Consider the following 80,831-nt stretch of genomic DNA (forward strand, 5'->3'; position numbering starts at 1 on the left):
CGCATATCTTTTCCGTTTCGTTACCCCGATTTTTGGCTCCAACCGTATTATTCGGGGTGATATACAAAGATAATCAAAAGCCCAACAAGTTCTTAATGAACAAGTTGGGCTTTTTCTGAATGGCCCTGGATAGCCGCACAGCTGGTAGCGCTGGCTCTGCTGCTGCAGGTGCTGGCAGATGTACCTTTCTTCTGGGGAATCGCCCTTTGCACTACAGTAGTGGTTTTCTACACCTACATAGGCGGTATGTGGTCAGTTTCCATTACAGATACCGTACAAACCGTAATGATTATCGGGGGAATGCTCGTTCTCACGGTAGTGCTGCTGAAACAGGCCGGTGGCTTTACTACCCTGGCCACGCAGATGCCTGATGATTTCTGGCGAATTACCCCGCAGGAAAACTCGCTGAAAGGCTGGATGATTTACCTGGCTGCGTGGATGACCATAGGCCTGGGGTCTATTCCCCAGCAGGATGTTTTTCAACGGGTGATGTCGGCCCGGTCGGCCCGTGCAGCGGTCATAAGTTCATTTCTTGCCTCGTTTATGTATTTCACCGTAGCCTGCATGCCCCTGATCATTGGCTTATGCGGCTCGTTGCTCTACCCCACCGTTCTCAACGGCGACACCCAGATGGCTATCCCCCTGCTGGTGCTTCGCCACATGGGAACCGGCATGCAGATCCTGACCTTCGGTGCTCTGCTGTCTGCCATACTGAGCACCTGCTCGGGGGCCACGCTTGCACCGGCCACGGTACTTGCTGAAAACCTTATCAAGCCTCTCTTCCGTCGTAAAATAAGCGACAAAGCACTTCTCAGGATCATGCGGTATTCAGTTATCCTGATTGCCCTCATCAGCATGGGGCTGGCCCTGCACAAGAAGCATATATTTGAGCTCGTAGCCGAGTCATCGGCCCTGAGCCTGGTAGCGCTGTTTGTACCGTTAACCGCCGGGCTGTACTGGAAGAAGGCTTCCCTCGTGGGGGCTCTTTTATCAATGATTACGGGCACGGCCGTATGGAGTTACTTCGAGTTTTTCCCGGATGACTATCCTTCCCTGATGTGGGGACTGGCCGCCAGTATAGCCGGGATGATCCTGGGGAGCCTTTTCTCTCCCCGGAATACATCCTTACCATAGTCTCTTCCGTCCCGGCTTATACCGGCTTCCGCATAAAATCAAAAGCCCCTTTCCGCAAATTAATGCCGTATTCAAGCCAGGCTTTCATGCACGCCAGGAAATTGGCCCAGCCGCCCGTCTGACCGGCCAGCCAGCTCACGCCCTCCTCGTTATTGTCTTTTTCACCCTCCACCACTCTGACCAGGGTGGAGCCATCCGGCATGGGGGTAAGAAAGATCTCTACCAGCATGCCGGGCTCACCGCCGGTCCAGTCAAACGAAATATACTCGTTGATGACCATTTTCTTCCCGGTCACCGGGAAAGTCCCCGGAAATTCAGGAAACTCCCAGTAAACGGTGCTCCCTTCTTCCAGCCTCCCACTCGAACGGGCTATAAAGTATTGACTCATCTGCTCCGGGTCGGTTATCCCTTCACAGACTTCCGCCACCGGCTTCCGGATCTGTATCTTCTGTTCTGCTCTCAGCTTTTTCATAACGTACAAAGAAATACCGCTCTTGAATTATTTCTCCAATACATTCTTAAGATTATTGAGGCCCTCTTTAAAATCGCCGCTCATATCGTAGAACAATCCCATGATGTTTGTCGGCCAGGGCGAATTCCCGCTTATTCCCCAGGTAACTTTTGTTTCCGTTGCCGAAACCGGTTCTACTATCATGTAGGAAATGGCCGGGTCTCCAAACCCGAAGTCCAGCTCGGTCTCAATCTCCTCTCCTTCACTGATTTTTAGAATGGTCTGGCTGCCTTTGCCCACTTTCTTACCGTCCCAGGTGTATTTGAACCCTACGGTGCCGTCGGTTCCTTCGTATGTCTTCTTCATTTCCGGATCCATCAGGTTCCATTTCCCGTAATTGTCCTGGTTTTTAACATACTTCACATAATCAAACACCTCCTGCTGAGGCCGGTTGATCACAATGCTCCCTTCTGCCTTAAAGGTTTTGGGCAAAAATGCCGCAATAATCAGCAACACAGCCACTAATCCGAGGAGGCCAAGTAAAATCTTCTTTAATAAGCTCATTTCAAATATGATTTTTTCTGTAACGAATATGATTTATACTACAAATGTAGACAGGAGACCTTCGGTTTAAGCATGCAAAGGCTGACTTTTTTTAGGGGCATTTGAGACAAAATCGTATTTTTGAAAAAAACTGCATCATGACTGTCTCCGTTCTTTATACCCGGAATCACCGCTTACTGAGCCTGGTGGCTATCATTGATGTATTTGAAACCGTTAACCGCTTCCTGGAAGAAGATGCCCTGTCGCCGGTTTTTGAAATACAGCTGGTGGGCCTGCAGCCCCACGTCTCATTGCCCGAAAACCTGGGCAATGTAAAATATGTTTCTCTCCCTGAGGCCTCTTCACCGGGGGGAATAATCGTTATCCCGGCCTTCAAAGATCATGAAATGGAGAGAAATATCCGGGAGAATATTTCTTTTATCCCCTGGGTACTGGAAAACTACAGGAGTGACTGCAAGGTAACCAGCTGCTGCACGGGTTCTTTTCTCTTAGGAGCTACGGGCCTGCTGAACGGCAAGGAGGCCACCACCCACATGGAAGCCTGCGAGGCCTTTGCACAGAGCTTCCCGGATGTACACCTGGTACCGCATGCCATTGTTACCAGCAGCCAGAACGTGTATACCAGCGGCGGGGCTACCAGCACCTTTCACCTGCTGATCCACCTCATCCAGGAAACCTGCGGCCGGGAATATGCCCTCCGGCTGGCCAAGAATTTTGCCATTGATATGGACAGGAGCAACCAGCTTTATTTTGAAACGTTTGTGCCCGGGCTTGCCCGTGAAGATGAGCTGGTGCGGCAGGTACAGCAGGTTATTAATGAGCGTTACCGCGACCTTAAAAATGTGGAAGAGGCCCTGGAAGAAATTCCTTCCAGCCGGCGGAACATCGTCAGAAGGTTTAAAACGGCTACCGGCATGACCCCTATCCGTTACCTGCAGAAGACCAGGATAGAATCGGCCAAGCAGCTCCTGGAAACCACCAACAAAGACATCCTGGAGGTCATGCTGTCATCCGGTTACCAGGATCTGAAAAGTTTCCGCGAGCTCTTCAGGAACTTTACAGGCCTGACGCCCAAAGGCTACCGCGATAAGTACGCCATGGGCCTGCGGGCCTGACCTCGTCCCGGAACACTATTTGTCTTAAATCCCCCCTTAAAATGTCAGTTCATACAGCCCTGCCTTAGCCGGTTTCTGAATTACTTTGCGGTATAAAACTACCGCTTTATGAAATTACATACCTGCATCTGGTACAACCATAACGCCCTGGAGGCCGTAAAGCTTTACGAGGAGGCTTTCAGCGACGTAACCCTGCTGTCAGACAACGGCACGGTGGTTATGTTCAGCATTAAGGGCACATCCATCATGGGACTCAACGGCGGTGACCCGTTCGTTCCTACTCCCGCTTTTTCATATTATGTATCGTGCGCCGGTGAAGAAGAGGCTCAAAAAGCCTGGGATACCCTGACACGGGAGGGAAAGGTGCTTATGCCCCTCGGCCAATACGAATGGAATGAAAAGTTTGGCTGGGTGGCCGATAAATACGGTGTAAACTGGCAAATCTGGACCGGCAGCTTCACTCAGCCGGCCCAAAAAGTAGTACCGGGCCTGATGTATTGCGGACCTGCACAGGGAAAAGCCGAAGAAGCCATCGGGTATTATACAGCACTGTTTGAACATGCTTCACGGGGCATGACGGCTCATTACCCTGCCGAGGCTCCCGGTATCGGCAGCCAGGTGATCCATGCCGAATTTACCCTTGAGGGCGTACTCTTCAAAGCCTTTGACAGTGGTGTTGACCAGCCATTTACCTTCAATGAAGGCATTTCTATCGTGATTCATTGCGATACCCAGGAGCAGATCGATCACTTCTGGAATCATTTTACCCGCGATGGCGGCGCCGAAAGCATGTGCGGCTGGTGCCGGGATAAGTTCGGTGTATGGTGGCAGGTTATTCCTTCCGTTCTTCCTGCCCTGATGGCTGATCCTGAAAAAGGAGCAAGGGTAACGGCAGCTTTTCTCCAAATGAAAAAATTTGATATCCGGGCTTTGCTCGATGCCTGACAGGCACAGAGTCAGCTCCTCAGCCACTCCTTAATAACCTCCGTCATGGTCTCAAACTCAATGAGAAACCCATCATGACCGTAGGTGGAGTCGATCTCTTTGTAGGTAGCACCCGGGATAAACTTGGCCAGTATGCGCTGCTCTTCGGGCGGGAAGAGAATATCCGTGGTGATCCCGATCACCAGGGTGCGTGCCTCCACCCTCCCCAGCGCTTCTTCCAGTGAGCCGCGGCCCCGGCTCACATCGTGCGAATCGAACATCTTGGTGAGTGTCCAATACGAATAGGCGTTGAATCGCCGCACCAGCTTTTCGCCCTGGTAGGTCTGGTAGGTGCTGGCCCTGAAAAAGTCCATCTGGCCCTCGTCGCGGCTTTGCGTACGGTTATACGTATAATAATTGCGGTAAGACAGCAGGGCTATGGCCCGGGCCACCTTCATTCCCTCGCGGCCGGCATCTTCCGTGCTGGTCTCCCAGGTAGGGTCACTTTCTATGGCCATGCGCTGGGTCTCATTGAAGGCTATTCCCCAAGGCGAATGAATGGCATTGGTAGAGAAAAGAATCAGGTGCTCAATTACATCGGGATGCGCCACGGCCCACTCCGATGCCTGCTGACCGCCCAGCGAGCCCCCCAGGAGATAGTTCACCTTTTCAATACCCAGGTCTTTCCGGAGCAGCTCAAAAGCATTCACCACATCGCGGATGGTGATCAGCGGAAACGTATGAAAATACGGCTGGCCCGTGGCCGGGTTAATGCTCAGCGCGTTGGTAGACCCGTAATGCGAGCCGGGTACATTCACACAGATAATAAAATGCTGTGCCGGGTTAAACAAACGCCTCTCCCCGATCAGCCCGTTCCACCAGTCAGAGGGGTTGGCATTCCCTGTAAACGCATGACACACCCATACCACATTTGACCGGTCTTCATTGAGCTCACCGTAAGTGGTGTAAGAAAGCTCAAATTCCTGCAGCCACTCCCCGTTTTCCAGGTGAAAGGGTGTATTGCATTTAAAAACGTGGTTTTTTACCATACCCATACTCTAATTTATCACGCGCAGGACTGCCCTGTGCTACAGTAATCTACTAACCAAAAGGGATTTGAATCGCATTATTGGTTTATAATTCCTGCCGGCTTCAAGCCATACAGGTAGGTATTGGCACCTTTACGGAAGACCGTTTGGTTGCCCGGGTTTCACAGAGCCTATTCTCTCCGCCCATCTTTATAAATCAATAATTCACCGGATGGGAATGTATTGATGCTGCAAAAATAGAATGAAATCGGGAAAGTACAAGGAGTAGCGGGGAGATAAAATTTATCGGGAAGGCAAGCTATGCACGACACAGCTCAGCCTCCTGTATATGCACTTCAGGTTTTTTGACCAGCAGCTTGTTCACCGAAACGTAAGCAGCGATCACCACACCGCCCAGAGCCATGGCTACACCCACCAGCAGCGGCGAGTTATAGGCAAAGCCGTACACAATGGGCAGTCCGCCGAAATACGCCCCGAAGGTATTGCCCAGGTTAAAGCTGGCCTGGCCGCCGGCTGCCGCTATGGTTTCATATCCTTTGGCTGAATTGATCAGCACCATTTGCAGGGGCGAGCCCAGCGTAAACGAGATCATACCGGTGGTAAAGGCCCAGAAATAGGCCATTCCCGGCAGGTCAATCGTAAAATACACCAGGACCAGGCATACCGCCATAGACAGGAAACAGATAATGGAAGCCTTAATAGGCGTAGTGCTGTCGGCCAGCTTTCCGCCCAGCAGGTTTCCGAACACCATGCCCAGCCCTACCAGCACCATAATAAAAGGTACTTCACCGGCCTGCAGGCCGGCCACTTCAGTCATCAGCGGGGCAATATAGCTCATCCAGGCAAAAAGACCGCCCGTACCTATGGAGATCATGGCAATCAGCACCCAGGCCAGCGGCGACCGGAAGTAATCGAGCTGCCGGAACACGTTTCCGTTGAAATGCGACTTCAGCGCAGGCAGCCAGAAATAAAGGGCAGCCATGGTAGCGGCACCACAGAGGCTCACAAAAAGATAGGTAATTCTCCAGGAATACGCATGCCCGATGTAAGTTCCCAGCGGAACCCCCAGCAGGTTGGCCACCGTCATCCCGGTAAACATAACGGCAATAGACTGTGCCTCCTTACCGCGGTCGGCCAGGCGGGTGGCCACCACCGAACCTACCCCGAAAAACGCCCCGTGGGGCAAGCCGGAAAGAAAACGGGTGAGCATCAGCGTATTATACCCGGGCGCTATAGTAAACAGCCCGTTAAATACCAGGAACAGGAACATCAGGAAAAGCAGCACGTTTTTCGGCGGGTATTTTGTGCTGAACAGCACCAGGATAGGTGCACCCACTACCACGCCCAGGGCGTAAATAGCAATCAGGTGGCCTGCCGTGGGAATTTCGATAGAGAGGTCTCTGGCAATATCGGGCAGGATACCCATCATGGTAAACTCGGTCATACCGATTGCAAAAGAACCAAAAGCGAGGGAAATTAAACTCTTCTTCATATACTATTTTCGTATTGCAGAACCTTCTTCTGAAGATTCCGCATACAAAATTAAGGCGGCTGCAAGCCTGAAAGTTCACTGCAAGATTTGAATCTCAAAAACTTATTGGAATGCTGATATTCAGCGTAAGATAAGTGCTATTTCAGTATCCGGTTTATTTTTTGTATACTTGCCCTGAATTAAGTTCCCTCTCTAAATCAGAATGTTCATGAAAGCCCGACTTTTTACCCTGCTACTTCTGCTGAGCACGGTTCACAGCTTTGCTCAACAGCTTCAACCCGGCTTCGATATCCGCGAATTTTCCGAGGTTTTTTCCATGTCTGTCAAATATTTCTACCCGAAAGAATCAGAAATGCTGACCGACCCCGCAGAATTTAAGCTGCGTTACACCTCTGACTCCATGGGGCTCGACAACAAATGGCAGCTGTGGGTGGCCGACGGCAAGGCCGCTTCCATCAGTATCCGGGGCACCAGCGGCCGCCCCGAAAGCTGGCTGGAGAATTTCTACGCCGCCATGGTGCCGGCGCAGGGCTCCCTGAGCTTAGAGCCGGGCTTTACTTTTGATTATACCCTGGCCAATAACCCCGGGGCGGCGGTGCACGTGGGCTGGCTGATTGCCACCGCCTACCTCTCGCGTGACATCCTTCCCAAAATAGACTCCTGCTACCGGCAGGGAATAAAAAACTTTTACATTAACGGACACAGCCAGGGCGGGGCTATCTCGTACCTGATGACAGCCTACCTTTATCACCTGCAGGCCGATGGCAGGCTTCCGGCCGACATCCGCTTCAAAACCTATGCTTCTGCCGCTCCCAAGCCCGGCAACCTCTATTTTGCCTATGACTACAACCTGCTCACCCAGGACGGCTGGGGCTATAACGTGGTCAACCCCCTCGACTGGGTGCCCGAAACGTTCCTTTCGGTTCAGAAAGCCGATGATTTCAATGAAATAAACGTGCTTAATCACCTGCACGGCTCCATCAAAGCCATGCCCGTTCTGAAACGGGCCCTGGCGGGAACCATCTATAAAAAGTTAAAGAGGCCCTCCGCCAGGGCGCAGAAGAGATACCAGAAATATTTCGGAAAAGTTACCTCTAAATTTATCCGGAAATACCTGCCCGATTACCAGCCCGGCACCTACTATAGCAGCAGCAATTATGTGCTTACGGGAAACATCTACGTGCTTGATGTGCCGGCCTCTTACCGCGAGCACTTCAACACCAAAGATGAGCTTATGCTTCATCACAAGCCCGGAGCCTACCATTACCTGATAGAAAATTATAAAAAAACGCGATAGCTCAGTAAGGGGAAGAAGATAATCTCTTCTTCAAAAAATTCGGTTTGCAGAAATCCTAAATCAGCCAATTCAGGAAGTTCATTTTTGTATGTAACACCCGTACCAGGTAGATAGTGCCCTTTTCGGTACGGTAAATCATAACATGTTCCTCCACCTGCAAGGTAAGATAATTCTTTGGCACATCCTTTCTGATATGGCCGGAAAAAGGGTGTTGAAGTATCTGCTCAAGGCCCTGCTCCAACAGTCGGCTATATTTTTTCCATTGCCTTTCTCCAAACTCCCGAAGTGAATAGCTTTGAATATCTACAAGGTCATCATAAGCCTCCTCGGAAATCTCTAAGGTAAAATTATGGTCTGACATCCTCTTTAACCGGTTTTCCCGACATAGCCGCTGCCTTTCCTTTCTCAGAAATCTCTTTCATGAGCCCTGACCTGTATGTTACTGTTTTTCCCGCCCTGATATCTGCTTCTCCTTTAGCCAGAGCCAACTCAATAGAAGAAAGCCTCAACCGTTCATCTTCCTGCATTTGCTTCAGGATAGTCGCCTCGGCAGCAGCAGTAACTGACCTGTAAAATCCCGAATTTACCAGACTCTCCAAATACCTTTGGTAGGGGGCACCAATATCTATTCTAGCCATAATTTAAACTTTACTGTACTGTTACTACATTAAAACTACCTAAATAGTTCACTATTACTACACCCATTCACTCAGCTCCAGCCAGCGCAGCTCCTTTTCTTCCAGCCGGGCCACTACTTCCTCCAGCCGCCCTGAAATGCGGGAGATCTCCTCAAAATCGGTTATCCCGCCCGACAGCTGTTCTGAAAGCCTGCTTTTCTCGGCCTCCAGTGCTGGAATTTCCTTTTCCAGCGCTTCAAATTCCTGCTTCTCCTTAAAGCTCAGCTTCTTTTTGGGCTGCTCCTGCACTGCCGGTTTCGGGATTTCCACCCTGGGTTTTTCTTCCCTTCGCTGCTCTTTCAGCTGTTCTTCGGCCTGGTTCCTGTAATCGGTGTAGTTACCGGGGAAGTCGCGGATATATCCTTCTCCTTCAAATGCGAAGGTATGATCTACCAGGCGGTCCAGGAAATACCGGTCATGCGATACCACCAGCAAGCAGCCCGAATACCCCGTAAGAAACTCTTCCAGCACGTTCAGCGTGGCAATATCCAGGTCATTGGTAGGCTCATCCAGGATCAGGAAATTCGGGTTTTCCACCAGCACTTTCAGCAGCTGGAGCCTCCGCTTTTCTCCTCCCGAAAGCTTGGCGATCGGGCTGTATTGCACAGCCGGCGGAAACAGGAAGAGGGTCAGGAAAGCTGAAACACTGATCTCACGTCCGTCGGCCATTTTAATATAATCGGCAATCTCGCGTACGTTCTCAATCACCTTCTGCCCGGGCTCGTACACCAGGCCATCCTGCTTATAATACCCGATCTTTATGGTTTCGCCCTTAACAATCTTCCCCATATCCGGCTTTACCTCTTCGGTGATCAGGCTCAGCAGGGTTGATTTCCCCATCCCGTTTTTCCCTACGATACCGATCCGGTCGCCGCGCTTAAAGGTATAGCTGAATTCCTTAATAAGAGTATTGCCGTTGTAGCCTTTGCTCACGTGCTGAATTTCCATGATCTTGTTCCCGATCCGCTCGGTTTTCATGCTGAGCTCCAGCTTTTCCTCGTTCCTTTTGCCCGAGGTTCTTTCCTTTAATTCATAAAAGGCGTTTTCCCGGTAGGTAGCCTTGTGGGTACGGGCTTTGGGCTGCCGGCGCATCCATTCCAGCTCTTTTTTGAGCAGGTTCTTATCTTTTTCCAGAACGGTAGCCTCTATTTCCTCCCGTTCTGCCTTTTTTTCCAGGAAGTACGCGTAATTCCCCTGGTATTTATAGATTTTGGAATGATTGAGCTCCATGATGCGGTTACACACCCGGTCAAGAAAATACCGGTCGTGCGTAACCAGGAACAGGGTCATGGTGCTGGCAGAAAGATACCCCTCCAGCCATTCGATGGTATCCAGGTCGAGGTGGTTGGTAGGCTCATCCAGGATCAGGAAATCGGGTTCTTCAATGAGCACCCGCGCCAGGAAGACCCGCTTTTTTTGCCCGCCTGACAGCTCGCCGATCAGCTTGTCGAGGTCGTGTATGCCCAGCTTGCCCAGGATCTGCTTCACCTTGGCCTCGTAATCCCAGCCGTTTACCCGGGTCAGCACCTCGGCATAATGGGTAATGGCGGCGCTGTCGCCCGTTTCGGTCGCTTTTTCGTATTCCCGGATAGCCCGTGTAGTTTCATTTTCCGATGAAAAGAGCACTTCCAGCACGGTATGCGCATCGTTAAAATCAGGATTCTGGTGCAGGTAACCCACCCTGATCTCCTTCCTGACGCTCACCACCCCTTCATCGGCGGGTACCCTGCCGGCCAGCACGTCCATCAGCGATGATTTCCCGCTGCCGTTGCTCCCGATGAGCGCCACTTTTTCGCCCTGCAATATCCCGAAGGTCAGATCCCTGAAAAGCCATCTTTCCCCCAGGTTCCGCCCTAAATTTTCTACTGACAAATAATTCATAGCGTAAAATTACACAGAAATCGATAAGCACAGATACGGCCTGCTGCTGTTTACTTCATCTCCCTGCTGAATATAATGCAATTGAATCAAAAAGTTCTATATTTGCCGGTATAAAACAGCCTCCGGCTATGAGCTGTGAGCCCTGGGAAACAGGCCGCCCGCCAACCGGCGATACATCAGACCCGGAACGCGGCCCGGTGCTCACTCTTCTGAACCCGGTATTTTTGAACACATGAGTCAACGGATTCTACTTTTAGCGGCAGTTGCCTTACTCTTCTCCTGCAGGTCAGGCGGAGACGGCCAGGTGTACTACCAGAAGCCCAGGGGCTTTGCACGCATCGACCTGCCGGAACACCGGTACCGGCCGCTGGAGGGCAATTATCCATATGCCTTTGAATATTCTGAAGCCGCCGAGGTGGTGCCCGACCGCTCACCCGATGCTGAGCCTTACTGGATCCTGGTAAAATACCCGGCACTGAACGCCATGATCCAGTTTACCTACAAACCCCTGAACGGAGATATTCATAAGCTGGATGAGCACGTGATGGATGCTTACCGGCTGGCATCCAAGCACCAGGTCCGGGCCATTTCCCAGAAAGAGGAAATCCTGACCCTGAAAAACGGCCGGAAGGCAGTGGCCATCGAAATTGAAGGGGAAGTACCCAGTCATTTCCAGTTTTATACCACGGATACTTCCAGGCACTACCTGAGAGGGGCCATTTACCTGGATCATGCCACCCTGAACGATTCGCTGAAGCCAATAGTAGACTACCTGAAAACAGACGCTCAACATATTTTAGAAACCTTAACCTGGAAATAAAATGGCAAATTGGATAACCGTTTACACATCAAAAGACAGGATCAGGACCGAACTCATTAAAAATGAATTGATTCTGCAGGGTATTAACGCCGTCATCCTGGACAAAATAGACGGCAGCTACCCTGTTTTGGGCACAGTGAGCATCAATGTGCCCGAGAACCAGTCAGATACCGCAAAAAATTTTATCGAAGCACTTAACCTGGATGAAGAACCTTAAAAACCGTTCCAACCTGACCCAGCGGGTGATTGCCGCACTGATCGGCGCCCCCCTGATTATTTTCCTGATATTTTATCATCCTTTGTCTTTCCTGTTCCTGGTTATTGCGCTTACCGCCTTAACCCAGTATGAGTTTTATACACTCATCATGATGCAGGGAAGCTCACCGCTGAAAACCTTCGGTACCTTCTGCGGTATTCTTATTGTCACCATGACCTACCTGATAGAAACCTATACGCTGATCCAGGAATTCTATTACGTAGTGGTCCCGTTTCTTACGCTGCCCTTTTTCATCAAGCTGTACCGGAAGAAAGACAAGCACCCGTTTGCCAACCTCGGCTATACCTACCTGGGAATTATTTACGTGGCCCTGCCTTTTGCCCTGCTGGTGGAAATGACCTTCTGGCGGGGAAATTTCCTGCCGCTTCTTCCCCTGGGTACCCTGCTGATTCTATGGAGCTTTGATACGGGCGCCTATTTCTCGGGAAAATATTTCGGGCGCAGGAAATTATTTGAGCGGATCTCCCCCAAGAAGACCTGGGAAGGCTTTTTCGGCGGGGCAATAATCGCCCTGCTTACAGCGTTTTTATATTGGAAATACACCGAAAGCCTCCGCATGGGAGAATGGCTGGGCATTGCCGCCATTATTGTCATAGCCGGAACCCTGGGCGACCTGGTGGAGTCCCTGTTTAAAAGAAGTATTGAAATAAAAGATTCGGGAAGTATTATTCCGGGCCACGGAGGTTTTCTGGACAGATTTGACGGACTTTTGTTATCTATGCCATTTATCGTTACTTTTATCAAAATTTTCGAACAGCTGTTTTGAGATCGCTTATAACCACCCTGATTATCCTTCTTGGTTTTATCGCCCTGGCTCCTGATGCGCATGCCCAGGGGGAGCAGAAATTCATTACCTTTTCGGGGTTTGTGATTGACGGCAGTACCGACGAGCCCATGGTGGGTGCCTATGTGATCAACCAGCGGGCCGGGAAAGGAGTACAAACCAATGCCAAAGGCTACTTTATCCTGGATGTGTTTCCGGGTGACTCCCTCGTATTTTCTTTCCTGGGCTTTAAGCCGCAATACCACATCATTCCCCGCAATACCGGCCTGACCTACTCTGCCGTGGTAGAACTGAATATCGAGAACAAGTGGCTCAAAGAAGTAAAAGTATATCCCTTCAGAACAGAAGAAGAGTTCAAAATGGCTTTCCTGAGCATGGATACGCCCAACGAGGACGAACGGAAGATCATTGAACGAAACCTGGGCAGCTCAACCCTGCGCTCTATTGCCATGGCTACACCCATGAACGCCATGAGCAACTACCGGTATGCCCTGGATCAGCAGCTGAATCACCTGCAGAACCAGAAAATGACTACCATGAACCCGCTGATGAATGCGGGCACCTGGGTGAATTTTATCCGGTCGGTGAAAAACGGGAGCCTCATAAAAGGCCTCAGCGAAAGCAGTACGGGCGTTCCTGAAGAACGCGACGTACGAAGTGAGATTTTCAGGGCAGGGAAGAACAACAATTAGTCCTGTTCTTTAAACCAGCCGGAGTACATCACGTAATTATTGGCCGTGCGCATAAATACTTCGGCCAGATCAGCACTTACATCTTTCCGGTATTTTGCCGGGTTACCGGTCCATACCGTCCCGGGCGGTACTATTGTATTCTGGGTTACTATGGCACCCGCCCCGATAATGGCGTTCCGGCCGATCACCGCGCCGTCCATAATAATAGCGCCCATCCCGATCAGCACCTCATCTTCAATGGTACACCCGTGAACAATGGCATTGTGGGCAATGCTCACATAATTCCCGATCAGGGTACGGGTTTTCTGGTAGGTGCAGTGAATCACGGCACCATCCTGGATGTTCACCCGGTTACCCATCACTATGCTGTTCACATCGCCCCGCACCACGGCATTGAACCAAACGGTGCAATCATCCCCCATCACGATATCTCCTGCCAATGTAGCATTGGGAGCAAACCAGCAATTATCGCCGTAAACCGGGCTTTTCCCTAAAACCGGAAGTATCAATGCCATCTTCTGTTTTTTATCTTATCCAACATTATTCCCACAAACCCCAAAACACACCCCCAACCATTAACACCTTAACTTTTCACTTTTAACTATTCACTTTTCACTGTTCACTATTAACTCTTCCCCGCAATATAAAACACAACGGGCAGAAAACTTTCATTTTCTGCCCGTTTTCGTGCGGCTGACCCCTGATTAAAACGTAACCGTATTCACCGTAGCCGACGCCGACGTGGTAGTGGTTGCCTTCAGGGTAGCTCCTGAAGAAGAATAGGTGCCGCCCGTATACATTCCCCAGCCTGAAGAGCCGCCTGCGAAGCTTCCGCCGCTGTATGCGCCTCCGAAATATATCTTATACTGGGTGTTCTTAGCCATAGCGGCATTCGAAAAATGAAAATAATACACCGCATTTTTAGGCTTGAAGGTAACCATCTCCGTACCGCTGGCATTCTCAATATGCAGGAGGGAAGAGGCCGGCAGCTGCGAACCCGACTTAATGTACAGGCCTACCTGGGCAGAAGCAGTTCCCATGGCTTTGGTCATCATTGAATTCGATCCCGCAATAATGACATTACCACCGTTAATCAGGAACGTGCCGTTAAAGTCTACCCCTTCCTCGGGCTGATTGGTCGGACCGCACACAATGGTGGTTCCGCCTGAAATGGTAATGTTCCCGTTACTGTCTATGGCATCGCTGCCGGTTACAATAACAATCCCGCCTTTGATGTACAGGTGGCTGCCGTCGTTCGACTCCGTTCCGCCATTCACCGTGCCTTTGGTGGCATTGATACCGTCATCTGATGAAACAATATTCGAAACGCCGCCTTCAAAGGTGATCAGCGGAGCTTCTACGCCTTCGGTAGATTTGGTAATATTCAGTGTACCGTTAGATATGGTTACAGACGTCTCCGATTTCAGGCCGTCGTCGGTAGCCGAAATATTCAGCTCCCCGTTGGTCATGATGAATGCGCCGTCGCTCTTAAATCCTTTCGCTTCGCTGGTCAGCGCGCTTAAATAGGTAAATTTGGCTCCTGAAGCCGTGATGCTAATATTTCCTCCGTTAACCGTAGAGGTACCGTCTACGGTTATTCCCTTGGCTCCCGCGCCCGTGCTGCTCACCACGAGGGTACCTCCGTTAATGACCAGGTTACCGTCGCAGTTGATACCGGCAGGTGCTGCGATATCGGCATCAGATGTATCGTAAAATGCCGCACCGGTCGTAGACAGCTTAAGCGTGCCCGAGCTGATGGTCAGGTCGCTCCCGGTTTTAATGGCCTTCGAGCCCTTGCCGCTCACGGTAAGGGTCAGCGTCTCTGCCGTGCCTATGGCAGTATACCCCTTGCTTTTCAGGGCATTTCCTTTTTCGCCGGTGGTGGTAATATTCAGTGTACCTCCTTTAACCGCTATATAGGGACTGATGGTTGCATCTGTTCCCGAATAAGACGTTTTAATTCCGTCACCCACACTGTTGATGGTTATCTTACCGCCACTCACCTGTGCATATCCTTCTTCCACTTCAATGCCATCACCCGATGCTGTCAGGGTAAGTGTTCCGCTGTCCATTGAAAAGTAATCGTTGGCATGGATAGCATCTTTTGCAGCAGATTTCACGGTAATGGTGGCCTGGCTGACCGATATGTAATCGTCTGAAACGATCCCGTGCTTGTTGTTACCCGATACCGTCAGTGCACCCGTTCCTGTAAACACCAGCTGTCCTTCGCTGAACAGCGTACCTTTCTGGTCTTCGGAAGAAGAAGCATACGTGGCACCGTCAGTCAATGTACTGGCGGTTCCTGCCGGTAAGGAAACAGCAGCTTTCTTGCCCGACTGGATATTGATGGCCGGTCCGGCAGTATTGGTCAGGTTCAGGTTCTGCAAAGTAAGGTTAAACTTATAATCGCTGTAGATCTTGAAGCTTCCTTTGGTAGCGGTGCCAGACAAAAGGTACACTATTTCTTTGCTGAGGCCGGTGGCAGTGACCACCACATCCGCACCGCTTACGGCAACGCTTACACCCTGGTCGGCGTATCCGTTGCTTACGGTAGCGCCCGTACCCGAATACGCAATCTTAACGGTATCAGAGGCCGCCTGGCCCGTACCTGAAGTAGCCGCAGCTACGGCAACAGTAACCGTACAGCTTTTACCGCCGAAGCTGATATTAAAAATGGCGGTTCCGTCAGACGTCGGGGTTCCTGACAGGGTATAGGCCAATGTGCCTTCTCCATTGGCCAGCTGGCCTTCGGCAAGGGTAGCGGTAAGCCCCTCCACCCCGGTAGAAGTAACCGTGGAAGCCGTATAGGCACCCCCGTTCCCCCCGGTGTAAGCCAGGGTAAATGAACCGGTGTAAGCCACTGATTCCGTGGCTGCCGGAGCCGCCGTCTTCACCTCCAGGGTAGAAATACCGGCAGCAGATGCTTTTACCGGTAAAGACAAGCTGCAGCTCCGACCCCCCACGCTGATCTCAAAAACCGCTGTACCTTCTGTGGCAGGGGTACCGGTAAGGGTAAAAACGGCGCTTCCGGCACCGGTAGCCAGTGTGCCTCCCGCTAAAGTAGCGGTAAGGCCTGTAACCCCGGTTGAAGCAACGGCCTCTCCTGCATCATACGCCGCCCCGTTCCCCCCGGTATAGGGTACCGTTGCCGTTGCCGTAAATGAAGTACCACTGACCGCTTCAGCTGAAAACACAGCCTGCGAACAGTTCAGTTCCGAAATTTCAGCCACGGAAACATCGTTTTCCTCGCAACTGTTTAAAAACAGGGTCATTCCCCCCACTGCACACCATACAGCATTTCTGAGCTTCATACAAGAATTAATTGGTTTCCCTGATATACGCTCAAAACAGCAGGGCCGCTGCCTGTCCACCCGGTTTGAATTCTAAAAAATATCTATAACCAAAAGTTATGGGCTATAATAAAATATCGTTTTATTCTGAGACTAACCTATAGTAGATTTGTAGCTGAAAGTTTATCGAATAAAACATGTATAAAGAAAGCCAGGTAACCGGACTGGCTAAACTGGTCAGATATATTGCTTACCTTGTTGCGCTTGGCGTACTCCTGATTGCAGGTATAGCATACTATATGCACCAGCCCGTACCGGTTACAAGCACAGCTCCTGCCGTACCTCCCGGCAGTGGGGAAGACAGGGCCGTTCCTGCCTCTGTAGCGGAAGACTATGAAATTCCGCCGTTTGCAAACACCCCGGAAGGTCAGCTGGCCGCTTACGGCTACAAGCTCATTACGGAAACATATGCGCTTATCGGTCCGGAAAGCAAACGCCCGGTTACAGGCAATCACCTGGCCTGCAGCAGCTGCCATTTAAACGGAGGCACCAAGCCCTTTGCGGCCCCTTACATCGGGCTGAGCGGCGTATTCCCGATCTACATCGGGCGTGAAAACATGATCGTTTCTCTGGAAGAGCGGGTCAACGGCTGCCTGGAACGAAGCATGAACGGAAAGGCGCTCGACCCTAACGACGAGGTCATGCGGGCCATCATCACCTATATTAAGCACCTTAGTCGTGATGTGCCTGTAGGCGTACGCATAAAAGGCCAGGGATTTGTTGATTTCACACCTCCCGGCCGCGCCGCTGACCTGGCCCGGGGAGCCGGAGTATATGCCCAAAACTGCACTTCCTGCCACGGAGCAGGCGGCCAGGGGCTCAAAGGCGGTGAAGGCAACCGGGAAGGCGGCTACCTCTACCCGCCCCTGTGGGGGCCTGACTCGTACAACGACGGGGCCGGTATGGCCCGTATCCTCACGGCCGCCCGCTTCATCAAAGGAAATATGCCCCTGGGAGTAACACACAACAGCCCGGTTTTAAGCGACACCGATGCCTATGACGTAGCGGCCTACATCAACAGCCAGGCCAGGCCGCAGAAAACCGGTAAAGAAAAAGACTACCCCGATCTCAAAAAGAAGCCCAAAGACTGTCCATACCCCCCTTATGCCGATACTATTCTACAACAACAGCATAAATACGGTCCTTTTAATTTTTAACCATCAAAAAAGTATGAATACCCGAGTTATTTTTCTCGCCGCCGCCCTGTTTCTGGGCGTATGTGCCGAATCAAACGGCCAGCAGGCCCTCAGTAAGAACCGCGAATATACCGGTGCTGAAGCTACCCGGCCGCTTTACAAAGCCATTTACCAGATGGACCAGGCATCGCCCGACATCATCCGGAAAACCATCCGGAACATCAATAACCTGCTGAAAGATCCGCGCCTGGCCGGGAAAGTGCAGGTAGAGCTGGTGGCCTTTTCCGGCGGTACCGAAGCTTACCGCAAAGGCAGTGAATTTGAAGAAGGCATAAAGGGGCTCGCAGAGCAGGGTGTGATTGTGGCCCAATGCCTTAACACCCTGAGAGAGCGAAAAATTGACAAAAGCGAGCTTTACGATTTTCTTGCCTATGTACCTACCGGGAACGGCGAGCTGGTTATCCGCGCAGCCGAAGGCTGGACAATCGTTAAACCCTGATATAATCGTGAAAAGCCACTATTTGGTTGACGTGGGGCTGTATCTGTATTTACATACAGTGCCCCACGGCCTTCTGAATCGTCGGCCCGGTCTTAGAAGTGGCGTCCGCCTTTCTCGCGCTTACCAATCAGGATAGCGCCGGAAATGGCCACCAGGAACAGCACGGATACCAGCTCAAAAGGCAACATATAATGGGTATACAGCAAGCTGCCCAGTCTTTCGATCATACCGGTCTGGTTACTGAATCCAACAGGATTTACGGGCTCAATATAGGCCTTTCTGAAAACCACCACCAGCATCAGCACCAGGAGCAGGCCCGAAACCGTGGCCGCTATGACCATAGAAGTATTGTTCAGCTCATTGCTCTCCTGCCGCAGGTTCAGAAACATGATCACAAACAGGAAAAGCACCATAATGGCGCCGGCATAGACAATGATGTTCACTACCGCCAGAAACTGGGCATTCAGAAGCACATAAATACCCGAAAGGGCAAAGAACGTAATGATCACGGCGATCACACTATGCATAGGCTTCCGGGAAAGAATGGTGCCCAGGGCGCCGCTTATAGCGAGGGCTGAAAAGAAATAAAACACCCACTCTACCATTGCTATATTTTTAAATATCTCCATTATTGCACATTTTGTTTTTCCCAGAGTTTCGCCATGTCTTCTTTTGTCCAGGCATCCCGGTTATACCGGTTGTTCATGTCTTCCACCAGCTGGTCTTTTCCGTAAATCACATCGTGGCGGTCGGTAAATACGGGCACAAATTTATCGTGCCGCAGGTATATGGCCTGTTTGGGGCAGGCTTCTTCACACAAGCCGCAGAAAATGCAGCGAAGCATATTGATCTCGTATGACGCCGCATATTTTTCTTCCCGGTAGAGATGCTCCTCTCCTTTTACCCGTTCGGCCGCCACCATCGAAATGGCTTCGGCAGGGCATGCCAGTGCGCATAAGCCGCAGGCCGTACAACGTTCCCGGCCCTGATCATCGCGTTTCAGGATATGGTGCCCCCTGAAAACCGGCCCCAGGTATCTTTTCTGCTCCGGGTAACGGATAGTAGGCTTGGGCATAAAGAAATGCTTCAGCGTAATGGCCATACCCTTGAATACGCCCGGCAGGTAAGTTTTCTCAACTACACTCAGGTCGGATTTATCGGTCTTTTTTGATCTGTCTGTCAGCTGCATACCCCTTAATTAAAACGTTTTTCGTACATAGTTCTACCTGTAAAGTACAGCAGGAGGAATCCTCCCATTCCCAGCCAGGCTACCAGCAGCGGCTTCCCGGATAACGTGGCCACAGCCATCACCACCAGGTTGACCATAGCCAGCGGTACCATCCATTGCCATCCCAGCTTCATCAGCTGCTCGTATTTGAAACGCGGCAGGGTCCACCGGATCCACATAAATGTAAAGATAAACAGGAATATCTTGATAAAGAATACGGCCGTTCCCAAAAGGGTGGCCAGGTTATGGCCGGCGGTATCTCCCAGCTTCCCGGTCAGGAATTCCCGCACAAAATCCATTCCCGGGTAATTATAGGCGCCGAAATACAGGCTGGCCATGATCGCCGATGAAACAAACATGTTCACGTATTCGGCAAACATATAAAGACCCATTTTCATGGAGCCAAACTCCGTCATATACCCCACCACCAGCTCTGCCTCCGTTTCCGGCAGGTCAAACGGTGTACGGTTACATTCGGCCAGCGCACAGGTAAAAAACAGGATAAATCCTACCGGCTGGTAGAAAATATTCCAGTTGAATCCGTGCTGCTGAGTGGCAATTTCCCGCATGGAAAGCGAGCCTGTCACCAGGATAACCGCCAGCAGGCAGAGCCCCAGGGCAATTTCGTACGATATGGCCTGCGATGCCGCACGGATAGCGCCATACAGGGAGTATTTGTTGTTGGAAGCCCAGCCACCGATCAGCATACCGTATACGCCCATGGCTACCACTCCAAACACCCACAAAATACCGATGTTCACATCCATCCCCTGGATAGGCACCAGGTGTTGTCCTATCTTGAGCGTCTCACCAAACGGAATCACCGCACTGCTCATCAGGGCCATAAACATGGCTATACCGGGCCCGATGATAAACAGCCATTTATCGGCCATCACCGGCACAAAATCTTCTTTAAAAAAGAGTTTTCCGGCGTCGGCCAGGGGTTGCAGGATCCCGTGCGGGCCTGCGCGGTCGGGTCCTACCCGGTCTTGGATATACGCCGCTATCACCCGTTCAAAATAGGTTTCGTAGGCGGCTATTCCTAAGCTTAGTGCAAAAATCACTAAGATGATGATTCCCTTTATCAATAAAACTGACTCCATTCGCTATCTATTTTTTAGAAAAATAAGCTTCGTTTTTTTCCATGAGTGCCTTATAATCCTCTGACTGCTTAATTTCCTTCAAATTCTTATCATAAGGTCTTGTATCGTCTATCTGCTTGTAGTTACGTGCCGCATGCTCCAGGCCGTATTCCGTTTTCCGGATCGCATTTTTCGGATATTTATTGGCCGAAATCACGGATGCCCTGGAGATTTTTGTCGGTCCTTCAATCACCCAGTCAGACGTTTCTTTCTTATCGTACCGGCAGGTATTGCAGATAAAATCTTCTACTTCTCCCCACTGGTTTTTCCGTGCCGTAACCCTAATCACCTCGTTCCCTTTGTACCAGAGATTGACCTTACCGCAGCATTTTTCACAGTCGCGGTGGGCATCTACCGGTTTGGAGAACCATACCCGGCTCTTGAAACGGTAGGTTTTGTCGGTCAGGGCTCCCACAGGACAAACATCGATCACGTTTCCTGAAAAATCATTGTCTATAGCCTTACGGATATACGTGCTGATCTCTGCGTGATCGCCCCGGTACATAACGCCGTGCACCCGCTGATCGGTGATCTGGTTAGCAGTATATACGCAACGGTAGCACAGAATACACCGGTTCATGTGCAGCTGGATCTTATCGCCGATATCTTCGCGGTCAAACGTACGCCGCTCTTCTTCGTACCGGGTTGTGGCCAGTCCGTGCTCGTATGAAAAATCCTGCAGGTAACACTCTCCGGCCTGGTCGCAAACCGGGCAGTCAAGCGGGTGATTGATCAGCAGGAATTCCACGATGCCTTTGCGGGCATCCACCACTTCAGGATTGGTGTAATTTTCCACCACCATGCCGTCCTGAACTCCCGTGATACACGAAGCCACCAGCTTGGGCATAGGCCGCGGATCTTTTTCCGAGCCCTGGGTGACTTTCACCAGGCAGGCCCTGCACTTTCCTCCGGAACCTTTCAGGGGCTTGTAATAACACATAGCCGGCGGAGCCACATCCGGTCCTATCTGCCGGGCAGCTTCCAGGATGGTCGTACCGGCAGGCACGTGTATTTCCCGGCCATCTATGGTTACTTTTATTAACTGAGGAGCATCCATATCTCTTACTATCTTTTAAACTAAAACATTTTCCGGCATATATACCGCACCTTTTTTAGCGGCTTCTGCCGGGTAACGTATGTGCCATTCAAACTCGTCCCTGAAATGACGGATGGCACTGGCCACCGGCCATGCGGCGGCATCGCCCAGCGGACAAATCGTATTTCCTTCTATTCTTTTCGCCACATCCACCAGCAGGTCGATATCGCGTTCATTGCCTTCTCCGTGCTCGATCCGGTGCAGCACCTTCTCCATCCAGCCGGTTCCTTCGCGGCAGGGCGAGCACTGTCCGCACGATTCATGCCGGTAAAACCGGGTAAAATTCCAGGTATTCCTGACAATGCAGGTGGTTTCATCCATTACAATAAAACCGCCTGATCCCAGCATGGTGCCTGTGGCAAAACCACCGTCCGACAGTGATTCATAGGTCATCAGCCGGTTTTCCCCGTTAGCTGTCTTCGTGATCAGGTTAGCCGGAAGAATCGGCACAGAAGAGCCTCCCGCCACTACCGCTTTCAGGTAATGGCCGTCGCGTATTCCGCCCAGGTATTCATCAGAATAAATAAATTCTTCTACCGGAACCCCCAGGGTAATCTCGTAAACCCCCGGATTTTTGATATGCCCGGAAGCCGAGATCAGCTTGGTACCCGTGCTGCGGCCTATGCCGATGGCCGCATAGGCGTCACCACCGTTATTGATGATCCACGGGGTATTGGAGATCGACTCCACGTTATTCACTACCGTAGGGCTTTCGTAAAGTCCTTTTACGGCAGGGAAAGGCGGCTTGTTTCTCGGGTTACCTCTTTTGCCTTCCAGTGATTCAAGCAGGGCCGTTTCTTCACCGCAGATGTAGGCTCCGCCACCGGGCTGTACCACCAGCTCCAGGTCATAGCCGGTACCCAGTATATTTTTCCCCAGGAAACCGGCCGCTTTGGCTTCGGCAATGGCTTTTTCCAGGATACGGATCACATACATGAGCTCACCGCGCACATAAATAAACGACTTGTTGGCGCCCAGGGCATAGCTGGATACGATCATCCCTTCAATCAGGAGGTGGGGGATGGTCTTCATCATGAAATGGTCTTTAAAGGTACCGGGCTCCGACTCGTCGCCGTTGCACACCAGGTATCTCGGCACGCCTTCCGGCTTGGCCAGGAAGCTCCATTTCATCCCCATCGGGAATCCGGCCCCGCCACGTCCCCGTACACCTGACTTCTTCACCTCTTCCACCACTTCTTCAGGGGTCATCTTCTTCAGGGCCTTCTCCACGGCCGTGTATCCACCGTATTTCCTGTAAACCTCGAAAGTCTCAATTCCGGGCTTATCAATGTGTTCGGTTAATATCTTTAATGCCATAATTACTTACTCAATTCGTCAATGATTTGGTCAATTTTTGCATTATCCAGATGCATATAGAATTTCTCCCTGATCTGGAAACAGGGGCCCCAGCCGCAGGCCGCCAGGCATTCCACTTCTTTCAGTGTGAATAATCCGTCAGCGGTGGTCTGGTTGGAAGAAACTCCCAGCTTCTCTTTCATATACGCATAGACCTCTTCACCGCCCATAGCGCAACAAGGGCCGGTCCGGCAATATTCAATGACATGCTTACCTACCGGCTCCAGGTGGAACATGGTGTAAAAAGTAGCCACTTCATATACTTCCACGGGTTCAATCCCGAGTTTTTCAGCAATATAATCCATCACCTCTGCGCTCACCCATCCGTGTTGCTCCTGCGCCAGGTGCAGCAATGGCAATAAGGCCGACTTTTGCCTGCCTTCCGGGTAACGAGCGATGATTTCTTCCGCCCGGGCCAATCTTTCTTCTGTAAATGCAATCATCTCTCTCTTTTGTTAAGCATCAAGTTCACCGGCAATAACGTTCAGGCTGCTCATGATCGGAACAGCATCGGATACCGTACCGCCTTTGATCAGCTCACCGAAAGCCTGGTAATAGATAAAGCAGGGCCTGCGGAAATGCAGCCGGTAAGGAGTCCTCCCGCCGTCACTGATCAGGTAGAAGCCCAGCTCACCGTTTCCGCCTTCCACCGCATGGTATACCTCTCCTACCGGGGCATCTATTTCGCCCATCACAATCTTAAAGTGGTAGATCAGGGCTTCCATATTACGATATACCGAATGCTTGGGCGGCAGGTAATAATGGTTCTCGTTGGCATAGTAGGGTCCTTCCGGGAGGTTTTCAATAGCCTGCCGTACAATTTTGATACTTTCCCAAACCTCGGCGTTCCGCACCTTATACCGGTCATAGGTATCGCCGTTATGCCCTACCGGAATATCAAATTCAAAATCTTCGTACGAAGAATAGGGCTCCATGACCCGTACATCATAATCAATGCCCGCAGCTCTCAGGTTGGGGCCGGTAAAGCCGTAGCTCATGGCCATTTCCTGGCTTACAGCACCTACTCCTATGGTCCGGTCGCGGAAAATCCGGTTCCTGTCGAACAGCTCTTCAAATTCAGCAAATACTTTCGGCAGGGAGTTGTACACCAGGTCTTTTATCTTTTTGATGGCAGTAGGCGAAAGGTCGCGCTCCATCCCGCCAATACGCCCCATGTTGGTGGTCAGGCGGGCACCGCACATCTCTTCGTAGATCTCGTAAATTTTTTCCCGCTCCTGCATCACATACAGGAAGCCCGAGAAGGCCCCCGTATCAACGCCCATGATAGATGAGCAGATGAGGTGATCGGCAATCCGGGCCAGCTCCATCATGATCACCCGGATATACTGGGCCCGCTTGGGCACTGTAATTTCCAGCAGCTTTTCTACGGTCATGTGCCATCCCATATTGTTGATGGGCGACGAACAGTAGTTCATGCGGTCGGTCAGCGTGGTGATCTGGTAAAAGGGCCGCCTTTCGGCTATCTTCTCAAATGCCCGGTGAATATACCCCACCGTCATATCACTGGAAACGATCCTCTCACCGTCCATGGTCAGGATATTCTGGAAAATCCCGTGGGTGGCCGGATGCGTAGGCCCGAGATTCAGCGTGGTGTAGTTATTCTCTTCCTGAAGAGGGACATTCAGTGCCAGAGCCTCTTCCTGTGTTCTGGCTACCAGGGTATTTTTTTCTGTCATCTTCCAAATAAGTCGTCAATTTTGTCTCTCCGGGTCGGGTCTTCCAAAGCATATTCTTTCCGCATAGGATGATAATCCATATCTTCCATATTCAGGATACGCTTCAGGTTAGGATGCCCGGAAAAGAGGATCCCGAAGAAATCAAATGTTTCCCGTTCCATCCAGTTGGCTGCATTAAACAAAGGCGTCAGGGAAGGAACCACCGGGTTTTCTTTCGGAAGAAAAACCTTTATCCGTACCCGGATCCGGTTTTCCCAGCTGTGCATCATGTATACCGAGCAAAGCTCGGCGCCTTCGTTATCCGGAAAATGTATACCGGTAATATCTGTAAGAAAATTAAATTTCAGCACGGGGTGCTCCTTTAAAAAGGCAACCACTTCCGTTAGGTCACCGGGAGCGATGGAAAAGGTAAGAATGCCCGAATTCTCTCCGAACTGGCGCACTTTCTCTCCGAAATGCCCCCCGATCTCCTCTACCAGGCGTTGATTATCTATCATTTTTCTCCAGAATATTATACGATTCCAACAAGGCCCTGTATTCTTCGCTTTCTCTTCTTCTCAGCGATTCGCCTTTGGCCAGCTCCTGCACCTGCATGAGGCCATCCAGGATTTGCTCGGGCCGGGGCGGGCAGCCCGGCACATATACGTCTACCGGGATAACCCGGTCAATTCCCTGCAATACGGAATAGGTATCGAAAATTCCACCCGATGAAGCACAGGCACCCACGGCCACCACCCAACGGGGTTCGGCCATCTGCAGGTATACCTGCTTCACCACCGGCGCCATTTTTTTGGCAATGGTGCCCATCACCAGCAGCACGTCTGACTGTCGGGGGGAGAAGCTGGGCCTTTCGGCACCAAACCGCGAAATATCGTAGTGCGACCCCATGGTAGCCATGAATTCTATGCCGCAGCAGGACGTGGCAAACGGAAGCGGCCACAGAGAATTACTCCTGGCTATCCCGATCAACTTATCCAAAGAAGTGGCAAAAAAACCCGGCCCTTCATATCCCGGAGGCGCATCTGTCATTTTTACACTTGTCATAATTACTCTTTTTCCCAGTCAAGAACTCCTTTCCTGATCACATAGTAAAAGCCGGCCATCAGGAACGCCACAAACAGCAGCATTTCATAAAAACCGAGCCATCCCAGGCCCTTAAAATTCACCGCCCAGGGATACATGAATATTACCTCCACATCAAACAATACAAACAGAATGGCGGTCAGAAAATAACGCACATTCAGCGGCATACGCGCATCACCCACACTTTCCACACCGCACTCAAACGGCATCTCTTTCTTCCTGCTGCGTAGCCGGGGGCCCAGTACATGGGTGGCAATCAGCGTCATCACCACAAAGCCCAGCGCCAGGGCCAATTGTATAAAAAGAGGTAAATAATCCTGCGGAACACTAACTGACATTGAATGATATTTTAACAAACAAAAATACTACCCCGGGAACATAAAAAAAACAGATCAGCGGGGAGAATGCCCCCTGAAATGCAGTTTGAAATTATTCTAAATAATCGTTCAGACTCTGCCAGATGAGGTCTTTCAGCTCGCTAATGCCCTCCATGGTCTTCGCTGAGATAAATACACAGGGAATTCCCGGCGGCAGTGTTGCCCGGATCTCCTCCCGGTCTGATTCCGTGATCAGGTCGCACTTCGTAATGGCCAGCAACCGGTTCTTATCCAGCAGCTCCGGGTTATATTTTTCAAGCTCACTGAGCAGGGTGGTATATTCCCCGGCCGGTGTCTCACCGCTTCCGTCTACCAGGAACAGCAGGTTGCTGTTTCGCTCAATGTGCCGTAAAAACCGGAGCCCCAGCCCCTTGCCTTCCGAAGCCCCTTCAATAATGCCCGGGATATCGGCCATCACAAACGACTGGAAGTCATGATACTGCACTACCCCCAGGTTAGGCACCAGGGTGGTAAACGGGTAATCACCGATCTCCGGGCGTGCGGCCGACACCACCGAAAGCAGGGTAGATTTCCCGGCATTCGGGAAGCCCACCAGCCCCACATCAGCCAACAGCTTCAGCTCCAGGATGACCCAGATCTCCTGGCCCGGGATTCCGGGTTGCGAGTAATCCGGAGCCTGGTTGGTGCTGGTCTTGAAGTGGTAATTGCCCAGTCCGCCCATCCCGCCGGGCAGCAGAATCACCTCCTGACCGTCTTCCAGGATCTCCGCCAGCTTCTCATTCGTTTCTGCATTCCGGGCCACGGTTCCCAAAGGCACGTCCAGCACCACATCTTTGCCCTGCTTGCCCGTACTGCGGCTTTTGCCACCGCCTTCACCGTGATCGGCCTTGATATGCTTCTGGTATTTCAGGTGAATGAGGGTCCAGTACTGCTTGTTACCCCGTAGTATGATATGGCCGCCCCGGCCGCCGTCGCCACCGTCGGGGCCACCCTTATCTACAAATTTTTCACGCCGGAAATGCGCAAAGCCCCGGCCACCGTTACCTGATTTCAGGTTTATTTTTACGTAATCAATAAAGTTCGATGTCATATATCTAGAACCTAAGCAGGCCCCTGTTTAGTTTCTTTTAAAACAAAAAACTCCTCATAACAAGGAGTTTTCAGTACCCACCATCGTGCGGGTGCTCAGTATTTTTCGTCTATCGCGCCGGAGATCTTATCAAAAATATCTTCAATCCTGCCCACACCGTTAATGGTGGTCACTTTTCCCTGCTCTTTGTAGTAAGGCAGCACATGGATGGTCTTGTCAAAATATTCGTCAATCCGTTTCAGCAGCTTAACGGCATCGTCATCTGCCCGGCCGCTCACCTTCTGGCGCTCGGCGATCCGGTGTTTGATCACTTCCTGGTCTACGTCGAGCTGCAAAACGAGGTCAATTCCGCAACCTTTGGTTTCCAGGAAAGCATCAAGCGCTTCGGCCTGTGGTACGGTACGCGGAAAACCGTCAAAGATAAATCCTTTGGCTTCGGGATTTTTCTTCACTTCTTCTTCCAGCATATCAATGGTGATCGAGTCAGGCACCAACCGGCCGTCGGCCAGCATTTCCTTCACTTTCCTGCCCAGCTCTGTTTCATTAGAGATGTGGGCTCTGAACATATCTCCTGTAGAGAGGTGTACCAGTTTATATTTATTAATGATCTTCTCTGACTGGGTTCCTTTTCCCGCACCCGGAGGGCCAAAAATTACAAGATTAAACATCTATTTCAGTTTACAATATGGTATCGGGCCGCAAGATAAGCATTAAGCGCAATAAAAAAAGCCTGAGTTTCAGGCTTTTTTTATTTTAATCTCTTCCGTTCCCCGTTGAGTCTTTCGGCGTCTCCGGGATCACATAATTCGGATCCAGCATTTTGCTGAAGCGGTGGAACATCGCCTGTGCATCCGCATCATCAGGCTTGATCTTCAGCAGCTCTTCGATCTTGGCCTTGGCAGCTTCCACATTCTGGTTCGACAGGTCTCTACCGGCCAGGGTTTTCAGCGCATATACCACATAGGTCTGGTTAGCCGGGTTCTTCTTACCGTCTTCACCAATCAGCTGCAGGTATTTCTCGAAATCAGCTGCTCCCAGGTACAAATGATTTTTAGTGGTGTCACCGGCATCGCGGTAGGTTTTAGCCAGGGCTGCCAGGGCGTAACCTGCCGGCCATCCGTCTTTATATTCTACCAGGGCTTTCTCCAGGTATTCATTGGCTTTGGTCCAGTTACGGCCTCTGAAAAATGTAGTACCCAGGCTGGCATAGTCAGAAGCATTAGGTTCTTTTTTGCTGCTAAGGCTCTTCTCTGTCAATTGGGCCGCTTTATCAAAAGCACCTCTTTCCATCATAATGAGCGCTGCCTCACTGTAGTAATCGGCTTCTAAAGTGGTATCGTTAACGGCTACCGCTTTGTCAATATTCAGCAGACCCAATGAGTCATTCATGGCCACAGTAGCCGAGTCTCCGCCCATTTTCAGGTAGGCACGACCAATGTACCCGTAGTCCAGGCCGAAGTTCTCATCTTTCGGATTGGCTTTTATAAAGCTTTCAAAATCTTTTACGGCCTGGGTGTATTTGCCCTCTTCGTAGTTCACAATACCCTCCATTCTGTGAATGTACGGATCACTGGTTGAACCTTTGATCTCGCCCAGTATTCTTTTCAGGTTCACATAGTCTTTCGCAATAAAGGCCAGCTTCGCATAACGAAGTTTTGCTTTCACGTCTCCGTCAGAGTTTTTCAGGTAGTTGGAAGCGGCCTCGGCTGATTTAGAGAAATCACCGAAAGTCTGCCAGTACGAGCTCTGGTATTTATAGATCGGCGCATGGGTCGGATCTGCCGCAATTCCTTTGTTGATTGCTTCCTGAGCTCCCTGGTAGTTACGGCTCTGTAACCAGATACGGGCCATTCTGGAATAGGTTTTTGCCAGCTTCTTCCCTACTCTTTCAGCATTGTTCAGCGCGTTCATGGCACTTCCGCCATCCCCTTTCATCAGGTATGCCTCTGCCTTCACCAGGTAATATTCCGGGTTATCTTTGGTTTTGTGCTTGTCTAATGCCAGGTCAATGGTCAGGATGGCTTCTGCCGGGTCATTGGCTTCAGGAAACATCACATAGGCTTCGGCAATGCGGTAAAGCACATCCGGGTTTTTCGATTTGGTATCTTTTTTAACTTCATCAAAGATCGCTTTTGCTCCAGCCATGTCTTTGGATGCCAGCTTTACCATTCCCAAACCTACCTGGTTCAGGGGATCGCCCTTCTTTTCCAAAGCATTCCCTGCTTCAAAAGCCTCGCGGGCGGCTTTCAGGTTTTCCGGCTTGGCATAATCCGGAGACGAGAGGATAGTGTACCCTTTCAGAAAGTACGTATCCGTGCCCGGCGATGAAACTACCAGCTTATTCGCTCCGTCAAGGGCTGCCGTGTATCTTTCCGCATCCAGGTCTTTAACAACCTGGTCAATACTCTGTCCGAACGACCAGGTAAAAGTTAGCAGCAATCCTACTACCGCCCAAATTTTTGTTCTCTTCATCATCATTTCTAAATAAGCTGTAAAGTTACTTTTTCGGTTAAATATTGAAATCGGCTCGCAATTTAAGCAAATTTCATCTCTCGTACAAAGGCATTTTTCCATGATTTTTCTGCATTTAACCCTTAGACCCGCTTAAAAAACATAATTTTCTTAATCAATTGTTAAAAAAAGCAGGGCAGGTTAAAAAAATTAATCCAATGATTCTTTGCTTAATACAAACTCCTTAGGGATAGCATAATAAGGTACAAGCCCCATTTTTTCAGCAATCAGCTGTCCGGGTTTGCTGCAGGCAAACCGGATGAACCCGTTCTCCACTCCCCAGGCGGTTCCCAGGGTATGCAGGTAAATGGTCCGGTGAAAAGGATAGGTCTGGTCCAGGATAGTGGTTTTTGAAGGAAGCACCCCGGCTCCGTCTCCGCTGACGTTCAGTATTTTTACCGAGTTCTTAAGCTCACGCGTCACTTCGCTGCTCTTTTCACTGATCAGGTTATACCCCACAAAGCCTATGGCGTTCCTGTCTTTTTGTACCCAGTCAAATACCTTCTGGTTTCCACCGGCTGCCACCACGTTTTTCCGGCTGAAGTCTGTAATTCCCAGGCGGCCCAGCACCTGGTTCAGGTTGCTTGAATTGCCACTGTCAAAGACCAGCTTCACAGGAGAGTCACCGGAGGTAAACAGCTGCCTGAGCTCAGCCAGTGAAATGCCCGTTCGCTGGGCCTCCCGGTTCATCACCAACACCACGGCATCCAGGGCCATAGGGGCCGGCTTGTAGGTGATCTCCCGTTTCTCCAATACCTTCATCTCTTCTTCATTGAGCGTACGGGTAATGCAGATCACATCCATCGAGTCTTCCAGCAGGAGCTTCACGGCGGTGTTCTCGGGCATGACGTAGTTATCAAAAGAGGCCCTGGGGTAGTGCATCCGGTACCCGTCAGTTTCGGCATGGATGATCGCACCGATCGACTCATCCATTCCTACATTAATTCTGCCTTCATAAATGCTGGGGCGATCACTCTTTTTCGACTGGCAGGCGGCCAGCACCAGAACGCACACCATAATTCCTATCCATCTCATCATTTCCTCATTACTGTTTAACGGCCCTGTAAAGCCTGAATAGCCCGTAAGCAATCAACACCGCCCCTAACGAGTAAGCAAACAGGGGCGGCTGTATTTTCACGATAAATATTTTCTCGGAAATTACATAAATGCCCATACCTACATAACAAACCGGCACCACCAGGCTCAGTACAAATTTCAGCTTACCTAAGATCTCTTCTATGTTCATGCTTTACAAATCCGGTGTTTTTACCACCTGACGTCATTTTTACGCCAAAATAAGCAGATTTGTCAACTTTTCGGGTATGGGCCGAAAAATATTTCTCCGGCCGGAGAAATATTTTCATGCCGGGTCCGTCTCAGACAGCACCTCGGGCAGGCCGGTATTGCAGGAGCATGATCTGCTGCAGGTACCTGGCCTGCCCGAGGCATGCCTCATTCCTGGAGCGTATAGCTGACCGGCAGCGTATAGTATACCCTTACCGCGCGGCCGTTCTGCCTTCCCGGCGACCACCTCGGCATGGCTTTCACTACCCGTACGGCCTCCTCATCACAGCCGAATCCCACGCTCTTGAGAACCTTGATCTGGCCTACAGTTCCGTCTTTCTCCACTACAAACTGGAGGATCACCTTTCCCGAAATGTTGGCCCTTTGCGCCGCAGCCGGGTAGCTCACATTCTTTTTGAGGAACTTCATCAATTCATTTAAGCCTCCGGGAAATTCCGCTTCCTGCTCCACCCCCATAAAGATCTCGTCTTCGGCAACCGGTTCCATCTTCACCACGGCCACTTCTTTGGTCGGTGCCGGCGGAATGAACACGTCTTTGGCCTCTGCTCCTTCTACCGTCTTGTTGGAAATAATTGCTTTTTCCAGCTTTTCGGCCGGTGGCGGCGGCTCTTCTACCAGCACCTCTTCATCTTTCTTAGGCTCGGGAGGCAGGAATTTCTCCTCGGCCATTTCCGGAGGCGATTCTTCCAGAGGTGGCGGGGGCAGCTCTTCCGGTACCACCGGCTCAGGGTCATCCTGCGGCAGATCAAAAGGGTTCACAATCACATAAGTCACCTTTTCCCTGTTGGCATCCTGGATTTTGTTAAAAGCCAGCGCCGCGCCAAACAGCAGGCAGAACAGGCCGGTTCCCATCACCGTAGCACGGGTGAGGTAGCGCCTGTAGTTTTTTCTCAGGTAGTATGCTCCATACTCCTTGTTCCGGGTCTCAAAGACCACATCGTCTAACGTCACTTTCATTTTCTATTCAGGTTTGCGTTACACCTAAAACAATTGTATAAAACTAATTGTTTAGTTTTATACAACTAAATTAATAGTTAAAAATGAAAGTACAAAAAAAAGAGCCGAATATTTTCGGCTCTTTTGTATAAGAAAAGAAAACAAAATCAATCGCTCAGCTGGAACATCACCGGTATGGTGTAATACACCCTTACGGCCCTTCCGTTTTGTTTACCGGGACTCCATTTCGGCATTGACTTGATCACCCGCATGGCTTCTTCGTCACAACCAAAACCAATTCCCTTCAACACTTTCACGGTACCTATTGACCCGTCTTTTTCCACTACGAACTGAACAGTCACCCTTCCGGATATGTTCGCTCTTGTAGCAGCTGCAGGGTAGTTGATGTTCTTCCCAAGGAAGGTATACATGGCCTTATCACCACCGGGGTATTCAGGCTGTTGCTCTACACCTACAAAGATTTCCTCTTCTTTAGGTTGTTCCACCTTTACAACGGCTACTTCTTTTGGTGGTGGAGGTGGGATGAATACATCCTTGGCTTCAGCCCCTTCCACTGTTTTGTTTGAAATAACCGCTCTCTCCAGCTTTTCTGCCGGTGGTGGTGGTTCCTCGATCTTCACTTCCTCGTCTTTCTTAGGCTCGGGAGGAAGGAATTTCTCCTGGGCTACTTCCGGAGGTGGTTCTTCCAGAGGCGGAGGTGGCAGCTCTTCCGGGATTTCCAGCTCCTCTTCGGGGAGCTCTTCATCCAGGTTCGTAGCTGACAAGTCTACCAGGATCTCCTTTTCCGCGTTGGCCGCCTGGAATTTGTTAAAAGCCAGCGCTCCGCCAAGGAAAAGACAAAATATCGTAGCTCCGATAATGGTAGCTTTGGTAAGATACTTGCTGTAGTTCTTTCTCAGATAGTATGCACCGTACTCTTTATTCCGGTTTTCAAATACTATATCGTCTAAGGTTACTTTCTGTGCCATTTGTCTATATCAATTTACCTTAGTTTACTGTCCTTTCGGCCTTGCCATCCGTTCTTCATAAGCTTTCTGCTCCTGTGGCATCAGATCCACGATCGCAAAACGCTTATTTCCCGTAATCTCCATCTCGTCCAATATGTCTACCGCGTTTTCGAAGGTAGCTTCATTAGACGGCTTAATGATCACCGTGAACTTCGAGGTGTCAATTGCACTTGCCCGTTTCTTGTTGATTTCGGCCCGGATACCCGAAGCCGAGTAATCTGTTTCCATCAGGTCATCAACCGTCACATCTGCCAGCGGCTTCTGATACCAGAAAATCCGGTCATCCTTACCCATCACAATAGTAATCGTGTTAGACACTTTACTTTCTGTGGTCTCGGGTTTCTTCTCGTCTGTTTTCTCCGGCATGTTTAGCTTCATCATATTGGGTTTGCTAAACGTTGTAGTGAAAATGAAGAACGTTAAGAGAAGGAAGCCTAAGTCCACCATAGGTGTCATGTCGGGCTTACCGCCCCCTTTCTTCGATCTTACCTTACCACCTTTTTTCCCGCCTGATTCTTTTACCTGTACTTCTGCCATTTCTTAAAATCAATTTAGGGTTATTCTCCTTTAGTGATAAGTCTAAACTTATAGAATTTCACTTTCGCCAACTCATCAAACAGTATTTTAACTGCAGGGTACTGGGTTTTTACGTCACCCCGGATAGCCAGCTGGCCCTGGGGGTTAGCTTCAGCGTAAGCTCTTACCCAATCAATCAGCTCGGTGTTGGTCGAGTCTAACGGAATGCCGGGAAGAACTGCCTTTTCCCTGTCACCTTTACTCAGTGACAAATACGATTTGATCCGGTCTTTACCCACCCCGATCTCAGCTACGTCCAGGAAAGCTTTCTTTTCCACGTCGCTCAGATTCATTTTCAGGTTAGTATTCAGGGTGTTCAGGAATTTCCTTTTTTCAATAGGATCTGACACACCGAAATAATACTTGCCTTCGGGGGTGATAGACACCGTTCCGATGCCTGTCTCTTCCACCTTCAATTTGGAAACCGAAGATGGCGTATTAATAGACACGGCCTCCTCACTCCTGAACGATGACGTCATGATAAAGAATGTAAGCAAAAGAAACGCTACATCACACATGGCCGTCATGTCCATGGTAGGACTATGCCGTTTTGGTTTTACTGCTGCCATCTATTCTCCTTTATATTATAAATTGAAAAAATACAATAAAAGTTCCGAATCAGTTATGCGAAGCAAAGTTTTGCTGCAGACTTAATCCGATCTCGTCAATTTTATAAGTAAGGGTATCTATAGATGCAGTAAAGTAGTTATATACAATAATCGCGATAGCTGAAGTACCGATACCTAAACCTGTGTTGATAAGGGCTTCTGCAATACCTTTTGACAGAGCAGCTGCATCCGGAGAGCCACCGCCTGAACCCAGGGCAAAGAATGAACGGATCATACCTAATACTGTTCCCAGCAGGGCAACCAGTGTAGAAACCGAACCTAAGGTAGAAAGGATAGGCAGGTTTTTCTCCAGCATAGGAAGCTCAAGGGAAGTAGCTTCTTCCACTTCTTTCTGAAGGGCTGCCAGTTTCTGCTCTTTGTTCAGGCCGCCGTCAGACTGAAGCTGCTCGTATTTCTCAAGCGCAGTTCTGATTACGTTTCCTACTGTTCCTTTTTGTTTTTCGCATTCTTTTTTGGCATCTGCAATGTTATTGTTGTTCAGATAACCGCGAACTTTCGCTACGAAACCGTCCAGGTCTCCGGAACCGCTGGCCTTGCTGATGGTAACAAAACGCTCGATACCGAAAACCAGTACCATCAGGAAGAAAGAAAGAAGGATAGGCACAATAAAACCACCGGCGTGGATAATTCCAAGTGTACCTTTTGGATCATGTTTTGTTTCGGGATCATGGAAGTTGCTGGGATCTCCCAAAACGAAAATGTAAATAAGTATCGCAATCGCGATAAGGATCGGAATAACAATGATCGGATTAATTCCGCCAGATGATTTTTTTGCTGCCTTAGCAACCGGAGCATTCTGAGTTTTTGCCATTTGGATAAAAAATTTTTAGGGTTAAAAAAGTTCTTTCAAAATAAGTTCTCCCGAACCTCTCTGAAATTTTTTAATTGTTTTTAATTGATTTTGAAAATAATTCTTTGGCAATTCTAAAGAAAAACATTTAAAACAAAAATTATTTCGACAAATAATTTACTAAAATTTAATCCCCGTTAATCCTTGAAAAATTCCTTTTAACAGCAGTTTTAGCCAATTAAACGTATTAATCATTGATAACGATAGAGTTATATTTTCCTTCGGAATTATCCATTACTAATTTTTTAGTTACGGCTTGTTGCTGTCTACCACGATCCGCTTGTCGCGGTTGCCCAATTCCCAGGCCGTGTTGAATACCAGCTTCACGATTTTTGTATAGCGGGGAAAAAGGATTTTCTCCACCTCATCACCCGGCCGGTGGTAATCTTCGTGAACACCCGTAAAATAGAAGGCGATCGGAATCTTGTGCTTGGCAAAGTTGTAGTGGTCGGAACGGTAGTAGAATTTATTGGGATCATTCGGATCGTTAAATTCGTAATCCAGCGCCAGGTTCACACTTTCCTTATTGGCTTTCTCCGAAATGGCGTGCAATTCGGAAGAGAGCTTATCGCTACCGATAATATAGGTATAGTTGGGGTCTGCTTCGTGCTTTTTGTCCACCCTTCCTATCATATCTATGTTCAGGTCACACATAATGTTCTTCAGCGGAATCACCGGGTCGTGCTCGGTAAAGTATTCAGAGCCCAGCAATCCTTTCTCTTCGCCGGTCACCCACAGGAAGAGGAAGCTTCTGCGCGGGCCGTGCCCGTCTTTTTTGGCCTGTGAAAACGCCTGTGCCAGCTCAAGCACGGCGCAGGTTCCCGAACCGTCATCGTCTGCCCCGTTATAGATCTGTCCTTTTTCATCAATGCCCACATGGTCATAGTGTGCCGAAATCACCACTACCTCATCTTTACGGTCGGTACCTTCCAGGAAGCCCATCACATTAGCGGTCTCCACCGGCTTGTCTACCCGCTCTGATTTTACTTTTATGCTTACCGGCCGGGTTTTGAGCGCGCTTCCGGCCTTGTATTGAGCCAGTTTTGAGGCTTTCACACCGATCAACGCCGCTCCCATGGCTTTTGACGTCACAAACGCCGGAACCGCCGTTACCGAAGCCGCAGGTGATTTTTCGATGGTCATACGGCTGTAACGGCTCAGTATGGCCTTTCTTTCCGCTACCATGGTTTTAAAAGCCGCCTCATCGGCTACAGAAACTTCAAAGATGGCGCCTGCGCCCAGGTCAGTGGCAATTTTGTTCTTTCTTCTCAGGCCTGCCGTGCCTGACCAGCCCTGCCCTTCACTGCTGCCGTCGCCCGACAAAAACACCACGGCTTTTCCTTTGACATCTTTTCCTTTGTAGTCGTCGCGGTTATCGTCTTTGACTCCGTAGCCTACAAAAACGGTCTCAAAGCTTTTCTCCTGTGCAATATTCACCAGACCTGACGGGATATAGTCTTTGAAGAACTCCATCTTCTTTTTACCTGCCGTCACGTATCCTTCGCCCCAATCGGCTTTGTATAAAGTGAAGGTCTGCAGGTAGCTTTTTCCTGATGCCGTGCTGACAACCGGCTGAAGGCCCCACTCCTCCAGGTGCTCAATAATGTATCTGGCGGCTTTTTTCTGTCCTTCCGAGCCCGTGTCTCTTCCTTCGAGCTCATCAGAAGCAATATAAGTAAGGTATTTTTTGAGGTCGGCCTCCGTTATGGTGGCCTCGTAGGTTTTCAGGGGGGACTGCGCCATTACACCGGCATACAGCAGCACCCCCACGATTGAACAGACTATTTTTTTCATTAAAAAGTATTTATTAAACAACAAATAACTTCAAAACTTTTTATTTAAACAACCGCACAAAACCACTAAATTTGCGTCAATTTTTTTTTACACTTCATCTCTCTTATCTATGCTCATCGATTTGAATTCGCCGGAACTGTTTGAAAACAGGCATCAGGGTAAATCTGAAAAGGAAATTGCCGCCATGTGCGCTGCCATTGGTGTCAGCAGCCCGGACGAATTAATAGCCCAGACCATCCCTGCCAATATCCGGAGTGAAAAACCCCTGAACCTGCCGGCAGGATTGACCGAAGTACAGTTCCAGGAAAAAATCAGCGGCCTGGCCGCAAAAAACAGGATCTTCAAAACGTTTATCGGCTGCGGCTATTACGATACGGTGCTGCCGAAGGTAGTTCAGCGGAACATTCTTGAAAACCCGGCGTGGTATACCGCCTATACCCCTTACCAGGCTGAAATAGCCCAGGGAAGGCTGGAAATGCTGCTTACTTTTCAAACGGTGGTAGCTGACCTGACCGGTATGGAGATTGCCAATGCGTCATTGCTTGACGAAGCCACCGCCGCCGGTGAAGCCATGTCTATGCTGGCCGGCCTTAAGAAAGGTACCCGCAAAAATGCCAACACCTTTTTCGTATCCGATACCTGTCATCCACAGGTGATCGATGTGGTACAGGGGCGTGCCAAAGGCATTGGGATAGATATATTGATCGGCGATGCCGAAACTTTTGACTTTACAGACTCTGACGTTTACGGTGTGCTGATCCAGAACCCGGGAACCCGGGGTGAGGTGAAAGATTACACCGACCTGATCGCCGCTTTGCACGGGCAGGATATAAAGGTTTGCATTAACACCGACCTGCTCTCGCTGGCCCTGGTGAAAAGCCCCGGTGAAATGGGGGCTGATGTGGCCGTAGGCACCAGCCAGCGGCTGGGCGTTCCTATGGGTTACGGCGGACCGCACGCGGCCTTCTTTGCCACCAAAGACGAATACAAACGCCAGATTCCGGGAAGGATCATCGGGGTATCGGTAGATGCCTCGGGCAACCGGGCCCTTCGGATGGCCCTCCAGACCCGCGAACAGCACATCCGGAGAGAGAAGGCTACCTCTAATATCTGTACGGCGCAGGTGCTGCTCTCGGTGCTGTCTGCCGGCTACTGCCTCTACCACGGCCCGGAAGGACTGAAAAGAATTGCCTCGAGGGTACACGGACTGGCCACCCTGTTTGCCAACTCAGTACAGGGGCTTGACTACCGCGTACTGAATGCAACCTGGTTTGATACCCTTACGCTTGACGTAACCGATAATACCCGTCTCCGGGAAATTGCCGAGGCACGCGAGGTAAACCTGCGCTACCACGGCACACAGGCTGTCAGCATCTCTTTTGACGAAACCAAAACACTGGCCGATGTGGCCCTGCTGCTGGAGATCTTCTCGGAAGCCCGCGGAGAAAAGCCGGTTCTTCACCTGAAAAATGAAGTAGAGGCCCGGATCCCGGAAAATATCCGGAGAACCACGCCTTACCTGCAGCATCCTGTTTTCAGCAGCTACCAGACCGAGCATGAAATGCTGCGTTACCTGAAGTCGCTTGAAAACAAAGACCTCTCCCTGGTACACTCCATGATTTCACTGGGAAGCTGTACCATGAAGCTGAATGCCACTTCGGAAATGCTGCCCATCACCCTGCCCGGGTTTGCGCAGATTCACCCGTTTGCGCCTGAGGACCAGACCCGCGGGTACCGTGAGCTTTTCAACGAGCTGGAAGCCTGGCTGGCAGAGATCACCGGCTTTGCCAAAACCTCCCTGCAACCCAATTCAGGCGCCCAGGGCGAGCTGGCCGGGCTCATGGTCATCAAAGCCTTCTTTGAGAACAAAGGAGAAAATCACCGCAACATCGCCCTGATCCCGTCTTCAGCGCACGGCACCAACCCGGCTTCTGCCGTGATGGCCGGGCTGAAAGTGGTGGTGGTGAAATGCGATGAAAAAGGAAACATTGAAGTAGAAGACCTGCGCGCAAAGGCCGAACAATACGCCGGCACCCTGGCCTGCCTGATGGTCACCTATCCTTCTACACACGGGGTATTTGAGGAAAGCATCACCGACATCTGCGACATCATTCACCGGAACGGGGGAAAAGTATATATGGACGGTGCCAATATGAACGCCCAGGTAGGCCTGACCTCGCCGGGCCGGATCGGTGCCGATGTATGCCACCTGAACCTGCACAAGACCTTTGCCATTCCGCATGGCGGCGGTGGTCCGGGCATCGGGCCTATTTGCTGCACCGAAGAGCTGTCGGCTTTCCTTCCCGGAAATGCAGTGATACCCACCGGCGGACAGCACGGCATCCATGCCATCTCGGCCGCACCGTGGGGAAGCGCCGGTATTCTGCCCATACCGTACGCTTTCATTGCCATGATGGGCGGAGAAGGGCTTACCCGTGCCACAAAATATGCCATATTTAATGCAAATTATATTAAGTCAAGGCTGGAAAAACACTTCAATATCCTCTATACCGGTACTAACGGGCGCTGCGCACACGAGATGATCGTAGACTGCCGGCCGTTTAAAATAGCTACCGGTGTGGAAGTGGAAGACATTGCCAAGCGACTGATGGATTACGGCTTCCATGCCCCTACCGTTTCATTCCCGGTGGCCGGCACCCTGATGATCGAGCCCACGGAGTCCGAATCGCAGGCCGAGCTGGACCGCTTCTGTGATGCCCTGATCGCTATCCGCCGGGAAGTAGCTGAAATTGAGGAAGGCCTCTATCCAAAAGATAGTAACGTGCTGGTAAATGCACCGCACACCATGAAGGTGGTGATGACCGACAGCTGGGCCCTTCCTTATTCACGGGAGAAGGCCGCTTTCCCGGCAGAACGGCTTAAAGCCAATAAATTCTGGCCTTCGGTGAGCCGGGTGGATTCAGCGTATGGCGACAGGAACCTGGTGTGTGCGTGTGAGCCGGTGGAAGCGTACCTATAATTGACAATTAACAATTGACAATTGACAACGGACAGTTAACAATGGACAAGGGGCAAGGGGCAAGGGATAAAGTTGTCCATTGTCCATTGTCCATTGTCCATTATGATCAACCTGCTGCGATTGAATTCATGAACCGGATGGGGCAGGCAGGCAGGCCTTTTTTGTTTGTGATCAGCTATGACCGGGACCGGAGCTACATGGTGCCCCTGGAAGAGCTGGATCCGGCGTTTATCCGGTATGATTTTTCGGGAGATGCTCCGCTGAAGCCCGGAACGTTCCGCCTGCAGCCCGAAAAGATTGACTTTGAAACCTACCGGAACGCTTTTCAATACGTTCAGAAGAATATCCTGGCCGGAAACAGCTTTCTCACCAATCTTACGGCTTCGGTTCCCGTTTCAGGGGCGAATAACCCGGAAGAAGTGTTTGAGAAAGCCCGCGCCCGGTATAAGCTCTGGATCAAAGGGCAGTTTGTCTGCTTTTCTCCCGAAACCTTTATTACCGTTTCAGAAACCGGTGAAGTGGCCACGTTTCCCATGAAAGGCACCATAGATGCCGGGGTAAAAAATGCGGAGGAAATACTGCGTTCAGACAAAAAAGAATTGTACGAGCACACCACCATTGTAGACCTTCTCCGCAACGACCTCAGCATGGTGGCCGGCGATGTACATGTGAAACGCTTCCAATACATTGACCACATCCGGCGGGATGATGGCCCGGGAATCCTGCAAATGAGCTCCGAAATCAGGGGGCAGTTGCCCGGGAACTGGAAAGAAACGCTGGGCACCTGGTTTTTTGAGCTGCTGCCGGCAGGCTCTATTTGCGGAGCCCCCAGGCACAAAACACTCGAAATTATTAAGGAGGCCGAAAAAACGCTTCACCCTAACGGCTACCGGGGCTTCTACTCGGGGGTTTGCGGTGTTTTTGACGGCAAAACCCTGAATTCGGCCGTAATGATCCGCTTTATTGAGCAAACTCCCCGGGGGCCGGTCTTCAGGAGCGGCGGCGGCATTACGCACCTGAGTGAGGCAGAGAAAGAGTACGGGGAGATCTACCAGAAGATTTATGTGCCGCTTGGGTAATATTCCGTATGCCGGGCTATTCTATTTGTTTTGTTGCCATCAAATACTTTGTATCTTTAATCCTCTAAAGCAGCTTACAGCATGAAAGCAGAATTTTTTGAGACGCTCAGGCTTCTGAACGGTGAGCTTTGCCAGGTGGAGTTTCACCTGGAACGTGTGCAGAAAACCCAGGAGGCCTTTTTTACCGGTGCCGGTTTTGAGGTCAATGCGTTGTATAATGCCATCAAAGATTATCCCGAAGGCCTTTTTAAGGTACGGGTGGATTACGATTCTGCCATTACCGGCATACGGGTAGACATGTATGAAATTCAGCCGCACCGGAAGCTGGGTATCGTTGACGCCGGTGATTTCAGCTACCCGTTTAAGTTTGCAGACCGCGATTTTTTCCGGGAAACCCTAAACGGTTGTCCCGACTGCGATGACGTTCTGTTCCTGAAAGACGGCTGCGTTACCGATACCACTTATTGCAATATAGCCCTTTTTGACGGCCGGGAATGGGTGACGCCGGCCACGTTTCTGCTTCCCGGCACCAAAAGGGCTGCGTTGCTCCACAGCGGCGCCCTGCGTGAGACCCGGGTAACCGTGCATGATTTACCCGGTTACGAAGCCATTGCCTTCATCAACGCCATGCGCGATTTTGAAAAAAGGTATACGTTTGTCAGAGACCAGAACCAGCTTATTCTTGCCGAAATATGATATTCCGGGTTTTCCCTGTGCTGCTCCTGGTGCTTACCGCCTGCTCTCACCGCCTGCCGCAAAAAGGCGCCGGTACGGCATACCGGCAGGTTCCCGAAGTTTCTGATGATCTCACAAAGCTTCGCAAAGCAGCCGGCCGCTCCGGAGCAGAACTGGATATCGATTTTGAAACCGGCCGGTTTTCAGGCCGCTACAGGAAGCATGATTTTACCGGGAGCTATGCCATAGAGCATGTTTCGGCCGGTTTTGTCAAAGGTTTTATATACCGTGTGCACATGGAAAACACCGAACACCCCAGGCCCCGCAACAGGAAAGAAAAGGCCTTTTTTGAGCACCTGACCGGTGCCGGCCGCCTGTATGCAGCCCCCGATAAGCTGAGAGACCCCGCCTATACCGTGCTGGAAATTTCAGGAGAAGATACGGAAGACAAGCTCCTTTTTGTGAAAATAAACGGATCCGTCCCTGTCGCTTACAGTAAGCAGTGAAAGCTCAGTTTTTCCCGCGTATAAAGTCGTTCAGGCTTCTTTCTGCTGATTCCTGCACTTTTTTCCGGGTAATGCCCGTAAAGCCCAGCAACCAGGGCAGGAAACCGAGGGCCTGCCGCGACCAGGCACCGAAATTAAACCGGTCACGCTGGGTCATGATCTGTCCATCCAGGATTTCAAAGGTGGAGACCACCTCATTCCGAACCTTGCGGCCGGTTTTCGAAAACGTATAAAGGGCTGTCCACCTGACCCGGGCACTTTCTTTCCCATGGTCAAGCACTTTATACTCCACGCTCATGTCTTTGGCGCTCTTCAGCAGCATTTCCCACATTTTCCCGGCCTCAAAACCCGAAAGACTGGGAAAAACCGGGTCGCTGAAGACCGCGTTGATCGTGTACAAAGAGGCCATGGTCTTGTAATCCCGTGCCTTCATAGCCTCATAAAAAGCGATAACAACTTCTTTACTTTTCATATACCGGTACATTAAGTGTGATGTGTTTTATACAGCTCATGCTTTCACAGTTTGATCATTTTAGCGGAGTAGGTATCCCGGTCTGTTTTTACATTCAGCAGGTATACCCCTGACGGCAGGTGATTAACCCGGGTCTGCAGGGTTTTCGAGGTCATCCGGCCTGCACCGCCATTGTCGATAATTTCCAGTTTTTCCAGCACTTCTCCTTCCGGGATACCGATCGTGAGCACATCGGTTACCGGGTTGGGGTTCACCGCTACCCGCTTAACCGGGTCTTCTTTGGCCAGTACCCGGTTAAAGGTGATCACATTGGAAGAAGCGCTCGTGCAACCGTCCTGCGTTACGGCCTTCACGCTGTAGGTACCATCAAAATCTTTCCGGAAGGTGGTATTGGTGGTATACCCGCCAACAGGGTTGCCGTTAACAAAGAACTGGTACAGGGCACCGCCACCGGCTACCACCTGGGTGCCGTTATCTGTCAGCACGGGCGTGCCCGGCACAATACAGAATTCGGCCTGCGCAGAGGCGGCCGCATAGCGGGAGTCACCCAGCTGAATCACTTCTATATGCACTTTTCCCGGTGCAGACCCCAGTGTTACCCGTTTCCCCGACAGGCCGGCGTTGCCCGATACGAGCTTATAGATCAGTGGTAGTCCCGAACTGGCCGTGGCATTGATATCAAACGAGGCACCGGGGCTTTTATCGGTAATGGGACTGATGGTAACGGTCTGCTCCAGCACGGTGGGCAGGGTACGTGTTCCGTTGGCAAACGAAACACCGTAAACCTTATCGGCTGCCAGGGCCGTAGCACTGTTCACGTCGGGGGTGATCTTATCTGACGCCAGCTTCACTCCTACCAGGTAATACCGGTTATTTTCTATATAATTGAAGGTCAGGTGCTGGTCGGTTTTGCTGAAATCCGGGAAGCCGATGGTGTTGGTTTCAAAGTACTGGAGCGCGCCAGACGAGCGGTTGAGGTCAAGGGTAAGAATATAGTACCGGTCTTCGGTCTCATCCACATAGTCAAACGCCAGGATACCCGAGTTGGTTTTGGCAAAAGCCGGGTTTCCCACACTAACGCCCTCGGGCACATCGGTAAATATCTTTTCAATGGAACCGTCGCCGTAGGTGTTCCGGATCGGGTCCCAGGCCCGCAGCACGCCCACATCGTAGAAAGTACGGCTTTTAGAGAACCACCCGCCTATCTGGTTCTGGGCGTCATACACGATGTATTCTCCTGAGAGGTCCCACTCCAGGGCTTCCGCAAACTGCACTTTTCCTGAATTGACCCCTTCTGAGTAGGTAGGGTTATAGAGCTCGAATTTCACCCCGTTACCGGCCACCAGGTCAAACACGTAAATGTAGTTATTGTTACGGGTTTCGTCGGCAATGGCCGCAATGCGCCGCCCGTCTTTGGAAATGGCGGCATTGTACCATTTCAGCCCGGTGCCGTCGTTGAAGCTAAGCTCTTTTCTGGCTTTCAGATCATAGGCATGGATCTTCTGATCGTTACCCACAAATACCATGACCTCGCCGTTATCGGTGATAGAAGGCTTGGAAAGGCAACCTGCCTGGCCGGTAATGGCTGTAAAATTCATGGTACCGAAATTGAAATTGGCCAGGTACAGGCGCTGGTCATTCTGGGCCGGTCCGAAGGCCACCATCTGGGCAGATCCGGGGTTCACCGGCACCTCATTTTCTTTGGAAGGATTCGGCACACTGCCGGAGCCGCTTTCCACGATGCCTACTTTATCAAAGGCTGCGCGAGCCGCCTGGGTCTCCGCCCCTTCGCCGTACAGGTCTTTGGCCGACTGGATCACCGCCAGCCTCAGGTCGAGAAAGCGTGATGTACGCCCCAGGTAGCGGGTAAGCGCCTGGTAATAGACTTTTTCGGCTTTTTCTTTGCTCATGCCTGCGGCGGTAGCAAACAGGTAGAAAGCATGGTTGGGTATACCGCTGTTGATATGTACGCCGCCGTTATCCTGCTCAGGGGTATCTCTCAATACTTCGTACTGCGACATGTACATGGGCTGGTAGCCGGGATCGTTCTTTCCGCCCTGGTTCGGATTCTGAAGCGACCGGAGCGCTCCGGAAGGAAACACCGAGCGGTTCACCACATCCTCACCCATGGTCCAGTTGTCGCGGTCTATCATGGCCCCGAAAATATCGGCAAACGATTCGTTCAGCGCCCCCGACTGGTTCCTGTATTCCAGCTTGGCCGTATTTTCGATCACCCCGTGGGTCATCTCATGCCCGGCCACATCCAGGGCGCCCGCCAGCGGCTTGAATGCCTGCCCGCCGTTACCGTAGCCCATAAAAATACCGTTCCAGAAGGCGTTGTCAAACCCTTTTCCCTTTTCATCGGTAATATTGATGACGGAAACAATATTGCCTCCGTTGCCGTTCAGCGAGAGGCGCCCGAAATTCTGTTCGTAATAATCGTAGCTGCGCGAGGCGTTTACATGGGCAGAAACGGCGGTGGCATTCCACTGGGCGGGGTTGCTGCTCACCACATGGTAGAGGTCCATATCCTCGTCATCCACCCTTCCGTTTCGTGCATCAATGGTCAGGATAGCCCCGGCAGGTGAGTTGGGCAGGTCTGATTCTCCCGGCCTGAACATCTTTTTCCGGGTATCGATCATGAGGTACTGGCTACCGATCTGGTATGCATTGAAGGCCTGCTGCACATTGTTGAGGTCGCGCGAGCTGGCCTGCACCACACCGTCAAGCGTACAGGTATGGTTGTATTTTTCAATCACCTCACCTGTATGCGCATCCACAAAATACACCCAGCGTTCCATCAGGTTGGGGCGCAGGGTAAGATGATAAATCAGCCGGCTGCTGTTTTTCTCCGGGTAAATAAACAGTTCCCCCTTATCCGGGTCCATAGCCAGCAATTTATTCACCAGGCCTTCTTTCTGAATTACCGAATGCCGGCTCAGGTCAGCATACGCAAAGCGGATGGCCTCCTCCTGGTCTATGCCCGGCCGGGTATTGATCCGTGGGGTGGGAAATACTTTTCCCATCATAAACTCTATCACACCCGAACGGTTGGAGTGCAGGCCCAGCTCACCGCCGTAAAGGGGCACGCCCTTAAAGCGCTGCTCCAGGCTGACCCGCCTGATCCCGCCTTCATCGGTATAATCAGACAGAACCCGGAATTCTTCTTTTACATTGCTTATTTTCAGATCGGTTTTTACCGACTGCAAAAAATCGAAGCTCATTTCCTGTACACTTCTCCTTGCATTCCGGGTATCGGCGGCAAACTGCAGGTTGCGGACGTAGGAAACGGCACCCGTTTCTTCATCGACCACCACCCGCCGGGAGAGGTCGGGACTCAGGGGTTTAAAGCGCGGTGAAGCCGTGTTTTCCTTCCCGCTGATGACCCGGAGATCCTGCTGCGATTTTAACCCGTTATCCTGTACGGGCCTTCGCCCGGGAAATGCCTGGGGGTAAGCTGTGTAGCCCGCTGCCAGAAAAAGTATGCACGCGTAGAATTTCGTCATAATATCTTTAGAAATAATCAGTTAATCTCGTCCCTGTTCAAGCAAATTTAATGACAAAAAAGCATATTTATGCGGTGTTACGGATTAAAAATATAATCCTCCTTTTAGCCGGGCGGGCCAATGACGGGTCAAAAAAAATTTGTATCTTTGCTGTTCGGATTTTATGATGATATACAGATGATGGCGATAACTCATGACTCAGGCCTGGGCACCCTGCAGAAAGCCTTAAAAATCAATCTCGACAGTAAGATTTACGGTACTTTTGCAGAAATCGGCGCAGGCCAGGAGGTTGCCGGCACTTTTTTTAAAGCCGGCGGCGCTTCAGGTACGATAGCCAAATCCATGTCGGCGTACGACATGACTTTTTCGGATGCGATTTACGGTCATCTGAAAGACAAAAGATACGTGTGCCAGGAACGCCTTGACAGCATGCTGGATCATGAATACGATCTCCTGATTGAACGCCTGAATGAAAAAAGAGGAGCAGAAACCCTGTTTTTCTCGTTTGCCAATACTGTAGTTACCTTAAACTACCACAAAAATAACCACCCGCACGGGTGGCTGGGATGCCGGTTCCAGACCGAACCGCAGGGCGAGTACCACGATGTTATCATCCACGTACGCCTGCTGGACCGCGACACCCTCCTGCAGCAGCAGGCCGTGGGTATCCTGGGCGTGAACCTTATTTATGCCTGCTTTCATTATTTCCGGAACCCGGAGGTTTTCCTGGAATCCCTGCGTGACAACATCGCGATGGACCGTTTCCAGCTGGATTCCATCAAGTTTTTCGGCCCGGCATTCGAGGATGTGGACGGCCGGCTGATGTCGCTGCGCCTGGTTCGGAATCACTTCTCCGATGTAGCCATCTTTGGCCCTGACGGCAACAATGTCCAGCCTTCCGACATCCTGTACAAAAAGAATATCCTCATGCTCCGGGGGCGTTTCCGGCCCATTACCAATGTGCACATGGACATGCTGGAAAACGGCCTGATGCAGTTCAAGGAAGAGAGCGACGTGGATGAAAATAAGATCCTGGTGCTGATTGAGCTGACTCTGCAGGGGCTGAGGTCAGGCGAGGATATTGATGAGAAAGATTTCCTGGACCGGGTAGACATTCTCTGTACCCTCGGGCATACCGTAATGATCAGTAACTACGTGGAATACTATAAGCTGGTCAGCTACCTTTCGGTATTCACCAAGCTTAAGCTGGGCCTGATCATGGGGTACCCTAACCTGGAATATATTTTCGAGGAAGAGAACTATAAAGAGCTGCCCGGCGAAATACTTCAGTCGTTTGCAACGTTATTTAGTAAAAACATAAAGGCTTTTGTTTACCCGACATTAAAAGATGGCGCCATACTGAATTGTATGCGGTTTAACCCGCCTGCCCACCTGACAGATTTGTACCGGTACCTGATTGCCAATAATAAAATTGAAGATATTTATCACTACAACAAGTCAAACCTCAATATAATTACTGACGACATGCTCAGTCTTATACAGACCGGCGAGCCCGGCTGGGAGGAGAACGTACCGGCTGAAGTAGCCCAGTTTATCAAAGACCGCTGCCTGTTTGGTTTCCCTTGTGTTGTGATCCCTAAAAAAGAAGAAAGTAATGTTTAAGAAATTATTCATTCTGTTATTTTTCACTGTAAGTGCTTTTGCCCAGAACGCCGCCCCACGTATTTTACTGCCCCGTTCACCGGGCTGGAATGTTGTAAAAGAAGGAGATACCCTTTCTTTCCAGATCCGCCTGCATCCTGATTCGCTGAAAAGCTATTATAATTTCGGCATTCAGCAGGGTAAGGTTGCCGGCATGGAGCTTGACAGCACAGGTCTTTTTACCTGGACACCCGCCTATCACCTGGTAGACCGCGTAGAGCAGGAAAAGATCTTCCAGATCATTATTGAGGCCAAAGACGACAAAGAGAATAAGATAACCAGCAATGTGGATTTTAAGGTGCTTCATACCAACCGCCCGCCGGTGCTGAACAGCCTGAAGTCGTTCTACGTGCAGTACAATCATAACAACGTCTACAAGATCAGCCAGGACATGGCCTACGACGAAGACAATGACCCCATTGTATTTGTCCCTAACCTGGAAACCCTGCCGGAAGGCATGAATATGAGCACCCAGGGAGAGATCACCTGGAACCCTTCGCTGAACCAGTTTAAACGGTTAAAGGAGGCTCCGCAGTACATTGAGTTCATAATCCAGGATCAGCCGGCCAAAGCCTCCGTTAAAGGTACCCTGAGGCTGGAAGTTACCCAGATGGATCTTCCGCCCCAGATCACGATGGTGCCCAAAACCGACAAGATCTACCTGCGGGAGAATGAAAAGGTGAACCTTCGCTTCTACCTGTCTGATCCGAACGGCGAAGAGGACATCGATGTCTTTGACTTTGTTACCAATGCCCACGATTTCCCGAAAAACACCCTGGTCAGAAACTCCAATAACCAGTACGAATTTACCTGGAGCCCCGGTTATGATTTTGTGCAGGACCCTGCCGATACGCTGGGCTTTTATATCGACTTCTTTGCCCTTGACAAAACCCAGAACCGCGAGGTACGCCGGGTAAACTTTGTGATCAAAAACACGGTCAATGAGGTAGAGCTCGACAGGAAGAACTATTCGCTCTATTACGGGGTACTGGTGAATGCCTGGGAGCTCCTGGAACAGCTGAAGGAAAAGGAAGAAGCACTTAAGAAAGACTATCAGCGGGCCCGGAAAGGCAAAAGGGGGCGCTCGGTGGTCAACGCATCGCTGGGGGCTACCACCGGTCTTTCTTCGGTCATTGCCAACGGGAATGCCAATACCCAGAAGACCATTTCGGCCGTGGGCGGAACCACCACGCTTACCATCAGCACCCTCGAAGCCACGGAGGTGATCGGCAAGTCTATGAAAGATGTGATCGAAAGGCTGAACTACGTGATCGAGAAGAAAAACGAGATCCAGACCAAGGGCGATATCTTTGCCCGGGATTATTCGCTGAAAGCGGCCCGCAGAGGTTCTGACTTCATCAAGAAGGTAGATGAGTTCAACAATACCATGAACCTCAAAGGCATGGTGGCCCTGGAGCTGAATGCCGCCTGGGAGAGCAAGAAAAAGCCTACGGAAGGCAATATCAAAAGGACGTTTAAAGATTTCGTCATGTGGTGATAACCCGGTCGGGTGTTTGCTCACACAGGACTCAGATAAGTCCATAATTTTTATTTTTATGGGGTGAGATCTGTGGGGTTACTGACCCAAAACAGGTAATGAGCTGAGGCTTCTCATGTTTTCTCTCCGCCCTGTTCAGATGCCTAAAAAAAGACACTTTTTTCTTGGTTTATACCTTTTATTCTTTTATCTTCATTCCTGAGGATATCACCTCATTTAAAACCATGTTTCACTAAAATTAATACAGGTATGAAAGTTCAGATTAATGCGGTAGGTTTCACTGCTGACAACTCCCTGAATGAGTTCTTACAAAAAAAACTTAATAAACTGGACACCTTCTATGACCGGATCATAGACAGTGAAGTTTTTCTGAAACTCGATAAAGGAGACAAGTTGAATACCCATAAAAAGAAAATCGAAGTAAAAGTGAACGTGCCTGGTGATTCAATCATAGTCAAAGAAACAGGAGACACCTTTGAGGAAGCCACAGACCTGGCTATGGACGCCCTGACGCGTAAAGTGAAACAATTCAAGGAAAAAACAGGCGGTATAGGCCGCCGTAAACCCGTAGATATACAGGAAGAGATCGTAGAAGAAGATTAACAGGAGACTGAAACGCAGATGACGCGGATTCTTATGGTTTTCACAATGCGGTGCATTGAATCATAAGGATCCGCGTCATCTGCGTTTTACAATAACGCTATTTGAACATATATTCTTTCAGGTAAAAGGGCTCAAAAGTAACCAGGTCTTCGAATTCTCCCCGCTCCCATTTATCCGATACCATTTCACAGGCAAACGCCGCAGAAGGATAATTTACCGATGCGGCGAAACGGGCATTCGGATGCGTCAGCGCCGTTTTGCATTTGACACTCCCCTCCCCGAAAAACAAAACTTTATTCGCTTCCAGTATTTCGCTGAAAGAATCTTCTCTGACCAGCACCGCTTCTACCGGTACTTTTTCTGCCTTATCTGCCGCATCATAAAAGCCGCAGAAAACTTCCATCCGGCGGGCATCGATCATAGGGCACAGCAGGTCAATGCCTTCGGTAAATTCCTGCTGGTAACAGAGGGCGGGAAGTGTACCGAAAGAAATCAACGGGATGTCCCGTCCGAAAGCCAGACCTTTGGCTGTAGAAACGGCTATTCTTAAGCCGGTGTAGGAGCCGGGGCCTTTGGCCACCGCCACTGCCTCCAGGTCGGGGTAATCTGCTCCTCCGAAACGCAATACCTGCTCTATCATAAGGGTCAGGTTTTCTGCCGAAGAGCGGTCTATGCGGGAATCCATGCTGAACAGCACCTTCCTGTCTTTAAACAGGGCTACGGAACATCCTGTAGTTGAAGCATCAATAGCTACGATCATTTTTTCAGCAGGGCTTTATATCGTTGAGGGTCTCCGAAAAGCTTCAGGGCTTCCTGGATGTCCTTATCGCGGTCAAATGCCATAAATTTCATGGCCTTCTGGTAATGGTAACGGCTGAGTATCTCCATTTCAAGCAGGCTCCTGATTTCACGGGCATGCTGTTCGGGAAGTCCGGCAGCCCGCGCGTCGGCCATCTGCTTCAGCTGATCCAGCTGGGTCTTCATGCGGGCGGGCTCTTCTGCCCGGGCTTCCAGCTCGGCAATAGCTTTCTGCTCGGGTGTGCGGTAATCCGGTTTCCGGGTCTTCAGCCAGTCGCAGAATTTCCTGTAGGCGGCATCGTCCAGGTAAAAGCCTTCCTGGGGCTTATCGGCCGGGTGCTCGTGGTAGTATTTCGTGGCATAATCAAAAATCACTTTCTGGTCTGCGAGCGCCTTTACGTATTCATGCTGCTCGCTTTTGCCCGTAACGATGTCGGGATCTATGCCGGCGCCATCGTATACCGTGCGCCCGGCCCGGGTACGAAATGCGGTGCGCAGCGAGTCAGGCAGGCGGGGAAATGTACCGTCAGGGTTCCGGTGCCCGTAATCAATGGCCTGTATGCAGCGCCCCGACGGGATATAATATTTGGCGGTGGTAATTTTTACCTGCGTGTTATAGCTCAGCTCACGGGTGATCTGCACCAGGCCTTTGCCAAAGGTGCGCTGGCCGATGATAACGGCGCGGTCGTAATCCTGCAGGGCACCGCTCACGATCTCCGAAGCCGATGCGCTTTTGCCGTCGATCAGCACCACCAGCGGCATGTCGGGGTCCAGGGGCTGGCGGGTGGTTTCAAATTTGTGGTTCTGGTCTACGGCCCGGCCTTTCATTTCTACCACGGGTATTCCTTTGGGCAGAAAGAGGTTATTGATCTCCACGGCCAGCTGAAGCAGCCCTCCGGGATTACCCCGCAGGTCGAGGATCATGTTTTTCATGCCTTTCCCCTTCAGTTCCTGTATAGCCGAGGCGATCTCCCGCCCTGAGCCGGCATTCATAAACGAGGTCAGCTGCACATAGCCCGTGTTATCGTTCACCATGCCGAAATGCGGCACATTGTTCACTTTCACGTCTTCGCGGGTCAGGCTGATATCCTGGGGGCGTGTTGCTCCGTATTTAAGCACGGAAAGCTTTACGCTGCTGCCTTTCTGGCCTTTCAGGAGGCGTCCGAACTCTTCGGCCTTGCGGGCGGTGACATCCACCCCGTTAATCTTCTGAATCTCATCGCCGGCCTTTATTCCCGACTTATCGGCCGGTGAGCCTTCATAGACCAGGGTTACGATATGCTTCCCCCGGTGCAGCTCTATGTTGGCGCCAATGCCGTTATAGGTACCCACATTCATGGTGAAGTACTCTTCGATCATATCTTCGGGGTAAAAAACGGTATACGGATCCAGCTCTTTGAGCATGGCTTCTATGCCCGTACGCATGGCATGTGTGGGATTGATCTCGTCTACATAGAGGCCGTTCACTTCTTTGTACACGTTCACAAAGACCTCGATGTTTTTGGCAATTTCAAACAGGCGGTCATCGGCACGGAAGGCCCCGAACCCCAGGCCGCCCAGCAGCATAACGCCTATACCTGCGAATAAAGTCTTACGTTTCATTGTCGGGTAAAATATAATAACGATGTTTTGCTTCCGAACGTATCCGGCGTCCTGCAGGAACAGGGCCGGCGCTTACGATTTCAGCTTGTCCAGGATAAATTCCATGGCCCGCTGTACCCGGTTGAATTCGGGTATTTCTTTTCCCACGTAGAGAAATGCAATATAGGTTTTGCAGGAATACGGGGTTTTCTGCAGGCGGTAGGCCTCCCGGGTAAGCCGTTTAATGCGGTTGCGGGTAACGGCTTTTTTGAAGTTCCGCTTCGGAACAGACACCAGCACCGACGGTAGTCCTGCCGGTGTGCCGGGCTCCCGGTATACAACGGCACGGTAAGGCCAGGCCGGCACGGTAAAGCACTCTTCCGCGTTCCGGTCAAACAGCCGGGCGATTACCTTATTGCTTTTTAACCGCTCCTGCCGGGAAAACGTATGGTCTTTTCTCTCCATATAAAAAGAGCCGGTCTGAACCGCCTGTCAAAAATTTCCGGCATAAAAAAAGCCACTACCGTGGCTAATATCTTTCATGGGAATACCTGACAAATTACTTGTGAGTCTTCTCATCGGAAACTGTAAGCTTCCATCTCCCTCTGGCACGACGAGCCCTTAACACTCTTTTTCCGCCCGGAGTAGACATACGCTCACGAAATCCGTGCTTGTTAGCTCTCTTTCTGTTTGACGGCTGGAATGTACGTTTCATATCCTTTTTCTATTAAAATTATTCATCCTTAAAATCGGACTGCAAAAATAGGCATTAATTTAATAATTAACAAACAACCGTTAAAATGTTTCATAAATTGACAATGGACAATTGACAATTGACAACGGCCCCCGGGTAATTGTTCATTGTCCATTGTCCATTATCCATTGCCCAAAGCAGGTAGAAAGCAGGCGGTTAACACAAATTACTTTACTATTTTTTGGTTATTTATCGATTTTTTTATAGTATCTTTGCACCCGTATTCAAAAAAATACAAACCCGAGTTCTAAACATCCAAAGGTTTTATATGAGTAAATTACGTATTCTGTACATCTCCAGCGAAATCGACCCCTTCCTTGAAACTTCCCAGATAGCTTCGTTACTAAGAAAACTTCCGCAGGAAATGCAGGAGAGGGGTATGGAGATAAGAATTCTGATTCCCCGGTTCGGATTAATCAATGAGCGCAAACACAGGCTGCACGAGGTAGTAAGGCTATCGGGCATCAACATCAGCATAGGAGAAGAGGAAAAGCCTTTGATCATTAAAGTAGCTTCTATCCCTTCTGCCAAGCTACAGGTTTATTTTCTTGATAATGAAGACTATTTTCACAGGAAAACCGTATTTACCGACAAGGCGGGTACTTTTTACGACGACAATGACGAAAGAGCCATTTTCTTCTGCAAAGGGGCGCTGGAAACCGTAAAGAAACTGGGCTGGGCGCCTGATGTGGTTCACTGTACCGACTGGATGACCGCCCTGATCCCGTTGTACCTGAAAACAACCTACAAGAACGATCCGATCTTCAAAAATACCAAAACCATCTTCTCGGTTTATAATAACTCGTTTGATCATACGTTTTCAGATGACATGTTTCCGAAAGTTAAAATGATGGACATCGGTGATGAGAACCTGGCCAACCTGCGTTCGCGTGATTTCTTCGGGTTTATCAAGATAGGCTGCCAGTACTCTGATGTGGTGGTAAAGGCCAATCCTTCCCTGAATGAAGCCGTGATCACCGCCCTGGATGAAACGGCGGAAAGACAGATCAACTCATTTGTAGGTGACGAAAACGCTGCGGAAACTTTCTATAACCTTTATACTGAACTGGCTGATTAAGCACTTTATGAAAAACAGATTTTGTGGTTTCGGAAAGCTTATAGCGCTTGCTTTAAGCGTTTCTCTCTTTGCATGTCATGACCCTTCGGAGATTGGTATGGGACTGGGTACAGACGGAACATTGAATGCTATTTATACCGACACCGTAAGTGTAGCTTATTCGACCGTGCTGTCTGACTCGGCAGTAAACGGAAACGCCGTTTACCTGCTTGCCGGGAATATAACAGACCCGGTTTTCGGCCCCGTAGAAGCGGTTGCCTACTTCCAGCCTTCCCTGCTGCCCCAGTTTAATTCATCCGGAACCATACTTACCGGTAGCGACGGCACCATCCTGTACGACACCCTGAGCGTATCGGCAACCGCCGTGCCTGACTCGATGAACTTCCGGCTTTATTTTGACGGCAGCCGGATATTCGGGGATACCAATGCCATCTGTAAATTCAGGGTTCACCGGCTGACCAGCATCATGAAGACCACCCCGTACAACGGTGATGAAAAGCTGGCGTACGACCCGCAGCCCCTGGCTGAATTTGAATTTAACCTGCCGAAGATGCGAAACGATTCCACCGGCGCGCTGATTGCCCGGTTTGTGTCTCTTCCGAAATCTGTGGCACAGGAAATGATCAATGAAGCCGTGGCCGCCAAAGGCAACAATGCCACTTTCATCAGCAAATTCAAGGGCTTTGCCATTGTACCGGATAAAAACAACAAGGCTGTTTACGGCTTTGCCACGGGTGTCCTGGACCTGAGCGGCTACAACAGCTCGGTGATACCGTACTGGCACGCAGAAGGCGACACCACCAGCCAGTATTACGTATTCAACATTAACGGCCCCCGGTTTACATCAATGACCTTTGACCGGAGCAAAACGGCGCTGTCTTCGCTGAGTAAAACCCGTAATGAGCTGCCCCTGACCAGTGCGGCCGACCGGCTTTACGTGCAGAGCGGAAGCGGCATCGGTACCAAAATAGACCTGAGCGCCCTGCGTTACCTGGGCAAAGACATGAAGGTGGCCCGGGCCGTGCTGGAGTTCCAGCTGGATCCTTCAACCATCAATACCCTCTACGGGAAAAGCTACTATGTAACCCTGGCAGAGGCCGATAACCGTAACCAGCAGCGAAGAAACTCGGCTAACCAGCTGACCTACCTTTATAACGGAACAGCCGATAACGTGATGGGATCGTATTTTGCCTTCAGCGATACTTCGGCCTATATCAACATAGAGATCACCAATTACCTGCAGAAGCAGCTCTTTAAAGGCGATTTAAACAAGCAGCTTTTGCTGCTGCCGGCCGCGGTGAACAGCACCAGCGGAATGGCTATTTTATCAAACGACAACCTGGCCCGGCTGGTTTTTCTTAAGCCCCGCCTGCTCTTATACTACAACCGGTATAATTAATATCGCCGCAACCCCTGATGCCCGGAAAGCTGTCCGGCTTCAGGGGTTCGGTTCATAAAGTCTCCCCGGCTTCTGCTGAAAGTATACCTTTGCTCAGAATTTATTGCATTATTCTTAAGTAATTGACCATCAGCCAATTATTAATTTTTTTTATTATTTTTTTACCTTTTCCCGTCGGAAGGGCTTGCCTATATTTGTGCGTGAAAACTAAAACAAACCAAAACTATGTGTGGAATTGTAGCCTACCTGGGGGGAAGGGAATCTGCCCCCGTTGTTATCAAAGGACTTAAAAGATTGGAATACAGAGGATATGACAGCTCTGGTGTAGCGGTTGTTGATCCGGAGCAGGGTATGAAGATCTTCAAAAAGAAAGGAAAAGTAGCCGACCTTGAAAACGTACTGAAGAACGAAACTTTTTATGCCAACATAGCCATAGGCCATACGCGCTGGGCCACTCACGGCGAACCGAACGATGTTAACGCCCACCCCCATCTTTCCAATTCGGGGCGGTTCAGCCTGGTGCATAACGGCATTATAGAGAACTATAACTCGCTGAAGCAGGTACTCATCAACAAGGGGTATACCTTCAGCAGCCAGACCGACACCGAGGTGCTGGTTAACTTTATCGAAGAAGTTCAGCGTTCGGGCAACTACCCGCTGGAAGAGGCCGTACGGCTGGCCCTGAAAGACGTGATAGGCGCTTATGCCATTGTTATCATGGACCGCGAAAACCCCAACCGGCTGATCGGTGCCCGCAAGGGCAGCCCCCTGGTTATCGGGGTAGGCCAGGATGAATATTTCTTTGCTTCTGACGCCACACCCATCATTGAATATACAAAAGAAGTGGTGTACCTGGATGACCTGGAAATAGCCGTGGTTTCTGAAAACGGCCTGGAGATCAGGAACCTTCAGAACGAGGCGTCTGATCCGCAGATCCAAACGGTAGACCTCGAGCTGGAAGCCATTGAAAAGAGCGGGTACGATCATTTCATGCTCAAAGAGATCTTTGAACAACCCCGGTCCATAGCCGACTGCCTGCGGGGCCGGGTAAATGCCGATGAAGCCCTGATCCAGCTGGGCGGTCTGCGCGACTACCTGGGCAAGCTGGCCAAAGCCAAACGTATCGTATTTGTAGCCTGCGGCACATCCTGGCATGCCGGGCTGGTGGGCGAATACCTGTTTGAGGAGCTGGCCCGGATCAACGTGGAAGTAGAATACGCCTCGGAGTTCAGGTACAGGAACCCCATCATCAAGGAAGGCGATATTGTAATTGCCATTTCGCAGTCGGGCGAGACCGCCGATACCCTGGCCGCGCTTGAGCTGGCCAAGGCCAAAGGCGCCATTATCCTGGGCGTATGCAACGTGGTGGGGTCATCGATATCGCGGGTAACGGATGCCGGCGTCTATACCCACGCCGGACCGGAGATCGGTGTAGCCAGTACCAAGGCTTTTACCGCCCAGGTAACCGTGCTGTCTATGATTGCCATTGCTACGGCGCACAAGAAAGGAACCATTACCGATGAGACTTTCCGGAGATTGCTGATCGAAATGTCGGACATCCCGAAAAAAGTGGAGGAGATCCTGACCCTGGCCGACGAAATCAAAGATATTTCCAAGCTCTTCACCTTTGCGCAGAATTTTATCTTCCTGGGCCGGGGCCTCAACTTCCCGGTAGCCCTGGAAGGCGCCTTAAAGCTGAAAGAGATTTCTTATATTCATGCCGAGGGCTACCCGGCCGCCGAAATGAAGCACGGTCCTATTGCGCTTATCGACGAAGACATGCCGGTGGTATTCATTGCCACGCGTGACAGCTCGTATGAGAAGGTGGTATCCAACATACAGGAGGTAAAAGCCCGTAAAGGAAGGGTAATCGCCATTGTCTCGGAAGGCGATACCGAGGTCAGAAAGATGGTGGACTTCACCATAGAGGTTCCCAATACGCATGAGGTATTGCAGCCCCTTCTGACGGTTATTCCGCTTCAGCTGCTCTCGTATTATATTGCGGTGCTCAGGGGCCGTAACGTAGACCAGCCCCGCAACCTGGCCAAGTCGGTTACGGTAGAATAAGCGGGAAAACCCGCCGGGAATGCCGGTTTTTTAGTAAATTGCTAACCGTTTAACTTTTCACCAATGATCAGATTACTGTTAGCCATCTTTCTTATTCCGGCATTCCTGTCCGCTCAAAAGAAGCCCCTCACAGATAACCAGCTGCTTGACCTGGTACAGAAACAAACTTTCCGGTATTTCTGGGATTTCGGCCACCCGGTGAGCGGACTGGCCCGTGAAAGAAGCAACCAGGCCTTCGGCTATGGCGATGAGACCTGTACCACGGGAGGAACCGGCTTTGGCGTTATGGCTATCGTAGTGGCTGCCGATAGAGGCTGGATAAGCCGGGAAGAAGGCGCTCAGCGGGTTCAGAAAATTGCTCGGTTTCTTGCCAAAGTACCCGTTTACCACGGGGTATTTCCCCACTGGCTTCACGGCAGCACCGGCCAGACCATTCCTTTCAGCAGGAAAGACGACGGGGGCGACCTCGTAGAAACTGCCCTGCTCTTCCAGGGGCTCCTGACCGCCCGGCAGTATTTCGGCCGGAACAATCCTACAGAAAACAGTCTTCGCGGCCTGATCACCATGATGTGGAACGAGATAGAATGGGACTGGTATACCCAGGGCTCAAAAAACCAGCTGTACTGGCACTGGAGCCCCAATAACGGCTGGGCTATGAATTTTGAGCTGCGGGGCTATAACGAAACCCTGATCACCTATGTGCTGGCGGCCTCCTCCAGGCGATACGCCATTAACCCCGACATCTACCACAAATGTTACGCTAAAAACGATCATTTCCTGAACGGGAAGGAGTTTTACGGCGTGAAGCTTCCGCTGGGATTTGACTATGGCGGCCCGCTGTTTTTTGCGCATTATTCTTTTATGGGGCTTGACCCCCGCGGCCTGAAAGACCGGTACGCTGATTATTGGGAACAGAACGTCAACCATACCCGGATCAATTACCTGCATTGTGTAAAAAACCCTAACGGCTTTAAGGGATACAGCGCTAAATGCTGGGGCCTGACCGCTTCAGATAACCATGAAGGGTATAATGCGCATTCACCTACCAATGACCTGGGTGTCATCACCCCTACCGCGGCGCTATCGTCGTTTCCGTATACACCAGCCGAATCGATGGCTGCCCTGCGTTATTTTTACGAAGAACGCGGCGATCAGCTGTGGGGAGAATACGGGTTTTACGATGCTTTTAACGACTCTAAAAACTGGGTAGCTCCGTCATACCTGGCCATTGACCAGGGACCTATTGTGGTGATGATTGAAAACTACCGGAGCGGCCTGCTCTGGAACCTGTTTATGGAGATCCCCGAAATTCAGGATGGCCTGAAAAAACTGGGCTTTGAAAGCCCGAAAATCAAATAACCCGGAAGCCCAGCTTTGAAAGCCCGTTTTTTACCGGCGGGCTTTTCATACCATACGTCCACAGGAGCTTAGTGCGGTAATTTTCTATACCGATAATAATGGGGCCCTGGTCAATGGCAATATAGTCAGAGGCGTACCAGTCGTCTTTCACGGAAAAGGCGTCTTTAAAACCGTAGTCGCCCCAAAGCTTATCGCCCAATGTATAATAAAAGAAGCGGAGCGCCTCCATCGACTCTTCCGGGGTATACGGAAACGACGATAGCGCCGCAGTAGGACTGATAACGCCCTTGTCATTACGGGGAGAATGCGCCGCGTATCCCGTGGGATTATCGCTGGCAGTCAGCCCCCAGGAGTAAGGTCCGTATCCCGGAAATGTATTCGGGTTCTCCATACAATACGCCCGGTTGATGAGGGTGTGGTTCCGGCACTGAACGGCATAATCGGTCATGTAATCGTCTGACAGCCCGAAAGGATTAATACCCAGGAAAGAGTACTGCGAGATAAAGAGCGGCCCGCCGTAATCGGCTCCCAGCGGCAGGCGGATGCCCTGGTACAGGTTGCCGTTCAGAAAGGCACCGTTGCGCGCCCAGCCCTTGATGTAGCTGTTTTTTTCAATAGCATATCTTTCAGATCCGGCGGCCAGCACATAAGCCACCAGCGCCTCGTTCCATCCGCTGATCTTCAGGTTCAGCTCAAAGCCGTAATCGGGACTCCAGTGCCAGAACAGGCTCTCTGTTCCGTTCAGGAAGAAACTCCATTCCACAGCCTGGTAGAGCGCGTCTATTCTCCGGTTCAGCCCTACGTCACCCAGGAACTCCCCCGCGGTCAGCAGGCCCATCATCAGGAAAGAGGTTTCTACCAGGTCAGCCCCGTTGTCTTTTGCACTGAAAGGCTGGGTACGCCCTGTATTGCCGTCATACCAGTGGGAGAAAGCTCCGTGGTACTTCTCGGCATTTTCAAGGAATGTTACTATCTTGTCCAGCTGCGCCAATGCCTCCGTGCGGGTAATAAACTTATGTGTCGCACCCACGCAAAGTGCCATCGCTCCAAAGCCCGTACCGCCTGTAGTGACGGTATTGAGAGTAGAACTCCGTTCCCGGGTCATGCCCGACACGGGGTGGGCAAAATCATAAAAATAACGAAAGGTGTTTTGCTGTACTTTAGTAAGCAACGCATCATCGGAGATCCGCTCCATTTTATCTGCCCTGTCGGCATCGGTATAGAAGAATAAGCTCTCCTCTTTACGAAGAGTACCCTTTTCTGATGAGGTAAGCCCGCTGCGTACAACAAACGTGTACCGCTGAAAGCCGGCAAGCCCGCCCGTTGGCTGCAGGGTAAGCGTACGGTTCTCATTGGAAAACGTATAGCCGCAGGCAACGGTCTCCCCTTTCCTGTTCAGCAGCGAAATAAAGGGGGTGAGGCCGGCAGCCGGGTCAAGCGGCTGGCTGAAGTCTATGGTTATAGCGGCGTTCAAAGGTACGGCAATCCGCGTTGCCGGTTCATCTGCCGGCTGACTGCCCAAACGAATACCCCGGACCTCCAACGGATCCGGTTGGGGTTCTTCTTTCGTTCCGGAAGAACAGCTGCACAGGAATACCAGCGCAAGAAATAAAATACCTTTTTTCATAGTAATACAGGAAAAAAGGATGCCCGGTTTCAATTTCTACGAAAAACCGGTTGTTTCCCGTAGAAATTGAGGGGCATCCCCAGATGTATAGCAGGCTTATTCCACCCGTCTTCTCAATCTCTCTTACCAGCCAAGATTTTGTACAAAATCAGGTGTCTGGATAATCTGATCATTCGGAATAGGGAACAGGTTATGCCTTTGCTGGAAAGTTTTACCGTTCGCTTTCATGGCAGCCTCTGCCTGGTGCGTGCGAATCAGGTCAAACCAGCGATCATGCTCGAACGCCAGCTCCAGTCTTCTTTCGTTCCAGATTTTCTGACGTACATCGGCCTGGTTGGAAGAGGTATAATTGGGCAGCTTGGCGCGGTTACGTACAATATTCAAAACAGATACCGCTTCTGACGTTTTGCCCAGCTCATTGGCCGATTCGGCCAGGATGAGGTATACTTCACCCAGTCTCAGGTAACGCAGGTTCTTACCGTTATCAGCGCCCCCCGGGTTTCCTGAATCGTATGCCTTCTCGTTGTACATGGGATTTTCTGCTCCCTGGCTGATCACCCGGCCGTCATACAGGGTTTCACCCCTGAATATAATGGTAGCGTTCATCCTTACCGAGTCTTTTTCTGCCAGGAAGGCCTGCAGCAGGTTGTCTGAAGGCACGTTGAAGCCCCAGCCCCAGCCACCGGTACCGCGGGCACCCTGCGTCTGGGAATACTGCTGAATTCCGTGGGCAATCGATTCTCCGCGGGCCTGGAACTCAAAGATAGATTCCGGGCCGTTCTCGCCCACTTCACGCCAGATACGGGCATAGTCAGATTCCAGGTTGTATTCTCCCGAACCGATCACCGTTTTGGCCATATCATAGGCTTCCTGGTATTTCCCCTGGTACAGGTATACTTTTGACAAAAGGGCCTGTGCCGCTCCTTTGGTGGCTCTTCCCAGGTCTTTGGCCGCATATGCCGACTTCACAGGCAATACATCCGCAGCCGCTTTTAAATCTGCTTCAATATAGGCATATACCTCAGCGGTCGGCACCCGTTTTACCAGGTCACGCTCCTGGATAGGAATATCGCCCCAACCGCGTACCAGGTAGAAATAATTCAGTGCACGCAGGAAGCGGGCTTCCCCGATCAGCCGGCTCTTGTAGGCCTGATCGGTCAATCCGAAATTCTCAATATACTCAATAGCGAGAGAAGCTCTCCCCACCGACTTGTACCAGTGTTTCCACATATCCCTTACTGACGGCACGCTGCTCGTATAGGTTAAATCATCCAGGATATCTTTATCGGTTCCTTTGTCAGTGGGTGAAGACCCCTTGTCTGCATTATCCGAAATAATCTCGGTAATGCCCAGGAAAGAGAAAGCGTAGTTCCAGTCGGTAAACATCCCGTAAATACCGTTCACAAAAGCCTCCGGCTCATAAATAACCTGGCTGTCTTTGGCTTCTACTTTCTCGCGGGAGTCTACATCCAGGAAATCGTTTTCACAGGATACGATCCCGAGTGAAAATGCCGCAAGCAGTGATATATATAATTTGTTCTTTTTCATGATTTAAAAACATTAAAACTGTATGTTAAGGCCCAAAATAAAGTTCCTGGTGGTGGGGTAAGCCCCCAGCTCCACACCCGTTGTACCCGAAGGGTCGCCGTCACCCGCTATCTCAGGAGAGAAACCGGTATATTTTGTAAATATCAGCGGGTTCTGGGCAGTAGCATAAATTCTCAGGCTGGAAGTTCCGGAATACAGTTTTTTCAGGGTATATCCCAGCGTGATGTTGTTGATCCGGAAGAAAGCACCGGGCTCCAGGTAATAGCTGGAAGCGTAAGAGTCGCGGTCAGCGCCGGGGTTCACCGTACTGGTTCCCGCTCCGTGCCAGCGTTTTTCATACATTTCCAGGGTTACGTTCTCACCACCGTCAATCCGGGTACCTTTCAGGCCGTTATAAATTTTATTTCCGCCTACGCCGTATCCGTAAATAGAGAGGTCGATATTTTTATAGTCGGCACTGATGTTGATCCCGTAGGTATGCGTAGGCAGGTAAGAGCCCATGAAAACCTTATCTTTGTTGTCAATGACGCCATCGCCGTTCTGATCCGCATATTTCAGGTAACCCGGCTTGGGTGATCCCACGGCAACGCCCTGCTTGATTTCCTCAGGCGTTTGCCATACACCGTTTGCTTCGTACATCCACCAGCCGTAAATCGGCTGACCTTCCCGCAGCTGCTTGGTGATTTGTCCGTTTCCTAAGCTACCTCCCGTCTGGCCGTCATAGGCCGGCGTCACATCTTTCACGGTGTTTTTGTTATACGCATAATTCACGCCCACACTATAGTTCAGGCCGATGCCCGTGGTGCTGTTCCAGTTCAGGGCTGCTTCAATACCGTTGTTCAGCACTTTTGCGCCGTGCGCATAAAAGTTACCTTCATACGTAGACGTATATCCCGGTGTTACATACAGAATAGCATTGGTGTTCAGCTTGTGGTAGTAATCGAGTGACCCGCTCAATTTATGATTCAGGAACGCGAAGTCAAGCCCTGCGCCGGTCTCTTCGGTTACCTCCCACGACACATTCACGGCAGGGGTACCGTAAGCGGCTCCGAAAACCAGCTCCTGTCCGGGACCGAATACGTAGTTGTAGCTGCTGCTGCCCGGGTTGGTCAGAATCTGGCTTACGTTCAGCGGGATATCCTGGTTACCCAGCTTACCCCAGTTCAGGCGTACTTTCAGCAGGTCAAAAGGCGAATCCTGCATAAAGTCTTCGTTAGATACCGTCCAGGCAGCGCCCACCGACGGGAAAGTACCCCAGTATTGTTCGTTATTTTTGAAAACGCTTGATCCGTCACGACGTAAGGTGGCGGTCAGGTAATACCGGCTGTCAAAATTGTACTGAACTCTTCCGAAGTAAGAAGCCAGCGCCCGGGGCGTATAATACGTCTGGTTAAGAATTTTCTGGTAAGCGCTGGAGCCCAGGTTGATGTTCCAGTATTGCTCCTGGTCAGGCACGTCGTACCCGGTGCCGTTCATCCCGTTTCCTACGTTTACTTTCTCTCTCGACATCCCCACGGTAGCTTCCAGGTGATGCTTGTCAAACGACTTGTTAAAGGTCAGGAAGTTTTCCAGGACCCAACGGAACGTCTCTGAATTTCCTACATACAAACTGTTATTGGCATAGGCGGTAGTAGCAGGGTTAGCCGCTTTCAGAGCCAGGAATTCAGCCTCCGTACGGGTAGGGTCTGCGTTCAGCCAGTTGGTTTTGGTGTCGGTGAAGTTCCGTGACCGGGAGGCATAACGGGTGGCACCAAAACGGGAATTAAACTTCAGGTAGTCGGTGATTTTCACCTCCGCTTCCAGTCCGCCCTGCAGTGTATTGGTGTTCTGCAGCTCATTCTGCATCATCAGGTCATATACCGGGTTACCGATAGAGTTCAGGTTACCGATGTTATCGCCCGCGTTACGTTCATAGGTGACAATACCTGTGGTGCGGTTAACGATGGAACGTCCGTAGCGGCCGTTGGCATACTGTACGGGCACCAGCGGTGACTGGCGGTACGCAGAGTTAAAGTTACCGTATGCTTTGGGATTGGCTTCGGTGAAGGTCAGGTTGAGCGTCTGGTTGATTTTCAGCCTGCTGTTAAAAAAGCGGTAAGTATTGTTATTCCGCAGGGTATTCCGGTTATACGTTGCTCCCTTCAGGATACCTTCTTCAGCATAGTTGTTGTAGCTCAGGAAAAAGTCTACATTATCCGAGCCGCCGGAAAGGTTAAGCGAGTGGCTCATTTGCTTACCGTTCTGAAGCAGCTCATCGTACCAGTCGGTATTGTTGGGCTGGTTTTCAGCCAGGCGCCAGGTCTGGTTCAGTGAAGCCAGGTTCTCGTTGTAATAGGTGGTATATTGCCTGGCATCGGCCATTTTCACCCTGTTCAGCACGCCTTTGGTCCCCATGTAGCCATCGTAAGAGATCTGGGTTTTCCCGGCCTTTCCTTTCTTGGTGGTAACAATAACCACCCCGTTAGCTGCTCTCAGACCATAAATAGAGGCAGAAGAGGCATCTTTCAGTATATCCATTGACTGGATGTCGTTCGGGTGGATATTGTTGATGTTATCTGCCGGCATGCCGTCTACGATATACAGCGGATTCCGCCCGCCCAGGGCAGTACCCATACCGCGGATCAGCACGGTAGGCGACGAGCCCGGTGCTTCGTTGGCAATGATGGTGGCTCCCGCTACTTTTCCCTGGATCGACTGCATGGCCGAAGTAGCCGGCTGCTTCATGATCTCATCGGTTTTAATGTTGGAGATGGCCCCGGTAAGGTCGGCTTTCTTTTGTGTACCGTATCCTACCACCACTACCTCATCCAGTATACTCTGGTCATCCGCGAGCACTATATCAATCAGTGAGCGCCCGTTTACCGGAACCTCCTGGGTAACATACCCTACATAAGAAACCACCAGGATATCGTTTGATTCGGCCTGGAGGCTAAAGTTACCGTTCACATCGGCCATGGTACCGGTATTTTTTCCTTTCACGTTAATGGTGGCGCCAATGAGCGCTTCCCCTTTCGAATCTTTTACGGTTCCTTTTATTTCCGCCAGCTTAAAGTGTGCCGCCGCGGTAAGAGGCACACCCACCACACACATCACAACAAGCCCCATCAGTAAAAGTGGACTTAAGGCATTTCGATAATACCTTCTGAAACGTTGAACATTTTTCATATTGAATTGATTGATAAATTATTCATTAACCCTGTACACGCAAATCCCTGACCCATAAGAAGAACAGCCCGGGGTATCCGGAAGAAATAAAGTATTTTGTGAGGATACCCGGCGGAATGACCGCACTAGGAGCCCGCCCCGTTCTCCATGACTCCACTATATTAAACGATACTCTTTTTTTGTTGTAGAATTACGCTTCAAAGGAATATCAAATGCCCGAAAAATCCAAATTAAACGGGCAAATATTGTTTTGTTTGGAGCCGGTAAAAACAGGGCTCCCTATTTCCCGGACCAGGGCCGAAAGAGTGTATATTAACATCCTTCATTTTCCAAACTAATTACTATCTTTGCACTTGAATGAGGCTTTTTGCATACATATTCAGCATATACATTCTGGCATTGTCTGTAGTGCCCTGCAGTGATGCATACAATGACTGCCAGAATGATACTGCCTATAAAGAATATTCACAGGCTCACAATCACCATACAGACCACAATGATAATTGCAGCCCTTTCTGTACCTGCACTTGTTGCAGTACATCTGTAAATCTGAAATTCACATCTCATAAATTCCAGATCACAAAGCTCGTGGTGTCTTCACAAATCACTTACCCTGTTCGTGATTTTTCTTTCGTTTCCAATTATTACGGAAATATCTGGCAACCGCCAAAGATTAAGGCTTAATACATATCGGCTAATGTACTATCGGCGCGGGCATAATGCTATGCGTTAACCGCTGTATACGTCGTCATTCCGTACATTCACTATTCTCTTGTTCTAAACAGAAAGAGTTTTAATCCGTTCGTATTAATCCAATGAATTGTGTTAGACAGTATCATAAAATTCAGTATTAAAAACAAGTTAGTCATTGGTATAATGACCTTGTTACTCATCATTTGGGGAAGTTGGAGCGTTACCAGGCTACCCATTGACGCCGTGCCTGATATTACCAACAACCAGGTGCAGATTATTACCGTTTGTCCTGCACTGGCAGGACAGGAAGTAGAACAGCTGGTTACATTTCCCATTGAGCAAAGCATTGCCAATCTTCCTGATTTGGAAGAAACCCGAAGTATTTCAAGGTTTGGGCTTTCGGTTATTACTGTTGTTTTTGACGAGGATACAGATATCTATTTTGCCCGGCAGCTCGTCAATGAAAAGCTGAAAGAAGCAGAAGAAAACATACCGAAAGGCATCGGCACACCTATGCTGGCGCCTGTAAGCACAGGATTGGGCGAAGTGTATCAATATATCCTGCATCCCCAAAAAGGAAGTGAAGGGAAATATAACGCCAAAGACCTGCGTACCATGCAGGATTGGATTGTAGCCCGGCAACTGAACGGAACAAAAGGCATAGCCGAAGTAAATAGTTTCGGGGGCGAGGTGAAACAATACGAAGTAGCCGTAAACCCGGACCGTCTAAAAGCAATGGGCGTAAGCATTAACGATATTTTCAATGCCCTTGAAAAGAACAATCAGAATACAGGCGGTGCATACATTGACAAGAAACCCAATGCCTACTTCATTCGGGGCATTGGTTGGATTACTTCGTTGGAAGATGTAGCGAACATAGCCGTAAAAAACACAAACGGCAGCATTCCCATATTCATAAAAGACGTTGCCAATGTTCAGTTCGGCAGTGCGGTTCGTTATGGCGCAATGACCTATAACGGCGAAGTTGATGCCGTTGGCGGTGTGGTAATGATGCTCAAAGGAGCAAACAGTCACGAAGTGGTGCAACGCATCAAAGAAAAAATTCCCGAAATCCAAAGATCATTGCCCGACGATGTTGTGATAGAACCCTATTTAGACCGTACCGATTTGGTAGGCCGGGCTATCCGTACCGTAGAAAAGAACCTGATTGAAGGAGCGCTGATAGTCATTTTTGTATTGGTACTGTTTTTAGGGAATCTGAGGGCAGGGTTAATTGTCGCTTCTGCCATTCCCTTATCCATGCTGTTTGCATTGGGACTTATGAATGTTTTCGGAGTAAGTGCCAACCTGATGAGCCTGGGAGCTATCGACTTCGGATTAATCGTGGACGGCGCAGTGATCATTGTAGAAGCCACATTGCACCATTTGGGTTTACGAAAGTCAATCCATAGATTAACACAACAGGAAATGGACGAAGAGGTGTTTGTTTCCGCTTCCAGAATCCGTAACAGCGCAGCGTTTGGCGAAATCATTATCCTGGTGGTTTATATTCCTATACTTACGCTGGCAGGCGTTGAGGGCAAAATGTTTACACCTATGGCTAAAACCGTTGGCTTTGCCATTTCAGGAGCATTGATCCTGTCCCTGACCTATATACCGATGATGTGTGCATTATTCCTGTCAAAAAATATTTCCCGCAGGAAAACCTTTTCGGATAAAATGATACACTTTCTGCAAGGCATTTATCAGGCCCTTTTGCAAAAAGCGATTACCGTAAAATATGCCATTACCGGCAGTACCGTTTTACTTTTTACAATCAGTCTTTTTATCTTCAAAAATCTGGGAGGTGAGTTCATACCCCAATTGCAGGAGGGCGACTTTGCTTTTCATTGCATATTACCACAAGGCAGCTCACTGAGTCAGAGTATTGAAACATCCATGCAGGCTTCACGGATTATCAAAGAATTTGACGAGGTAAAAATGGTAGTAGGTAAAACGGGGTCAGCAGAAGTTCCAACAGACCCCATGCCTCCGGAAGCTACCGATTTAATGATCATCCTGAAACCGCAAAAAGAATGGAAAACCTCAAAAAGCTATACCCGGTTAGCCGATGAAATCAATGAAGCCTTAGAAGTTATTCCGGGCGTATTCTTTGAAAAAAACCAACCCATTCAGATGCGTTTCAATGAATTAATGACAGGCATAAGGCAGGATGTGGCAGTAAAGATTTTCGGGGAAGATTTAGACAGCCTTTCCGTTTATGCCGGCAAAGTTAGCCAGGTAATACAAAGTGTGGACGGTGTTACTGCACCGCAGGTAGAGCGGATAAGCGGATTGCCTCAAATCCATGTGGAGTACAACAGAACAAGGCTTGCCAATTACGGCATCACCGTAGAAGATATAAACCATATAGTAAGCGCCGCATTTGCAGGTAAAAGTGCAGGACAGGTTTTTGAAAATGAAAGACGCTTTGATCTGGTGGTTCGTTTAGACAGTGCTTACAGAACCGATATAGACGATGTCAGCAACTTAACCATACCGACCAGCACAGGCTATCAAATTCCGTTATCACAGGTAGCAGCAATCAACTACAAATTGGGAGCAGCACAAATCAGCCGTGAAGCAGGCAAACGAAGAATAGTTATCGGTTTCAATGTATCGGGCAGGGATGTTCAAAGCGTGGTAGATGATATTCAGCAAAAATTGAACACACAAATAAAATTACCCGCAGGTTATTACTTTACTTATGGCGGACAGTTTGAGAATTTACAGAAAGCAGGCCGGCGGCTGATGATAGCCGTTCCGGCATCTTTGCTTCTTATTTTTTCACTCTTGTACTTTACCTTCCGTTCGCTCCGGCAGGCATGTCTGATTTTTACCGCAATCCCAATGAGTGCCATAGGTGGTGTGTTCGCTTTATGGCTTCGCAGTATGCCGTTCAGCATTTCCGCAGGTATCGGTTTCATTGCCTTATTTGGTGTAGCCGTATTAAACGGAATTGTGTTGATCGGAACTTTCAACCAATCAGAAAAAGACGGAGTTACAGACATTTTAAAACGGGTATCTGACGGGACAAAAGAACGATTAAGACCTGTACTCATGACGGCAACCGTAGCCAGTTTGGGTTTTTTACCTATGGCATTAAGCACAGGAGCAGGAGCAGAAGTACAAAAACCATTGGCAACAGTAGTCATTGGTGGCTTGATAACGGCTACATTCCTTACACTGTTTGTATTGCCGCTGCTCTACATCATATTCAATACAAAATCAATTTCAGGAAAACAGCAAAAATGAAATCAGTTATAACCCTACTGCTATGGCTACTTTCGGGGCCGGGCTTCAGCGCCAACGCCCAAACAAAAAAAGTTATTGGTATAGAAGACGCCATAAACATAGCCCTGCAAAACAATGGTAACATCAAGGCAAAAGACTTTGAAATAAAATCAGCCCGGAGCCTGAATAAAACATCGGGCGAATTGCCGAAGCTGGATGTTAATACACAGGCGGGTCAATACAACAGTATCAAATTTGACCAGTCTTTTCAGATTGTACAAACAATACCTTTCCCTACGCTGTTTGGTGCCAGAAAAGAACTTATAAATGCCGAAGTAAAAAGTAAAGAACTGCAAAGTGAGATAACCGTACTTGAATTAAAAAATCAGGTACGGACATCCTACTACCAAATTCAATACCTGCAACACAATCAAAAGCAATTACTGGATTTGAACAGCTTGTACCTTGATTTTATCAAAGTGGCGGAGCTGCGTTACAAAACAGGTGATACAAAAAAGGTTGAAATCAGTACAGCACAGGCAAAGCAGGGCGAGATCAATTTATTGCTGAAACAGAACGGAGTGTATTTACAAAACGCCCGTCAATACTTACAGGCCCTGATGAATACCGATGAACCGTTTGATGTAAGCAACGATGCCGAATTTCAGCCCTTGCAGATAAGCGTTCTGTCAGATAGCTCAGTCATAGCCGGCCACCCTGCTATAAAAGCGCTATATCAGGATGTTGTGATTGCAGAGCAGGCAAAAAAAGTAGAAAAAGCCCGGAGCTTACCCGATTTTACAGTGGGGTATGTCAATCAATCTCTGACAGGCTTTCAAACCGTAAACGGACAGGAGAAGTATTTTAACCGGGGCAACCGGTTCAGTTCGGTAAACATTGGCATTGCCATTCCTTTGACAGCCGGAGCAACCCAGGCAAGAATAAAATCCTGGGACTATCAAAAGCAAGCGGCACAGGCCGGCGCACAGCAACAGCAGATTTTGTTACAAACACAATTGCAAACCGCCATGCAGCAATATCAGCAGGATTTGCAGCAGTTCAAATATTATCAGCAACAAGCCCTGCCCCATGCAAACGATATCGTTTCAGCAGCACAGTCGGGTTATCGTACGGGTGACATCAGCTATGTAGAGTATCTCTATGCTTTGCAGACAGCTACAGATATACAGTTGAATTACCTGAAAAGCATTCAGCAGGTAAATCAGTCGGTAATCCATATTTATTCATTAATTAATCAGTAGATCGGTATGTATTTCAAAATAAAAAAATCAATAGCATTTGTATTGTTGCTGAATGTCCTGTTAAGCAGTTGTGGCAACAAGAACAGTCATTCACCTGATGAGGAAAAGTCCGGGGAGGCGGTAATTTCAAACGAAGCTAATCCCGAAGAAGCACCGCTAACCATTGCCACCCTCACGCAAGAACAGATAAAAGCGGTGGATATACAATTTGGCACAGTAGAAAGCAAAGAGCTCACAGCTACTATAAAAGCAAATGGGATGTTGCGGGTGCCAAACAATAACAAAGGCAATGCAACTTCACTGTATGGTGGAGTAATCAGGACCCTGAATGTTCAAATTGGCGATTATGTACGGAAAGGACAAGTGATAGCCACTATTGCCAATCCGCAGTTTATCCAGCTGCAGGAAGAATACCTGACCATTGGCAGCAGAATAACCTTTGCAGAGCAGGAAGTACAACGGCAACAGGAACTCAGCTCGGGCAATGCAGGTGCTTTGAAAAATTTACAGAATGCAACAGCAGAGCTCAATACACTTCGCACCCGGAAAGCATCGTTGCAGCAGCAAATACAATTAATGGGTATCGATCCAAATTCAGTATCAAACAACAACCTGAAATCAGCACTGGTAGTTACAAGCCCTTTGAACGGAACAATAAGCAACCTGTTTGCCAAGATAGGTAGCTATGCAGACGTTTCTTCGCCTGTTGCCGAAATTGTAGATAACAGCTCATTGCATCTGGATTTACAGGTTTTTGAGAAAGATTTACCCATGATGAAAACCGGGCAGATTATACATTTTACATTGACTAACAATCCTGTTAATGAATATGATGCAAAGGTTTTTAGTATCGGCTCATCATTTGAAAACGACAGTAAAACAATTTCTGTTCATGCTTCCGTAACAGGGAATAAAACAGGATTGATTGACGGAATGAACATCACAGGTATTGTAAGCCTGAGCAATATTACCACGCCGGCAGTACCCAACGAGGCTATTGTAAATGCAGACGGGAAATACTACATCTTTATGGTAACCGATAAAAAGCCTGAAAAACATCACGGGGAAGCAGAAGACGGCCATCAGCACGGCAAAAAAGAAACCGATCACAAAGAAGAAGCCAGAGACAACGTAAACTTTGAAAAAGTCGAAGTGGTAAAAGGCGTTTCTACTATGGGCTATACCGCAGTAACTTTTATGCAGGATATTCCCGGCCATGCACAAATAGTAATAAAAGGAGCTTTCTTCATCAATGCCAGACTATCAAATACAGGCGGACATGAACACTAGAAACGAACCTATCCGGGCGGTCGGCGAAGCAACCGGATACCGTTGAATAAAATATTATCATTTTAATAAAAAATTGAAATATTTTTATATAACTTCGTTTCATAAATCTTTCAAAGCTTTATAATCCCATGTAAATGAGCAATTTCACCTATAATGTATCACACCATGTTTACTTCAAAAAAAATCCTGGTCCTCCTGGGGATCATCCTTTTCCGCCCTTCGTTTGCACAAGATGAGAAAGTACTTAAAGACTCCACGGCCCGGTCATCTGTATCACTTCTCTCCGGTTATGGAGGAAATATCCTTCCCCAGTACTCCCCGCTCTCACCCAACGCCGCCAGCATTCAGAAGTTTGGAGACTACCAGGTCAATTTAGCCACGGGCATTCCGGACATCAGCATACCCCTGCATACCATTACCAACGGCAAGCTCTCCATGCCCGTAACCTTACGTTACCATGCCTCCGGCTTTAAGGTACATGAGCATGCCTCCTGGGTAGGCCTGGGCTGGGCGCTGGATCTGGGGGCTTCCATGAGCCGCAATGTGCAAGGCCTGGCAGATGACGGACCGGGAGGATATCTCAACTATAGCGGGGCCATTACTTCCAGTAAGGATTTCTGCTATAATACCAATGATTATACCTATGGAATGCAGGTGTCAGCAAACAACTTTGACGCCCAACCCGACATCTTTTCCTACTCCACACCTACCCGTAGCGGAAAGTTTATTACGCGTTATTTAATGAAAATACCGGACTACCCGGTAAATATTTCCTATAATTTCAGCTCAGGGGCTATTCAGTCATTTACTGTTGTGGATGACCTGGGTACGGAATACCGGTTTGCCGAAAAAGAAACGCAGAATGTGACCGCATCAGGGCTTTCTATGAATTATACCGGAAGCTGGCTGCTGACAGAGGTCAAATCGCCGGACACCGATGACCAGATTACCTACACGTACCAGGCAGGCGGAAATATGCTGTATAGTGAAAATACCTGGACCACTTCTTTTATTTATAATGCCTCACCTTCAGGGGGCTATTATACCAATACTACCTTATCGATTCCTGTCCAGTCGAACAGAAATTCAGTCATTACCCAAAGAAACCCCTACAAGATAACTTTTCCCAACGGTGAAATTGAGTTTATTCAGTCTTCTACAGGTGAACGCCTTGACCAGACCCAAAGCCACTTCCTGAAACAAATCAATGTTTATAATTATGAAAGCAGTATAAAAAAGCTCATCAAAGTCATCAAGTTTAATTACGGTTACTTCACGTACGGCAGCACTAACAGCCGTCTGAAACTAATATGAAACCAATAAATACAAGTTTCTGGGTACGGAGAAGTATGGCGCAGGATTGAGAGTAAAATCGATCAAAAGTACAACCGGGAGCAAAAGCACGCTTAAAAGGTATGAATACTCCTCTTCTGACGGCGCGGGTGTAGGGTTAATTGCCACCAATTGGAAACCCAACGACCCCCAGCAACCCTTACTGCAGGATCTTGACTACACCAGGGGCCCGTTTGACCCGCCCAGCCCGCCCGGTTCCTCTGCCAAACAGGCCACTTTTACCCAGGATGGCCCCAATACGTCTATTTACACCATGGACGCCGCAGTAATCTACTACACGGCCGTTACCGAATTTTTCGAAGAGTCATCTGACACCCAGAAGAACGGCCGTAATGTATACAATTTTGATTTTACAGCCGATGTCATTGTTACCGATATCAATTATGCTACCCGAACCGTAAAACCCTGGCTCAGGGGCAACCTGCTCAGCAAAGCCGTTTACAACAAAGACAACCTGCTGGTAGCGGCAGATACACTTGAATACAGTGAACTGGCCACCAATAGCCAGCTTGCCGCCGCATTTGTCACCAATCCTTTTATTTTCGATAACGTGGTCGGAAGCAGTGTCCCCTGCCCTACTACTTACCAACCCTCTAAACCGTCTATCAAATATCTGCCTGTAACTTACCATTCCGGTATCAAACTCCCTGTTCAGAAACGATCGGTGAAAGACGGCGTCCGTACCATTGAAAACACCTCCTACACTTCTAACCTGCTGGTCAGTTCAAAAGAAACGCTTAGCAGCAGAACCGGAGAAACAATATGGGAAATATATTTTTATCCCTATTCTTCCTCTCCCGACCCCGGTTCTGCGGCTTTGGCAGCCCGGAATATGCTTAACATTCCGCTAAATACGTTTATTTTCCATAGCGTATCTTCTGTAAACTATACTGTTTACAGTGAAGAACGGGTATTCAGCCTGTTTCCCGGAACCAATGCGCGGGGGTTTACCAATAATATACTCCTGAAAGAGATCTGGAACGCCCCGGCGGGAGGAATATGGCAACGCCGCGTTACTTACACCGACTACGCTACCAACGGTAAACCGCTGGCCTATTACCTCGACGACAAAAAGATCTCTGTGGCCCTGGTATGGGGCTATAATTCTTCCCTGCTGATTGCCGAGATGAGAAATGTGTCTAAAACAGATGCCGATGCAGCCATGACCACGGCCGGTATCACTCCTGCCAATATGAGTGTACCGGTCTTTACCTCTACTGAAACCACCCGTATCCGCAACCTTCAGGCATCTTTTCCCTACGGCATGATCACCTGGTATGCGCACCGGCCGCATGTAGGTCTCAGTGCCACGGTTTCGCCACAGGGTACACTGACTTCATACACCTATGACGGCCTGCTGCGGCTCAGAAGCGCGAAAGACAATAACGGTAATATCACCGACCTGTACCGGTACAATTACGCCACTATTAACCCATAACCTGATCATGAAAAAGTTCACGCTTATTTTCTCCGGCCTGCTGGCAGCAGGCCTTACGGCTGCTGCACAGACGTTTTCAGCCGGCTATACCGCAGTAACCCATAGTAAATACCGGGTAGCCAGCACCTCAGAAGCCGACGCTTCTGACGCCGCCAAAGCCCTGATCACCATTCAATACTACGATGGCCTGGGCCGCCCGGTACAAACGCTGGGTTACCGGCAGTCGCCCCTGCAGAAAGACCAGGTGCTGAAATATACCGAATACGACAAATACAGCCGCATGCAACGTGACTACCTGCCCGTACCGACCACGGCTAACGATGGCGCCTACAAGACCACCACCCACAGCCTGGGGGTAAGCTTCTATGGCGACAACCAGCCGTACTCCTCCCACGAGGGGCTTTCTACTTCAGGCAGCACAGGCTTCGACAACTCGCCGCTGAACCGCGAACGCGACAACTATGGCCCCGGCCTGGCCTGGGCCACCAACACCAAAAGGGTACAAACCGCCGAAGGTGCTGCCGAAATGGTCCTGAGCAGGATTTACGAGATCAATAGCTCCGGCGATATTGTACGAAACGGTAACTATCCTGCCGGCACTCTTTTTAAGAAGACCTTCACCGATGAGCAGGGCAATATTACCCGCGAAATTACCGACCGCTTCGGGAACGTTATCCTCAAGACACAGAACGACGGCACCCAGGACCTGGGCACGTATTTCATCTTTCACCCGGGCGGTAACCTGCTGGCCGTACTTCAGCCTGAAGCCTATGCCTTAGACGCGGGCATCACCAAAGATTCTGACGTATGGCAGAAATATGTTTTTGCCTACGAGTACGATGACCGCAACCGGGTTATCCGAAAGCATATTCCCGGCGAGGGCTGGACCGAAATTGTCTATGACCTGGCTGACCGCCCTGTCATGACCCAAAATGCCCACCAGTTCACTCTTAACCGCTGGACTTTCTACCAGTACGATGCTCATGACCGGGAAATTGCGAAGGGCGAAATGGCCAGAACCACCACCCGCGCCGCGGCCCAGAACCTGTTTAACAGCCAGGCTCAGATTCATGAAAAATGGGTAGACTGGGCCTATACCGAGGTCAGCTTCCCGACTTCGCTCAAACCCGTGCAGGATGAAATAGAGCGATACTATTTTTATGACAACTACTACTTTATCGCCTCTGAGTTTGCTTTTAAACCCACCGGCGCTTTCTACAGTCCGAAAACCGATGCCAAAGGACTGCTGACCGGTATTGCCAAGCGCAACAGCCGCAACGATGCCGTTTACTATACCGACACCTACTATTACGATGACCTGAACCGGCAGATCCAGACCCAGCATGTGCACCAGAAAAGCGTGGGCAATCATTACAACGTGATCGTCAAAAACTACCAGTTCAACTTTGCGGGAGAGGTACTCAAAGAAGAGGTCACCTACCCGTTTGCCACCGGAACCGTCAATGTAAAAACGCATCACGACTACGACTATGCCGGCCGCGTAACCAAAACCTACCACGGCATTAACACCACTCCCACCGAGATCATCCGCTATGCCTACGACGAAGCCGGGCGCATGACGCAGAAAAAGTACCTGCCCAACGGCTCCTACTCGGCCTCGGGCACCTCCATCAGCGGGCTGCAGACTGTTGATCTGGCCTGGCACCTGCGCGGCGGACTGCTGGGCATTAACCTGGATGCCTCTAAAAATGCGGTGCCGGCCTCCGCCCAGGGCGACCTCTTCAGCTACAAGCTGGAATACGAAACGGCCCTGCGCTGGGACGGCTCCATTGGCAAGCAGCACTGGAACCACGTGCTCAGCAACAGCCCCGTTGGCCTGCGTACCTACACCTTCGCCTATGACGCGGCCCAACGGCTCAAAAGTGCTTCTTACTCCGGCCTCAGCGGCGAAAACTACAACCTGATGCACCTGAAGTATGACCGTAACGGCAACATCACCGGCCTGAACCGCTCCGGGAAAACCGGCACCTCTACCTTCGGGGCCATTGACCGCCTGCGCTATACTTACAGTGGTAACCGCCTCACCAACGTGGCCGATACCGTCGCTACCGGTTATGACGTAGACCTTATTCCCAATGGTAGCGGTAACTATACCTATTACAATAACGGCAGCCTCAAAACCGACGACAACAGCCAGATCACGAACATCAGCTACAGCAGTTACCTCAACCAGCCCGATGAGATCACCCTTACCTCCTCCCGCTGGATCAAATACACCTACAATGGCAACGACGAGCTGCTCAAAGCCGAGTACAGTACCGGGGAATACTGGGAGTATGCCGACATCTTTGTCTTCAAAAACGGAAGCACCTACCAGATGACCGTACCTGACGGCCGCGCCATTTACTCCGGCGGCACCTGGATCTACGAATTCGATTACCAGGATCACCTGGGCAATACCCGCGTCAGCTTCCGTGCCAACGGCTCTGCCCTGCAAAAAACCGCCGCCACAGACTTTGACCCCTGGGGAGTACGTTTAAATGGTACGGGAGTAGTAAATTCCGTTCAGAACCGCTGGGAGTTGCAAGGGAAGGAAAAAGAATCTACCTTTAACCTCAACAGGATTAACTTTGGGGCGAGGGTGTATAACCCGGCGATTGGCAGGTGGGATAAGGTGGATCCGATGGCGGAGCAGTATTATGCGTATTCTGCATTTAGCTATACGCTGAATAATGCCCTGTCTAACACGGACCCTAACGGGAAATGGGTGCGAATAAACGGTGGCCTGGAAACCAGTGACCCGGAAGATATCGCAGCGTTCTTTGAGGATATGCGGGGGAGGAAAAAAGCAGGGGAATCTGGAAATAACCTTCCTTCCAACCATATGCCGGACATCTCCCAATATGAAACCCAGGGTAATGGCGGAGATTGTGGCGGCCCTGATCAACCGCCCTGCATGGACGGCATGGATCTCTCCCAGAAGGTCAATGAACAATTTTTAGTCGCTAATTTGCTCGAAACCTATGGAATTGTCAGCAGTATCCGTGCTCTTCAAAGAGGAGTTTTTAATTTAGCGTCAAGCTTAAAATCATGGTTTGCGGCAAAGGATGCCGCTAAGGCGGGAGGGAACTTCACAAAGACATTAGCACAACAGGCCGATGACTTAGTAAAATTGAATGGAGGCAAAAATTCTATCACATTAGGTACACCTACGAAACAGATAAGATTTGATTTGGCGGGTAGAGCTCATGGCAATGTTCCAACGCCTCATATGCAGATTTACAATAAGAACTTTTTCAATGGGCAAGTGCGGAGCATAAGTCGAGCATCAAAAGAGGCTGTTCCAATGACACAACAAGAGATAAGAATAATTAGAAAATACTTAGAAAAATTTGGCAACTAATATGAAAGCAGCAATATCAATAGAGTTTATAAAAAACTTAGCACAGTATGATTATAATAATCATTATTACGACTTTCATAATGATTACAGTTGTGAAAAGATTTCTTACTCTGATAGTATATTATTAATCGTTTTTAAAAACCTGATTGATGGTCTTTTATTGTCCTTAAAATTTACAGAGGTCAAAATAACTACAATAGATTTTTTTAATGTGAAAGAAATAGAGGGGTTAACACTTGATAATTTATACAGAGGAAGAACTCAACTTAATGGGGATTTAATTGAGGTTTCAGAAGATGGCAAAGGGTATTTTTATTTGGAATTTTATGAAGGTCAAAAATTGGAGTTTTGGGCTAAGGGTATAGGTGTAGAACAAGAGTAGCTTAGAGAGCTGCTAAGACGGGAGCTAACTTTTTGAAGTTTAGCAGTGATGAAGCAGTAGTACATTTTGGTAAGCACGGAAAAAGTGTAATGGACGCGCTTGGTAAGAATTCTTACAATTTGAAGAATTATGTAAATGATGCAAATTTTATAATACAAAATGGGACTTACGTTCCTGAGCTAAATTGTATTACAATTACTCCAATTACAGCTATGTATTCAACCATCCGCTGATTTGGACTGACCCAGATGGTAATTGCCCTACTTGCCCACAGGGGAAGAAGCTAAAGAAATGTATGCTGTAGGGGCAGAAGTAACCAATGCAGAAGGTTCAAGGACATGGACTGGTTCAGAGTGGCAAACAAATCAATCCAACCCTATCACAAATAGAGAGGTTGCCTCCGGAATGCCGGCAAACATGGCCTTTGGTATGGGGGTGATGGGAGGATTTCAAGAAACCGGGCAATTTTTGGGCAGCTTAACTACAACTCAGGGGTGGTCTAACTTAGGACAAGGAGTTGTAAATATGATGCAAATGACATCCCCCAATGCTCAAGGAGCTTTTATGAGAGCTAATATGGGTATGGCTGTGGAGAATTATATAGAGGGTATCCCTGATATGACTCTTGGAGAAATGGCATACGACTTAGGATACGGAAGTGAAAAAGTTGGTGAAGCTATGCTGACAAGAAAGGTAATGCCGGTTTCTAAAGCAAGTTTGGGCCTAAAAGTATTAGGTAAATCAAATATGATGACTACACCAGTTAGTGTCGCATTACAAGGCAACTTAGGTAAACTACCGTTTAGAGTTCCTACCCCTCTAAATGGTTTAGGGACCATGAGTAGAGATGTTGGTAGTATTCTATCAAGGAATATTATTATTCCCACCGGCCGAACTATCCCTTTACAATACGTGCAAACAAGAAAATAATATGGACAGAAATATCTTTTTGAAAGAGGTCAAGGAAATTGCTAACCTGACTTGGGGCGTCAGGCCTAAATCGTTAGATGACACAATCAGGCAAATGAGGGTCGCTTCTGATGATATTGAAATCTTTTTAGAAAAATATGCTGATAAATACGCAATAGATATGCAAGACTATGATTATCTTGATTATTTCTACGATGACAACTTTTTTGTTATTAATATATTTAGAGAAATTGGTTTTTTACTAAATATTGCTACACGAAAGCCCGAGCTAACATTTGAACATTTATTTAAGATTGCAGAAAATAAAAAATGGGAAAACCCCTTTACAAAATAAGGTTAACGTCTCTCCTGAAAATCGGGCAAATAGCTGAGCCGTTACCGGAACCTCCAACAGTTACAGCTAATGGTGCTTTATTCTTTTATAGTCCATATATTAAAGCACCCGGGTGGACCTCAGTATTAAAAGAAGTAAGTATAAAAGGAGTAAGTAGTAAGGATTTTAAATTTTATAAATACAACTAGATATGAAGCGGGGATGTTTTATCATACTTTTCTTCTTGTTGTCATGTAATAACGTAGAAAAACATGGTACAGGTCTAAAGGAGAATACCTTTTTCCCTGTTAGGTTTGAGGCTGTTGATAGTACATTTAGGCTTAACGAAGAGGGTGTTTCCTTAAAATTAGAAAAAATTGCATATATTTCTTATTTAGCGAAATGGGGAGGAAAAGAAAATCCATATATGGATACCATAAAAATACTTCCCGATGGAAATGCACAAGGATATTTTGAGAAAGATGTAGGCATTTACATTACTCAAGGCTGTGGAACAAGTTGCTCTTTTGTAAATGTTTTTCTCATGACAGATAGAAAATCTTTATATTTCGAGAACCCTTTAATAATTAAAATGAAGGACTCCCTAATTGTCTATAAAGGGGAAACAGAAGATTCAATAATTATTATTGAAAACCTAATTAATAAAAAACAACAAAAAGTCGGAATCAATCTTTTGCCTAAAGCCTATCCCGGGCTTATTGTGGATTCTATTGCAATTCAGTCAAATAAAACACTATTTATACAATGGAAAAATAGAGAGGAGGCTATGACTGAGAGCTATTTGATAATGGATGTATAGGCACCATCCAATAAATTGTGTAAGTTAAAAAAATAGCCGTGGCATGCCCCCGACTATTTTTTTTAATAACTTTATAATAGCACCGAAAAGTACAGATTATTCAAAGCAATGGAAATAACTCTGCGGCACAGGATGGGTCTTTTGTTCGTTGGAATCCAAATAATGAAGAGGTCGCAGGAAACTCTAGACCTAGTTTCGTTGGATTGGGGCACGAATTAGCTCATGTGCAAGATTCATGGAATAAAACATTAAACAATTCTCCTTGGTTTCGTTTAAATACAGCCTCAATACCTAAATCTGAGATATGTGCCACTTTTATTGAAAACAAAATAAGAGCAGAACACAATCTTCCTCTAAGAAGAAATTATGCCTTTGACCCTCTAGGAAATCCCCAAGGATCAAGCATCTTATTTAAAAATAGCAGACAAAGTCGATATTATGACTCATCTGGAAATCATAATGTTAATTAGGGTCTGCTGGGAAAGTCATTTGATTTACGCTACCAATTTTGTTTGATATGGATGATGGTTTCCCATTAGATTACTATTTTCTCTCGTACATTGAGTGAATCCAGATAGCCATAGGGGGCTACCC

Annotated in this window: 72 protein-coding genes and 1 riboswitch; of the genes, 33 read left to right on the forward strand and 39 right to left on the reverse strand. The window is 49.4% G+C overall.

What is annotated here, in order from left to right; translation table 11 throughout:
- Nucleotides 1-141: 141 nt before the first annotated feature.
- Entirely contained in the window at nt 142-1,134 is a 993-nt protein-coding gene (locus tag AB2U10_RS16935) for a high affinity choline transporter 1 (protein WP_493820729.1), read from the forward strand.
- Nucleotides 1,135-1,150: 16 nt separating this feature from the next.
- Here AB2U10_RS16935 and AB2U10_RS16940 read toward each other — a convergent pair whose 3' ends face one another.
- Both AB2U10_RS16940 and AB2U10_RS16945 read right to left on the reverse strand, forming a co-directional pair.
- Entirely contained in the window at nt 1,151-1,606 is a 456-nt protein-coding gene (locus AB2U10_RS16940) for an SRPBCC domain-containing protein (protein WP_367916178.1), read from the reverse strand.
- A gap of 27 nt (nt 1,607-1,633) precedes the next feature.
- On the reverse strand, nt 1,634-2,149 hold the full coding sequence (locus AB2U10_RS16945; protein WP_367916177.1) for an SRPBCC family protein: 516 nt from the start codon (nt 2,147-2,149) through the stop codon (nt 1,634-1,636).
- Nucleotides 2,150-2,286: 137 nt separating this feature from the next.
- Here AB2U10_RS16945 and AB2U10_RS16950 point away from each other — a divergent pair, with 137 nt between their 5' ends.
- Nucleotides 2,287-3,264: a GlxA family transcriptional regulator gene (locus AB2U10_RS16950; protein WP_367916176.1), complete on the forward strand. Its 978-nt coding sequence runs from the start codon at nt 2,287-2,289 to the stop codon at nt 3,262-3,264.
- Between the two features lie 108 nt (nt 3,265-3,372).
- Nucleotides 3,373-4,209, forward strand: coding sequence for a VOC family protein (locus tag AB2U10_RS16955; protein ID WP_367916175.1), 837 nt, complete (start codon nt 3,373-3,375; stop codon nt 4,207-4,209).
- A gap of 11 nt (nt 4,210-4,220) precedes the next feature.
- On the opposite strand, the gene AB2U10_RS16960 is transcribed toward AB2U10_RS16955, so the two are convergent.
- Together AB2U10_RS16960 and AB2U10_RS16965 are read right to left on the reverse strand one after the other, a co-directional pair.
- Complete coding sequence (locus AB2U10_RS16960; RefSeq protein ID WP_367916174.1) at nt 4,221-5,237, reverse strand: homoserine O-acetyltransferase family protein; 1,017 nt, start codon at nt 5,235-5,237, stop codon at nt 4,221-4,223.
- Between the two features lie 82 nt (nt 5,238-5,319).
- Nucleotides 5,320-5,435, reverse strand: a riboswitch (SAM riboswitch).
- 100 nt (nt 5,436-5,535) lie between these two features.
- On the reverse strand, nt 5,536-6,729 hold the full coding sequence (locus tag AB2U10_RS16965; RefSeq protein WP_367916173.1) for an MFS transporter: 1,194 nt from the start codon (nt 6,727-6,729) through the stop codon (nt 5,536-5,538).
- 208 nt (nt 6,730-6,937) lie between these two features.
- On the opposite strand from AB2U10_RS16965, the gene AB2U10_RS16970 reads away from it, so the two are divergent.
- A complete protein-coding gene (locus AB2U10_RS16970) occupies nt 6,938-8,026 on the forward strand; it encodes a lipase family protein (protein WP_367916172.1) in 1,089 nt (362 codons plus the stop codon).
- 55 nt (nt 8,027-8,081) lie between these two features.
- Here AB2U10_RS16970 and AB2U10_RS16975 read toward each other — a convergent pair whose 3' ends face one another.
- The 3 genes from AB2U10_RS16975 to AB2U10_RS16985 are packed head-to-tail and all read right to left on the reverse strand — an operon-like array spanning nt 8,082 to nt 10,584.
- Nucleotides 8,082-8,387 carry a type II toxin-antitoxin system RelE/ParE family toxin gene (locus AB2U10_RS16975; RefSeq protein ID WP_367916171.1) on the reverse strand — a complete coding sequence of 102 codons (306 nt, stop codon included), beginning with the start codon at nt 8,385-8,387 and terminating at the stop codon, nt 8,082-8,084.
- Entirely contained in the window at nt 8,374-8,664 is a 291-nt protein-coding gene (locus tag AB2U10_RS16980) for a hypothetical protein (RefSeq protein ID WP_367916170.1), read from the reverse strand. The genes AB2U10_RS16975 and AB2U10_RS16980 overlap by 14 nt, the downstream gene beginning before the upstream one ends.
- Nucleotides 8,665-8,721: 57 nt before the next feature.
- Nucleotides 8,722-10,584: an ABC-F family ATP-binding cassette domain-containing protein gene (locus AB2U10_RS16985; RefSeq protein WP_367916169.1), complete on the reverse strand. Its 1,863-nt coding sequence runs from the start codon at nt 10,582-10,584 to the stop codon at nt 8,722-8,724.
- Between the two features lie 232 nt (nt 10,585-10,816).
- Here AB2U10_RS16985 and gldD point away from each other — a divergent pair, with 232 nt between their 5' ends.
- The 4 genes from gldD to AB2U10_RS17005 are packed head-to-tail and all read left to right on the forward strand — an operon-like array spanning nt 10,817 to nt 13,157.
- Nucleotides 10,817-11,404, forward strand: coding sequence for a gliding motility lipoprotein GldD (gene gldD, locus AB2U10_RS16990; RefSeq protein WP_367916168.1), 588 nt, complete (start codon nt 10,817-10,819; stop codon nt 11,402-11,404).
- A 1-nt stretch (nt 11,405) separates the two neighbouring features.
- Nucleotides 11,406-11,621 carry a putative signal transducing protein gene (locus tag AB2U10_RS16995; protein ID WP_367916167.1) on the forward strand — a complete coding sequence of 72 codons (216 nt, stop codon included), beginning with the start codon at nt 11,406-11,408 and terminating at the stop codon, nt 11,619-11,621.
- Entirely contained in the window at nt 11,608-12,447 is an 840-nt protein-coding gene (locus AB2U10_RS17000; RefSeq protein ID WP_367916166.1) for a phosphatidate cytidylyltransferase, read from the forward strand. Before AB2U10_RS16995 ends, AB2U10_RS17000 begins: the two co-directional genes overlap by 14 nt.
- Nucleotides 12,444-13,157, forward strand: a complete 714-nt coding sequence (locus AB2U10_RS17005) for a carboxypeptidase-like regulatory domain-containing protein (RefSeq protein WP_367916165.1) — start codon at nt 12,444-12,446, stop codon at nt 13,155-13,157. The genes AB2U10_RS17000 and AB2U10_RS17005 overlap by 4 nt, the downstream gene beginning before the upstream one ends.
- On the opposite strand, the gene AB2U10_RS17010 is transcribed toward AB2U10_RS17005, so the two are convergent.
- Both AB2U10_RS17010 and AB2U10_RS17015 read right to left on the reverse strand, forming a co-directional pair.
- Nucleotides 13,154-13,672 carry a gamma carbonic anhydrase family protein gene (locus AB2U10_RS17010; RefSeq protein WP_367916164.1) on the reverse strand — a complete coding sequence of 173 codons (519 nt, stop codon included), beginning with the start codon at nt 13,670-13,672 and terminating at the stop codon, nt 13,154-13,156. The genes AB2U10_RS17005 and AB2U10_RS17010 overlap by 4 nt on opposite strands.
- Nucleotides 13,673-13,861: 189 nt before the next feature.
- Nucleotides 13,862-16,468 (reverse strand): carbohydrate-binding domain-containing protein, encoded by a 2,607-nt coding sequence (locus AB2U10_RS17015; RefSeq protein WP_367916163.1) that lies wholly within the window; start codon nt 16,466-16,468, stop codon nt 13,862-13,864.
- 176 nt (nt 16,469-16,644) lie between these two features.
- On the opposite strand from AB2U10_RS17015, the gene AB2U10_RS17020 reads away from it, so the two are divergent.
- A complete protein-coding gene (locus AB2U10_RS17020; protein ID WP_367916162.1) occupies nt 16,645-17,664 on the forward strand; it encodes a c-type cytochrome in 1,020 nt (339 codons plus the stop codon).
- 13 nt (nt 17,665-17,677) lie between these two features.
- A complete protein-coding gene (locus tag AB2U10_RS17025; protein WP_367916161.1) occupies nt 17,678-18,142 on the forward strand; it encodes a DsrE family protein in 465 nt (154 codons plus the stop codon).
- A 92-nt stretch (nt 18,143-18,234) separates the two neighbouring features.
- On the opposite strand, the gene AB2U10_RS17030 is transcribed toward AB2U10_RS17025, so the two are convergent.
- From AB2U10_RS17030 to AB2U10_RS17130, 21 genes are all read right to left on the reverse strand, one after another.
- Nucleotides 18,235-18,771 carry an NADH-quinone oxidoreductase subunit J family protein gene (locus AB2U10_RS17030; protein ID WP_367916160.1) on the reverse strand — a complete coding sequence of 179 codons (537 nt, stop codon included), beginning with the start codon at nt 18,769-18,771 and terminating at the stop codon, nt 18,235-18,237.
- A complete protein-coding gene (locus AB2U10_RS17035; protein ID WP_367916159.1) occupies nt 18,771-19,331 on the reverse strand; it encodes a NuoI/complex I 23 kDa subunit family protein in 561 nt (186 codons plus the stop codon). Before AB2U10_RS17035 ends, AB2U10_RS17030 begins: the two co-directional genes overlap by 1 nt.
- Before the next feature lie 5 nt (nt 19,332-19,336).
- The gene (gene nuoH, locus AB2U10_RS17040; RefSeq protein ID WP_367916158.1) at nt 19,337-20,473 is read right to left on the reverse strand and encodes an NADH-quinone oxidoreductase subunit NuoH; all 1,137 of its coding nucleotides are present in this window, start codon (nt 20,471-20,473) and stop codon (nt 19,337-19,339) included.
- Between the two features lie 7 nt (nt 20,474-20,480).
- Entirely contained in the window at nt 20,481-21,569 is a 1,089-nt protein-coding gene (locus tag AB2U10_RS17045; RefSeq protein ID WP_367916157.1) for an NADH-quinone oxidoreductase subunit G, read from the reverse strand.
- A gap of 15 nt (nt 21,570-21,584) precedes the next feature.
- Nucleotides 21,585-22,925, reverse strand: coding sequence for an NADH-quinone oxidoreductase subunit NuoF (gene nuoF / locus AB2U10_RS17050; RefSeq protein WP_367916156.1), 1,341 nt, complete (start codon nt 22,923-22,925; stop codon nt 21,585-21,587).
- Nucleotides 22,926-22,927: 2 nt separating this feature from the next.
- Entirely contained in the window at nt 22,928-23,407 is a 480-nt protein-coding gene (locus AB2U10_RS17055) for an NADH-quinone oxidoreductase subunit NuoE family protein (RefSeq protein ID WP_367916155.1), read from the reverse strand.
- 12 nt (nt 23,408-23,419) lie between these two features.
- Nucleotides 23,420-24,661: an NADH dehydrogenase (quinone) subunit D gene (nuoD, locus tag AB2U10_RS17060; protein WP_367916154.1), complete on the reverse strand. Its 1,242-nt coding sequence runs from the start codon at nt 24,659-24,661 to the stop codon at nt 23,420-23,422.
- Complete coding sequence (locus AB2U10_RS17065; RefSeq protein ID WP_367916153.1) at nt 24,658-25,158, reverse strand: NADH-quinone oxidoreductase subunit C; 501 nt, start codon at nt 25,156-25,158, stop codon at nt 24,658-24,660. Before AB2U10_RS17065 ends, nuoD begins: the two co-directional genes overlap by 4 nt.
- Nucleotides 25,148-25,705, reverse strand: a complete 558-nt coding sequence (locus AB2U10_RS17070) for an NADH-quinone oxidoreductase subunit B (RefSeq protein WP_367916152.1) — start codon at nt 25,703-25,705, stop codon at nt 25,148-25,150. Before AB2U10_RS17070 ends, AB2U10_RS17065 begins: the two co-directional genes overlap by 11 nt.
- Before the next feature lie 2 nt (nt 25,706-25,707).
- Entirely contained in the window at nt 25,708-26,082 is a 375-nt protein-coding gene (locus tag AB2U10_RS17075; RefSeq protein ID WP_367916151.1) for an NADH-quinone oxidoreductase subunit A, read from the reverse strand.
- A 91-nt stretch (nt 26,083-26,173) separates the two neighbouring features.
- Entirely contained in the window at nt 26,174-27,172 is a 999-nt protein-coding gene (obgE, locus tag AB2U10_RS17080) for a GTPase ObgE (protein WP_367916150.1), read from the reverse strand.
- A gap of 95 nt (nt 27,173-27,267) precedes the next feature.
- Entirely contained in the window at nt 27,268-27,840 is a 573-nt protein-coding gene (locus tag AB2U10_RS17085) for an adenylate kinase (RefSeq protein ID WP_367916149.1), read from the reverse strand.
- A gap of 85 nt (nt 27,841-27,925) precedes the next feature.
- Nucleotides 27,926-29,650: a tetratricopeptide repeat protein gene (locus AB2U10_RS17090; protein WP_367916148.1), complete on the reverse strand. Its 1,725-nt coding sequence runs from the start codon at nt 29,648-29,650 to the stop codon at nt 27,926-27,928.
- A 183-nt stretch (nt 29,651-29,833) separates the two neighbouring features.
- A complete protein-coding gene (locus tag AB2U10_RS17095) occupies nt 29,834-30,721 on the reverse strand; it encodes a PstS family phosphate ABC transporter substrate-binding protein (protein ID WP_367916147.1) in 888 nt (295 codons plus the stop codon).
- Between the two features lie 7 nt (nt 30,722-30,728).
- Nucleotides 30,729-30,929: a hypothetical protein gene (locus AB2U10_RS17100; protein WP_367916146.1), complete on the reverse strand. Its 201-nt coding sequence runs from the start codon at nt 30,927-30,929 to the stop codon at nt 30,729-30,731.
- Nucleotides 30,930-31,135: 206 nt separating this feature from the next.
- Nucleotides 31,136-31,945 (reverse strand): energy transducer TonB, encoded by an 810-nt coding sequence (locus AB2U10_RS17105; RefSeq protein WP_367916145.1) that lies wholly within the window; start codon nt 31,943-31,945, stop codon nt 31,136-31,138.
- 146 nt (nt 31,946-32,091) lie between these two features.
- On the reverse strand, nt 32,092-32,913 hold the full coding sequence (locus AB2U10_RS17110; protein ID WP_367916144.1) for an energy transducer TonB: 822 nt from the start codon (nt 32,911-32,913) through the stop codon (nt 32,092-32,094).
- A 24-nt stretch (nt 32,914-32,937) separates the two neighbouring features.
- Entirely contained in the window at nt 32,938-33,489 is a 552-nt protein-coding gene (locus tag AB2U10_RS17115) for an ExbD/TolR family protein (protein ID WP_367916143.1), read from the reverse strand.
- Nucleotides 33,490-33,509: 20 nt separating this feature from the next.
- The gene (locus tag AB2U10_RS17120) at nt 33,510-34,097 is read right to left on the reverse strand and encodes an ExbD/TolR family protein (protein ID WP_367916142.1); all 588 of its coding nucleotides are present in this window, start codon (nt 34,095-34,097) and stop codon (nt 33,510-33,512) included.
- A gap of 49 nt (nt 34,098-34,146) precedes the next feature.
- Nucleotides 34,147-34,968, reverse strand: a complete 822-nt coding sequence (locus AB2U10_RS17125; protein ID WP_367916141.1) for a MotA/TolQ/ExbB proton channel family protein — start codon at nt 34,966-34,968, stop codon at nt 34,147-34,149.
- A 288-nt stretch (nt 34,969-35,256) separates the two neighbouring features.
- Nucleotides 35,257-36,801 carry a M28 family peptidase gene (locus AB2U10_RS17130; protein ID WP_367916140.1) on the reverse strand — a complete coding sequence of 515 codons (1,545 nt, stop codon included), beginning with the start codon at nt 36,799-36,801 and terminating at the stop codon, nt 35,257-35,259.
- Nucleotides 36,802-36,910: 109 nt separating this feature from the next.
- Here AB2U10_RS17130 and gcvP point away from each other — a divergent pair, with 109 nt between their 5' ends.
- From gcvP to AB2U10_RS17150, 4 genes are all read left to right on the forward strand, one after another.
- Entirely contained in the window at nt 36,911-39,781 is a 2,871-nt protein-coding gene (gene gcvP / locus AB2U10_RS17135) for an aminomethyl-transferring glycine dehydrogenase (RefSeq protein WP_367916139.1), read from the forward strand.
- A gap of 41 nt (nt 39,782-39,822) precedes the next feature.
- On the forward strand, nt 39,823-40,860 hold the full coding sequence (locus tag AB2U10_RS17140) for an aminodeoxychorismate synthase component I (RefSeq protein ID WP_367916138.1): 1,038 nt from the start codon (nt 39,823-39,825) through the stop codon (nt 40,858-40,860).
- 81 nt (nt 40,861-40,941) lie between these two features.
- Nucleotides 40,942-41,556 carry an aminotransferase class IV gene (locus tag AB2U10_RS17145; protein WP_367916137.1) on the forward strand — a complete coding sequence of 205 codons (615 nt, stop codon included), beginning with the start codon at nt 40,942-40,944 and terminating at the stop codon, nt 41,554-41,556.
- Nucleotides 41,553-42,041 carry a hypothetical protein gene (locus tag AB2U10_RS17150; protein WP_367916136.1) on the forward strand — a complete coding sequence of 163 codons (489 nt, stop codon included), beginning with the start codon at nt 41,553-41,555 and terminating at the stop codon, nt 42,039-42,041. Before AB2U10_RS17145 ends, AB2U10_RS17150 begins: the two co-directional genes overlap by 4 nt.
- Before the next feature lie 4 nt (nt 42,042-42,045).
- Here AB2U10_RS17150 and AB2U10_RS17155 read toward each other — a convergent pair whose 3' ends face one another.
- On the reverse strand, nt 42,046-42,513 hold the full coding sequence (locus AB2U10_RS17155; protein ID WP_367916135.1) for a nuclear transport factor 2 family protein: 468 nt from the start codon (nt 42,511-42,513) through the stop codon (nt 42,046-42,048).
- Nucleotides 42,514-42,557: 44 nt separating this feature from the next.
- The gene (locus tag AB2U10_RS17160) at nt 42,558-46,019 is read right to left on the reverse strand and encodes a M4 family metallopeptidase (protein ID WP_367916134.1); all 3,462 of its coding nucleotides are present in this window, start codon (nt 46,017-46,019) and stop codon (nt 42,558-42,560) included.
- Nucleotides 46,020-46,199: 180 nt separating this feature from the next.
- Here AB2U10_RS17160 and AB2U10_RS17165 point away from each other — a divergent pair, with 180 nt between their 5' ends.
- The 3 genes from AB2U10_RS17165 to hpf all read left to right on the forward strand — a co-directional run bounded on the left by AB2U10_RS17165 (nt 46,200) and on the right by hpf (nt 49,782).
- Nucleotides 46,200-47,642: a TonB-dependent receptor gene (locus AB2U10_RS17165; protein ID WP_367916180.1), complete on the forward strand. Its 1,443-nt coding sequence runs from the start codon at nt 46,200-46,202 to the stop codon at nt 47,640-47,642.
- A complete protein-coding gene (locus AB2U10_RS17170; protein ID WP_367916133.1) occupies nt 47,635-49,179 on the forward strand; it encodes a hypothetical protein in 1,545 nt (514 codons plus the stop codon). The genes AB2U10_RS17165 and AB2U10_RS17170 overlap by 8 nt, the downstream gene beginning before the upstream one ends.
- Nucleotides 49,180-49,428: 249 nt before the next feature.
- Nucleotides 49,429-49,782: a ribosome hibernation-promoting factor, HPF/YfiA family gene (gene hpf / locus AB2U10_RS17175; protein WP_367916132.1), complete on the forward strand. Its 354-nt coding sequence runs from the start codon at nt 49,429-49,431 to the stop codon at nt 49,780-49,782.
- Between the two features lie 97 nt (nt 49,783-49,879).
- Here hpf and tsaB read toward each other — a convergent pair whose 3' ends face one another.
- The 4 genes from tsaB to rpmH form a co-directional block, all read right to left on the reverse strand.
- Nucleotides 49,880-50,542 (reverse strand): tRNA (adenosine(37)-N6)-threonylcarbamoyltransferase complex dimerization subunit type 1 TsaB, encoded by a 663-nt coding sequence (gene tsaB, locus AB2U10_RS17180; protein WP_367916131.1) that lies wholly within the window; start codon nt 50,540-50,542, stop codon nt 49,880-49,882.
- Nucleotides 50,539-52,182, reverse strand: a complete 1,644-nt coding sequence (locus AB2U10_RS17185) for a S41 family peptidase (RefSeq protein ID WP_367916130.1) — start codon at nt 52,180-52,182, stop codon at nt 50,539-50,541. Before AB2U10_RS17185 ends, tsaB begins: the two co-directional genes overlap by 4 nt.
- 72 nt (nt 52,183-52,254) lie before the next feature.
- Nucleotides 52,255-52,626 carry a ribonuclease P protein component gene (locus tag AB2U10_RS17190; RefSeq protein ID WP_367916129.1) on the reverse strand — a complete coding sequence of 124 codons (372 nt, stop codon included), beginning with the start codon at nt 52,624-52,626 and terminating at the stop codon, nt 52,255-52,257.
- A 94-nt stretch (nt 52,627-52,720) separates the two neighbouring features.
- Entirely contained in the window at nt 52,721-52,876 is a 156-nt protein-coding gene (gene rpmH, locus AB2U10_RS17195; RefSeq protein ID WP_367916128.1) for a 50S ribosomal protein L34, read from the reverse strand.
- A gap of 307 nt (nt 52,877-53,183) precedes the next feature.
- Here rpmH and AB2U10_RS17200 point away from each other — a divergent pair, with 307 nt between their 5' ends.
- The 4 genes from AB2U10_RS17200 to AB2U10_RS17215 all read left to right on the forward strand — a co-directional run bounded on the left by AB2U10_RS17200 (nt 53,184) and on the right by AB2U10_RS17215 (nt 58,818).
- Nucleotides 53,184-53,993, forward strand: a complete 810-nt coding sequence (locus tag AB2U10_RS17200; RefSeq protein ID WP_367916127.1) for a glycogen/starch synthase — start codon at nt 53,184-53,186, stop codon at nt 53,991-53,993.
- A 7-nt stretch (nt 53,994-54,000) separates the two neighbouring features.
- Complete coding sequence (locus AB2U10_RS17205; protein ID WP_367916126.1) at nt 54,001-55,392, forward strand: DUF4270 family protein; 1,392 nt, start codon at nt 54,001-54,003, stop codon at nt 55,390-55,392.
- A gap of 225 nt (nt 55,393-55,617) precedes the next feature.
- Nucleotides 55,618-57,459, forward strand: a complete 1,842-nt coding sequence (glmS, locus tag AB2U10_RS17210; protein WP_367916125.1) for a glutamine--fructose-6-phosphate transaminase (isomerizing) — start codon at nt 55,618-55,620, stop codon at nt 57,457-57,459.
- A gap of 63 nt (nt 57,460-57,522) precedes the next feature.
- Nucleotides 57,523-58,818, forward strand: coding sequence for a glucoamylase family protein (locus AB2U10_RS17215; RefSeq protein ID WP_367916124.1), 1,296 nt, complete (start codon nt 57,523-57,525; stop codon nt 58,816-58,818).
- Here the strand turns inward: AB2U10_RS17215 and AB2U10_RS17220 are convergent.
- The 3 genes from AB2U10_RS17220 to AB2U10_RS17230 form a co-directional block, all read right to left on the reverse strand.
- On the reverse strand, nt 58,811-60,445 hold the full coding sequence (locus tag AB2U10_RS17220) for a glucoamylase family protein (protein ID WP_367916123.1): 1,635 nt from the start codon (nt 60,443-60,445) through the stop codon (nt 58,811-58,813). The two genes, AB2U10_RS17215 and AB2U10_RS17220, sit on opposite strands and share 8 nt — an antisense overlap.
- Before the next feature lie 123 nt (nt 60,446-60,568).
- Nucleotides 60,569-61,993: a RagB/SusD family nutrient uptake outer membrane protein gene (locus tag AB2U10_RS17225; RefSeq protein WP_367916122.1), complete on the reverse strand. Its 1,425-nt coding sequence runs from the start codon at nt 61,991-61,993 to the stop codon at nt 60,569-60,571.
- Nucleotides 61,994-62,005: 12 nt separating this feature from the next.
- Nucleotides 62,006-65,158, reverse strand: a complete 3,153-nt coding sequence (locus tag AB2U10_RS17230) for a SusC/RagA family TonB-linked outer membrane protein (protein ID WP_493820728.1) — start codon at nt 65,156-65,158, stop codon at nt 62,006-62,008.
- Nucleotides 65,159-65,515: 357 nt separating this feature from the next.
- Here AB2U10_RS17230 and AB2U10_RS17235 point away from each other — a divergent pair, with 357 nt between their 5' ends.
- The 12 genes from AB2U10_RS17235 (at nt 65,516) to AB2U10_RS17290 (ending at nt 80,707) form a co-directional block, all read left to right on the forward strand.
- Entirely contained in the window at nt 65,516-65,842 is a 327-nt protein-coding gene (locus AB2U10_RS17235) for a DUF6660 family protein (RefSeq protein WP_367916120.1), read from the forward strand.
- 138 nt (nt 65,843-65,980) lie between these two features.
- Nucleotides 65,981-69,106 (forward strand): efflux RND transporter permease subunit, encoded by a 3,126-nt coding sequence (locus tag AB2U10_RS17240; protein WP_367916119.1) that lies wholly within the window; start codon nt 65,981-65,983, stop codon nt 69,104-69,106.
- Entirely contained in the window at nt 69,103-70,347 is a 1,245-nt protein-coding gene (locus tag AB2U10_RS17245; protein WP_367916118.1) for a TolC family protein, read from the forward strand. The genes AB2U10_RS17240 and AB2U10_RS17245 overlap by 4 nt, the downstream gene beginning before the upstream one ends.
- A 6-nt stretch (nt 70,348-70,353) precedes the next feature.
- Nucleotides 70,354-71,637 (forward strand): efflux RND transporter periplasmic adaptor subunit, encoded by a 1,284-nt coding sequence (locus AB2U10_RS17250; protein WP_367916117.1) that lies wholly within the window; start codon nt 70,354-70,356, stop codon nt 71,635-71,637.
- Between the two features lie 165 nt (nt 71,638-71,802).
- Nucleotides 71,803-72,951, forward strand: a complete 1,149-nt coding sequence (locus tag AB2U10_RS17255) for a hypothetical protein (RefSeq protein ID WP_367916116.1) — start codon at nt 71,803-71,805, stop codon at nt 72,949-72,951.
- A gap of 46 nt (nt 72,952-72,997) precedes the next feature.
- Entirely contained in the window at nt 72,998-74,428 is a 1,431-nt protein-coding gene (locus AB2U10_RS17260; protein ID WP_367916115.1) for a hypothetical protein, read from the forward strand.
- A 7-nt stretch (nt 74,429-74,435) separates the two neighbouring features.
- Entirely contained in the window at nt 74,436-77,792 is a 3,357-nt protein-coding gene (locus AB2U10_RS17265; protein ID WP_367916114.1) for a DUF6443 domain-containing protein, read from the forward strand.
- 1 nt (nt 77,793) lies between these two features.
- On the forward strand, nt 77,794-78,174 hold the full coding sequence (locus tag AB2U10_RS17270) for a hypothetical protein (protein WP_367916113.1): 381 nt from the start codon (nt 77,794-77,796) through the stop codon (nt 78,172-78,174).
- A 291-nt stretch (nt 78,175-78,465) separates the two neighbouring features.
- Nucleotides 78,466-79,104 (forward strand): hypothetical protein, encoded by a 639-nt coding sequence (locus AB2U10_RS17275; protein ID WP_367916112.1) that lies wholly within the window; start codon nt 78,466-78,468, stop codon nt 79,102-79,104.
- Between the two features lies 1 nt (nt 79,105).
- Nucleotides 79,106-79,438: a DUF1493 family protein gene (locus tag AB2U10_RS17280; protein ID WP_367916111.1), complete on the forward strand. Its 333-nt coding sequence runs from the start codon at nt 79,106-79,108 to the stop codon at nt 79,436-79,438.
- 190 nt (nt 79,439-79,628) lie between these two features.
- Complete coding sequence (locus AB2U10_RS17285; protein ID WP_367916110.1) at nt 79,629-80,237, forward strand: hypothetical protein; 609 nt, start codon at nt 79,629-79,631, stop codon at nt 80,235-80,237.
- 98 nt (nt 80,238-80,335) lie between these two features.
- Complete coding sequence (locus tag AB2U10_RS17290) at nt 80,336-80,707, forward strand: M91 family zinc metallopeptidase (protein WP_493820730.1); 372 nt, start codon at nt 80,336-80,338, stop codon at nt 80,705-80,707.
- Nucleotides 80,708-80,831: the final 124 nt, after the last annotated feature.

Source organism: Leadbetterella sp. DM7, assembly GCF_040829825.2.
GTDB lineage: Bacteria > Bacteroidota > Bacteroidia > Cytophagales > Spirosomataceae > Leadbetterella.

Bases quoted from the DNA above. Each gene is read 5' to 3' on its own strand.
- AB2U10_RS16940 (WP_367916178.1), bottom strand. From the start codon at position 1,606: ATGAAAAAGCTGAGAGCAGAACAGAAGATACAGATCCGGAAGCCGGTG.
- AB2U10_RS16945 (WP_367916177.1), bottom strand. From the start codon at position 2,149: ATGAGCTTATTAAAGAAGATTTTACTTGGCCTCCTCGGATTAGTGGCT.
- AB2U10_RS16950 (WP_367916176.1), top strand. From the start codon at position 2,287: ATGACTGTCTCCGTTCTTTATACCCGGAATCACCGCTTACTGAGCCTG.
- AB2U10_RS16955 (WP_367916175.1), top strand. From the start codon at position 3,373: ATGAAATTACATACCTGCATCTGGTACAACCATAACGCCCTGGAGGCC.
- AB2U10_RS16960 (WP_367916174.1), bottom strand. From the start codon at position 5,237: ATGGTAAAAAACCACGTTTTTAAATGCAATACACCCTTTCACCTGGAA.
- AB2U10_RS16965 (WP_367916173.1), bottom strand. From the start codon at position 6,729: ATGAAGAAGAGTTTAATTTCCCTCGCTTTTGGTTCTTTTGCAATCGGT.
- AB2U10_RS16970 (WP_367916172.1), top strand. From the start codon at position 6,938: ATGAAAGCCCGACTTTTTACCCTGCTACTTCTGCTGAGCACGGTTCAC.
- AB2U10_RS16975 (WP_367916171.1), bottom strand. From the start codon at position 8,387: ATGTCAGACCATAATTTTACCTTAGAGATTTCCGAGGAGGCTTATGAT.
- AB2U10_RS16980 (WP_367916170.1), bottom strand. From the start codon at position 8,664: ATGGCTAGAATAGATATTGGTGCCCCCTACCAAAGGTATTTGGAGAGT.
- AB2U10_RS16985 (WP_367916169.1), bottom strand. From the start codon at position 10,584: ATGAATTATTTGTCAGTAGAAAATTTAGGGCGGAACCTGGGGGAAAGA.
- gldD (WP_367916168.1), top strand. From the start codon at position 10,817: ATGAGTCAACGGATTCTACTTTTAGCGGCAGTTGCCTTACTCTTCTCC.
- AB2U10_RS16995 (WP_367916167.1), top strand. From the start codon at position 11,406: ATGGCAAATTGGATAACCGTTTACACATCAAAAGACAGGATCAGGACC.
- AB2U10_RS17000 (WP_367916166.1), top strand. From the start codon at position 11,608: ATGAAGAACCTTAAAAACCGTTCCAACCTGACCCAGCGGGTGATTGCC.
- AB2U10_RS17010 (WP_367916164.1), bottom strand. From the start codon at position 13,672: ATGGCATTGATACTTCCGGTTTTAGGGAAAAGCCCGGTTTACGGCGAT.
- AB2U10_RS17015 (WP_367916163.1), bottom strand. From the start codon at position 16,468: ATGAAGCTCAGAAATGCTGTATGGTGTGCAGTGGGGGGAATGACCCTG.
- AB2U10_RS17020 (WP_367916162.1), top strand. From the start codon at position 16,645: ATGTATAAAGAAAGCCAGGTAACCGGACTGGCTAAACTGGTCAGATAT.
- AB2U10_RS17025 (WP_367916161.1), top strand. From the start codon at position 17,678: ATGAATACCCGAGTTATTTTTCTCGCCGCCGCCCTGTTTCTGGGCGTA.
- AB2U10_RS17030 (WP_367916160.1), bottom strand. From the start codon at position 18,771: ATGGAGATATTTAAAAATATAGCAATGGTAGAGTGGGTGTTTTATTTC.
- AB2U10_RS17035 (WP_367916159.1), bottom strand. From the start codon at position 19,331: ATGCAGCTGACAGACAGATCAAAAAAGACCGATAAATCCGACCTGAGT.
- nuoH (WP_367916158.1), bottom strand. From the start codon at position 20,473: ATGGAGTCAGTTTTATTGATAAAGGGAATCATCATCTTAGTGATTTTT.
- AB2U10_RS17045 (WP_367916157.1), bottom strand. From the start codon at position 21,569: ATGGATGCTCCTCAGTTAATAAAAGTAACCATAGATGGCCGGGAAATA.
- nuoF (WP_367916156.1), bottom strand. From the start codon at position 22,925: ATGGCATTAAAGATATTAACCGAACACATTGATAAGCCCGGAATTGAG.
- AB2U10_RS17055 (WP_367916155.1), bottom strand. From the start codon at position 23,407: ATGATTGCATTTACAGAAGAAAGATTGGCCCGGGCGGAAGAAATCATC.
- nuoD (WP_367916154.1), bottom strand. From the start codon at position 24,661: ATGACAGAAAAAAATACCCTGGTAGCCAGAACACAGGAAGAGGCTCTG.
- AB2U10_RS17065 (WP_367916153.1), bottom strand. From the start codon at position 25,158: ATGATAGATAATCAACGCCTGGTAGAGGAGATCGGGGGGCATTTCGGA.
- AB2U10_RS17070 (WP_367916152.1), bottom strand. From the start codon at position 25,705: ATGACAAGTGTAAAAATGACAGATGCGCCTCCGGGATATGAAGGGCCG.
- AB2U10_RS17075 (WP_367916151.1), bottom strand. From the start codon at position 26,082: ATGTCAGTTAGTGTTCCGCAGGATTATTTACCTCTTTTTATACAATTG.
- obgE (WP_367916150.1), bottom strand. From the start codon at position 27,172: ATGACATCGAACTTTATTGATTACGTAAAAATAAACCTGAAATCAGGT.
- AB2U10_RS17085 (WP_367916149.1), bottom strand. From the start codon at position 27,840: ATGTTTAATCTTGTAATTTTTGGCCCTCCGGGTGCGGGAAAAGGAACC.
- AB2U10_RS17090 (WP_367916148.1), bottom strand. From the start codon at position 29,650: ATGATGATGAAGAGAACAAAAATTTGGGCGGTAGTAGGATTGCTGCTA.
- AB2U10_RS17095 (WP_367916147.1), bottom strand. From the start codon at position 30,721: ATGATGAGATGGATAGGAATTATGGTGTGCGTTCTGGTGCTGGCCGCC.
- AB2U10_RS17100 (WP_367916146.1), bottom strand. From the start codon at position 30,929: ATGAACATAGAAGAGATCTTAGGTAAGCTGAAATTTGTACTGAGCCTG.
- AB2U10_RS17105 (WP_367916145.1), bottom strand. From the start codon at position 31,945: ATGAAAGTGACGTTAGACGATGTGGTCTTTGAGACCCGGAACAAGGAG.
- AB2U10_RS17110 (WP_367916144.1), bottom strand. From the start codon at position 32,913: ATGGCACAGAAAGTAACCTTAGACGATATAGTATTTGAAAACCGGAAT.
- AB2U10_RS17115 (WP_367916143.1), bottom strand. From the start codon at position 33,489: ATGGCAGAAGTACAGGTAAAAGAATCAGGCGGGAAAAAAGGTGGTAAG.
- AB2U10_RS17120 (WP_367916142.1), bottom strand. From the start codon at position 34,097: ATGGCAGCAGTAAAACCAAAACGGCATAGTCCTACCATGGACATGACG.
- AB2U10_RS17125 (WP_367916141.1), bottom strand. From the start codon at position 34,968: ATGGCAAAAACTCAGAATGCTCCGGTTGCTAAGGCAGCAAAAAAATCA.
- AB2U10_RS17130 (WP_367916140.1), bottom strand. From the start codon at position 36,801: ATGAAAAAAATAGTCTGTTCAATCGTGGGGGTGCTGCTGTATGCCGGT.
- gcvP (WP_367916139.1), top strand. From the start codon at position 36,911: ATGCTCATCGATTTGAATTCGCCGGAACTGTTTGAAAACAGGCATCAG.
- AB2U10_RS17140 (WP_367916138.1), top strand. From the start codon at position 39,823: ATGGACAAGGGGCAAGGGGCAAGGGATAAAGTTGTCCATTGTCCATTG.
- AB2U10_RS17145 (WP_367916137.1), top strand. From the start codon at position 40,942: ATGAAAGCAGAATTTTTTGAGACGCTCAGGCTTCTGAACGGTGAGCTT.
- AB2U10_RS17150 (WP_367916136.1), top strand. From the start codon at position 41,553: ATGATATTCCGGGTTTTCCCTGTGCTGCTCCTGGTGCTTACCGCCTGC.
- AB2U10_RS17155 (WP_367916135.1), bottom strand. From the start codon at position 42,513: ATGAAAAGTAAAGAAGTTGTTATCGCTTTTTATGAGGCTATGAAGGCA.
- AB2U10_RS17160 (WP_367916134.1), bottom strand. From the start codon at position 46,019: ATGACGAAATTCTACGCGTGCATACTTTTTCTGGCAGCGGGCTACACA.
- AB2U10_RS17165 (WP_367916180.1), top strand. From the start codon at position 46,200: ATGGCGATAACTCATGACTCAGGCCTGGGCACCCTGCAGAAAGCCTTA.
- AB2U10_RS17170 (WP_367916133.1), top strand. From the start codon at position 47,635: ATGTTTAAGAAATTATTCATTCTGTTATTTTTCACTGTAAGTGCTTTT.
- hpf (WP_367916132.1), top strand. From the start codon at position 49,429: ATGAAAGTTCAGATTAATGCGGTAGGTTTCACTGCTGACAACTCCCTG.
- tsaB (WP_367916131.1), bottom strand. From the start codon at position 50,542: ATGATCGTAGCTATTGATGCTTCAACTACAGGATGTTCCGTAGCCCTG.
- AB2U10_RS17185 (WP_367916130.1), bottom strand. From the start codon at position 52,182: ATGAAACGTAAGACTTTATTCGCAGGTATAGGCGTTATGCTGCTGGGC.
- AB2U10_RS17190 (WP_367916129.1), bottom strand. From the start codon at position 52,626: ATGGAGAGAAAAGACCATACGTTTTCCCGGCAGGAGCGGTTAAAAAGC.
- rpmH (WP_367916128.1), bottom strand. From the start codon at position 52,876: ATGAAACGTACATTCCAGCCGTCAAACAGAAAGAGAGCTAACAAGCAC.
- AB2U10_RS17200 (WP_367916127.1), top strand. From the start codon at position 53,184: ATGAGTAAATTACGTATTCTGTACATCTCCAGCGAAATCGACCCCTTC.
- AB2U10_RS17205 (WP_367916126.1), top strand. From the start codon at position 54,001: ATGAAAAACAGATTTTGTGGTTTCGGAAAGCTTATAGCGCTTGCTTTA.
- glmS (WP_367916125.1), top strand. From the start codon at position 55,618: ATGTGTGGAATTGTAGCCTACCTGGGGGGAAGGGAATCTGCCCCCGTT.
- AB2U10_RS17215 (WP_367916124.1), top strand. From the start codon at position 57,523: ATGATCAGATTACTGTTAGCCATCTTTCTTATTCCGGCATTCCTGTCC.
- AB2U10_RS17220 (WP_367916123.1), bottom strand. From the start codon at position 60,445: ATGAAAAAAGGTATTTTATTTCTTGCGCTGGTATTCCTGTGCAGCTGT.
- AB2U10_RS17225 (WP_367916122.1), bottom strand. From the start codon at position 61,993: ATGAAAAAGAACAAATTATATATATCACTGCTTGCGGCATTTTCACTC.
- AB2U10_RS17230 (WP_493820728.1), bottom strand. From the start codon at position 65,158: ATGAAAAATGTTCAACGTTTCAGAAGGTATTATCGAAATGCCTTAAGT.
- AB2U10_RS17235 (WP_367916120.1), top strand. From the start codon at position 65,516: ATGAGGCTTTTTGCATACATATTCAGCATATACATTCTGGCATTGTCT.
- AB2U10_RS17245 (WP_367916118.1), top strand. From the start codon at position 69,103: ATGAAATCAGTTATAACCCTACTGCTATGGCTACTTTCGGGGCCGGGC.
- AB2U10_RS17250 (WP_367916117.1), top strand. From the start codon at position 70,354: ATGTATTTCAAAATAAAAAAATCAATAGCATTTGTATTGTTGCTGAAT.
- AB2U10_RS17255 (WP_367916116.1), top strand. From the start codon at position 71,803: ATGTTTACTTCAAAAAAAATCCTGGTCCTCCTGGGGATCATCCTTTTC.
- AB2U10_RS17265 (WP_367916114.1), top strand. From the start codon at position 74,436: ATGAAAAAGTTCACGCTTATTTTCTCCGGCCTGCTGGCAGCAGGCCTT.
- AB2U10_RS17270 (WP_367916113.1), top strand. From the start codon at position 77,794: ATGAAAGCAGCAATATCAATAGAGTTTATAAAAAACTTAGCACAGTAT.
- AB2U10_RS17275 (WP_367916112.1), top strand. From the start codon at position 78,466: ATGTATGCTGTAGGGGCAGAAGTAACCAATGCAGAAGGTTCAAGGACA.
- AB2U10_RS17280 (WP_367916111.1), top strand. From the start codon at position 79,106: ATGGACAGAAATATCTTTTTGAAAGAGGTCAAGGAAATTGCTAACCTG.
- AB2U10_RS17285 (WP_367916110.1), top strand. From the start codon at position 79,629: ATGAAGCGGGGATGTTTTATCATACTTTTCTTCTTGTTGTCATGTAAT.